This is a genomic window from Pseudomonas hefeiensis, assembly GCF_030687835.1.
Taxonomy (GTDB): domain Bacteria; phylum Pseudomonadota; class Gammaproteobacteria; order Pseudomonadales; family Pseudomonadaceae; genus Aquipseudomonas; species Aquipseudomonas hefeiensis.
Genome location: NZ_CP117449.1, coordinates 3,960,644 through 4,075,986 on the forward strand (window position 1 = coordinate 3,960,644; position 115,343 = coordinate 4,075,986).

Here is a 115,343-nt window from a genome sequence, read left to right on the forward strand (position 1 = left end):
CCGAGGCGTTCACCGCCCAGCCGACCCGCACCGGCATGCCGGTGCTTTGGGTTGCCCGCGCCAAACTCGTCGAAGTCCTGACGTTCCTGCGCAACCTGCCCAAGCCGTACGTCATGCTCTATGACCTGCATGGCGTGGACGAGCGTCTGCGCACCAAGCGTCAAGGGCTGCCTGACGGCGTCGATTTCACCGTGTTCTATCACCTGATGTCGATCGAGCGTAATAGTGACGTGATGATCAAGGTCGCTTTGTCCGAGAGCGACCTCAGCGTGCCGACCGTGACCGGTATCTGGCCGAACGCCAACTGGTACGAACGTGAAGTGTGGGACATGTTCGGGATCGATTTCCCCGGCCACCCGCACCTGACGCGCATCATGATGCCGCCGACCTGGGAAGGTCACCCGCTGCGCAAGGACTTCCCGGCCCGCGCCACCGAGTTCGATCCGTTCAGCCTGTCCCTGGCCAAGCAACAGCTCGAGGAAGAAGCCGCGCGCTTCAAGCCGGAAGACTGGGGCATGAAACGCTCCGGGACGAACGAGGACTACATGTTCCTCAACCTGGGCCCGAACCACCCTTCGGCCCACGGTGCATTCCGCATCATCCTGCAGCTGGACGGCGAAGAGATCGTCGACTGCGTCCCGGACATCGGCTACCACCACCGTGGCGCCGAGAAGATGGGCGAGCGCCAGTCCTGGCACAGCTACATTCCCTACACCGACCGCATCGATTACCTCGGCGGCGTGATGAACAACCTGCCGTACGTGCTCTCGGTCGAAAAACTGGCCGGGATCAAGGTGCCGGAAAAGGTCGACGTCATCCGCATCATGATGGCTGAGTTCTTCCGGATCACCAGCCACCTGCTGTTCCTGGGCACCTACATCCAGGACGTTGGCGCCATGACCCCGGTGTTCTTCACCTTCACCGACCGCCAGAAGGCGTACACGGTGATCGAAGCCATCACCGGTTTCCGCCTGCACCCGGCCTGGTACCGCATCGGTGGCGTTGCCCACGACCTGCCGCGGGGCTGGGAAAAGCTGGTCAAGGATTTCGTCGAGTGGATGCCCAAGCGCCTGGACGAATACACCAAGGCCGCCTTGCAGAACAGCATCCTCAAGGGCCGCACCATCGGGGTCGCCGCCTACAACACCAAAGAGGCCCTGGAATGGGGTGTCACCGGTGCCGGCCTGCGTTCCACCGGTTGCGACTTCGACCTGCGCAAGGCGCGCCCTTACTCCGGCTACGAAAACTTCGAATTCGAAGTACCGCTGGCAGTCAACGGTGATGCCTATGACCGCTGCATGGTTCGTGTCGAGGAGATGCGCCAGAGCATCAAGATCATCGACCAGTGCATGCGCAACATGCCGGAAGGCCCGTACAAGGCGGATCACCCGCTGACCACGCCGCCGCCCAAAGAGCGCACGCTGCAACACATCGAGACCCTGATCACGCACTTCCTGCAGGTTTCGTGGGGTCCGGTCATGCCGGCCAACGAGTCCTTCCAGATGATCGAAGCGACCAAGGGCATCAACAGTTATTACCTGACGAGCGACGGCGGCACCATGAGCTACCGCACCCGGATTCGCACCCCAAGCTTCCCACACCTGCAGCAGATCCCTTCGGTGATCAAAGGCAGCATGGTCGCGGATATGATTGCGTACCTGGGTAGTATCGATTTCGTTATGGCCGACGTGGACCGCTAAGCATGAATAGCACGCTTATCCAGACAGACCGTTTCGCCCTGAGCGAAACCGAGCGCTCGGCCATCGAGCACGAGCTGCATCACTATGAAGACCCGCGCGCGGCGTCGATCGAAGCGCTGAAGATCGTTCAGAAGGAACGTGGCTGGGTGCCTGATGGCGCGCTCTACGCCATCGGCGAGATCCTCGGCATCCCGGCCAGCGACGTCGAAGGCGTCGCCACCTTCTACAGCCAGATCTTCCGCCAGCCAGTGGGCCGCCACATCATTCGCGTGTGCGACAGCATGGTCTGCTACATCGGCGGCCACGAGTCCGTGGTCGGCGAGATACAGAACAAGCTGGGCATCGGCCTGGGCCAGACCACTGCCGACGGGCGCTTCACCCTGCTGCCGGTGTGCTGCCTGGGCAACTGCGACAAGGCCCCGGCGCTGATGATCGACGACGACACCTTCGGTGACGTCCAGCCTGACGGCGTCGCCAAACTGCTGGAGGGCTACGTATGACCCTGACTTCCTTCGGGCCCGCCAACCGCATCCAGCGTTCGGCCGAAACCCATCCCCTGACCTGGCGTCTGCGTGACGACGGCGAAGCGGTATGGCTGGACGAATACCAAGCCAAGAATGGCTACGCCGCCGCGCGCAAGGCATTCAGCGACATGGCCCAGGACGACATCGTCCAGACCGTCAAAGACTCCGGCCTCAAGGGTCGCGGCGGTGCGGGCTTCCCCACTGGCGTGAAGTGGGGCCTGATGCCCAAGGACGAGTCCATCAACATCCGCTACCTGTTGTGCAACGCGGATGAAATGGAGCCCAACACCTGGAAAGACCGCATGCTGATGGAGCAACTGCCCCATCTGCTGATCGAAGGCATGCTGATCAGCGCCCGTGCGCTGAAAACCTACCGTGGCTACATCTTCCTGCGCGGCGAATACACCACCGCCGCCAAGCACCTGAACCGTGCCGTGGAAGAAGCCAAGGCCGCCGGCCTGCTGGGCAAGAACATCCTGGGCTCGGGCTTTGATTTCGAGCTGTTCGTCCACACCGGCGCCGGGCGCTACATCTGCGGGGAAGAAACCGCGCTGATCAACTCCCTGGAAGGTCGCCGCGCCAACCCGCGCTCCAAGCCGCCCTTCCCCGCTGCCGTGGGCGTGTGGGGCAAGCCGACCTGCGTGAACAACGTCGAGACCCTGTGCAACGTGCCGGCGATCATCGCCGACGGCGTGGACTGGTACAAATCCCTGGCCCGCGACGGCAGTGAAGACATGGGCACCAAGCTCATGGGTTTCTCCGGCAAGGTCAAGAACCCGGGCCTGTGGGAACTGCCATTCGGTGTCACCGGCCGCGAGCTGTTTGAGGACTACGCCGGCGGCATGCGTGACGGCTACAAGCTCAAGTGCTGGCAACCCGGCGGCGCCGGTACCGGTTTCCTGTTGCCCGAACACCTGGACGCACAAATGTACGCCGGCGGCATCGCCAAGGTCGGCACCCGTATGGGTACGGGCCTGGCCATGGCGGTGGACGACAGCGTCAACATGGTTTCCCTGCTGCGCAACATGGAAGAGTTCTTCTCCCGTGAATCGTGCGGTTTCTGTACGCCGTGCCGCGATGGCCTGCCATGGAGCGTCAAGCTGCTGCGCGCCATTGAAAACGGCGAAGGCCAGGCCGGCGACATCGAGACCCTGCTGGGTCTGGTCGGCTTCCTCGGCCCGGGCAAGACCTTCTGTGCTCATGCACCGGGTGCCGTGGAGCCGTTGGGCAGCGCGATCAAATACTTCCGCCCTGAATTCGAGGCCGGCATCGCGCCAACGCGCGCAGGCGATCTCAATCAGGTAGTCACGCCGACCATGGTCGGCGCGTAACGACGCTTTAAAAGGCGAAGGGTCCGTGCCCTTCGCCTTTCGTCCGATGACGCCTTTGAAGGCTGTTTGGATTCGGACGAATAACAAGATTCCATTAGCCACGCCCGCTGACACCGGGCCAACGAAGAACTTTGAACCATGGCCACTATCCACGTAGACGGCAAAGAGCTCGAAGTCGATGGCGCAGACAACCTGTTACAGGCGTGTCTGTCCCTGGGCCTCGACATCCCTTATTTCTGCTGGCACCCCGCCCTTGGCAGCGTTGGCGCCTGTCGCCAGTGCGCAGTCAAGCAGTACACCGACGAGAACGACAAGCGTGGTCGGATCGTCATGTCCTGCATGACCCCCGCCACCGACGGCAGCTGGATCTCCATCGACGACGAAGAAGCGAAAGTGTTTCGCGCCAGCGTCGTCGAATGGCTGATGACCAACCACCCTCACGACTGTCCGGTCTGTGAGGAAGGCGGTCACTGCCACCTGCAAGACATGACCGTGATGACCGGCCACAACGAGCGCCGTTATCGCTTCACCAAGCGCACTCACCAGAACCAGCAACTGGGTCCGTTCATCTCCCACGAGATGAACCGCTGCATCGCCTGCTACCGCTGCGTACGTTTCTATAAGGACTACGCCGGCGGCACCGACCTGGGCGTGTTCGGCGCCCACGACAACGTGTACTTCGGTCGCGTTGAAGACGGCACCCTGGAAAGCGAGTTCTCCGGCAACCTCACCGAGGTCTGCCCGACCGGTGTGTTCACCGACAAGACTCACTCCGAGCGCTACAACCGCAAGTGGGACATGCAGTTCTCGCCGAGCATCTGCCATGGCTGCTCCAGCGGTTGCAACATTTCCCCGGGCGAGCGCTATGGCGAACTGCGTCGCATCGAAAACCGCTTCAACGGCTCGGTCAACCAGTACTTTCTGTGCGACCGTGGCCGTTTTGGCTATGGCTACGTCAACCGCAAGGATCGTCCGCGCCAGCCATTGCTCGCCAACGGCGCCAAGCTGAGCCTGGACGAAGCACTGGACAAGGCCGCCGACCTGCTGCGCGGTCGCAACATCGTCGGCATCGGTTCGCCACGGGCCAGCCTGGAAAGCAACTACGCGCTGCGTGAACTGGTCGGCGCCGAGCACTTCTACAGTGGCATCGAAGCCGGTGAGCTGGAACGCATCCGCCTGGTGCTGCAAGTGCTCAAGGACAGCCCGCTGCCCGTGCCGACGATGCGTGACATCGAAGACCACGACGCTGTGTTTGTCCTCGGCGAAGACCTGACCCAGACGGCCGCGCGCATGGCCCTGGCTCTGCGCCAGTCGGTCAAGGGCAAGGCCGAAGACATGGCCGACGCCATGCGCGTGCAGCCATGGCTCGACGCAGCCGTGAAGAACATCGGCCAGGATGCGCTGAACCCGCTGTTCATTGCCAGCCTGGCTGAAACCAAGCTCGACGATGTCGCCGAAGAATGCGTCCACGCCGCTCCCGATGACCTGGCGCGCATCGGTTTTGCCGTGGCCCACGCCCTGGACGCCAGTGCCCCGGCCGTCGAAGGCCTGGACAGCGAAGCGTCCGCGCTGGCCCAGCGCATTGCCGACGCCCTGCTGGCGGCCAAGCGCCCATTGATCATCGCCGGCACCTCGTTGGGTTCCAAGGCGCTGATCGAAGCTGCGGCCAACATCGCCAAGGCGCTGAAGCTGCGGGAGAAGAACGGTTCCATCAGCCTGATCGTGCCGGAGGCCAACAGCCTCGGCCTGGCCATGCTCGGTGGCGAGTCGCTGGACGCCGCCCTGCAAGCGGTGATCGACGGCAGCGCCGACGCCATTGTGGTGCTGGAAAACGACCTGTACACCCGCACCGACAAAGCCCGGGTGGACGCCGCCCTGAATGCCGCGAAAGTGCTGATCGTCGCTGACCATCAGAAAACCGCCACCTCCGACCGTGCCCACCTGGTGCTGCCGGCGGCGAGCTTCGCCGAAGGCGACGGTACCCTCGTCAGCCAGGAAGGTCGCGCCCAGCGCTTCTTCCAGGTGTTCGACCCGACGTACCTGGACGCCGCCATCCTGGTTCACGAAGGCTGGCGCTGGCTGCATGCCCTGCGCTCGACTTTGCTGAACCAGCCGGTGGACTGGACGCAACTGGACCACGCGACCGCTGCCTGCGCCGGGAGCAACCCACAACTGGCTCGCATCGTCGATGCTGCGCCATCGGCCTCGTTCCGCATCAAAGGCCTGAAACTGGCTCGCGAACCGCTGCGTTACTCCGGTCGCACCGCCATGCGCGCCGACATCAGCGTCCACGAGCCACGCACCTCCCAGGATAACGACACCGCGTTCTCGTTCTCCATGGAAGGCTACTCAGGCTCGACCGAACCGCGTTCCCAGGTACCGTTCGCCTGGTCGCCGGGCTGGAACTCGCCACAGGCCTGGAACAAGTTCCAGGACGAAGTCGGCGGTCACCTGCGTGCCGGTGACCCGGGCACTCGGCTGATCGAAAGCCAGGGCGATGGTCTGAGCTGGTTCGCCAGCGTGCCCCGCGCCTTCAACCCGGCACCGGGCACCTGGCAGGTCGTACCGTTCCATCACCTGTTCGGCAGTGAAGAGAACTCTTCCAAAGCCGCACCGGTTCAGGAACGCATCCCGGCCGCCTACGTCTCGCTGGCCAAGTCCGAAGCCGATCGCCTGGGCGTCAACGACGGTGCCCTGTTGAGCCTGAGCGTCGCGGGCCAGACCTTGCGTCTGCCGCTGCGCATCAATGAAGAACTGGGCGCCGGTCTGGTGGCCCTGCCGGCTGGCCTGGCGGGTATTCCACCGGCGATATTCGGCAAAACCGTCGACGGTCTGCAGGAGGCAGCGCAATGACCTGGTTTACCCCTGAAGTGATCGACGTGATCCTGACGGTTCTCAAGGCCATCGTGATTCTGCTGGCCGTGGTGGTCTGCGGTGCGCTGTTGAGCTTCGTCGAACGTCGCCTGCTGGGCTGGTGGCAGGACCGTTACGGTCCGAACCGCGTCGGCCCGTTCGGCATGTTCCAGATCGCCGCCGACATGATCAAGATGTTCTTCAAGGAAGACTGGACGCCGCCGTTTGCCGACAAGGTGATCTTCACCCTGGCACCGGTCGTGGCCATGAGCGCCTTGCTGATCGCCTTCGCGATCATCCCGATCACCCCAACCTGGGGCGTGGCGGACCTGAACATCGGCCTGCTGTTCTTCTTCGCCATGGCGGGTCTGTCGGTGTACGCGGTGCTGTTTGCCGGCTGGTCGAGCAACAACAAGTTCGCCCTGCTGGGCAGCCTGCGGGCCTCGGCCCAGACCGTGTCCTACGAAGTGTTCATGGGCCTGGCGCTCATGGGCGTCGTGGTCCAGGCCGGCTCGTTCAACATGCGCGACATCGTCGAGTACCAGGCCCAGAACCTGTGGTTCATCATTCCGCAGTTCTTCGGTTTCTGTACCTTCTTCGTGGCCGGCGTGGCCGTGACTCACCGTCACCCCTTCGACCAACCGGAAGCGGAACAGGAGCTGGCCGACGGTTACCACATCGAATATGCCGGCATGAAATGGGGCATGTTTTTCGTCGGTGAATACATCGGCATCATCCTGATCTCGGCGCTGCTGGTGACGTTGTTCTTCGGTGGCTGGCACGGTCCGTTCGGCATCCTGCCGCAACTGTCCTTCGTCTGGTTCGCCCTGAAGACCGCGTTCTTCATCATGCTGTTCGTCCTGCTGCGCGCTTCGATCCCGCGCCCACGCTACGACCAGGTGATGGACTTCAGCTGGAAATTCTGCCTGCCGCTGACCCTGATCAATTTGCTGGTGACCGCTGCGATCGTGTTGATGAACACGCCTGCGGCCGCGGTTCAGTGAGGATTTGACCCATGTTCAAATATATTGGCGACATCGTTAAGGGTACCGGTACCCAACTGCGAAGCCTGGTCATGATCTTCGGCCATGGCTTTCGCAAGCGCGACACCCTGCAATACCCTGAAGAAGCGGTCTACCTGCCGCCGCGTTATCGCGGCCGCATCGTCCTGACCCGCGACCCCGACGGCGAAGAGCGCTGCGTGGCCTGCAACCTGTGCGCGGTAGCGTGCCCGGTGGGCTGCATCTCGCTGCAGAAAGCCGAAACCGAAGACGGTCGCTGGTACCCGGACTTCTTCCGTATCAACTTCTCGCGCTGCATTTTCTGCGGCCTCTGCGAGGAAGCGTGCCCGACCACCGCGATCCAGCTCACGCCGGATTTCGAAATGGCCGAGTTCAAACGTCAGGACCTGGTGTACGAGAAAGAAGATCTGCTGATTTCCGGTCCCGGTAAGAACCCTGATTACAACTTCTATCGTGTTGCAGGTATGGCCATTGCCGGTAAGCCAAAAGGCGCCGCGCAAAATGAAGCCGAACCGATCAACGTGAAGAGCTTGCTGCCTTAAGGAAGAAAGATGGAATTCGCTTTCTATTTCGCATCGGGTATCGCGGTGGTCTCCACGCTTCGAGTGGTCACTAACACCAACCCCGTGCACGCCCTGCTCTACCTGATCATCTCGCTGATCGCCGTGGCCATGACCTTCTTCAGCCTTGGCGCGCCGTTTGCCGGCGCGCTGGAAGTGATCGCCTACGCCGGCGCCATCATGGTGCTGTTCGTGTTCGTGGTGATGATGCTGAACCTGGGCCCGGCCTCGGTGCAGCAAGAACGCTCCTGGCTCAAGCCGGGCATCTGGGCGGGGCCGGTGATTCTCGCCGCGCTGCTGCTGGGTGAACTGCTGTATGTACTGTTCGCTCACCAGAGCGGCCAGGCCATCGGCCACACCACCGTAGACGCCAAGGCCGTGGGCATCAGCCTGTTCGGCCCGTACCTGCTGGTGGTCGAACTCGCCTCGATGCTGCTGCTTGCCGCAGCCGTCACGGCGTTCCATTTGGGCCGTAACGAGGCGAAGGAGTAATCACATGCCTGCTATCCCTCTCGAGCATGGTCTGGCGGTTGCCGGCATCCTGTTCTGCCTCGGTCTGGTCGGCCTGATGGTCCGCCGCAACATTCTGTTCGTGCTGATGAGCCTGGAGGTCATGATGAATGCCTCCGCCCTGGCCTTCATCGTCGCGGGCGCTCGCTGGGCGCAGCCGGATGGACAAGTCATGTTCATCCTGGTGATCAGCCTGGCAGCCGCTGAGGCCAGTATCGGCCTGGCGATTCTGTTGCAGCTGTATCGCCGCTTCCACACTCTCGATATCGACGCTGCCAGCGAGATGCGCGGATGAACCTACTCTTTCTGACTTTCGTATTTCCCCTCATCGGTTTCCTGCTGCTGTCGTTCTCTCGTGGACGCTGGTCGGAAAACCTTTCGGCGCTGGTTGGCGTAGGGTCCATCGGCCTGTCTGCCATCGTCACCGCCTACGTGATCTGGCAGTTCAACGTCGCCCCGCCGGAAGGTGGCGCGTACGTGCAGGTGCTGTGGCAGTGGATGGCGGTGGAAGGCTTCACGCCGAACTTCGCCCTGTACCTGGATGGCCTGTCGGTGACCATGCTGGGCGTGGTGGTCGGTGTGGGTTTCCTGATCCACCTGTTCGCCTCCTGGTACATGCGTGGTGAAGCCGGTTACTCGCGCTTCTTTGCCTACACCAACCTGTTCATCGCCAGCATGCTGTTCCTTGTGCTCGGCGATAACCTGCTGTTCCTGTACTTCGGCTGGGAAGGCGTGGGCCTGTGCTCGTACCTGTTGATCGGTTTCTACTACAGCAACCGCAACAACGGGAATGCCGCACTCAAGGCGTTCATCGTGACCCGGATCGGCGACGTGTTCATGGCCATCGGCCTGTTCATCCTGTTCCAGCAACTGGGCACGCTGAACATCCAGGAACTGCTGGTACGTGCGCCCGAGCACTTCCAGGCTGGCGACTTCTGGATCGTCCTGGCGACCCTGATGCTGTTGGGCGGCGCTGTCGGTAAATCCGCGCAACTGCCGCTGCAGACCTGGCTGGCGGATGCGATGGCAGGTCCCACCCCGGTTTCGGCACTGATTCACGCCGCGACCATGGTGACTGCGGGTGTCTACCTGATCGCCCGTACCCACGGCCTGTTCGCCCTGGCGCCGGACATCCTGCACCTGGTCGGCATTGTCGGCGGTGTGACCCTGGTGCTGGCCGGTTTCGCAGCCCTGGTCCAGACCGACATCAAGCGTATCCTCGCCTACTCCACCATGAGCCAGATCGGCTACATGTTCCTGGCCCTGGGCGTCGGCGCCTGGGAAGGCGCGATCTTCCACCTGATGACCCACGCCTTCTTCAAGGCGCTGCTGTTCCTTGCTTCCGGTGCGGTGATCGTTGCCTGCCACCACGAGCAGAACATCTTCAAGATGGGCGGCCTGTGGAAGAAACTGCCGCTGGCCTACGCCAGTTTCATCGTCGGCGGCGCGGCCCTGGCGGCCCTGCCACTGGTCACCGCCGGTTTCTACTCCAAGGACGAGATCCTCTGGGAAGCGTTCGCCAGCGGTAACCAGGGTCTGCTCTATGCCGGCCTGGTGGGTGCGTTCATGACCTCGCTGTACACCTTCCGCCTGATCTTCATCGCGTTCCACGGTGAAGCCAAGACCGAAGCCCATGCCGGCCATGGTATTGCTCACTGGCTGCCACTGTCGGTGCTGATCGTGCTGTCGACCTTCATCGGCGCCCTGATCACGCCACCGCTGGCCGATGTGCTGCCGCAGAGCGTCGGCCATGCCGGCGGCGAAGCCAAGCACAGCCTGGAAATCGCCTCGGGCGCTATCGCCCTGGCAGGTATCCTGCTGGCCGCCCTGCTGTTCCTGGGCAAGCGTCGTTTCGCCACGGCGGTCGCCAACAGCGGCATCGGGCGCTTCCTTTCGGCCTGGTGGTTCGCTGCCTGGGGCTTCGACTGGATCTACGACAAACTGTTCGTCAAGCCATACCTTGCGATCAGCCACATTCTGCGCAAAGACCCGCTCGACCAGACCATTGGCCTGATCCCGCGCATGGCCAAGGGCGGCCACACTGCCCTGAGCCGTACCGAGACCGGTCAACTGCGTTGGTATGCGGCTTCCATGGCGGCTGGCGCCGTGCTGGTTATCGGCGCCATCGTGCTGGTAGCGGTCTGATATGAACCTTGCGAACTTGCGAAAGGAAACGAGCCCGTCATGATTCTGCCCTGGCTAATCCTGATCCCCTTCATCGGCGGCCTGCTGTGCTGGATGGCGGAGCGTTCAAGCTCCACCCTCCCGCGCTGGATTGCGCTGCTGACCATGTCCCTGGAACTCGCGCTCGGCCTCTGGCTCTGGGCGACCGGCGACTATTCATTTGCTCCGGCCCCTGGCGCCGATCCGACCTGGGCGCTTGAGTTCAAGCACATCTGGATCGAACGCTTCGGCATCAGCGTGCACCTGGCCCTCGACGGCCTGTCGCTGCTGATGATCCTGCTGACCGGCCTGCTGGGTATCCTCTCGGTCCTGTGTTCCTGGAAAGAGATCCAGCGTCACGTCGGTTTCTTCCACCTGAACCTGATGTGGATCCTGGGCGGCGTGATCGGCGTGTTCCTGGCGCTGGACCTGTTCATGTTCTTCTTCTTCTGGGAAATGATGCTGGTGCCGATGTACTTCCTCATCGCGCTCTGGGGTCACAGTTCTTCGGACGGCAAGAAAACCCGAATCTACGCGGCGACCAAGTTCTTCATCTTCACCCAGGCTTCCGGCCTGATCATGCTGGTGGCGATCCTTGGTCTGGTGCTGGTCAACTTCAACAACACCGGCGTGATTACCTTCAACTACGCCGACCTGTTGAAAGTAGAGATGTCGCGCACCACCGAGTACGTGCTGATGCTGGGTTTCTTCATCGCCTTCGCGGTGAAGCTGCCGGTGGTGCCGTTCCACTCCTGGCTGCCGGACGCCCACGCCCAGGCACCGACCGCAGGTTCCGTGGACCTGGCGGGTATCTTGCTCAAGACCGCCGCCTACGGCCTGCTGCGCTTCGCCCTGCCGCTGTTCCCTAATGCCTCGGCCGAGTTCGCGCCGATTGCCATGACCCTGGGTCTGATCGGGATTTTCTACGGTGCGTTCCTGGCGTTCGCCCAGACCGACATCAAGCGCCTGATCGCGTTCTCCAGCGTTTCGCACATGGGCTTCGTGCTGATCGGGATCTACTCCGGCAGCCAGTTGGCCCTGCAAGGCGCAGTGATCCAGATGTTGGCTCACGGCCTGTCGGCTGCGGCACTGTTTATCCTCAGCGGCCAGTTGTACGAGCGTCTGCACACCCGGGACATGCGTGAAATGGGCGGCATCTGGTCGCGCATCGCCTACCTGCCGGCCATCAGTCTGTTCTTCGCGGCGGCGTCCCTTGGCCTGCCGGGCACCGGCAACTTCGTCGGCGAGTTCCTGATCCTGATCGGCACGTTCGCCAGCGCTCCATGGATCACTGCCATCGCTACCTCCGGCCTGGTGTTCGGTTCGGTCTACTCGCTGATCATGATCCACCGTGCCTACTTCGGCCCGACCAAGTCGGACGAAGTGCTGCGTGGCATGGACGGTCGCGAACTGATCATGGTGCTCGGCCTTGCGGTGCTGCTGGTTTACCTCGGCGTTTTCCCGCAACCGTTCCTCGACACCTCTGCCGCCACGATGCATGGCGTGCAGCAGTGGCTCGGCACCGCCTTCTCTCAACTCGCTTCGGCCCGGTAAGAGCGCTATGGAATTCACGATTCAACACTTTATCGCGCTTGCGCCGCTGTTGATCACCAGCGCCACGATCATCGTGGTCATGCTGGCGATCGCCTGGCGGCGCAATCACTCACAGACCTTCCTGCTGTCGGTGGCGGGGCTGAACCTGGCCCTGCTGTCGATTTTGCCGGCCCTGAAAGTCGCGCCCCTGGCGGTCACCCCGCTGATACAGATCGACAGTTTCGCGTGCCTGTACATGGCGCTGATCCTGGTCGCCACCCTCGCCTGCGTCACCCTCGCCCACGCCTACCTCGGCGATGGCGGTTCGGGTTACCCGGGTAACCGCGAAGAACTGTACCTGCTGATCCTGATGGCCGCCGCCGGTGGCCTGGTCCTGGTCAGCGCGCAGCACCTGGCCAGCCTGTTCATCGGTCTGGAGCTGCTGTCGGTGCCGGTCTACGGGCTGGTGGCCTACGCCTTCTTCAACAAACGCTCCCTGGAAGCCGGCATCAAGTACATGGTGCTGTCGGCCGCCGGTTCCGCTTTCCTGTTGTTCGGCATGGCCCTGCTCTATGCCGAAGCCGGCACCCTGAGCTTCGTCGGCATCGGCCAGGCCCTCGCGGCCACCGGCCTGCCTAGCCCGATCGCACAACTGGGCCTGGGCATGATGCTGATCGGCCTGGCGTTCAAGCTGTCGCTGGTGCCTTTCCACCTCTGGACCCCGGACGTCTACGAAGGCGCCCCGGCACCCGTGGCGGCGTTCCTGGCCACCGCGTCGAAAGTCGCAGTGTTCGCGGTCATGGTGCGGTTGTTCCAGATCTCGCCAGTGGCCAGCAGCGGTGTGCTGAGTAACGTGCTGACCATCATCGCCATCGCGTCGATCCTGTTCGGTAACCTGCTGGCGCTGACCCAGAGCAACCTCAAGCGTCTGCTGGGTTACTCGTCCATCGCCCACTTCGGTTACCTGCTGATCGCCCTGATCGCCAGCAAGGGCCTGGCGGTGGAAGCCATCGGCGTGTACCTGGTCACCTATGTGATCACCAGCCTCGGCGCGTTCGGCGTGATCACCCTGATGTCCTCGCCGTACAACGGCCGCGACGCCGACGCCCTGTACGAATACCGCGGCCTGTTCTGGCGCCGTCCGTACCTGACCGCCGTGCTGACCGTGATGATGCTGTCCCTGGCCGGCATCCCGCTGACCGCCGGCTTCATCGGCAAGTTCTACATAATTGCCACCGGCGTCGAGGCTCACCAATGGTGGCTGGTCGGCTCCCTGGTGCTGGGCAGTGCCATCGGTGTGTTCTACTACCTGCGCGTCATGGTCACCCTGTACCTGATGGAACCGAACCTGCGTCGCCATGACGCCGAGCTGCACTGGGAACAGAAGGCAGGCGGCGTGATGCTGCTGGCCATCGCCGTACTGGCGTTCTTCCTCGGTGTATACCCGCAGCCGTTGCTGACCCTGGTTCAGCAGGCCGGCCTGACGGGTTGATCGCCCGAACGGTGTAGTCATCAAAAATGCCCGTATCGCCAGATACGGGCATTTTTTTTGAGCTGTAGAAGTCGCCTGCGCCGGGCTATCCTGAGGCGCTTGAGCATAGACGACTCCAAGGGGAAAGGGTTTGGGCATGGACATCGATTGCGTGGTGGTGGGCGCTGGCGTGGTCGGGCTCGCCGTGGCCCGGGAAATGGCCCAGGCCGGCCACGAAGTGCTGTTGATCGAAGCCGGCGAAGCCATCGGCATGGGCACCAGCTCGCGCAATTCCGAAGTCATCCATGCCGGCATCTATTACCCTCCGGGGAGCCTCAAGGCGCAGCTGTGTGTCGAGGGTCGCCAGCGGTTGTACGCGTATTGCGAGAGTCACGGGGTCGCGACCCACAGGCTTGGCAAATTGATCGTTGCCAAGGATCAGCTTCAGGTGGAAGGGCTCAAGGCCTTGCTTGAGCGAGGCTTGAAAAACGGTGTGGACGACCTGCGCTTGCTCAATCAGAAACAGGCGCTGGAGCTGGAACCGGCCCTGGCGTGCGTGGCCGCGCTGTATTCGCCTTCCACCGGTATCGTCGACGCGCATGCGCTGATGCTGGCCTTGCAGGGGGATGCCGAAGCGGCCGGTGCCGACATCGTATTCCACACGCCCATGCTGAGGGCACGGATCATCGCCGGTGGTTTCCTGCTGGAATTGGGTGGCACGGCGCAGATGAGTGTGTCCTGCCGCCAACTGATCAACGCCGCCGGTCTCCAGGCGCCCGCCCTCGCCCGTCGTATCGAAGGCCTGGCGCCGCACTCAGTGCCCCGCGATTATTTGTGCAAAGGCAACTACTTCAGCCTGACTGGACGCGCGCCTTTCCGGCATCTGATCTACCCTGCTCCGGAAGCTGCCGGCCTGGGCATCCACATGACCCTGGACTTGGCGGGCCAGGCCCGTTTTGGTCCGGACACCGAATGGATCGAGCGCGAGGACTACCGCGTGGACGCGGCCCGGGCCGAGGCCTTTTACCCGGCGATTCGCAATTATTGGCCTGGCTTGCCGGACCATAGCCTGCAACCGGGCTATAGCGGTATCCGTCCGAAAATTTCCGGCCCCGACGAGCCCGCTCGGGACTTCCTCATCAGCAGCCCCGCCGAGCATCAGGTCCCCGGGCTGATCAATCTGTTCGGGATCGAATCGCCAGGGCTGACCTCCTGCCTGGCGCTTGCCGGGCGGGTTCGGCAACTGATCGGCTAGCGATTGGGCAGCGCAAAGTGCAATGCATTTTTTCATGCCCTCATGCAGGCTGCACGACCCGCAAAAGCAAAACTCATACAACCTGTTGTTTTTAAATAAGTTTATATAAGCCCTCGGCTGGCACGGCTGATGCAATTTCCCTGTAACGCGGCGTTGGCGCTTGAAGCCGGCCCGCATCCGTGAATTGCCAGGAGCTACCTATGAACGCCATCGACCTGTTGAAAGCCGACCATGAACGCGTCAAGGCCATCCTTGCCCAGCTGAGCGAATCAACCAGCCGGGGCATCAAGAAACGCACCGACCTGTTGGCGAAACTGGAAATGGAAATTTCCATTCATACCCGACTCGAAGAAGAAATTCTCTATCCGGCCTACAAGCAGGCCGGCGGCAAGGAGCAGGCCGAGATGTACTACGAGGCCAAGGAAGAACACCGCACCGTCGACTCGCTGGTGCTGCCCGACCTGAAGAACACCGACCCGTCCACGCCGGAGTTCGCCGGCCGGGTGAAAGTGGTCAAAGAGTTGCTTGAGCACCATATCGAAGAGGAAGAAACCGAGATGTTTCCTCAAGCCAAAAAGCTGCTGGGCAAAGCGACGCTGGAGTCGTTGGGCGAGCAGATGGAAGCCATGAAGGCGCAGTACAAAAAAGAAATGAGCAGCTCCAGCCTGGCCGCCTGATCAGGCATCGCCGCTGCGTTCAGTCGTTTGCAACGGCTGAACGCACCTGGCCCAGTCACTGCATCTGTTCGCGCAGGAACTCCACCAGCGCCTGCACCGGGCGTGAACTTTGCCGATGTTGCGGGTACACCGCCGACAGCGCCAACGCCTCTGTCTCGAAGCCTTCGAGCACCTTGATCAATCGACCGTCGTTCAATGCATCACCGACAATGAACGTCGGCAGATACGTGATGCCCATGCCGGCGACAGCCGCATCCCTGAGCAAATCGCCGTTATTGGCACGCATGCGTCCTGCAACCTCCAGGGTCAGCGATTTGCTGCCTCCACCGAACCGCCATTGCACCTGACGGCTATGCCCATAGGGCAGGCAATCGTGATTGCGCAGGTCTTCGGGCCGTTCGGGGGTGCCGCGTTGCGCCAGGTAAGCGGGACTGGCGCAGTACACCCGCTCGATGGTCGCGATGCGCCGGGCGATCAACGTCGAATCCTCCAGCACACCAATGCGCAGCGCGATGTCGTAGCCTTCCCCCAGCAGGTCAACCGAGCGGTCACTCAAATCCACCTCGACACTCACCTCCTGGTAGCGCTGTAAGAACAACGGTAACAGGCTGCCCAAGTGCGCAACCGCGAACGACAGCGGTGCGCTGAGACGAATGGTGCCACGAGGCTCGCTGGTCTGGCCGCTGATGCCCTGCTCCACCTGTTCGACTTCACTGAGCAGGCGCAGCGCTGCTTCATAATAGCGCTGGCCCAGCGGTGTCACATCCAGCCGGCGTGTCGAGCGATTGAGCAAACGCACACCCAGTCGCTGCTCCAGTTCCATGAGCTTGCGGCTGACGAACTGCTTGGACAGCCCGAGCTTGTCCGCCGCCGCGGTGAAACTGCCCGACTCCATGACCTGGGCAAAAATGCGCATTTCTTCGAAGGGGTTCATTGTCATTCCTGGGTAGGGCTTTATTTAGACATCCAGGCCGAGTACAAAACCTGTGGCGAGGGGATTTATCCCCGCTGGGCTGCGCAGCAGACCCAATAACTAACCATGTGAACATTCTGACACACCGAGTTAGCCTATTTTGGGGCTGCTGCGCAGCCCAGCGGGGATAAATCCCCTCGCCACAAAGGGTCATTGGCCAGACAAAAAGATGCCCGCACATTGGCGGGCACCCGTTCAGCCAGGAGACAATTTACTTGGCGGTCAGCGCCGAATAGCTGTTCATCAGGTTGCGGTAGTTCGGAATACGCTGGGACAGCAGATTGCCCAGGCCTTCGATGTCGTTGCGCCAGTCGCGGTGCAGTTCACAGGCCACCGAGAACCAGTTCATCATCTGTGCGCCGGCAGCGGTCATGCGCACCCAGGCCGCTTGTTGCACGGTTTCGTTGAACGTACCCGAAGCGTCGGTGACAACAAACACGTCGAAACCTTCGGCCAATGCCGACAGCGTCGGGAATGCCACACAGACGTCGGTGACCACGCCAGCGATGATCAGTTGCTTGCGGCCGGTGGCCTTGATCGCCTTGACGAAGTCTTCATTGTCCCAGGCATTGATCTGACCTGGGCGCGGGATGTACGGCGCGTCCGGGAACATCTCCTTGAGCTCCGGCACAAGCGGCCCGTTAGGGCCGTTTTCGAAACTGGTGGTCAGGATGGTGGGCAGCTCGAAGAACTTCGCCAGGTCAGCCAGGGCCAGTACATTGTTCTTGAACTCGTTGGGCGAGAAGTCCTGGACCAGGGAAATCAGGCCAGTCTGGTGATCGACCAGCAGAACGACCGCGTCGTCCTTGTTCAGGCGGTTGTAGGCGGGAACATTGCTCATGGGATGACTCCTTTGGGATGGATGTTTCAAAAACTGTGGGAGCGGGCTTGCTCGCGAAGGCGTCGTCACATCCGACAACCTTGCAAGCTGACACACCGCTTTCGCGAGCAAGCCCGCTCCCACAGGGGAAATATGTTTGTCAGTCAGAAGGCAAAGCAGGAGCAGCCAAACGCGCCCCAGAAGCCCTGGAAATCGCTGACCGGAACGTTCGACAACCGCGCCCGTTCATGGCTGTGGGAATGCACCACACACGGGCCGCTGCACTGGTGGACTTGCGCCTGCAGCGGTGAGGTCGGGCGCCAGTGGCCAGGCACCTTGACCACCGGTGACCAGTCCGGGAGTACTGGCACGCTGGCGGGGCCGAGCTTTTCGAAGTCGCCGGCGGCGTACACCACCTTGCCGTCGACCACCGTCAGCACCGACTCGATCCACTTGATGGCTTCTTCCTCGACACTGAAAAAGTCCGCGCTCAGGGCCGCCAGATCCGCCAATTGGCCGACCTTGATCTGGCCTTTCTTGCCCTGCTCCGACGAGAACCAGGCGCTGCCGTGGGTGAACAGTTCCAACGCGGTCAGGCGCGGCAGCCCCTCTTCGTGTAGCGCCAGGCCGCCGACGGTGCGACCGCTGACCATCCAGTACAACGAAGTCCAGGGGTTGTAGCTCGACACCCGGGTGGCGTCGGTGCCGGCACCCACTGGCACGCCTTCGGCCAGCATGCGTTTGATCGGCGGCGTGGCCTCGGCCGCCTTGGCGCCGTAGCGGTCGACAAAGTATTCACCCTGGAAGGCCATGCGGTCCTGGATCGCGATACCGCCGCCCAGCGCTCGCACGCGTTCGATGTTCTTCGGTGTGATGGTCTCGGCGTGGTCGAAGAACCACGGCAGGCCGTTGAACGGAATGTCGCGGTTGACCTTCTCGAACACATCGAGCATGCGGCTGATGGATTCGTCATAGGTGGCATGCAGACGGAACGGCCAGCGCTGTTCCACCAAGTGCCGAACCACCGGTTCCAGGTCTTGCTCCATGCCCGGTGGCAGGTCCGGACGCGGTTCCAGGAAGTCTTCAAAATCCGCCGCCGAAAACACCAGCATTTCACCGGCGCCGTTGTGCCGCAGGAAGTCATCGCCTTGGTGCAATTTGACGCTGCCGGTCCAGTTCTTGAAGTCGGTGAGCTCTTCCTTCGGCTTCTGAGTGAACAGGTTGTAGGCGATGCGCACCGTCAACTGCTGCTCACGCGCCAGCTGCTCGATCACCGCGTAATCATCCGGATAATTCTGGAAGCCACCGCCGGCATCGATGGCGCTGGTCAGGCCCAGGCGATTGAGTTCACGCATGAACTGGCGCGTGGAATTGACCTGATACTCCAAAGGCAGCTTCGGCCCCTTGGCCAAGGTCGAGTAAAGGATCATTGCGTTGGGTCGAGCCACCAGCATGCCGGTGGGCTCGCCCTTGCTGTCGCGCACGATCTCGCCGCCCGGCGGGTTTGGCGTATCGCGGGTGTAGCCGGCCACTCGTAGCGCCGCGCGGTTGAGCAAGGCACGGTCATACAGGTGCAACACGAACACCGGGGTGTCGGGGGCGGCCTGGTTGAGTTCTTCCAGGGTTGGCATGCGTTTTTCGGCAAACTGGAATTCGTTCCAGCCGCCCACCACGCGCACCCATTGCGGGGTCGGCGTGCGATCGGCCTGGTCCTTGAGCATGCGCAAGGCATCGGCCAGGGACGGCACGCCTTCCCAGCGCAGTTCCAGGTTGTAGTTCAGGCCACCACGGATCAGGTGCAAGTGCGAGTCATTGAGCCCGGGAATGACAGTGCGGCCCTTGAGATCGATAACCTGGGTGCCGCTGCCGCGCAGGGCCATGGCCTCGGCGTCGGTCCCCACCGCGACAAAGCGCCCCTGGCTGATGGCTACCGCACTGGCGCGGGGTTTCTCACGGTCGACCGTGTGGAACTGGCCATTGAATAGAATCAGATCGGCGTTCATCGGATTTCCTTTGACGATAAATGTGCAGGTGAATCAATCGGTGGTGGCATTTAGAAGGGGCTGCTCCGCAGCCAGCGGGGATAAATCCCCTCGCCACAACAGTGTTTGTCACAACAGCTCGACGCTGCTTAGGGCTCCAGGTGTTCGTGGACTTGAGAAGCTTCAAGCCACGGCGCGAACAGACGAGTCGCCAGCGGCATGCACACGTACACCACCGACAGCACGATGGTCAGGGTGATCAGGAACGTGGCGACTACGTAACTGGAAAGAAATGCGTGCATTTGCAGCAAAGGCCCCCAGATCAGCGGCACCAACAAGGTGTGGGGCAGGATGACCAACAACGTCACCACGGCCTGTTTCCAGCGTGGCGGGGGGATGGAGGCATCCGCCAACGGGGCGAACCAGAATTCCTTGTGGGGGGCGACTTCGGTCTGGTCGCCATCGGCCAACAGCGGCGCGGCCTCTTCCACCAGCTCGCGGCGCTGGGGCGAATCCAGCCAGCGTTGCATCGCCTCGGTGGAGCAGAAACGCAGCACGCAGGTAAACAGCGACAACCCGCCCAGCTTGCCCCGGACAACATCCACACCCAGGTGCCCAGGCCACTGACCGGCCACCCGCACGGTGCGGCGCAACCAGGCCTCATAAGCCGCGTCTTCGCCGGATTTGATCCGGTGCTTGATCACCAGGGTGACAATTTCGTCGAAGCCGGGTTTTACAGGGTCGCTGGTCAATTCAACGGTTTGAGGTTCAGACATGACGAAGCACTCCAACAAAACGCGTGTTCATCGCCAGGCGTCCAGGCCCGGCAATCAACACGCTGGTAAATACGATCAGCAGCAGCCAACCGAACTGCCCTTCTTCCAGGGTCCACTGCGGGTGCACCACCACAAGCGCGACGACCAATAGAAACAGGATGGGCACGCACGCCAGACGCACGAGGACCCCGGCCATGATCAACAGGGGGCACAGCACTTCGGCGAAAATCGCCAGCGTCAGGGTGAGCGCGGCGCCCAGGTGAAACGGGTCCTCGATGCGCGTCAGCTCGACGCTGTAGTGCAACAGTTTGGGCAGCCCGTGGACCCACAGTAAAAACAGCCCACCGCTCAGGCGCAGGAACAGCAAACCCAGATCCTGCAGGGAACGTTCGTCCACGATGCTCATCGCTGAACTCCAGCCGGATCCGCATAGGCGGCGGCCGGCAGCGGTTGGGACATGTGGGTGGCAATCCGCGAGCGCAGCCAGCGCTCGGCCGGATCGTTGTCATGCACACCGCTCCAAACCATCGACAGCTCGGCGGCATTGATCTGGAACGGCGGATCCTCGGCGCGTAGCGCGCAGCCTTCCACCAGCGCGCAGGCGGCGTAGTCAGGCACGGTGGAGATCAGTTCAGTGCCTGCCAGCAAGGCCCGCAGACCACTGAACTGCGGCACCGCCAAGACCACTTTGCGGGTTCGACCGATGCGCGCCAGGTCCAGGTCGATGTTGCCGCTCAGGTCGCCCGAAAACGAAACCATGGCATGGGGCCGCGCGCAGTATTCATCCAGGGTCAGCGGCCCAGGGCGCTGGTCGCCGCGCAAGACCTTGCAGGGAATGTCGCGCAGTTTCTTGCGCTTGGCATTGGCCGGCAGATCGGTGGTGTAACTCACACCGACGCTGATTTCGCCACTGGCCAGCAGCGACGACATCAGCAGGAAATTGGCCCGGCGCACCACCACAATGATGCCGGGGGCCTCTTCGCGCAGTTGACTGAGCAAGGGTGGAAACAGGCCAAACTCGGCATCGTCGGACAAACCGATGCGAAACACGTCGCAACTGGTGGACGGATCGAAAGCCTTAGCCCGGCTGACCGCGCCCGAGATCGTATCCATGGCCGGTTGCAGTTCCTGCAGGATCGCCAGAGCCCGCGGCGTCGGCTCCATGCCGCGACCGTTGCGGATCAGCAGCGGATCGTCGAACAGATCCCGCAGCCTTCCGAGCGCCGCGCTCACCGCCGGCTGGCCCATGAACAGCTTTTCGGCGACACGGGTCAGGTTCTTCTCGAACATCAGTGCTTCGAAGATCACCAGCAGGTTCATGTCGAGGCGGCGCAAATCATTGCGGTTCATGGGTGCTATTCCTGTTGAATACCGGTCCTGTGGGAGCGAGCTTGCTCGCTCCCACAGTTTCATGGCTTGATCAAGCCTGGATGAACGCCAGCAGGTCCGCGTTCAGCCGGTCCTTGTGCGTATCGGTCAGGCCATGCGGCGCGCCGGGGTAGATCAGCAGCTGCGAGTTCTTGAGCAATTTGGCGGCCGCGATGCCCGCCGTTTCGATCGGGACGACCTGGTCGTCATCGCCATGGACCACCAGGGTCGGCACATCGATATTGCGCAGGTCTTCGGATAGATCCGTCTCCGAGAACGCCTTGATGCAGTCGTAGGTGTTCTTGTGACCGGCGAGCATGCCCTGCATCCAGAACCAGTCGATCATGCCCTGGGAGACCTTGGCACCCGGCCGGTTGGCGCCGAAAAACGAACTGGCCACATCTTTGTATAGCTGAGAACGGTCAGCCAGAGAGGCCTGGCGGAAACCGTCGAACACCTCCACGGGCAAGCCACCAGGGTTGGCCGGGGTCCTGAGCATCAACGGGGTCACCGCCGAGATCAGCCCGAGCTTGGCAACCCGGGCGGCACCATGCCGACCCATGTAGCGGGCGACTTCGCCACCGCCGGTGGAAAAGCCCAGCAACACCGCGTCCTTGAGGTCCAGCCGCTCGATCAGCTCGGCCAGGTCATCGGCATAGGTGTCCATGTCGTTGCCGTCCCAAGGCTGGCTGGAGCGCCCGTGCCCGCGGCGGTCATGGGCGATCACCCGGTAACCGTTGGACGCCAGGAACATCATCTGCGCCTCCCAACTGTCCGAATTCAACGGCCAGCCGTGGCTGAAGACCACCGGTTGACCACTGCCCCAATCCTTGTAGTAAATCTCGGTGCCGTCGCGGGTGATGAAGGTGCTCATGACGTGATTCCTTGAGAGGGGTGGATTGCTCAATGGTCCGGTCAGAGGGGGCAGTTGCGTGAGTTAAACGTTGTTAATTTTTTTGGAACCGGCGTGTTAATCCCCAATAAAGACTGCTTTTTTGTGGCGAGGGGATTTATCCCCGCAGGGCTGCAAAGCAGTCCCGAGACTGACACCTGGGTGTGTCAGATTCATGGGGGATTGGGCTTTTGGGGGCGCTTCGCGACCCAGCGAGGATAAATCCCCTCGCCACAGAGTTCTGGCAACCAGAGGGTGGTGTGTTTGCCAGTGGGAAGACTCTTCACCGTTGCGCTTGAAACAAAACCTGAGGAATATGCTCGGGAAAAGCCCCTGCATCGGGACAAGAAATTGAGAGCAACATGAGCCAATACCTCAGCCTGCCCGTCGAACAGACGGTGCATTTCGGTCCTTATCGCGTCCATCCGCGTCAGCGGCTGGTGCTGGAGGCCGGGCAGCCGTTGCGCCTGGGGCGGCGGGCGGTGGAGATTCTGCTGGTGTTGCTCGAACACGCCGGGCAAGTGGTGAGCAAGCAAGAACTGATGGCCCGTGTCTGGCCCAAGAGCGTCGTGGAAGACACTAACCTGCGGGTGCACGTGGCGGCACTGCGCAAGGCCTTGGGAGACGGCCAGTCGGGGCAGCGCTACATCGTCACCGTGGCGCAGCGCGGCTACAGTTTTGTCGCACCATTGTCCCTGGAGCCGGTCGAGCAACTGGCACGCATCCCTCACCCTTCGCTGGCTCGCAACCTGCCGCCGCGCCGCACTCGGATGATCGGACGCCAGGGCCTGGTGGAAAACCTGGTGGCCCAGTTGCCGCGAAAACGTTTCATCACCCTGGTGGGAACCGGCGGGATCGGCAAGACCACCGTCGCCTTGCGGGTTGCTGAACGACTGATCGGCCACTACCGCGACGGCACCTATCTGTTAGACCTGGCGTCGCTCAACGATCCATGCATGATTGCCCCAAACCTATGTGCGCTGCTGGACCTGCCGCTGCACGACGGCGATCCGCTGGACGCCATCGCCCGGCGACTCAAGGAGCGACACCTGCTGCTGGTCATCGATAATTGCGAGCACCTGATCGATGCCATCGCCCAGTTCAGTGAAACCCTGCTGCGCGGTGCGCCCCACTTGCATATTCTGGCCACCAGCCGCGAAGGCCTGCGGGCCGAAGGTGAGCACGTGCAGCATCTGGACTCCCTGGCGTTCCCACCCCGGGAGATGCCCATCGAGGGTTATCCGGCCCTGGAGTTCCCGGCGCTGCAACTGTTCGCCGAACGGGCAATGGCCAGTCATGACAGCTTCGAGCTGACGGATCAGGACATACCACTGGTGATCGACATCTGCCGTCGGTTGGACGGTATTCCCCTGGCCATCGAACTGGCCGCCGGTCAGATCGGTATGTTCGGGTTGGAGGAGCTTCACCGGCAGCTGCAAGGCAGCGTCGCCCTGCTCCACAACGACACCAACGCCGCCGCACCGCGCCAACAAACCCTGCATGCCACGCTGGACTGGAGCTTCGCACTGCTCACGCCCTGCGAGCAGACCTGCCTGCGCCGGCTGGCGGTGTTCATGGGCAGCTTCGACCTGGCCTCGGCCGCAGCGGTGATCGTGGGTCAACATATCGCGCCGGACCAAGTGCTGATGTCGGTCAGCCAACTGGTCGCCAAATCGTTGCTCAATGTCGAGATCGGCGATGAGGAGGTGCGGTATCGCCTGCTGGATACCACCCGCAGCTATGCCCTGGAAAAACTGGCTGAAGCCGGGGAGCTGGCTGCCAGCCACGAACGACACGCCGAGCGCTGCCTGACGCTCATGGAGCATGCCGAAAAAGACTGGGAAACGACCCCCACGCGGCAGTGGATCACCCGCTACGCCATCTATCGCGACGACATCCGCGCCGCGCTCGACCGAGGGCTGAGCCCGCAGGGGTCGCATGCGGTAGCGATCCGCCTGACGGCCCGCACCCTGCCCCTCTGGCAGGAGTTGTCGCTGCTCAGGGAGCACGGGCTTTACGTGAGCAAGGCGCGAGCATTATTACGCCAAAGCCCCGCGCCGTGCCCACGGCTGACCCTCGTGCTGGAACTGGCCCATGCCAGTTTCAATTACCACACCCAAGGCGGTACGCCTGCCACTGTCGAAGCCTTCATCACGGCCCGGCGCCAGGCACAACAATGCCAGGACCTGGCCGGCGAGCTGCGAGCCATATCGGGGCTCATGACCGTCAACCTCAGCTGCGGCAACTACCAAGAGGCATTGGCACAAAGCCGGGATTTCGACCGACTGGGTATGCACGGCGACCCGATCCTGTCCCTGAGCACCCAACGCCTGCGTGTGCTGGCGCAGCATTTCACCGGCGACCAGACTGCGGCCCGGCGTGATGCCGAACAAGTGATCCAGCGTCTGGCCCAGAGCGGCCACCTCAGCCGTTTCTCCCACGGTTTCGGCGTGCAATACGATCAGAGCGTGGCGGCACTGACCGTTCTGGCGCGCATTCTCTGGCTACAAGGCTTTGCCGAGAAAGCCCGGCGCACCGCCGACCTTGCGCTGCAGATTGCCTTACAGATCAACCACAGCATCTCGATCTGCTACACCCTGGCGCTGAGCGGTTGTGTGATTGCGCAACTACAACGGCGATCACTCAACCGCCCGGGAAAGGCTCGAACTGTTGAAGCACCAGGCCAAGAAACATTCGGTCATGCTGTTCCATGACTGGGCCAGCCACTACGCCCGCGCTTTCGATGACAAAACCCTGGAAGCGAACTTGACCAACGCCGGACTGATCCAGGATATCGTCGTCACCCTGCGCATCGACTGTGTCAGCCAGGCACAGGTCGAGCGCGCCCGCAACGGTGCGGCAGGCTGGTGTACGGCGGAGATCCTGCGAGCCGATGCCGAAACCCTGTTGGCGCAAAACGACCCCAGCCTTGAGCGCCGCGCCGAAGAGCAACTGCTGAGCGCCCTGACGGTGGCCCGGAGGCAAAATGCCTTGGCCTGGGAACTGCGCAGCGCCATGTCCCTGGCCCGGCTGTGGCAACGCCGGGGCATGGACGATGCCGCCCAGGATCTACTCGGGCCGGTCTATCGACGTTTCAGCGAAGGGTTCGAGACCCCCGACCTACAGCAAGCTGGCGCGCTGCTGCAAAAACTGGCCCGACGGCTGCAGCCTTGAACGACGCACCTCCCAAGCGTCTTGCAGCGCGTGGCGTCGGTTGAAAACAGCCCACTGATCACTGCGCCGCAATTTTTCCAGGGCATAGGCGCGAGTGGTGTGGAGCAAGTGGAACTGAACCCCGTCCACGCATTGCTCGACCATGACCAGCGATTGACTCGCCAGCCGAGACAGCAGAGCAGGCAATTGCCCGGCTTCCAACTCAGCGCAACTGATGACGGCTATCGCAGCCTTGAGCGTAAACGGCCCATCGAACACGGCCAGGCGCTGGAACACGGCTTGCTCATCGTCATTCAAGCGCTCGAAGCTCCAGTCCAGCATCGCCTCCAGGCTTCGATGGCGCGCCACAGCCGTGCGGCGCCCATGGTTCAAGAGTGACAGCCCACAATCCAACTGTTCCAAGACCCCCGCCACGCCCAACACCCCCACCTGCGCCGCCGCCAGTTCCAGCGCCAACGGTAACCCGTCCAGGCGTTGACATATCTGGACAATTGCCGCCAGCTCGCGGTCATTGGGCTTGAAACCCTGCTGTCGGGCAGCGACCTGATCGATCAACAACTGCACCGCCGGACACGCCAATATCTGGTGCTGCGGTTCAAGGGCCGAGGCCACTGTCAGGCCCGGCAGTTGTACGACCCTCTCATCAGTCAGATTCAAGGGCTCGCGGCTGCTCAACAGCAGCGAGACCTGCGGGGCCGATGTGCCCAATGTCAGGGCCAGGTCCCGGCAGGCGTCGAGCAGATGATCACCGCCATCGAGCACCAGCAACATCCGCCAGGATTTCAGTTGCTGGCTCAAGGCGCCGTGTCCCAGACCCAGGGTGCGGGAAACCTGCACCGTCACCTGCGACGGGTCGCTGATGGTGGACAAGTCCACAAACCAGGCACCGTCGTCAAAGTGTTCCAGCAACAGTTCGGCGACCCGCAGCACCACGGTGGTCTTGCCGACGCCACCCGGTCCGGTCACGGTGGTCAGGCGCTGACGGGGCACCGCGCTGAGCAACCGTCCCAGCACTTTGTCGCGACCGATCACCGGGCTCAGGCGCGCGGGCAGGTTATGCCGCTCGACCGGCTGCTCGAGGTCAGCCTCCACGGGCACGGCAAAGCAATAGCCCTGCCGTGGATGATTGAGGATGTAGCGAAAACCGTCCGGCCCGTCACCAAAAGCCCGCCGCAGCGCCGCGATGTGTACCCGCAGGTTGATTTCTTCCACCACGCTATCAGGCCAGACCCGCGCGATAAGCGCTTGCTTGCTGACAAAGTGGCCGGCGTTCTCCAGCAACACTTGAAGAATGTCCAGGGCGCGACCACCCAATGCCAGCGGCTCGCCGTCTCGGGTGACAAGTCGCTGCTGGCGGTAAAAGATAAACGAGCCGAAGCTCACTGCCGCCTCGGTATCGGCTTTGACGAAACTGTTCATGGGCGATCCAGCGCCGGATAACCGTCGCGGGCATGACACTTCGGCTATCCGGACGCGTCTGCCCTGGCTCCTGCGCATCCTTTCCAGAGGGTTCGCCGTTATCTTGGCAGCCATCGCTCAGAGGACAATGCTGGCACAGGGCGCATCACGGACATTGCGGTGCCCTGGACGGACACCGATGGCTCAACTGAACTGCTGGCGATACTGCACCGGGGTCAGGCCGAGTTTTTCACTGAACAGCAGACGCATGTGCCGCACACTGCCGAAGCCGCTGCGAAACGCCACGGTCTTGAGGGGCAAATCGGTGGATTCCAGCAACTGGCGGGCCCGGTCGATACGCGCGCCTTGCAGAAACTCCATGGGCGTCATCTTCACTTCGCGAACGAACATCCGGGCAAAATGGCGCGAACTCATGGCCGCGATGGCTGCCATGCGCTCGATGGTGAAAGGTTCCTCCAGGTGCTCCATCACATGATTCTGCACCCGGGTAATGGCCGATTCTTGAGCCGCCACCGCCGCCACCAGCGGGCTGAACTGCGCCTGGCCGCCCTGGCGTTTCATCACTACCAGCAACACCTTGGCCACATCCAGCGCGACTTTGCGACCGTGGTCCTGAGCAACGATGGACAGCGCCAGGTCGATGCCGGCGGTGACGCCGCCGGAGGTGATCAGGCGTCGATCCTGCAGGAAGATTTTGTCGGTTTCCACCAGGGCCTTGGGGAAACGCTGGATCAGGCGCTCGGTGTAGTGCCAGTGGGTGGTGACGCGATAGCCGTCGAGCAGCCCCGCCTCTCCTAACACAAATACGCCGGTGCAAATGGAACCGTAACGCGTGGCCCGTTGCGCCGCCGCGCGCAACCAGGTGTGCAATCCCGGATGCTGGTCGTTATAGGCACCCGGCCCACCCGGCACCAGCAACACGTCGTAGGCGGCCCAGGCCTGGTCGATGTGGATATCGGCCTGTACCGCCACGCCGTTGGACGCTCGCAACGCGCCGCGCTCGGTCCCCAGGGTCAGCAGTTGATAACGAAGATCGGGTTCAAGGTAACGATTGGCGATGGAAAACACCTCAAGGGGCCCGGCCATGTCGAGCAGGAGAAAATCCGGGAACAGCACCATTGCAACGGTTTTCATCGAAAATACGCCAAAAATATTCAGAACCTGTAGATGTCACTTGTGGCGCGAGCCTGCTCACCCTAGCGCACTGGCAACCAACAAGAAGGCAAGCTGAACCGGCTTTATCGCGAGCAGGCTCGCCCCCACAGGTTTTGTGTAGCCTGGAAAACCCACATTATGTCGAAGCCAGGCGCCTGCGGGTAGGCATCATCCATTGTCTACTCAAAACGGACAGTCTTTCGTTTTCCACCTGCTTATTGCACCAATCAATAACCATTAACCTTCTTCTGAACCTGGCGAACGCCCACCGCCGCCGCCCATACCGATCAGGAGAGCTACCATGCTGACCCTTCGCAAAGCTTCAGACCGCGGCATCGCCCGTCACGGCTGGCTGACCTCGTTCCATACGTTTTCCTTTGCCAGCTACCGCAACGTCAATGAACAAGGCTTCTCCGACCTGCTGGTCATCAACGACGACCGGGTCGCAGCGGCCAAGGGCTTCGGCCAGCATCCTCATCGGGACATGGAGATTTTCTCCTATGTACTCGAAGGGGCACTGGAACATAAGGACACCTTGGGCACGGGCTCGGTGATTCGCCCCGGTGACGTTCAATTGATGAGCGCCGGCAGCGGCGTGGCCCATAGCGAGTTCAACCACAGCGCCGAGGAGCTGGTGCACTTCCTGCAAATCTGGATCGTGCCCAACATCAGTGGCGCCACACCTCGCTATCAACAGGAGCACTTCAGCGCCGAACAGAAACGGGGTCGCCTGCAATTGATCATTTCCCCGGACGGCGCCAACGGCTCGCTCCAGGTGCGCCAGGACGCACGGGTCTATGCCGGGCTGTTCGACGGCGAGGAAAACGCCACCCTGACATTGGCGCCTGATCGTTATGCCTACGTGCATGTGGCCCGTGGCAGCGTCGAGCTCAATGGCGTGTCGTTACAGGAAGGTGATGGCGTGCGGGTGCGTGATGAACAGGTACTGGCGTTGTGCAACGGCCAGGACGCCGAAGTCCTGGTGTTTGATCTGCGCCCACAGGAATTGCCGCAAATGCCCTGAGTGGTTGCCATTGCCGCGGCTATAACGTTTGAGAAATCGACGCAAAAATCGCCTAAAAGATGTCGGGCAATCCGGCAAAATCAAGCTTTGCTAACTTGAGATAGCGTATGGGCTGCGAGGGTTCGCCACCTTTCTTCCATACGCTGTTTTTTAGCGGGATAAAAGCCTGGAGAAGTTCCCGGCCAATTGCGCTTTCAGACCAGTGGTGGGCAATGCCATTACTCTATGATATTGACTGAATGTTACAAGCCAAGCAAAATGATCTCACTTGGCCATTAGGATCCCCTGGGCTTCTGCTTGATTTCATGGAAGAAAGTATGAAAACGGTTATATCCATCGTTGCTCTGTCCGTTGCTTGCTGCGCCACTGCGGACGTCCAGACCATCACCTATCAATACGATGATTCAGACGCTGAATACTCCATCGTCTCGTTTATTGAAAGCGATTCATCCATCCAGGCCACTCTGCAAAGATCCGGTCCCTACTTCACCAACTACACAAAACTGGAAATCGATTGCACCTCCCGCCATGTTCGCCATATGGGGATGTACAACAGCGTCGAGGGCCTTGAAAAAGCTCAGTTTGACCAGATGCAAGGTCGCATCGTTGAAGGTTCGATAGCCGACGAGGTTGGCAAAGTGCTGTGCAAGGGTACAACCATGACCGCCTCGCAGACTGACAAGCTGCCTGCAGACGAACTGCCAGACGATAAAACCTGACTCCACGCCGCCACCTGCACGAACGCCCTACGTTAGCGCAGGTCCGCGTGAACTGCGCTACCTCAGCGCAACGCCTGCTTCCGCTCAAAAGACGAACGATAACTGCCAGGCGGAACGCCAAAAAAATCCCGAAACCGGCGCTGAAAATGCGGCGAGCTGACAAAGCCCGCCGCCACGGCGATTTCTGTGACGGATCGATTGGTCTGCTGGATGAGTTGGCGCGCACGGGTCAGGCGCAGTTCCAGGTAATAACGCGTCGGGGTTGCACCGAGAAAACTGCAGAAGCGCCGTTCCAGCTGCCGCTTGGAAATCTTGACGCATGCCGCCAGTTCATCAATCGTCAACGGTTCCTCGATGTTTTGCCACATCAACTCCAACGCCAGCTTGAGACTTTCTGGCAGTGTCGGATCGGTTTCGACGAAGACCGGCGGCAGATCCGATGCGTCGCCCGACTCATCACACCGCAGGATTTCTTCGATCGCCCCCACCAGCGCCTCTCCCCCCGTCTGGCGGATCAACTGAAGCATCATGCGCAGCGAGCTGTTCGCACCTGCGCAGCTGACCCGTTGCCGGTCAACGACATAGGCGCGGCTGGAAACCTTCACGTGGGGAAAAACCTCCGCCATCATGGCGCGACTTTCCGGGTGAACCGCGCACTCGAAACCATCGAGCAAGCTAGCATCGGCGACAAAAAAAACGCCGTTCCACAGCCCGCCCAGTATTGCCCCGGACGCGGCGTTGGCGCGCAGCTTGCGTCGCAGCAGCGGCACGCCCTGCAACTTCACGCGAAAGCCACCGGCGACGATCAGGACGTCCTGGTTCTCCGGCAACTGCGCCAACTCGATATCGGCGGAGATGACGATCCCCAGGTCACTGGTCACCTGACTCCCCGACGCCCCAACCGTCAGCACTTCATACAGAGGTCTGTCGCTCATCAGGTTGGCCGTCACCAGCGCATCCACCGCGCCGGTAAAGGACATCATCGAGAAATTGTCCATCAATACGAACGCAACACGAATCGGCGCCTGGTCAGCACCGGGGGATCCGAGCGGCCGGTAAGCCATGTTTTTGTTTTTAAGTACGCTCTCGAATGCGCTTGGCATAGGGCCTCGTCAATACATGAAGGCATCAGGGCTTGCATCACTCTCGCGCGTTAAGCGCCAGAGCAATTGGCACATCTTCCAGATTAACCACGACGACTGCAATCGGCTCGCTATAGCGCAGGGTGATCGGTCCCTGTTCGGCCTCAAGTACCTTCGACTCTGGTCGATATGGTGTAGGTACGCATGGGCGCTTCCCCCGTTCCAGAAACTCGCAACGCGCACCGCTACTGTTTCCTGTTTCCGCCGTTTCAACACCTATAAATATCCGCGGGAGAAGTCATGAATATCAAACAGAAGCTGACCTGGGCGTTCGCGGCCATCGCCTGCCTGCCAGTTATCCTGGTAGCGGTGCTTGTCGTGTTAAACCTGCGCGACGCCGCACAAACCAACTTCCTGGACAGCAGCGGCCGTGAAATCCGTCAGATCGACAACGGTATGAAGCAGTTCTTCGATGGCATCAGCCAGAACGTTGAATTCTTCGCCAAGGACCCGCGGATTATCGCGGCCAAGGATCTGAAAAATTATTCCGGTGCCGACGCCGCACAAATTCCGCTCCCTGAGAACAATAAACAGCTGCTGGACATATTCGACAGATTCGCCAAAAGCCATCCGACCACCGCCTATCTTTCTCTGGGGCTGGCCGACGGCGGCTACGCCAGCTGGCCTGATGATCCCAAAATTTCCAACTACGATCCCCGCGTTCGTCCGTGGTACAAGGCCGCCATCGCTTCACCGGGCACCACTGTGCGCACAGACGCCTATTACTGGGCACCGGACGATGTATCGCTGATCGGCATCGTCCATACGGTCTCCGACGCCGCCGGCAAGCTGGTGGGAGTGGTAGGCCTGGACGTGTCACTCAAGCAACTGACCGAACTGGTCAAGAACATCAAGCTGGGCGACAGCGGTTACCTGATGCTGGTCGAAGCCAATGGCAACGTCCTGGTCGATCCCAGCGATGCCAAACACAACTTCAAGCCCATGGCGGAGCTTGGCCCCAACTATGCCGAACTGGCCAAAAGCGGTGATGGCGTGACTCAGATCGAGATCGATGGCGTGCCCTACATGGCCAACGTCGTCAGTTCCAAAGACCTGGGCTGGCGCTTCATTGGCCTGATCAAACGCGACGAAGTCATGGCCGAGGCCGCGAGCCTGACCTGGTTGATCGCCATCATTGCCGCCTCGCTGGCAGTGGTGTTCGCCATCGTCGGTGCCAGTTTCGCCAGTGTGATCGTGCGGCCGATTCGCGGTGTTGCCAATGGCCTGCAGGAAATCGCCGAAGGTGAAGGCGACCTCACCCGCAAGCTCTCGGTGCAAGGCAAGGACGAAACCGCCACCCTGGCGAGCTGGTTCAACCAGTTCCTGGGCATGATCGCGCAACTGGTGCAGCGCATCGGCAGCGCCTCCTCCGACCTGCAGAGCGCCGCCGCCGATACCCGCGAAGTGGCGCAAAACATGAACGAAGCCGCCGGACGTCAACGTCAGGCCGTTGAACTGGTAAGCACCGCGTTCAACGAAATGGTCGCCACCGCCAATGAGGTCGCCCGCTCTTGCAGTCAGGCCGCCTCCAGCGCGGACGCGGGCTATCGCGACGTGCACGATGGTCAACAGCACATCGGTGAAGCCACGGGCAGCGTACTGAAACTGAGCGAGGATCTGCAAAAATCGACCCAGACCATGCAGGCGCTGGAGCAGGACAGCAAGAACATCAACACCATCCTCGACACCATTCGCTCGATTGCCGAACAGACCAACCTGCTGGCCCTCAACGCCGCCATCGAAGCGGCGCGTGCCGGCGATCAGGGTCGCGGGTTTGCCGTGGTCGCGGACGAAGTGCGCGCCCTGGCCCGGCGTACCGCCGACTCCACCGGCGAGATCGACAGCCTGCTGGGCAACCTCGCGCGCCGGACCCAGGAAGTCACCCTGCAGATGCAGGGCAGTCTGCAAGGGTCCAAAACCAGCGTTGAACGCATCCAGCAGGCCCGCGACAGCTTCGACAAGATCCGTATTTCGGTGGATTCGATTCGCGACCAGAACACCCAGATCGCCACGGCGGCCGAGGAACAACACCAGGTGGCCGAAGACATCAACCGGCACATCTCGCAAATCCATACCGATGCACAACTGGTGGAAGAATATGCCCACTCGGCGCAGACGGGCTCGGGCCGGTTGACGGATATTTCCGGGCAGCTCAAAGGGTTGGTGGGGCGGTTCAAGTTCTAATGTAAAAGCCTGAAGCCAAGGACGGCTCAAGGCGAATGAACACCCGCAAACCACTACCCTCTCGCTTTGATTGCATACATGCCACCGGCAATCACTAGGCACGCCCCCACTACTGTCCATGTGTCAGGTAGCTCGCCGAATACCAGCAGGCCAATCAGCGTGGCAAACACCAGCAGCGTGTAGTTGAACGGCTGAAGTGTGGCCGCCGTTGCATACTTCAGCGCCTGGAGAAATAACAGCTGGGCCACCACGCCTGTCGTGGAAAGCACCGCAATCAGGCCCCATTGCAGCGGGCTCGGAGCCACCCATCCGGGAAAGCCCAACAAGGTGATGGTGATCGCGCCGAAGAACCCCATGTAAAGCATGTTCGTGGCGAACGAATCATGTTGGCTGATCCGGCGGGTCAGCACGCTGAAGACAGCGAACCCCAAGGCAGACAAAAGCGGGATCAGTGCTACAAGCTCGAAAACACCGGTACCAGGTCGAAGGATAATCAGCGTCCCCGTGAAGCCTATGGCCGCGGCAACCCATCGACGCACACCGATGAGCTCCCCCAGAAATACCCCTGCCAACGCCAGTGTCATCAACGGGAACACCGCATACAGGGCATGCATTTCAGCCAACCCCAGATAGCGCAACCCCAATCCAAACAAGACAATTTCACCCACCCCAATCAAGGCACGGATGACCTGCTGGTAAGGGTGGCGGCTTCGACAGGCCGCGCGCAGGCTTCCTTGATAGACGCTATAGCCGATAGCAAAAGCCAGGAATACCCAATAGCGCACCATCACCAACTGCGCGATTGGGAGGTCTTTGACCAGTACCTTGGTGATCCCATCCTGGCTTGCGAACACCAGCATTGAGAGAAGACATAAGAGAATGCCGAACTGGGGCCTGGGAACATTGTAAGCACGTACCGCGGTGTCCAATTGATCGCTCATGACTCATTCCATTTCGATGGGACTTGCTGCTTCGTGACAACATCATTCACGCCCGGCACGCCATTCGCGTAATCGTAAGTCAGCTTTCGCGCCGATGCTCAGGAATGGCTGCGGGGGAAGATTTTTGGGCGAGTCATAATTCGAGAACACTTCAACCAGAGGCGATTTCAGCCCCACTACTGCCTCAGCGGCTGCAATCCCGGCAGCCGTGGATTTTGATGCGCCCAAGCCATTGCAAGCACAGGCAGCAAACAGCCCAGGTTCGATCTCTCCGAAAATCGGTACGCTGTTCCAGGTCAGCGCCATCGGACCACCCCATCGATACTGCATCTTCACGCCGGTAAGGTTGGGGAATCGATCAGCGAATTTTCCATCGTGAACGCGCCCTGCACTTCGCACGTGCCCCTCGTTGATTTCCAGCCCGGCGTGATAGGAATAACGCGAACGGATCAGGATGCGGTCACCCTCAGCGCCACTGAGCCGGCGCACCGTCGTGCCCATGGGCAGCGCCGGCGTGGCAGCCCAGTCGCGTTTACCATTCAGGCGTCGTGGGTCGAAAGGCTCCGACATCGACGCATAGGTGAAGACATGCAGCAGTTGCCCAGGAAACAGACCAAAGCTCTGTGCATGACCGTTGTTGGCCAAAATGATGCGTTTGGCCGTTACGGTACCCTTGGATGTTTTAACTGACCAGCCTCCTGGCTGCCTGTCGAAAGACCGGACCGCAGAGTGCTCATACAGCGTTACCGGATTGCGCAGACTGTCTGCAACCGCGCGTATGTAGGCCGCTGGCTGCACCATCACCGTACCGGGCATGTAGAGCCCGGAAGTATAGAGTTGGCTGCCCGTCACCTCATGAATGCCTCTGGCATCCAGGATTTCATGGGACTCGTTGAGCCCTTGCAGTTGTCGGGCATAAGCCTTGATGTGGGCATCGCCTTTCTCGCTGATAGCCACACTGTAGCGACCGCATGGGTCAATGATATCGTGCCCCCAGCCGTACTCCTGTGCCATGTCCGTGGCCAAGCCGATCGCCGTCCGGTAAAGGGTGATGTCCCGTTTAGCCCGGTCGGTTGATGAGCCACCGAAATCTTCCGAGCTGACCTCATGGGGCAAATCAATAATGAAGCCTGAATTGCGCCCAGTGGCACCCTCTGCGACAACGCCGGCTTCCAGTATCGCAACCCGCAGAGTCGGATCGAGCTGGGATAACCGTCGCGCGGCAGAGAGACCGGCAAAGCCGGCACCGATGATCGCAACGTCAACGGTCACTGCGCCTTCCAGCGGGAGGGTCGGTATGCGCGCAGGAAGCATGGCCACCCAGGCGGAAAAACTGCTGTTTTTTGGAAATTTAGTGGCCACGTACATAACTTGCTCCCAAGATCGTCAGGCGAGTTCGGACTCGAGAGCGATCAAAGGCTCAAGGGCTGTCTCTAGCACGGCGATCTTCTCAGCAGGCAGACGAGCCAACGGTCGGCGAGGATTACCCGCTCCATAGCCGGTGATCTCGGCACCGGCATAGACCGATTGCACGTAATCACCCCGCCAGATCAACGACATTACCGGCTCGATCGACCGCCAGATATCCCGGGCACGCGTCCAGTCCTGCTCCATGGCGGCCTTCACTACCGCAACACAAGAGCGTGGCGCCATGTTCGCCCCGCCCCAGATCAGACCCGCTGCACCGGCAAAGAGCGCGTACGGCACCAGTGGATCGGCGCCATTCATTGTCGGCAGCCCCGTACGAATCAGCGACGCCTGCGCCGCCAGATCGCCGCTGCTGTCTTTGACCGATACGAAGTTCGGAATTTCGCTCAGTTGGCGAAACAGATCCGGGGTGACTTCGACGCCCACCGCCTGAGGTACGTTGTAGCCGATGATGGACAGTCCGGCTTCAGACACGGTGGAATAGAAGTCGACGATGCCCTGGTCATCGGTGGGTCCTTCGAAAAATGGCGGAAGCACCATGACCCCGTCCGCGCCGCACTCGGCGGCATGTCGGGTGCGCTCCACCACCTCGTCAACCAATAAGGCAGAGGTTTGAACGATGACGCGGGCACGCCCGTTAATGACTTTGGCGCCAAAGGCAACCAGTTGCCTGGACTCTTCTTTGCTCAGGTAGACATGCATCCCTGTCCCGGAACTCAAGACAAAGCCATGCACGCCGGCGGCGAGATAGCGCTCGAGCAAGGCCTCAAAGCGCGGATAGTCGATCTTGCCCTGGGCATCAAAAGGCGTGGTGACCGCGAGGTTGAGACCGGAAAAAGCGAAAGCAGACATTGACTCAAACCCCTTCTTCGTCACTGGAAAGATCCAGCCAGATGGTTTTCAGTTGGGTGTACTGATCGTGGGCATGCAACGAATTGTCGCGGCCACCGAAACCTGATTGCTTGTAACCCCCAAATGGTGTGGTGATGTCACCTTCTCCAAACGAGTTGACGGTCACTGTCCCGGCCTTGAGGGCACGGGCGACACGCATGGCTCGCTTGCCGTTGTCCGTGAACACCGAAGCGGCGAGTCCGTAGTCCGTGTCGTTGGCCACTGCCACGGCCTCCTGAAGGCTGCTGACAGTGATCACGGTGAGGATCGGGCCGAAGATTTCTTCACGCGCAGGTCTTGCGTCATTGCTTGAGGCTTCGATGATGGTCGGGTGTACATAGCGCCCTTGGCTGGTCTGCCCGCCAAAGAGCACCGGCTCACCCTGGCCCAGGTAGGAACTGACCTTGCTGAAATGTTCGCTGGACACCAGCGGGCCGACGCGGTTGGCCGGATCGAGTGGATCACCCACGTGCCAGTCGCTGGCGAAGTGCTTGATGCGCTCGATCAGAGCAGGTTTGATGTCCTCATGCACGATCAGTCGGGAGATCGCCGAGCAGTTCTCCCCCATGTTCCAGAACGCACCGTTCACGATGTGCGAGGCAACACTGTCCACATCACGGACATCGTTCAGAACGATGCAAGGGTTCTTGCCACCCATCTCCAGCACCACTTCCTTGAGATTGGTCTCGGCGGAGTATTTCAAGAAACGACGCCCGGTATCCGTCGAGCCGGTGAAAGAGATGACGTCGATGTCCGGGTGACGGCCAATGGGCTCACCGACCTCAGCCCCGCCACCGGTCACAACGTTGAAGACCCCGGCGGGGATGCCGGCCTCCAACGCCAACTGAGCAACACGCAGAGTCGTCAACGACGTTTCTTCCGCTGGCTTGACCACCAAGGAGCAACCCGCGGCCAGAGACGGGCCGATTTTCCAGGCCAGCATCAACAGCGGGAAGTTCCAAGGCAAGACCAAGCCAACCACACCGATCGCCTCACGGACAACCAAAGCGAGATGACCGTCGGACGCAGGCGATACCTGATCATAGATCTTGTCGATGGCTTCGGCGTGCCAGCGCAGGCAGTTAATGGTTTCCGGCACATCGACGGTCTGGCAGTCGAAAATGGTCTTGCCGCTGTCCAGGCTTTCCATCACCGCAAGCTCCAGCGCGTTTTCTTCGATCAACGCAGCCAGGCGCAGGATCGCCTGCTTACGCGCACTGGGATGAAGCTTTGACCAACGACCATCATTGAACGCGGCCCGCGCGGCGCTGACGGCCACGTCCACATCGGCTGACGAACAAGCGGCCACATCGGCGAGGTGCTCGCCGTTGGCGGGATTGACAGTACTGAACGTTGCGCCGGAAAGTGCCGAGCGTATTTCACCATCGATCACAGCCTTACTTGGCAAGGTCAGTTGCCGAGCAATCGACTGGTATTCTTCTGTTGTTTTCAACTGAGTCATTATGGTCTTCCCCGCATTCTTTTTTTGAACGATAGATACCGACAACGTGATCACTAAAACGGTTACCGGATCGACACTGATGGGGCAACTCGTTACTCATTCGAATGCTGTTGATATTCGACACCGAATAACCAACGCCAACGGAAACTGAATTTCCGGGCAGGCGAATACGACACGATCCGCGCCAATATCAACCAGCACTCGTATTTGTTCGTTCAGGAAAGAGTGGTCATTCCTTCACCTTGAGACACACGTTAGTTCTTGGCTCTCAAGGTGAAAGAATAAAGACAGGCGGGAACAGCACACAGCGACTTTTATGTGGAGCAACTGATGATCTGCGGTTATGTAAGGGCTACGTCCGGCTCCTCTAACCCCTCCGTATCGAACTGTGCCAAGAGCCAGTCACGCAGCTTGCAGCAGCTTGGATCGCGCGCTTTGTCTTCATTGAAATTCAAATAGTGAAGGGTTTCCTTGTGCACCAGCTTTTCCTCGATCGGGCGCACCAGCAGCCCCTTCTCAATCAGCGGCGCTACCAGATGATGCCAGCCCAACGCGACCCCCTGACTGCCCAGCACGAGCTGAATCAAGAGGCTGTAGTCGTTGGCGTTGAAAAAGTGAGACGCCTTGCTGGAGCGCGCCTTGAGGTCGATATCGTAGTGAGCGAGCCATCCATACCAGTCCAAATGCTCGGCCACTTGCGAGCGCCCGAAAGGGCTGAGGTTCAGTAACGCGCTGTCGCGAAGGCCATGGATGGATTGCAGTTCCGGATGCTGCTCCAGATAGAGCGGTGTGCACACTGGGTAGATGACGTCGCACATCAGAGGCTCGCTGTGATAGCCGTCGTGACTCTTCATCATCTTGCAGATGATGATATCCGGATGCACCCCCGTATCCATCGACAGGAAGTTCTGTGTCACCACCAGGTTGAGATCAATCTCAGGGTAGGCTTCGAAAAAAGCCGGCAGTCGTGGCCCGAGCCAAAAGTTGGTAAAGGCCGGCGAACAGCACAGCGTGACCACATGCTTGGAGACAGCGTTATTGCGCATACGCTCCGCGGCCTGAGCGATGCTACTGAATGACAACTGCACCACATCATAGAAGTTGGAGCCGGCGTCGGTCAGCTTGACGGCACGCCCTGCCCGATCGAAAAGCTCGGTCCCGAGATGCTCTTCCAAATCCCGTATATGGCGACTGATGGCAGCCTGCGTCACGCAGAGCGCTTCAGCGGCCCGGGTAAAATTCTGATACCTGGCTGCGGCCAGGAAAGCCTTGACTGCGCGCAGCGAGGGCATCTTGATCAGCGCCTGATCGGGCTCGGTCTGCTTAACCATGACAGTAGATCATCATTACCCCATAAAAAATGTCGATTCTTCAGGCCTATGGCCTCGTCCTAGACTGTTTGCAAGCAGTGGCAACCGGAATTCAGGCGCATCCATGCCGTAAGGCTAGCTGAATTGGACGCAGCGTTGAAGCAAGTTCGCAGCGTGGCCAAGTCAGCGACTCATTTGCGCAACCAGAAACGCTGCACTAAGCCCCGATAATAAGGAGTGCATGAAAGAAATGCCTAAGTACACCGATGTATTAGACCTGATCAAGCAGCGCAAACCGCAGCATGCTCTTCCTGGCGCCGCTTATTCTGATGCCGATCTGTATCGCCAGGATCTGGAGCAGATTTGGCATCGGAAGTGGATTTTTGCGGGGCACACTTTTGAGCTGGAGAAACCAGGCCAATACCTGACCCTGCAGATCGGCGATTACCCGGTAGTCGTTGTACGAGGAAAAGACGGTAGCGTCCGGGCGTTCCACAACGCTTGTCGTCATCGTGGTTCAAAGGTCTGCACCGAGGAAAAAGGCAAGGTCGCGAAACTGGTCTGCCCCTACCACAAGTGGACGTTCGAACTCGATGGCAAGCTTATTTACGCCGGCAACATGGGCCCGGACTTCAACGCGGCCGACCATGGGCTTATACCGGCGCATTGTGAAGTGGTGCACAGCTACATTTATGTCTGCGTCGCCAAGGTGGCACCGGATTTCGAGAAGTTCCGCAGCGCTGTTTCGCCGTTCATTGGCCCTCACCATCTGGAAGACTGCAAAGTTGCCTTCGAAGCTCACTTGGTCGAGAAAGGTAACTGGAAACTCGTCTTCGAGAATAATCGCGAGTGCTATCACTGTGACGGGACCCACCCTGAACTGCTGAAGTCGTTTGTAGAAAACGTATCTGTCCAGGGCATCGGCGGTGACGAAGATCCGGAGCTTGCCGCCCACTGGAGCGCCTGCGAGGCAGCAGGTTTGGCGAGTCGGATCAACATGGATCCTGAAGGTCAATATCGGATGACCCGGATCCCCCTCAGCGACGGTGCCAGCAGCTACACCATGGACGGCAAGCCTGCCGTCGCCAGACGCCTGGATCGCAGTGGTGTCGATAATATCGGCGCGCTGCTGTACTTCAACTATCCATCGACCTGGAATCACTTTCTTGGCGACCACGCACTGAGCTTTCGAGTGCTGCCTCAAGGTCCGGGCGAGACCGTCGTGACCACCCGCTGGTTGGTGCACAAGGATGCACAGGAAGGGGTGGACTACGATATCGAGCGCCTGACCAAGGTCTGGATCGCGACCAATGACCAGGACCGACGCCTGGTCGAGGGAGCACAGGTCGGCGTCACGTCACCCGCTTATCAACCGGGCCCGTACTCACCGCTGGTAGAGAATGGCGTCAACCAGTTCGTCGACTGGTACTGCGAGGTCATGACCCGGCGCCTGACGGAAGCGGCTTCAAGCGTTCTATAAGCAGCGCAAAACGAGGCGAACGGAACATAAACCGTCCATTTGATTTAAAAGTTTCCATACATAAATAAGAACATGGCATTGGACGCCTCATAAAGGTGGCGAACGCCATAACGGGTGCGCATGAGCCAGGGATGACTCAACAGTTCAAGGCAGAACTATGGCGCACCGTAATGACTCACGTTCGGTATTCGAACGGACTGCCAATATGCGCTTGCCCTCCAGCTGTAATAGCGACTGAGACAAGTTAAATATTTGGTCATAAAGATAAGAAGAGGGTCGTATGAGCCATGACGATGAAATTCTTTCGGTAAAAAACATTTTCAAGGTCTTTGGTTCTAACCCAGACATCGCCATGAAAATGCTGCGCAATGGCGCCGACAAGAACGAGATTTTTGATAAAACCGGCCATGTGGTTGGTGTATTTGATGCAAGTTTCTCGGTCAAGCGAGGCGAAATTTTCGTGATCATGGGGCTGTCAGGTTCTGGCAAATCGACCATGGTGCGCCTGTTCAATCGCTTGATCGAACCCACCTCGGGAAGCATTCACCTCAACGGCCGCGAAATTACCGGGCTTTCGGATAAAGCCTTGCTCGATGTGCGGCGCAAGGAAATGGGCATGGTGTTCCAATCCTTTGCGCTGATGCCCCACATGAGCGTGCTGGAAAATACCTCCTTTGGCCTGGAAATCGCCGGCGTGCCGGAAAAAGAACGCCATCTGCGCGCCCAGGAAGCCTTGAGCCAGGTGGGTCTGGCGGGCCACGAGCACAGCTACCCACATCAACTGTCTGGCGGCATGCAACAACGTGTCGGACTGGCCAGGGCATTGGCCAACGACCCGACGATCCTGCTGATGGACGAGGCATTTTCGGCCCTCGACCCACTGATCCGCAGCGAGATGCAGGGTGAACTGATCCGTCTGCAGGCTGAACAACAGCGCACCATCATCTTTATCTCCCACGACATCGAGGAAGCCATTCGCATCGGCCATCGCATCGCGATCATGGAAGGTGGTCGGGTCGTGCAGATCGGCACCCCGCAGGAACTGATCAACCAGCCGGCGACGGACTATGTGCGCAATTTCTTCAAGGGGTTCGACAGTTCGAGAGTGCTGACTGCCGGAGATGTGGCTCAACTGGATCCGGAAATGATCTGCCGGGTGAACGGTAAAGCGCCCAGTTTCAAAGCAGGCACACCCTATGGCTACCTGATCGACGAGCAAGATCAATTGCTGGGTGTCGTTGATACCGATGGCAACGGGAGCGTAGCGCAGGACGTTGCAGGTCAACGCCACAGTCTGCATGAACAACGCCCCGTGTACCTCGATACACCGCTGCATGACGTGCTGGATATCGCCGCGACACTTCCTTATCCAGTACCGGTGCTTGACCGCGCAGGTGCCCTCAAGGGGACGCTTTCCAAGAGTCAGCTACTTCAAACCCTGAGTCGCCATTAAGTGTCGGTGCAAACAAAAAAGAGGTAGCCACCATGTCAGATTTCGGTTTTTTAGACCCCTTCCAAACGGCGATCATCCCGTTGGGCGAATGGGTGCAAAACGCACTCAACTATCTCGTCCATAACTTCCGGGACGTGTTCCGGGCGGTGCGCTGGCCAATCGATCAAGTGCTCAACGGCATTGAGTTCATCCTGCAAAGCATCCCGCCGACTATCGGAATCCTGCTGTCGTCGCTATTGGGTTGGCAACTGGCAGGCAAGCGCATGGCGCTGCTTTGCCTGGTGACCCTGACCCTGCTCGGTTCGATCGGGGTGTGGTCCGAATCCATGACCACGCTGTCCCTCGTCCTCACTTCGGTGTTCTTCTGTGCGTTGTTCGGGGTCCCGTTGGGCATTCTCAGCGCCAGGAACGACCACCTGGAACGGGCCATAAGACCTGTCCTGGACGCCATGCAGACGCTGCCGGCCTTCGTCTATCTAGTACCGGTGGTGATGTTATTCGGCATCGGTAACGTCCCCGGCGTTCTGGTGACCATCGTCTTTGCCCTCCCTCCACTGGTACGCCTGACTAATTTAGGTATCCGCCAAGTGCCGGAAGACAAGATCGAGGCGGCCCGCGCTTTCGGCTGCACGCCTCGGCAGATGCTCATGCGCGTGCAACTGCCATTGGCCACGTCAACCATCATGGCGGGCCTCAACCAAACCCTGATGCTCTCTCTGTCAATGGTGGTCATCGCTTCGATGATCTCTGTCGGCGGACTGGGGCAGATGGTCCTGCGTGGTATCGGTCGCCTGGACATGGGCCTGGCCACCGTAGGGGGAGTCGGGCTGGTGTTGCTCGCCATCTTCCTCGATCGCCTCACACAGGCCATGGGCGAACGCATCAAAGCCGACCCAAGTTTACGCTGGTACCACACCGGTCCGGTCGGGCTTGTCATGCGCCTCTTCGGCTCACGCCAGCCTCCAGCGCAGCGCAAGACTGCATGAAATTTCGATTAGAACTGCCGCACTCAACTAAAAAAACGAAGAAAGGTATGTGACATGTGCGAATTGAAACTCTCCCGCAACATCCGGCGGTGCATCTCGGCTGTCGCCCTGACCGTCTTGTCATTCCATGCCGTGGCCTCGGCCGACAAGCCCGGCGACGGTGTATCGGTAACACCGATCTTTCCTTCCATCGCCGAAGAACGCTTTCGGGGTGAAATCGCCATGGAGGGCCTGCGTGAACTTGGGTACAAGATCAAGGAGCCGAAGGAAACCGAGTACTCCGTAATGTTGGTAGCCTTGGGCAGTGGCGACGCGGATTTCACCGTGCACATGTGGGACAATCTCCACGACACCTTCTACCAAAAGGCGGGTGGTGACGAGGACATGGTCAAGGCAGGCGATATCATGCCTGGAGTATTGCAGGGCTATCTGATCGATAAAAAGACGGCTGATGCCTACAACATCAAATACCTGACTGACCTCAAGAAGCCAGAGATCGCAAAGCTGTTCGACGTCGACGGCGATGGTAAAGCGGACCTGACCGGCTGCAACCCCGGTTGGGGCTGTGAGCTCACCATTGACCATCACCTCAAGGCCTATGGTCTTGAGAAAGCGGTCAACCACAATCGCGGCTCCTACTTCGCGCTGATGGCAGACACCATCACCCGCTACAAACAGGGCCAGCCGATCCTCTATTACACCTGGGTCCCTCAGTGGATCGCCGGTGTGTTGGTCGAAGGTAAAGACGTGGTATGGCTCGAAGTACCGTACACCGACCTGCCAGGCGGCAATAACAAAGTCGACACCTCCTACAAAGGCAAGAATCTCGGTTTCGCCGTAGACAAGGTAGAGGCGGTACTCAACAAAGACTTTGCCAAAGAAAATCCAGCGGCCTTGAAGTTTCTTTCCCAGATGCAGATCAGCACTGACGACGAAAGTGCGCAGAACCTGAGAATGCAAAAGGGTGAGAACAAGCCAGCGGATATCACCCGGCATGCCAAGGAGTGGGTTGCTGCTCACCGTCAGCAATTCGACGCCTGGCTCCAAGCTTCCCGGGCTGCGGCCCAAGCCAGCAAGTAACGGCCCTCCTCCTTCGCCAGGCGCACTTGTGGCCTGGCCACCCAGCCTGGCCTTGAATGACTGATGTGCTGTGTCCGATGGTTATCCAGTAATGAAATCAGGATGGAATTCATGACGACTTCACCTTTTTCTGTTCCGGCCGGCGCTCGCCGTATCGACCCAGCCAGGCAGCGCGCAGCTGCGCTGAAAGCCGACGGCTCCATCGACGACAACAATCGTGTCGAGATAGGACCTACACCACTGGCTTTCGCGGAGTGGGCTCAACTGGGCCTGCAAGCGCCTCATCTACCGACCATGCGCCAATACCGCCTGCAGCGGATCGTCGACCAACTGGTCGCTCGCGACCTTGGCGGCATCCTGTTGTTTGACCCGCTGAATATCCGCTACACCACCGACACCACGAACATGCAATTGTGGACGACCCATAATCCCGCGCGAGCGTGTTTCGTCGCGGCCAGCGGCCATGTAGTGCTGTGGGATTTCCATGGCTGTGATCACCTCTCCGCCCACTTACCGTTGGTTACCGAGTTACGCAGCGGCGCGTCGTTCTTCTATTTCGAGACCGGTGAACACACCGATCGCCATGCCAGGCATTTCGCAGACCAGCTCGACGAGCTGCTGCGTCAACACGCCGGAGCCAACCGGCGCCTGGCGGTAGACCGGATCGAAGTCGCAGGCTTACGCGCACTGGATGCACTCGCGGTCGAGATTTGCAGCGGCCAGGAAGTGACCGAGTTTGCGCGGATGATCAAAGGCCCCGATGAAATCAGGGCTATGCGCTGCGCGGTGGCTTCATGCGAAGCGTCCATCGCCGAAATGCATCAGGCACTGCGGGCAGGAGCAACGGAAAACGATGTCTGGGCCGCCCTGCACTCCGGCAATATCCGCCGGGGCGGCGAGTGGATCGAAACGCGAATACTCAGCTCCGGCCCACGCACCAATCCGTGGTTCCAGGAGTCCGGCCCACGGGTATTGAACGATGGCGACTTATTGTCGTTCGACACGGACCTGATCGGCACCTACGGCATGTGCGTGGACATGTCCCGCAGTTGGATCTGTGGAGGACTCGAGCCAACAGCCGAACAGAAGCGCCTCTATCGAATTGCCCATGACCATATCATCCATAACACCGAGTTGATAAAGCCAGGCGTACGCTTTACCGAGCTGACCGCCAAGGCGCACCGCCTGCCCGAACCCTGCCGGGCTCAACGCTACGGCGTGATTTACCACGGTGTAGGGCTGTGTGATGAATACCCAAGCATTCGCTATCCGGAAGACTTGGAATCCTACGGATACGAGGGTGAATTACTGCCGGGCATGGCGCTTTGTGTCGAGGCGTATGTGGGAGAGGTGGGAGGGCAGGACGGGATCAAGTTGGAGAACCAGGTGCTGGTCACGGAGACCGGTTATGAACTGCTGACCCACTATCCCTTCGACGACAGTTTCCTGCGGGATACAACGCCCAATTAATGAGTCAATCGATTGAGACCCGCAAGGGATCAAGCGTAGGGTTTCTCCTGCTTGATAACTTCTCCCTGGCTTGCTTCACGCAATGCCTGGACGTGCTGGTGACCGCCAACCTCATCCGGCCCGGATCTATAAAAGTCCATACTTTCAGTCGCAACGATTGCGAAGTCATCCCCGTTAGGCCTGGATTTGCTCGCCGAATGCGTTCGACTGTCCAAGCGCCAAATCCAACGCTTGTTTCGCGAACAAATCAGCACGTCCCCTCAGCGCTACTATCTGGAGCTGCGACTTAGAGAAGCGCGTCGCCTGATACAAAACTCCAGACTGTCAGTCACTGATGTCGCCATTGCCTGCGGTTTCGTCTCCACTCCTCATTTCAGTAAGTGCTATAGCGCCCTATTCGACCATCCCCCATCGAAAGAAGATCGCTACGAAATATAGCGTTTGCTGGCAGACAACCTCGGCTGTGTCGCCGGACGTTCGTTTCACTACGTGCGGCCGCGCGCCCACCTGCCTGCTCTTTGGTTACGGGTATCCCCCTATTCGCCTGGCACCAACTTATAACGCAGGGTCATGTATTGCCTTCAATAAATGTTAGTTGTTGCGCCAGTGTTGCCCCCCGTAATCTGCATACGAACCAAAACCGCAAACTATTTTAATAACAGGGCACTGTATGAACTTCGATGGCGTGTGGACTCCCGTTGTAACTCCCTTTAATACTTCGGGTTCCGTGGACTTCAGGTCGCTGGAAAACATCATTGACTCACTTATCGAACCAGGTGTGCATGGCCTGATCGTCGGTGGTACGACGGGCGAATACTATGCCTTGTCCCACGATGAACGGCTGGCGCTTTTCGATTTCATCGCCGACTACGCCAAATCGCGTATTCCGTTGATGGCGGGTATCAACGCCACCACCACCCAGGAAAGCCTCACGCTGGGCCTTCATGCAAAAAAAGTGGGTTTCAATGCCATTCTTCTTGCCGCTCCCTACTACTGCCAACCGACGCAACAAGAACTGCTGATCCATGCCTTGAGCGTCGATGACGCGCTCGACATGCCCATCATGCTCTACAACTTTCCGGCCCGGACCGGGACTGAAATGTCGTGGGCGTTCATCAACGGGCTTAAGGGCCGCCCCAACTTCCAGGCCATCAAGGAAAGCACCGGTTCGATTGAACGCATGCACGGCCTGCTCAACGAACACACCGATCAGCTGCAAGTGAGCTGCGGCATGGATGACCAGGTGCTGGAATTCTTCACCTGGGGCGCCCGCAGCTGGGTCGCTGGCGCGTCCAACTTCCTTGCGCCAGAACATGTTGCACTGTACCAGGCGTGTGTCGTGGAAAAGGACATGATCAAAGGCCGTGAACTGGCTACCCGTTTACTGCCGATGCTCAACCTGCTCGAACAAGGCGGCAAGTTCTGCCAGTACATCAAACACGGCTGCGAATTGGCCGGCCAGCCGGTGGGTGTGACCCGCCTGCCTTTGCAACCGCTCAGCGATGCAGAAAAAAGCGCATTCAAGATCGTTTATGAACAGCTGACGGCTCATCGCGCCTGACCCATACGGCGGAGGCGTTTGCCATGCAGCTTCAGTGTAATTTCCTGCCTCAAAACGATGGTCAACCCGGTTGGTACGAAACGCTGCCACCGCCCGCCCCCGGCAACCCGCTCAAAGGCGCCGTCAGGGCCGACTGGGCGGTGCTCGGCGCAGGCCTGGCGGGTTTGGCTGCCGCCCGGAGACTGGCCGAACTTCTACCCGAGGCGTCGATTGCGTTGATCGACGCCAAGCGGGTCGGTTTCGGTGCGGCCGGACGCAACTCCGGCTTCATGGTGGACTTACCCCATGACCTGACGTCCCACAGCTACACCTCCGACCGGACCGCCGACCAGCGAATCATTCGATTGAGCCGTGGCGGCATCGATTTCATGCGCCAGATCGTCCAGCGCGAAGGCATCGAGTGTGATTGGCGCGAGCAGGGCAAGTTGCATGGCGCCGTCAATCCACAAGGCATCGCCGCGCTTGAGTCTTTTGCCAAAGGGCTGAACGGGTTGGGGGAGCCCTACACGATGCTCGATGCCGCGCGGATGAAAGCGATCACCGGTACCGACTTCTACAAATCGGGGCTGCATGCCCCCGGTTGCGTACTCGTTCAACCCGCCGCGTTATGCAGGGGCCTGGCGCAATCGTTGCCGGCGAACGTCACGTTGTATGAAGACAGCCCTGTATTGAACATTGAGCTTGGCAAACCTCATGCGCTGACGACCGCCCAAGGCGTGCTTTCGGCGCCGCGCATGGTCATGGCCAACAATGCCTACGCGGCACCGTTCGGCCAGCTGGGGCTCAAGGGGCGGTTGCTACCCGTCTACACCTACGCCAGCTTGACCCGGGAGTTGACCGCCGAGGAGCAGGCCCGCCTGGGCGGCGACCAAAGCTGGGGGCTCATTCCCGCTGACCCGCTGGGCACCACCGTGCGCAGGCTCGCCAATGGCCGGATTTGCATCCGCAACTCCTTCACTTACAACCCTCGCCTGGCAGCGAGCCCCCGTACGCTTGAGCGTGTACGCCGCGCTCACCGCCATTCCTTCGAGGCACGTTTTCCAATGTTGCCGGGCGTGCCGTTCGAATACACCTGGGGCGGCGCGCTGTGCATTTCGCGCAACTCCGGATCGGCCTTCGGCGAGATCGCCCCGGACGTGTTCAGCGCCGTGTGCTGCAACGGCTTGGGCCTGACCCGCAGCACCGTGGCAGGCAAACTGATCGCCGAATACGCCGTGGGAATGGACAGTGAGTTGCTGGACATCATGCTCGATCAACCCGCCCCCTGCTGGAATCCACCGGAACCTTTCCTGGGCCTGGGGCTGCGCTCTTCCATTGCCTGGAAGGAGTGGCAGGCAGGTGCGGAACTCTGATTGCCTGAACGCTTGGATATGCCCCCAAGAGGAGCACAATATCGTGTCTACTTCGCAGGGCCCTGCCCCACGATCCATCGGATTCCTTTTGTTGGATGATTTCACGTTCATCTCGCTGGCATCGGCCATAGAACCCTTGCGCATGGCCAATCAACTCTCCGGCGGAGAGTTGTATCGATGGCTCACCCTGGGCAAGGACGCAAAACCTGTGCGTGCCAGTGCCGGCTTGCAAATAACGCCCGACGCGAAAATGGAAGATGCCTCGGCGTTAAGTACCGTGATCGTGTGCGGTGGGATGGGTATTCAGAACAGCGTAAGCCATGAACAGGTGCTTTGGTTACAACACCAGGCCCACCTGGGCGTCCGACTGGGTGCCATCTGCACAGGAAGCTGGGCCTTGGCCAAGGCCGGACTGCTGGAGGGGCATAGGTGCAGTGTTCATTGGCAATGCCTGGCGGCGATGCGCGAAGCCTTTCCTGGAGCAGAGACCACTTCACACCTGTTCTCTATCGATAGAAATCACTTGACCTCTGCCGGCGGCACGGCGCCAATGGACATGATGTTGCACTTGATCAGGAGCGAACACGGTCGTGAACTGGCAGCCGCAATCTCCGATATGTTCATGTACGAACGCATGCGAGATGATCAGGATCACCAACGGATACCGCTCAAGCACACCCTTGGCGAAAATCAACCCAGGCTACAAGCGGCCATCCTGTTGATGGAGGCCAATCTGGGTGCGCCCCTCGAGCTCAATGCGCTGGCATTCAAGGTAGGCGTTTCACGTCGCCAGCTGGAGAGGCTGTTTCATAAGTATTTGGACCTTTCTCCGGCGCGCTATTACCTCAAGCTGCGTTTAGTCCGGGCACAACAGTTGTTGAAGCAGACCTCATCGCCCGTCCTGAAAATAGGCACGCTGTGCGGCTTTGGTTCAGCGGCACAGTTCACCAGAAGCTATCGCGGGCACTTCGGTGTAACACCTCGCGATGAACGTACTTCGTCGTATACCTATAGGTAGTCACCCCAGCGCCTCCCGGGGCGGTCACCGTCTCTACGCAGGCGGTGACCGGGTTCCACCCATGGTTGGCGTTAGACCGCCTCGACAGCCTGCAGGTGAGTGTAGCTGGCGACAAAGCGACTGTATTTGTGTTGTCCGCAGGTGTAGGGCGTGTATTTGGCCGGGTTGCTGACGCTGATGCACGTCGCCACGGTCTCGACAGTCGCATCGAAGTCCAAGTCGATGAAGAATGGAATGGAATACCGTTCGACACCGCTGGTATTGATGACGCGGTGCATCGTCGACGTGTAGCGATCATTCGTCAGGGTTTGCACCAGGTCACCGATGTTGACAATGAACGTATCTTCCACCGGTGGGGCGCTTACCCATTCACCCGCGCGATTGCGTACTTGCAAGCCTCCGACCTTGTCCTGGAAAAGGATCGTCAGAAAACCATAGTCCGTATGTGCTCCAATCCCGATTTCCTTTTGTGAAATTTCGCCACTCTGCGAGGGGTAGTGCAACAAGCGCTGGATAGTGATCGGTTTGCGTTGCAGTTTTTCAAAGTAGTCCACTGGCAGATCGAGGCTCAGTGCAATGGCACTGATGAGCTTGCGCGCCAAGTCAAGCATTGCACCATGGTAGGCGTCACAGACATCCGAAAACTTCGGAAGCTCGGGCGGCATCAAGTTCGCTCCGAAAAAAGGCGACACTTCGTCGTAGTGGGCGCCGTAGTCGAAGCATTCCTTGAAATCGCGGGTGTTTTCCGGATCGACGTTTTCCGCGTACATGGGAATGTAGCCGCGAAGCGTGGGACCTGAATTGACCACATTCATCTTATTTTTTTTATCAAAAGGCATGGCAAAGAAGCTTTTCGTCTGAGCATACATCGCGTCGATCAATGCGCGCGAAACGCCATGATTCTTAATATAGAAAAAACCAACTTTCTCACACGTTTCGCCAATCTGGCGCGAGACTTTTCGCGGGTTGCTCCCGTCGAGTAACGGTGCGATGTCAATAAAGGGAATTTCTTCGAATGCGGTCTGTTTGCTTACAAGCCTGGTATCGGTCATCTGAACCATCGGTCGATCCTCAACGAAAGCGCCGTGTTTAATTATCCTGAAGCGAGTTGTAGCCTTTGGGATCAAGCGTGTTCATCTTGACCTCGTATGCTGAAGTCATTGTTCAGGACTGAACAGGCACGAACAAACCATTTTTCATTCAATATTCATGAGAAAAAATCAATCATTAGAATAAAACCATGCCTATAACTTTCGATGTTATATGCCTGGCAGCTAATGGTTTGTTTAAGTCAGATCTCGTCAGTCATCGCCCCACTTGGCAGACCCAGGGTATGCATTTATGTCATCAAACCATTTCATCGGTACTGCAATATTTGCGAAGTCGTCGTGCGATGCTGTGGCGCCGCGTGTCCTTTTCCAAAAATTCGACCGCTATAAGCTCTTCGATGCCAGCCCCGGCCTCCACTTTTTCAATAAAATTAAGAATGGCTTTCCTCATGAACCAATGGGAGGTTCGGTCCAACTTAGCCGACGCCGACTTCAGCCTGGCCCGCGTTTCTTCGTCCAACTTGATGCCCTGCGTGGTAACCGCCATATCTCATCCTCTCAATCGCTACCCGGGTTCATTTACTCTTATAACGAGGCATTAATGCATCAGGCCCCACAATGCCAGAAGTGGAACATCCGTCGACTTCATTGCATGGACACACGATGGCGGGTTGAAAACCAAACCTCCTGACCCGGGGCTCCACCAGCCCACGTCCTCCCGATACCAGTCCCCCGGTGACAGAACGAGGTAGAACTCGGCAGGCGGGTGTTGGTGATAGGGGTAGCGGGTCTCGGGCATCATCAGCGCCAACCCCAAGGTCAAGGTGGAGCATTCAAATAACCCTCCCGGACCGGCGATCATCCCGTGGCGATGCCGCTCCACGAAAGCGCTGTCCTGGTCGGCCCGGGCTTGGCGGTTTATCCAGGTGACATGGGGCAAGAGCGTGCCTAACGCATTGTGTATCGACACCAAATGCTCATTGGTTCTTGGCGCAGCGCCGAGCGCTTCGGATAAATGCCCCTCCAGGAAACCCGGCAGCAGATTTGAAGTTTCCGCCGTCTTCCTGATCGTCCATTGGGCCGTAGCAAGAGATGCGATATGTGCTTGCGCCGTATCGCTGGCATTGCCTGACAGGACGCTCTGCAGCGAACGCCTGAGCAAGTCGCCGCTGCGGATAATGTCCTGATCCCACGATGGATCTTCAGTGCTGTTAATCATCGTTTTCGATCCCATTGGCTTATAGACGGCTCAGCTGTCCCAATAGGTCAACAGGAACACTGATCCCATCATTCTGCGCGTTGATCATTGAGTGTTGCCGTTCCCATCCTGGCCTGTGGACGCCCATCTGCGTCAGGCGGGACAGTTGACTTGAAAGCCGCTGTTCGAATCCCGTGGCAAAGAATTCCGGCGCCAGGACCAGGATCAACAGGCCACAGCCAGGCGTCTGGGCTCCTTGATTGAAAGACGGCGCATCCAACGACCAGTTGGCGCCCGTGAGCCCCGCCGCCAGGACCTCGACCATGAGCATCAGATTGGCCCCACGATGGCCACCAAAAGGCAGCAGCGCACCGCTCAACGCCGCCAAGGCATTGCGTGTTCCGTTGCCATCCTGGTCCACCGCCCAGCCCTCAGGAATATCGCTGCCCGTCGAAGCGGCGTGGGCGATATTCACGAATGCCGCGGCACTGCACGCCTGATCGAACAGCAAGGGGATGCCATCGGCTGAAGGCGCGGCAAATGAGAGCGGATTGGTCGAGTAGGTCTTGCCCTTGGCGCCAGGAACGGCAACCAGCGCCGGCCCGTTTGCAACCGCCAAGGCAATCAACCCGGCCTGGGCAAACCGCAGCGTGTAGTCACCCAGCTCGCCGCTGGTGAAACTATTGCACTGACTCAGCGTGGCCATGCCATTGGTGCGGGCGGTATGGCACAGTGAATCGAAACACCGATCGACGCCAAGCTGGGCAATTCCGCCTCGGGCATCAGATTTGAGGATAATCGCGCCCGCCGAGGAGATTCGCGGCTCGGCACGTGGATTGATTCGCCCGGAGGAAAAACCCGGCAAGTAATCGGCGAGATGCCGAAAACCCACGGCCTGGTTACCGCGCGCTTGCGCAGCCACGGTGGCGTGGGCCAATGATGCGGCAACCGTGGGTGAGCAGCCTTTCGCTTCGCAGAGATGCGTCACCCAGTCGATCGCTTCATCAACGGTAAAGCGACGATAAGTTGTGGTCTTCAAGGGTATCGCCTGAATATTCGTTCGATGCATCCGATGCCCTTCACCACAGACACCGGACGGCAACACAACTATTGGATAGCAACGGCCCTTACTGGGACGGTGTCGCGGAAGCGGTCTGGCTACCGAACATCGCCTCGAAGCGAGGCTTATTGGCGGCGTAGTACTCTGCAACGACCTTGTCTGCCGAGCTGTCACGGGCGGTCGACATCAACTTCTCAAGGTCAGCCTTGGGGATCTTGAAGTTGGCGAAGAACCGAGCGACATCAGGATGCTCGGCGCTGAAACCTTTGCGAGCAACCGCATGGATTTGCTCAGCACCACCGAAAATCTGCTTCGGATCATCCAGGTAGCGCAGCGGCCACTTGGCAAACATCCAGTGCGGGCTCCAAGCGTTGATCAACGACCATTTGTCACGCTTGATGTTGCGATCCAGCTCGCTCAACATCCCGGACTCTGAAGAGGCGACCATTTTATAACCATCAAGCTTATATTCCTTGATGGCCTTTTCCGTCAGTTTGTACTGACCATTGCCCACTTCCGACGTCAGGATCTTGCCACCGAGTTTTTCCCGTACTTCAGGCTTGTTGAGGTCTTCGACACTGGCGATCTCGCTGGTCGGAATGGACGTTGGCACCGCCATGCCGATCCGACCTTCATACAGCACGCCGAGGTCTTCGAGCTTGTCTTTGTACTTATCGTAGAACGCTTTGTGAGTGCTCGGCAGCCAGACCATCGGAATCAAGTCGATATTGCCGTTAGCCAGGGCCTGGAACTGAATGCCAATATCGGCGAGTACCAATTTGACCGGTTGCTTCAAGTGCTCGCGCAATGCCGTATCTGCCAGCTTTACAGCGATTTCCGTATCCGACCAATTCACCCATCCAATACGGATAGGCGTGGGTTCCTCGGCGTGAGCCGTCAGACTACCGGCAGCTATCGCCAGGCCTGCAAGCCAGCCGATACAAGTTTTACTGGATAACGTAATCATGGTGCATCTCCGCGTACTGTATTAATAGTTATTGGCAGGGCAGCAGAAGAATTAACTTCCCTCATAAAGGCAGAGTGCCATTACGCCCTCAAGGGATTTTATGTTATGCATGGATAAGTTTTAGTTATACGAAAACCCTTCATGTATTCAGGTGGTTCGGCCCTCCTCCGCCATTTGGCGGAGCTTATAAATGTAAGCACTCACAATGCTTTTTCGAGCGCCGGCAAGGCCTCGAACAAATCCGCCACCCACATGTAATCCGCCACTTGGGCAATCGGCGCTTCAGCGTCCTGATTGATCGCAACGATGACCTTTGAACCGCTCATGCCCGCCAAATGTTGAATGGCGCCGCTGATGCCCGCTGCGATGTAAAGCTCTGGCGCGACAATTTTCCCCGTCTGCCCGACCTGCAAATCATTGGGGGCAAAACCCGAATCTACCGCGGCACGCGATGCGCCTACGGCACCGCCAAGCTTGTCCGCCACCCGCTCGATCAGGGCGAAATTCTCTTTGCTCTGCATCCCGCGGCCACCGGACACGACGACCCGAGCGCTCGACAGGTCGGGCCTTTCGCTGGCCGTCAGTTGTTCGCTCACGAAGCGCACGTTGCTTGCACTTTGTCCGCCCTCCACCGCCACCACTTCGCAGCGATGCTCATGGGACAAGGCCTGGGCGAACGCCGAGGCGCGGACGGTGAGCAACTTGATCGGGTCAAGGGACTGCACCGTGGCGATGGCATTGCCGGCATAAATGGGCCGCTGGAACGTGTCCGTCGAGACGATGTGGGTGACGTCGGACAGCATGCCGACATCCAGGCTCGCCGCGACCCGTGGCAGCATATTACGGCCCCTGCTGCTGGCGTCGGCAACGACGTGCGTATACCCCTCGTCCACCAGAGAAGTGATCAGCGGTTGGGCATTTTCAGCCAGGGCGTTTTCGAACATCGCCCCTTGTGCGAGCAGCACCCGGGCCAGGCCCTGGGCCAGCGTCGCCTGTTGCGCCACTGCCGATGCGTCCGCCCCGCCCATCACCAGCAAATCCGTCTCGGCACCCAGGGTCAGGGCGGCGGTCACGGCACTCCACGTACCTGCCGTCAACTGGCCGGCGCTGTGCTCGGCGATCACCAATGTGCGCATCAAATCACCCCCGCAACGTTTTTCAATTTATCCACCAACTCGGCCACCGAGCCGACGTTGATCCCCGCTTTGCGCACTGCGGGCGGGACCACCCCTAATAAACGAGCGTGTTCCTTCACGCTCGCGCCCAAGGTGTCAGCGGCAATGATTTCAAGCGGTTTTTTCTTGGCTTTCATGATGTTCGGCAACGAGGCGTAGCGCGGTTGATTCAGGCGCAAGTCGCAGGTCACCACGGCCGGCATGGCGAGGGCGAGCACCTGGCTGCCACCGTCGACCTCACGCTCGACCACCCATTGCCCGTCGACATGATTGACGGCGGAGGCGTAAGTGGCCTGACCGCTGCCGATCAACTGCGCGACCATTTGCCCGACCTGGTTGTTTTCCTGGTCGATCGCCTGTTTGCCGAACAGGATCAATTGCGGCTTTTGCTGATCGATCACTTTGCTCAGGTACTTGGCGACATTGAGCGGTTCGAGTATCGCACTCGTCTCGATCAGCAGCGCCCGGTCCGCGCCGAGCGCCAATGCCGTGCGCAGTTGTTCCTGGGCGGCCGACGTGCCCACCGAGACCACCACCACTTCGGATGCCAGCCCCTTCTCCTTGAGGCGAATCGCCTCTTCCACCGCGATTTCGCAGAACGGGTTCAAGGCCATTTTCACGCCATTGAGCTCGACATCTGAACCGTCGGCTTTCACCCGGACCTTCACATTCGGGTCGATGGCGCGCTTTACCGCAACGAGTACTTTCATGGTTCTTCGCAGAGCCCCTTGCACTTTGGATCGATGCGCGATGGCCGGCCGCACGAGCCGGACCACCCCTGTTTCGACTGGATGGTAATCCTGGTTTTTCCGCCGCGCAAGAAAAATGTACACCTGTGTCCCAATCGTTGACACACATGAACATTCGACATACCGTTATGTCAAACCAAGCCTGATGTTCTGTTCCCGGAGCGCAACACCATGTCCAGCGATCCTCTGCTGCAGCCCTATAAGATCAAACACCTGACGCTCAAAAACCGGATCATGACCACCTCCCATGAGCCGGCTTATCCTGTCGACGGTATGCCGAAGGATCTGTACCGCGCCTATCACGTCGAACGTGCCAAGGCCGGCGTGGCGCTGACCATGACTGCGGGCTCCGCCGCCGTTTCCCGGGACAGCCCGCCGGTGTTCAACAACGTGCTGGCGTACAAGGACGAAGTGGTCAAATGGATGAAGGACCTGACCGACGAATGCCACGAACACGGCGCGGCGGTGATGATCCAGTTGACCCACCTGGGGCGCCGCACGCGCTGGGACAAGGCTGACTGGCTGCCGGTCGTCTCGCCGTCCCATCGCCGCGAAGCGTCCCACCGGGCCTTCCCGAAAAAGATGGAAGAGTGGGACATCGACCGGATCATCAAGGATTACGTGGACGCCGCCGAACGCATGAAGGCCGCCGGTCTTGATGGCTTGGAACTGCAGGCGTATGGGCACCTCATGGATCAGTTCTGGTCGCCACTGACCAACGATCTCGACGGGCCCTACGGGGGTTCGCTGGAAAACCGGATGCGCTTTACCTTCGATATCTTGCGGGGCATCCGCAAGCAATGCGGTGAGGATTTCCTGCTCGGGGTGCGCTACACCGGCGATGAGGGCCTGCCCGGCGGCTTCGGCGCCAGCGATGGCCTGCAGATTTCCCACATGCTCAAGGACAGCGGCCTGGTGGACTTCCTCAACGTCGTTCGCGGGCACATCGATACCGATGCCGGCCTCACCGACGTGATTCCCATCCAGGGCATGCGCAACTCGCCACACTTGGATTTTGCCGGCGAGATCCGTTCAGCCACCGGTTTCCCAACGTTCCATGCGGCCAAGATCCCGGACGTCGCCACGGCGCGACACGCCATCGCCTCCGGCAAGGTGGACATGATCGGCATGACCCGGGCGCACATGACCGACCCGCACATCGTGCGCAAGATCATCGAAAAGCGCGAAGAGGACATCCGTCCCTGCGTCGGCGCCAACTATTGCCTGGACCGCATCTATCAGGGCGGCGCGGCGTATTGCATCCACAACGCCGCCACTGGCCGCGAAACCACCATGCCCCACGAAATCCCCAAGGCGTCGGTCAAGCGCAAGGTGGTGGTGATCGGCACCGGCCCGGCAGGCCTGGAGGCGGCACGGGTGGCCGGCGAACGTGGCCACGACGTCACGGTGTTCGAAGTAGCGGATCAGCCCGGTGGGCAGATCCGCTTGACTGCCCAGAGCGAGCGTCGCCGCGAGATGATCAGCATCATCGACTGGCGCATGGCGCAATGCGAACGACTGGGCGTGAAGTTCCAGTTCAACACCTGGGCCGAAGCCGAGACCGTCATGGCCGAGTCGCCGGACGTGGTGATCGTCGCCACCGGCGGCTTGCCCCATACCGAGGTACTCAAGCAGGGCAATGAACTGGTGGTGTCGACCTGGGACATCATTTCCGGCGACGTCAAGCCCGGCCAGAACGTGCTGATCTTCGACGACGCCGGCGATCACGCGGCGCTACAAGCGGCCGAGGTCATCGCCAACAGCGGTGCGAAACTGGAAATCGTCACGCCGGACCGGTCGTTTGCGCCGGAGGTGATGGCGATGAACCTGGTGCCTTACATGCGCAGCCTGCAAGACCTGAACGTCACCTTCACGGTCACCTATCGGGTCGACTCCGTGGAGAAGCGCGACGGTCAATTGGTGGCCAACTTCGGTAGCGATTACGGCCAGGTGCACAAGCAGCGCGTGGTCGATCAGGTGGTGGTCAACCACGGCACCCTGCCCCTGGACGATTTGTACTTCGAACTGCGCCCGCATTCGAGCAATAACGGCGCGGTGGAACAGCACGACCTGATCGCCGGGAAAACCCAGAATATCGTGACCAACCCGCAGGGTCGTTTCCAGCTGTTCCGGATCGGCGACGCGGTGTCGGCGCGCAATACCCACGCGGCCATCTACGATGCGCTGCGGCTGGTGAAAGACATTTGAGGTCATGCCCCTGATCCCATGAATCAGGGGCATTTTTGATACTTAACACGAGGCTCTTCCATGTCAGCACAGACCTTGAAGTCCAGGGCTGCGGTCGCGTTCGCGCCCAATGAACCACTGCGACTGGTCACTATCGATGTCGCGCCGCCCAAGGCCGGTGAGGTGCGTGTTCGCATCGTCGCCACTGGCGTCTGTCACACCGATGCGTTCACTCTTTCGGGCAGCGATCCCGAAGGCATTTTCCCCACGGTTTTGGGGCATGAAGGCGGTGGTGTCATCGAGTCCATCGGCGAAGGCGTGACTTCCTTGCAAGTCGGCGACCACGTGATCCCGCTCTACACCGCTGAATGTCGGCAGTGCAAATTCTGCCTATCAGGTAAGACCAACCTCTGCCAGGCCGTCAGGGCGACCCAGGGCAAAGGCTTGATGCCCGATGGCACCTCGCGCTTCTCCTATGAAGGCAAGCCGCTGTTCCACTACATGGGTTGCTCGACCTTTTCCGAATACACCGTGCTGCCGGAAATTTCCCTGGCGAAGATTCCAAAGGATGCCCCGCTGGAGCAGGTGTGCCTACTCGGCTGTGGGGTGACCACGGGGATCGGCGCCGTGCTCAACACCGCGAAAGTCGAGGCTGGCGCCAGCGTGGCGATCTTCGGCTTGGGCGGTATCGGCCTGGCCGCGATCATCGGTGCAAAGATGGCCAACGCCGGACGCATCCTTGCCATCGACATCAACCCAGCCAAGCGTGATGTCGCCCTGTCGTTGGGCGCAACGGATTTCATCAATCCCAAGGAATATGACAAGCCGATCCAGGATGTCATCGTCGAACTCACCGACGGTGGCGTGGATTATTCGTTCGAGTGCGTCGGCAATGTGCAACTGATGCGAGCGGCACTGGAGTGTTGCCACAAAGGTTGGGGCGAGTCGATCATTATCGGCGTCGCCGGCGCAGGCCAGGAAATCAGCACGCGCCCGTTCCAGCTCGTCACCGGTCGCGTATGGCGTGGCAGCGCCTTCGGCGGCGTGAAGGGCCGCACGGAGCTGCCCAGTTACGTCGAGAAGGCTGGCCGCGGGGAAATCCCGCTGGAAACCTTCATCACCCACAACATGCCCCTGGAAGATATCAACGAAGCCTTCGAGTTGATGCACACCGGGCAAAGCATTCGTACCGTTATTCATTTCTGAGATCCGGTCGATCGTCCAATTACCCCATAGAAAGGAAACCAAGATGTCCGTTTTTACCCATGTCACCGTCGGCACCAACAACCTGGCAAAAGCACGTGCGTTTTATGACGTCACCTTGAAAGAAATCGGCCTCAAACGCGTTGCCGACCTCGACGAAGCCGGCTCCATCTGGGGCGTCGACAAACCATCCTTCTTTGTACTCAACCCGGCCAATGGAAACCCGGCTTCTATCGGCAACGGTGTCACCGTGAGCTTCGAAGCACCGAACCGTGCTGCGGTCCTGGCTTTCCATGCTGCCGCGTTGGCAAACGGCGGCGTATGCGAAGGCCTGCCAGGTCCTCGTAGCTGGGCTGACAATGCCTACGCCGCTTATGCGCGTGATCTGGACGGGAACAAGCTGGCGGTGTACTGCTTCAAAGCCGAATAGGATTGGCGGTTGGGGTGAATATCCGTTGCTGGGGTAGCGGCGGCTGGCGGTTCCTCCCTTACAGCGGGTCACTTTTGGAAGAGCCGGGAGCCGGACCTGCCAAAAGTAACCAAAAGCGCTTTGCCCCACCACTCGGCACCTCGCTTAGGCTCGGTTTGCCCCAGATCAAGATCAAAAGCGAGGCGGCCTGACAGCCGGCCTGGTTTGGGTGGGCCGCGTTTCTCCTGTGGGAGCGGGCTCGCTCGCGAAAGCGGTGTCACAGTCAATGAATATGTTGGATGTGCTGCCCCCTTCGCGAGCAAGCCCGCTCCCACAAAGGGTTTGTGTTGGGCATGGATGTTGTGTCTGCTGAAGATCGAATGTGGGAGCGAGCCTGCTCGCGATGCGGTAGTGGCCGTTACCCGACACCGATCGTTTTATCAGGCTTGAAGCCCCTTGCGGGCCACCGCGGCACCTGCTTGCAACGCCCTTCCAATCTGCTCTTCGAAAGGTCCCTGGCTCATCGCCTGCAAGGCGGCAGCCGTTACACCGCGATAGGCCACCAAAGCGTCGATCATCTGCTGTGCATCACGGTTGGCCAACAACTGGCTGCTGTTGACTACGACATTTTTCGCGGCAAGCTGCGCGATATCATCAGGTATGCCGGCCAGCATCGCCTGATGGGCCAGTGCCATCATCAACAAGGCCGGAAAGGCCGGACCGGTGCCTGAGAGTGCCGAGAGGTAATCGATGAAGTCCTCCTCCTGGACTTCAGCAGCGGTGCCCACACATTCAAACAAACGCTGCACAAGGATTTTCGTCGTCGCCGCTACCCCGCCCGAACAATACCAAGGCGTAAAGGACTGCTCGATTTCCACCGCCGCATTGGGCATCGCCCGTACGACCGCCGAAGCCAAGGACTGTGCAGCAATTGCCTGCGCCGTGATGCCGGCCATCAAGGAGATCACGGTTTTGCCCGTCGCATTGATGTTCAAGCTGGCGAACTGCTCGGGGCGAACCGCGATGATCACGATGTCGCTGCGATCCACCAGGTCCTGGTTGTCCGTGACCAGACTGGCACCTTGTTGGACCAACGGATGGTTTCCCGAACGATTGGAAATGACCAGGTTTCCCGACGGCACCAGTCCCTTCGCCAAGACCGCCTTGGCAATCGAGCCGCCCAGCCAGCCGGTTCCGCCAATGATTCCCACGGTCTCATTGATCATCGGCGGAACCTTCATCGAAAGTATCCGTCAAGGGAACAAAGACCCCTGGCTCTTTTTCGGCATAGCCGAACTTCCCATAGAAACGATCCAGCTCACGCTGCTTGGGGACTTTGCCGGTGAAGATGCTCACGTAATGAGGAATGCGCTGGAAGCGCACGGTGATCAGCTCAGTCGTGTTCATGGTGATGTAGCCGATCTGCGTCAGGTAGATCGTTCGGGCCCGAGCATCAGCCCCCTGAGTGTCATAGCCAAAGCGCTTGAACATGCTCGCCAGGGCGTTCATTCGCTGCTCGTCCACAACTGCGACCTCCTGGGCCACTTCAGCGGACTGAAGCGCCCAGCTGCGCACGGCAAACTCGAACTGCGAGTCGAACAATTGCGGGTTGAGCCAGCACTCGAACACATTCAGGATCGCCTCGGAGATGCTTTCAGCATAGCTTTCACTTTGCCGTATCAAGCCCCCCGTATTGGTCTCTCGCCAGCGAGACAACAACGCCGCCAGCAGTTGCTCGCGATCCTCGAAGAACCAGTAGAAGCTGGTACGTGACAAGCCCAGGCGCTTGGCCAGCGGCATGACTCGAACCGCATCGATGCCCGATTCCTTCAGGGCCTCGTAGGCCGCTTCCAGCCAGCCCTCCGGCGAGCCCCGCCAGCCTGCGTCCTGGGCCTTGCCGCGTGCCTTCCCTACCTGGGGCATCTTTGCTTACCTTCTTTAAAATAATGCGTAACGCGAATGTACTAGCATGACCGTCAAATGTACACCTGAGTACATTTGATTGACTTTTCTGCCCGAGAAGTGGTGAGTCATTAATGATAAAAACTCATGAGGCACTGACATAAAATGGTTTGTCAGCAAAAGGCACCTGGATAACTATCTCCCACAGGCAACGGACTCCAAACCAAAACAACAACGAGCCGCCATCATGAATCTTGCAGTGCACACCTCTGAAGGACACTCGACACCCGGCCAAAGAATGCCGGGACGACTGGCTTTGACACACACGTCATCTGTTACTCATCCCCTGCCCAAACTTCGATAACTGCTTATTACGCGACGCCTCGTGCCGTCGCTTTGTGTTGCCTGGAAACCTGGCACACGAAGCTGCGCCCGGGCGGTTGCTGGCGTGCGATTTCTTTCCATCAGCCGGATTAGTGATATGTGGATTACACAAGAGAAGCTTCCACTGGGCGAACAAATCGCCCGGTATGTCGAATGGTTGACTCAACATGGCGCAGGTATTTTCGACGCCATATCGTTGTCGTTGTCGGGCGTCATCACCGCATTGACCAACGCGCTCCTTTGGTTCAACCCCTTGGCGTTGATCGTTGTATTTGTCCTGCTTGCCTATTACATCCAACGCAAGGTGAGCCTCACCCTCTTCGTGGCCCTCTCGTTCCTGCTGATATTCAATCTCGGCTACTGGCAGGAGACCATGGAGACCCTCGCCCAAGTGTCCTTCGCCACACTCGTCTGCGTGGTCATCGGCGTACCGCTAGGCATCGTTGCGGCACATCGACCCTGGTTCTATACGGTCTTGCGGCCAGTCCTCGACCTGATGCAGACCGTGCCCACCTTCGTCTATCTGATCCCTACCCTGACGCTCTTCGGCCTGGGTGTGGTTCCAGGGTTGATATCCACGGTGGTATTCGCCATCGCCGCCCCTATTCGCCTGACCTACCTGGGCATCTGTGACGTACCCGAAGAGTTGATGGATGCCGGCAAGGCCTTCGGCTGTTCGCGCCGCCAATTGTTGGCGCGCATCGAACTGCCCCATGCCATGTCCAGCATCGCCGCCGGTATCACCCAGTGCATCATGCTGTCATTGTCGATGGTGGTGATCGCCGCACTGGTGGGCGCCGACGGCTTGGGCAAGCCAGTGGTCAACGCCTTGAACACCGCCGATATCTCGATGGGTTTTGAAGCCGGCCTGGCGATCGTGCTGCTGGCAATCATCCTCGACCGAATCTGCAAACAACGTGAAGCCGTGAAAAGAGGTGACGCATGAGCATCATCCGTTTTGAAGACGTCGACGTCATCTTCTCGGCCCGTCCGAAGCCCGCACTGGATTTGCTCGATCAAGGATTTTCGCGGCCGCAGATTCTGCAGAAAACCGGTTTGATCGTCGGTGTGGAAAAAGCCAATCTGGAGATCAACAAAGGCGAGATCTGCGTGCTCATGGGCCTGTCCGGCTCCGGCAAATCCAGCTTGTTGCGTTGCATCAACGGGCTGAACACCGTCAGTCGCGGCAAGCTGTTCGTCGAGCACGAAGGCCGACAGATCGACATCGCCTCCTGCACCCCGGCCGAACTGAAGATGATGCGCACCAAACGCATCGCCATGGTGTTCCAGAAGTTCGCCCTGATGCCTTGGCTGACGGTGCGCGAGAACATCAGCTTTGGCCTGGAAATGCAGGGCCGGCCGGAAAAAGAACGCAAGAAGCTGGTGGATGAAAAACTCGAACTGGTGGGCCTGACCCAATGGCGCAATAAAAAACCCCATGAGTTGTCCGGCGGTATGCAGCAACGGGTCGGCCTGGCCCGCGCCCTGGCGATGGACGCCGACATCCTGCTGATGGACGAACCGTTCTCGGCCCTCGACCCGTTGATTCGCCAAGGCCTGCAAGATGAGCTGCTCGATCTGCAGCGCAAATTGCACAAGACCATAGTGTTCGTCAGCCATGACCTGGACGAAGCCCTCAAGCTGGGCACGCGCATCGCCATCATGAAAGACGGCAAGATCATCCAGTACGGCAAACCCGAAGAGATCGTGCTGAATCCGGCCGACGACTACGTGCGTAACTTCGTCGCCCACACCAACCCGTTGAATGTGCTGTGCGCAAAAAGCTTGATGACCCCGCTGGACCAGTGCGTTTTCGCCCGTGACGAATACTGCCTGGATACGGCTCAAAACCTGTGGATGGTGGTGAACCCGCAGCGTCATTTGGCCAGCGCTCGAAAAGGCGCCACAACCGCACACGTCCAATCATGGAATCCGACCGAGCAAATCGAGACCTTGGCTCGACAGCCCACTTGCGTACCGTCGACGACTACCATGCGCGACGCCCTGCAGATTCGCTACGAAACGGGCCATCCCCTGATCGTGCAGGACGAGGCCGGTACTGTCCTGGGCATATTGGGCGACGGTGAACTGTATCGGGCACTGCTGGGGCACAACCTGTCGCACCCCGCGCTTTCTGAACCCGCAAGAGAATCTTCGGTGGCTTGATTCACCAGGCAACGGCGTTGGAACACACCTATGCAACCCAGCGATATCGATAAAAAGGTCAAGGGCTATCGGCGGTTGATACCGTCGATGACGGCGTTGCTGGAATTTGAAGCCGTGGCGCGGCTGGCCAGTTTCACCCTGGCAGCCCAAGAGCTGGGCGTGACCCAGGCGGCCGTCAGCAAACAAATCCGGTTGCTGGAAGATACCCTGGGGACCAAGCTGTTCCATCGACTTCATCGGGCGATCAAGCTGACTCACGAAGGCTATGTCCTGCACCTGGTCGTCGCCGAGTCCATTCATCGCATGGCCAGTGTCTTCGACAAAATTGCCGAGGGCATTGGTGAGCAGGAGATCACCATCGCCTGCACGGAGGCGTTTTCTCACTTGAGGATACTCCCCAGATTGATCGCTCTGCGCACCTTGCAACCGAAGTTGAAATTGCGCTTGATGACGCAGCAGATCTCGCCAAGTTCATATCGGGATGACGTCGACCTGGCCATCCGTTTCGGCAATGGAAAATGGGAGGATGGCAGTTCAGTTTTCCTGTTCGATGAAGAAGTTTTTCCCGTTTGTTCGCCGGCCTGGCTTGCCGCCAACACGGCCCCTTCGTCCGTTACCGATTTTTTGGACACGGCGCTGATTGATTCGGACTCCACCCTGGAAGGCTGGATGACCTGGAACCGTTGGTGCCGGGAGCTCGGCGACCTGCGCCCCAAACTCAACTATTCATTCCGCTGCAGTTCCTACAACGATGCGATCCAGGCGGCCATCCAAGGCCATGGCATTGCACTGGGATGGAGCCGGCTGATCGCGCACCGGCTCAACAGCGGTGAACTGATCAGAATTACGCCCTACGTGGTCAAGCCAAAAGACGCTTATTACCTGGTTGTTCCGAGCGGTCGAAAACTTGCTCCCATCACCCAGGCACTGATCGATTGGCTGCGGGACGATAGTTATCTAAGCCATTGATTTTATAGATGTTTAATACCACTTTTACGCATAACGCAAAGTTATGCGAACGTGAAAATAAAGCGCGTTGACGGTCTTATCCCACCTTTCCAAACTGTACTCGCCGCCTGATCAATTTGAATGTGAGCGAGACCTATAATGACAATCAATGCCGTGAAGACCCATCGTGAACTCTTGGCCGACCGCACGCCCGGCCATGGCATGCCAGGCGGTTTGTTTGGTCGCCAGGATATCTTTGAAACCGACGTCGATGTTTTCTTCACGAAACACTGGATTCTGGTCGGTGTCACCAGCGACGTCCCCGAACCCGGTGATGTCTCGACCATCGATATTGGCAAATCCTCCATCCTCCTGGTGCGCGATGACGATGAGCATGTGCAGGCGTTTCGCAATGTCTGCCGCCATCGCGGGGCTCGTTTGAAACAGGCCGGCAAGTCGACGGTGGGCATGCTGGTTTGCCCCTACCACCAGTGGAGCTACGACCTGGACGGCAGCCTGAAACATGCGGCACACATGGGCCAGGACTTCGACCCAAAATGCAAAAGCCTGATCCCTGTGCACACTCGGGTCATCGGCACCCATGTTTTCGTCTGCCTGGGCGACGAACCACCAGAAGACATCCTGTACCTTGACCAGGTCATGACGCAGCGTTTCGCCCAATACGACATTGTCCACTCAAAGATCGCCCACGAATCGGAAATCATCGAGAACGGCAATTGGAAACTGGTGATCGAGAATAACCGCGAGTGTTATCACTGCGCCGCCACCCACCCGGAATTGACTGCGTCTTTCCTGCCCGAAGATTTCGGCTTCTGCACCGATGGGCTGGGCGAGGATTCACTTCAGGCACTGGCCGAGTATCACCGCCGCAATGCCGACACCAAGACCAACTGGGAGCGCGAAGGCTATATCTGCGATGCCGTCGAACACCTGGGTGAAGATGCCGTGACCCAATTCCGCTCGCAGCGACTGGCCATTGCCGGCAACGGCGAATCCCAGACCCTGGACACCCGCGTGGCGTGCACCCGGCTGTTTGGCGAACTCACCCGCCGCGACTTGGGCGACGTGCACCTTTGGACGCACAACTCCTGGACCCATGTCATGAGCGACCATGCCGTGGTCTCCTACATCATCCCCCTGGCGCCCGATAAAACCCTGGTGCGCACCAAATGGCTGGTCCATGCCGATGCCGTCGAAGGCGTCGACTACCAAGTGGATAAGCTGACCGAAGTCTGGGCGGCGACCAACCTGCAAGACGCCAATCTCGTCGGCATCACCCACAGCGGCACCCAGGATCCCGCCTACACGCCCGGGCCGTTTTCGGCCTTTACCGAAACCTATGTCGACCAGTTCTCGCGCTGGTACGCGGCGCGTCTGGCCGCCCATGGCGTGTGAGGAATGAACATGACGACTTACGAAATCCTGACGAGCCCTGGAAACACCAGCGCGGTCCAGCGCTTTACCGACCCGACCACCTGGGGCACTTTCGGCGCGCAATGGCACAGCGGTGAACAAAAAAACCTGCAATGCTGCGCTGTGCGCCAGGAAACCCACGACGTCAGGACCTTCATTTTTCGCTGTGCGGACTTCAGCGCGCTGGGCTTCGAGCCCGGTCAATTCATCACGATCGCGCCGGTCATTGGCGGGCAGACCATTGCCCGCTGCTACACCCTGTCGTCCTCCCCCACCCGGCCGTTTGCGTTTTCCATTACCGTCAAGCGTGTGCCGGGGGGCGCGGTGTCGAACTGGCTGCATGACCACCTCAAGCCCGGCGACAGCCTGAAGGCGTCCGGCCCGGCGGGCAGCTTTACACCGGTCGGTCATCCGGCGACCAAGTTGTTGTACCTGTCCGCTGGCTCCGGCGTAACACCCCTGATGTCGATGACCCGGGCCGCCTGCGACATGGCCGGCAACCTCGACATCGTGTTTGTGCACAGCGCCCGTACGCCTACCGACATCATCTTCCACGCAGAGTTGACGCGCATGCAGGCCGCCATGCCGGGGCTGCGAGTCATCAGTATTTGCGAAGGGCTCGGCGACACCGCTCAATGGCAGCAACCGATAGGCCGGCTCGACTTGTCGTTGTTGAGTCAGCAAGTGCCGGACTACAAGGAACGGGAAATCTTTACCTGCGGTCCCCAAGGCTACATGGAAGCGGTCAAGTCGCTACTCAGGGAAGCGGCGTTCGATTTCGCCCACTACCATCAGGAAAGCTTCGACATCACCGCCCTGAATGAAGAGCCGTTGGTCGAGCAGGCCGCTACGCTCAATCAGCAGGACGTTTTCACGGTGACCCTGTCGCGTTCAGGCAAAACATTCAGCATGCCGGGCAATCAGACCGTGCTGGCCGCCGCGAAGAAAGCCGGCGCCATCGTGCCCTCCTCCTGCAGCCAGGGCGTTTGTGGCACCTGCAAGACCGCCCTGCTACAGGGTACGGTCGAGATGAATCACAACGGAGGTATCAGGCAACGGGAAATAGACAAAGGTCTGCGTTTGCTGTGCTGCAGCAAGCCCACTTCTGATTTGGTCCTTGATCTTTAGCCGTGTCTCACTAATTAGGTAGTCACTGCGCACGGGCTTCTGCACAATCTCCGTGCACCAAACATTTATAAGGCAGTGAAGCCTGATGAAACTGCAACCCTTGCCGCCCCTCAACAGCCTGGTGGCGTTCGAGTCCGCCGCCCGCCACTTGAGTTTCACCGTGGCAGCACGCGAACTGAACGTCACCCAAGGTGCAATCAGCCGCCAGGTACGCTTGCTCGAAGACTATCTGGGCACGGCGCTGTTCACCCGCACGACGCGGGAAATCAACCTCACCGCCTCGGGCACCCAGTATTACGAGAGCATCCGCGATACGTTGCAGCAAATCGCCCAGGCCACCGCGGGAATGCGCCATTGGCAAGGCGCGCAACAGGTCACTGTCGTCACCAGTACGGCGATGGCGTCATTGTGGCTGCTACCGCTTGTGTCGGAGTTCCAGCGCCAGAATGAAGAGATTGACCTGCGCATCATCGCGACGGACCAAGTCAGTGATTTTTCCCGGCTGGACTGTGACCTGGCGCTGTATTACTGCAGCACGCCGCCGAAAAACATGAAAGTCACGCCGCTGTTCAACGAAGAGATTTTCCCGGTATGCAGCCCCGCCTATCTGGCGCAGCACCCAGGGATCGAGACGCTCGAGCAGTTGGGTGGATGCACCTGGTTGTGGCTGGAAGACCAGCACCGGGACTGGATTGGCTGGAGAGAATGGTTCCAACGCCTTGGCTACCCCGCGCCAGAACCTCGGCGGCGCATCAATATCAACAGCTATTCCATGCTGATCCAGTCGGCGCTGGCTGGCCAGGGGATCGCCCTGGCCTGGTCGGGCCTGCTCAGCAATCACTTGCAAACCGGCAACCTGGTGCGGCCGACACAAGCCATCCTGCGTACCAACGCACAGTTCTGCCTGCTGGAACCCCAAGGCCGGGCCCCAAACAGGCAAAGCGTCAGCCGCTTCCGCCAGTGGCTGATGGCGCATCTGGCGGAGACGGTCGACGTTTGATGAGCCAGGAGACCTAGCCGATTTTCACATTCATGGTGATGCGCGCCGTGAAGACCTTCACCCCAGCCTCGTCGAAGATCTCGACCGGGACAATCTTGTCGCCCGAAGTCTGCCAGTCGATTTCGCTACCGTCGGCAATCGCATGGATGGCGGTCTTGGCCTTGGCCAAGTATTCGACAGTCATGCCTTTGGGAATCCAACGAGCGCCGCTGGGGATGGACACCTCGGTCATCATGCCGCCCGCCAGTTCCGCCGCGTTGCACAACGCAATCGCGTGAACGGACGAAGGGAACCTGTCGATCTCCTCGAGCGCTGCTACCCAGGGCGCCGTGCCGAGTCCAAGCGGCACATCCTGCGATGTGCCTTGGCGCTGTTTAACCAACAGGGCATAGAAGCGACCACCATCGACATCATCCGGGCCGAAAGTCAGATGAGCGTGGGGGCCATTTATCACCATTTCGATAACAAGGAAGGCTTGGTCGCAGCGTTGTACATGACCGCCCTGGATGATCAGGCACGGCTCAGGGACAGCTACCTCAGCGCTGTCACGTCGACCAGGGAATGGGTCCACGCCTTGGTGTTCAGCTACGTGGATTGGGTGGTCAGTCAACCCGATTGGGCGCGGTTCCAATACCAGGCTCGCTTTGCGGTGGCGCGAAGCAGCTTCAATGAGCGGCTCGCCGAGGCGAATCTCGCCAGGAACGCCGCACTCAAGCAATGGTTCAGCGACCCCGCCCACCAGCAGGATTTGCAGGACCTGCCTTTTGAGCTGATCCCGTCACTGATCATCGGTTCGGCGGAGAGCTATTGTCGCGCCTGGCTCTCGGCCCGAGTCAAACGCAGCCCTGAAAGCTACCGGCAGCAGCTGGCCGAGGCCGCCTGGCGCGCCGTGGGCGCTGGCGGCTGAGCAGTTCGTCCTGCGTTTCTCCCGGTTCCGCAATACTCACCACTTATCAATAAATCTCAAAAATGGAGAAGAACGGCCGATACCAAGGATAAGACCCTGCAACTGGGGCGCAGGACAGAACGGTAGGTCAGTCATGACAGAGATTTATTTGCTGATAGCGCACGGCACGGACCAGGGCGAAGCTTATGTTCTGGGCTGGTTCGATGACCGGAGCAAAGCCCGGGAAGTGGCCGAGCAGAAAGAATGGGAGGCGTACCGCGCCAGCCTGAAGGAGAAACATCCATGGTCAAGCCACAAACCCCTGGCGCCGGACCAGACCGACTATCGCCGCTACTGGATCAAGACCGTTTCGAAGTTTGATCAGGTGCCTGTTCCGAGGTCCTGGGCAGTTCATTGATCACCGGTAGGTGAAATTCAACGAAACGAGCGTTGTCGAGGGTGGTCTAGAAAATTAAGCCCATCCGATGAGAGCATCATTATGTTGAAATTTCTTGGCGGCACCGTAGGTATCATTTTCATAATCGGCCTGATCGTGGTCATCGCCCTGTTCAAGCTCGTCTTCTGACGGCGACAGTGTCAACCACAGGCCTGGGGAACAGCGTTTCTCAATGCGTGAAAAAGCCCAATCTTTTCAGATTGGGCTGAGCCGCTCCGGGAACACGCTAACGGGCAAATGCATAATAGCTCTTTGCCACTTATTTCAACCGCCCCGCTTTCAATCGGGTGGTGAATTCACTACATTGAGCGTAACTCTGCTCCTTCGACACGGACTGTCATGACTACCCTATCCCCGATCAGCCCTGCCATTCCCATCCAGATCCAGACTCGCTCTGCCGTCGCGGCATCGCCTGCAACAGTGATAGAGAGTGCTGATGCCTTCCCGGCTCGACCTTCGGCAATCGTCAGCCTGGGTAATCCTGTGGCCGATGTCGAATCACAGACCTATTCCCGACTCGGGCAACTGCCCGGCCAGGAGATTGTTCGTGTCTGGGAAAAGACCAGTCAGGATGCCGTCACTCGCGTCATGGGGACCAACCCCAGATCGCTGTCGATCGCCAACCGTTTCCACGGCCTGGGCGCAGCCTTGGTGGAGCAATTCGCCAAGAATGGTTCAAGCATTTCCCAGTCAGTGCTCCATACCACCACGGACAGGGCTTACGACGTCGCCGGGATAAAATCCGAACAGACGCTGCTGCACAATAAAGCCGACAACCTGATCAGCCTCAGTATCAAGACCGCCAGCGGCAAGACGGTCACCTTCAGTCTGACAAGCCAGGACGATGGTCTTGGTGTCCAGGCTACGGTGGATGGTGGCCCGCTGAGCGAGGATGAACTCAAGGCGATTGGTGCTCTGGGCAATGCCTTTCAGGCGGCTGTCGACGGGTTGACCGCCGAGCCGCCCAAGCTTGATCTGGGCAAGCTGACGCAGTTTGACTCCAGCGTATTGGCATCCATTGACCTGAACGCCAAGCTAAAGGGCGTGGACGGTGAGGATCTGACCCTCGCCTTTAGCGCCGACGACCAACGCCGCACCACGCAAATGAGCGGTCCGGATGGCAAATTAAACCTGAGCGTGGACCTGAAGAACAGCGCAATCCTGGGCGATGCCAAGCAACAGGCCAACGCTCTGAACAGCTACCTGGCCCAGTTTGACCGGGTGCAGGAGCGCGGCAGCGCCAAGGCGGCCCTGATGGAGATGTTCAAGGATGCGTTCAGCGCCATGAACAGCCACTATCCACAGGGCACCACTCTACCTGAGCGATTGACCCGTAACGCGACGGACAAAGGCCTGTTGACCGGACTGGCAGACTTCGAGGCGTCCATCACTCAGACGAACAACGCGTCTAACCCGATGCACCTGTCTGAACTCGATAGCTTTGCCTATACCCTCTCGCAAAAGACTGTCGTCGCAGGTTCCATCATGCGTGACCGCAAGATCGATCAAACCCAGCAATCGAGTCTGTCGGCCAGCTTTCACAAAACCCTGAAGGGCGGCAAAGCACCTGCGCTAGGCAAAGATAACGAATCGCAGAACTACCTCTACGTACAAGTGAATGACAAGGCCAGCAGCTCGGCCAGCCTCGCCTACAAGGACGGCCGCCTGACCAAAGCCTCCGTCACACAATCCGCCAGCCAGGACACCCGGACACAGAAGTATGTCATGGGCAAACTGATTGAAGAGACCGTGGTGCCCAAGCAAGCGTCAGCCAGCCGCAGTCACTTGGTATTGCTGGAGTACGCCGCCAAGGAAAGCAAGAAATCCAAGGATGCGTCGGAGCAAACCTTACTGAAGGAAGCGCTCGCTACCCTCCACAGTTCGGTGATGCTGCAGGAAAACCCTTCGGCGTTGATGCGTTGAACACAGTGCTTTGCGCTGGAACAACCGTCAGCCGGTTCGATTCGACCGTCGCAGTCATCTGCATTGTCTGCGGATTAGCCAGCAAACACTCAGCGATGGCAGGCTCCAGCTCGACCCGCACTCGCCTTGTCAGGGCCCGAGCACCAAAGCGTGGGTCATGCTTTCGGCACAGCCAGTCGCTTGCCGCAACGTCCAGGACCAGCGTACGGCGATGCTGACCGAGACGTTGGTTGAGTTTGTTCAGTTCGATCTGCAACAACGCTTCCAGCCATTGGCTTTCGATGCGTTGGAAAACCAGGATGCGATCAATACGGTTTAGAAATTCCGGTTCGAACCAGGCGTGCAACGCTAGCTCCAACATAGCCTGCTCACCTTGTGGGGCGATGCCGAGCCAGCGCCGCCAACCGCGTGAAAAACGTTCCCTGTAGGTGGTCGCTTGCCGGGCTCCAATGTTGCTGGTCATGAAGATCAGGCTATTGCGAAAATCCAGCGTTCGGCTACCGCCCGCCAAGGTCAGTTGGCCGTTCTCAAGAATGCCCAACAAGCTGCGCACCACTTCCTTGCTGGCCTTCTCCAGTTCATCGAACAGCACGATGCCTGGGCGACTGTAGGTGCCTTGAATCAATTCACTATCGAACAGACTGACGCCCTCTTTACTCCCCACATAACCCGGTGGTGCTCCGGTGAGCGCCGCCGAGTAATGCTCCTGGGCCAAGGTGTGCATGTCGATGCGACAAAAAGCATCGGCGCGACCGTGTATGGCCAGTGCCAGCAGACGGACGATTTCGGTCTTGCCGACACCGGTCGGCCCCATGAACAGGTTCACCGTCAACGGCCTCTCACGTTCACCAATATCGACCTTAACCACGTTTAGCAACGCCTCGACCGCGCTCATGGCTTGTTCCTGGCCGACAATTCGACTGCGCAACAACGCCATGACCTGGGCGGGATTGAAGACGAAGCGTGAGGTCAACACATCTGCTGCCTGTGATGCGCTGGTCAGGCCAGGCTGTGGGTGGTTTGGGTCGATGCGATCATTCACCAAAGGCATGGTTTAGCCTGCGTGTTTTTCTTTACCGTCGTGGGGAAGCTCTCCCACCGGGCAATGAGCCACGCCGACGCTGCTACGGGTAAGTTTTTCGACGTTTTCCCGGGCTTTCTGCGCATCCAGTACCCAGGTGCGGTAAAAGTCGAACGGGCAGTCAGCCACTCCCTTGTCGCCGTCCCCGGAGTTATAGACCCCGGTGTAACCGCGATGCAGCAGCTTGAACAAATGATTCTGTGATTGGTCGTTCGCTCGCGCATCGCGGATTTGCGAAACGGATAATTGTGCGTACTGAATGCCCATTTCCTCTTCACCGCATTCGCCCAGGGTGCGACCGTCGAAGCCAATAATCGCCGAGTGGCCAAAGTAGGAATAAACCCCATCGAAGCCGGCCGCATTGGCCACTGCCACATAGCAATTATTGGCCCAGGCCATGCTCTTGGACATCATCACCTGCTGCTCTTTGGCCGGGTACATATAGCCCTGGCAACGGACGATCAACTCCGCCCCTTTCATTGCACAGTCGCGCCAGATCTCCGGGTAGTTGCCGTCATCACAAATGATCAAGCTGATCTGCAGGCCCTTCGGCCCCTCGCAGACATAGGTCCGATCACCCGGATACCAGCCTTCTATGGGGCACCAGGGAATGCACTTGCGGTACTTCTGGACGATTTCGCCCTGGTTATTGATCAACACCAACGTGTTGTAAGGCGCTTTGTGAGGATGCTCCTCATGCCGTTCACCGGTCAGTGAAAACACCCCCCACGTGTCTGCCGCACGGCACGCGGCGGAAAAGATCGCCGTCTCTTCGCCTGGAATACTGGCGGCAGTTGCCATCATCTCATCGTGGTCGTACATGATGCCCATGGTGCTGTATTCAGGAAACACCACCAGGTCCATGCCGGGCAGACCGCTTTTCATACCGGTGATGATGTCGGCGATCTTGCGGGCGTTTTCAATGACCTCGGCTTTTGTATGCAGCCGCGGCATTTTGTAATTGACGACCGCGACACCCACGGTGTCCGGGCTGCTGGAAATATCACCATGACGCATGAGATTTACCTCTGTTAATGGCTGATCATCCAAGGTCTGGAGCCGGTTTTACTCTTGAGCCCCTGTGGATTTTCTTTGGTCGGGGCCAGCGGTTTGCTCGGTGCGCAACAACTGCACCCACTGGGGTGACGACGGTTCTGCTGGTACTCACCAAGGGTCTGCGGCGCGTGGGCACTTCGCTCGTTGGTCGCCATGGCCAGGCGTTGACTGCTCGACAACGTCGTCAGCGCCGGCGCAGACAACAGCAACCGCCCTCCTGGGCCCGCGCAAGACGGGCACTGGCACGACTCGTGCCGTTGGGCCATGGGCCGCAACATTGTGAAAGAGCCACAGGTTTGGCATTCGTACTCATAGGTCGGCATGGCGCTCTCCGGACATTGATCGGGCTCGGGCGTGTCTCACAGGTCCGGGGCGATCGGCAGATCGATACTGCCGTCGAGGTGTTTGATGGGGCCGTTGGCGTTGGGGTTGATGTCGAACTCGAAGATTTCGGTGGGTAACCAGAGGGTCGCGCAGGCGTTGGGGATGTCGACCACGCCGCTGATATGCCCCTGCACCGGCGCAGAGCCCAACAGTGCATAACCCTGGGCGGGCGAATAGCCAAACTTGGTCAAGTAGTTGATCGCATTCAGGCAGGCCTGGCGGTATGCGATATTGACGTCCAGGTAGTGTTGTTTGCCGGCTTCATCCACCGAGATACCTTCAAAGATCAGGTAGTTCTGGTAGGTCGGGATAATCGGGCTGGGTTTGAACACCGGGTTCTTGATCCCGTACTTGGCCATGCCGCCCTTGATCAGCTCGACTTTCATATGCACCCAGCCGGCCATCTCGATGGCACCGCAAAAAGTGATCTCGCCGTCGCCCTGACTGAAGTGCAGGTCTCCCACCGACAACCCGGCGCCGTTGACGTAGACCGGGAAGAAAATCTTCGAGCCCCGGGACAGGTCCTTGATATCGCAGTTACCACCATGTTCACGCGGCGGCACCGTGCGTGCGCCGGTGGCCGCGGCATCATCCCGGGCCTGGCCTTTGAGCTTGCCCATGTGCGCGGTGGCGGCCAGCGGGGCGTTGGCCAGGGGCGGCACGCGGGTCGGGTCGGTGTCGATCAGCTCCTGCTCACGGCGGTTCCAGTCGCCGAGCATTACCGGGTCGGGCAGGCAACCGATCAATCCGGGGTGGATCAGGCCGGCAAAGTTGACCCCGGGAATGTGCCGCGAACTGGTGAACATGCCTTTGAAATCCCAGATGGCTTTCTGCGCGCTGGGAAAGTGATCCGTGAGGAATCCGCCGCCGTTCTGCCGCGAGAAGAAGCCGTTGAAGCCCCACATCGATTCGGCCTTGGCGCCGATGTCCAGCAGGTCGACCACCAGCAGATCCCCCGGCTCGGCGCCATGCACGCCCACTGGACCGGACAGGTAGTGCACGGTGGACAGGTCGACGTCACGCACATCCGAGGCATCGTCGTTGTTCTTGATCGCGCCGGCGGTCCAGTCGTAAGTCTCAAGAATAAAGTCATCCCCTGGCTTGACCCAGCAAGCCATGGGAATGTCCGGATGCCAGCGGTTATGGATCTGCTCGTTCTCTGTGGCGGGCTGGTTGAGGTCGACTTTGATCAAGGTATCGGTCATGGCGAAGCTCCTGAACATTAGGGATGTACCGCGTTGGAACCAGTCTCGAATGGCGGCACGAATCGGCCAATACGTTGGATGACGTACCCCTGTGAGCTGGCTTGCCAACTGCTACAAAGGGAGCCGATAAACCATCGCGCCGCCCAGCCGCACCTACACTGAGAGGTAGCGACTGATGGTGGCTTCGTCGACCTTGTCCCGGGTCTCTTCAATCACGAAGCGGCCCTTCTCGATCACCAGGAAGCGGTCGGCGATTTCCAGGGTGAATGACAGCACCTGCTCGGAGACCACAATGGTCAGGTCGCGCAGGTTGCGGATCTCTTTCAACGTGCGGGCGATGTCCTTGATGATCGACGGCTGGATGCCTTCGGTAGGTTCATCGAGCAACAACACCTTGGGATTGGTCGCCAGTGCCCGGGCAATGGCCAGTTGCTGTTGCTGCCCGCCAGAGAGATTGCCGCCCTTGCGCGAGCGCATGTCGTGAAGCACCGGAAACAACGCATAAAGATCTTCGGGGACCTGGCCCCGGGCCGATGCCGGCAGGCCGGTCTGAATATTTTCCAACACCGTCATGCTGGGAAAAATCATCCGCCCCTGAGGCACATAGGCAATGCCGTGCTCCACCCGCTCGTGGGTTTCCAGGTTCGAGACGTCCTGGCCATCGACGCTGACCTGCCCCCGCCACTGCGGAAGGATGCCCATCAAGCTCTTGAACAGCGTGGTCTTGCCCATGCCGTTGCGTCCCATCACGGCGACAATTTCGCGTTTGGCCACGGCCAGGTCGAGGTCGTGGAGGATCTGACTCTGGCCGTAACCACAGGACAGCTTGTCTACGTTGAACATGCCTGCTTCCTCAATGGCCTAAATAGACTTCGATGACTTTCGGGTTGTTCTGCACCGACTCCATGCTGCCCTCGGCCAGGACCTTGCCCTGGTGCAGCACCGTGACCTTATGGGCGATGCTCTTGACGAACTCCATGTCGTGTTCGATCACCAGCACCGAGCGTCCCTGGCTGATGCGCTTGAGCAGTTCTGCGGTCTGGACGCGTTCGTTGACGCTCATCCCTGCGACCGGTTCATCGAGCATCAACAGGTCAGGGTTCTGCATCAGCAGCATGCCGATCTCCAGCCACTGCTTCTGGCCGTGGGACAGCAGGTCGGCCTGTTGCTGCAAAAGCTCGCCGAGAAATATCTCCCGCGCCACCTCTTCTACCCGGGCAATCACCGCGGCACTGCGTTTGAAGAACAACGCGCCAAACACCTTGCGCCCCGCCGGGTAGGACATCTCCAGGTTCTCGAACACCGTGAGGTTTTCGTAGATCGACGGGTTCTGGAATTTGCGCCCGACACCGGCACGGACGATGTTGTACTCGCGCATCTTGGTCAGTTCCTTTCCATCGAACTGAATGCTGCCGCTGGTGGCGCGGGTCTTGCCGCAGATCAGGTCGAGCACCGTGGTCTTGCCTGCGCCGTTGGGCCCGATCACCACCCGCACTTCATTGCGGTCGATGTACAGGTTGAGGTTGTCCACGGCCTTGAAACCGTCGAAGGACACCGTCAACCCCTCGATAACCAGCACCGGCTTGTTCATTTGAAAACCTACGGCGGTCATGGCTGCGTCTCCAGCGAAGGACGTTCAGGAGCCGAGGCTGGCGGTGCGGTGCGCGGCGCCTCTGGCAGGGGTTCGGCAACGGCAGCTTGCTGCGAGGGACGCCGCAATAGTCGACCAAGGGCCTGGCGGCCATGACTGTCCCAGAGTCCGGCCAAGCCATTGGGGAAGTACATGACCACGGCAATGAACAGCCCGCCCATCAGGTACAGCCACAATTCGGGGAACGACTCGGAGAAATAGGTCTTGCCGTAGTTCACCAGCAAGGCCCCATACACCGCGCCGAGCAGCGACATGCGCCCGCCGACAGCAGCAAAGATCACCATCTCGATGGACGGCACGATGCCGACGAACGAAGGCGACATGAAGCCCACCTGCAAGGCGAACATGGCGCCGCCACTGGCCGAGAAGGCAGCGGCGATGCAGAACACGAAAATCTTGAAACTGGCTACGTCATAACCGGAGAAGCGCACCCGTTCCTCTTTATCGCGCATCGCCATCAGCAGCCGCCCGAGCTTCGACGCGAGGACGAAACGGCCGATGAAAATGCAGCCGAACAACAAGGCCGCGTTGATGAAGTACAGCAGCAGCTTGGCGCTGTCACTGCGCAGGTCCCAGCCGAGCAGAGTCTTGAGATCGGTGATGCCGTTGACCCCGCCGGTCAGGCCCTGCTGGCCGACGATCAGCACCGTGAGAATCAGCGCGATGGCCTGGCTGACGATAGAGAAATAAACATCCCCCACCCGCCGTTTGAACAGCGCCATGCCAATGATGAAGGCCAGCACCACCGGCACCAGGATCACCGCTAACAGGGTGAAGCTGAAACTGTGGAACGGCACCCAGAGCCACGGCAGTTCGGTGATCTGGTTCCAGTCCATGAAATCCGGAATGCCCGGCGTCGACTGGATTTTGGTGCTCTGCGGGTCGGAGGCTTCGAGCTTGAGAAACATCGCCATGCAGTAGCCGCCGACGCCGAAGAACACTCCTTGCCCGAGGCTGAGAATGCCGCCATAGCCCCAACACAACACCAGGCCGACAGCGACGAAGGCATAGGTCAGGTACTTGCCCACCATGTTCAGGCGAAAGGCATCCAGGGTCAGCGGGAAGACCACGAAAATCAGCAGCGCCAACAGGGCCACGCCCAACAGGTTCTGCTTGCCCGCCAGCATCTTGTCTAAAAGCTTCATTGGCTCGCCTCTACTTGCGCACTTTGATGGAGAACAACCCTTGAGGGCGCAACATCAGGATCAGAATCACCCCGGACAGGGTCAGCACCTTGGCCATCGAACCACTGAGGAAAAACTCCGAGATCGATTGGGTCTGGGCAATGACGAACGCCGACGCAATAGTGCCGAACAGGCTTTGTGCGCCGCCGAAGACCACCACCAGGAAGGTGTCGACGATGTACTGCGATCCCGCGGTGGGACCGGTGGAGCCGATGGTGGTAAAGGCCGCGCCGGCCACCCCCGCGACACCACAACCGAGGGCAAAGGTCATCCGGTCGACCTTGCGCGTGTTGATGCCCACGGCACGGCTCATCAGTCGGTTTTGCACCGTGGCCCGCACTTGCAGGCCCCAGCGTGAGCGGTAGAGCAAGAGAAAAATGGCTGCGGTGAGCAGCAGGGTCAGGGCCATCATGAACAGGCCGTTGCGCGGGATCTCGATGGCCTCGGTGAAGTTGAACGAGCCCATCAGCCACTCCGGCGGCGTGGCGCTGACTTCACGGGCGCCGAACACCGAACGGAAGGTCTGCTGCATCACCAGGGACAGCCCCCAGGTCGCCAGCAATGTGTCCAGCGGACGCTTGTAGAGCCGGCTGATCATCGCCCACTCCACCAGCCAGCCGATGGCCCCGGCCACCAGAAACGACAAGGCGATGGCGATAAAAAAATAATAGGGTTGAAACCATGGGGCGAAATGACTGGTCAGGCTCGAACAGACATAGGTGGTGTAGGCGCCGATCGTGAGGAACTCGCCGTGGGCCATGTTGATGACCCCCATCTGGCCAAAAATGATCGCCAGCCCCAATGCCATCAACAGCAGCACGCAGAACACGGACAAGCCGTTGAACCCCTGCATCGCCGCGATGGCACCAAATTCCGATAGCCATTCCATGATGATGGACTCCTGCTTGGAGGGAGGATGTGGAAAAACGATGGCGCTCCATCGCCGGCAAACCAGCTCCTACAGAGTGTTGGAGTCGGCTTGCCGCGATAGGCCCAGACCTTACTGATAGCCTTTAGGGAACGGGTTCGGTTCGATCAGATCGGACTCGTACACCACTTTGAACTGGCCATCGGGCTGCACTTCACCGATGCGGGTCTTGCTCCACAGGTGATGGTTTTCATGCACTTTGACGTAGCCTTCAGGCGCGGTTTTCAACTCGATGCCCGGCGAGGCTGCAACCACTTTGTCGATATCGAAGCTGCCGGCTTTTTCCACTGCAGCCTTCCACAGCCATGGGCCCAGATAGGCGGCCTGGGTCACGTCGCCGATCACCGAATCCTTGCCGTACTTGGCCTTGAAGGCGTCGACGAAGGCTTTGTTGTTGGGGTTGTCCAGGCTCTGGAAGTACTTCATCGAGGCATAGAAACCGGCCATGTTCTCACCGCCGATGCCCAGCAATTCATCCTCGGTCACCGACAGGGTGAGCAAGGTCTGCTTGGCTGAATTGACGCCCGCCGCATTGAGTTGTTTGTAGAAGGCCACGTTGGAGCCACCCACTACGGCGGCGAACACCACGTCAGGTTTCTTCAGCTTGACTTTGTTGATCAGCGAGCCGAACTGGGTGTTGCCCAGCGGGTAGTAGTCTTCGCCGACCACGGTGCCGTGCAGCACGTTTTCAATGTGTTTGCGCGCAATCTTCATCGAGGTGCGTGGCCAGATATAGTCCGACCCCACCAGGTAGAAGCTTTTGGCGCCTTTGGTCTTGGCGATCCAGTCGAGGCTGGCGAGGATTTGCTGAGTGGCTTCCTGGCCGGTGTAGATCACGTTCTTCGACTGCTCCAGCCCCTCGTAGAAAGTCGGGTAGTAGAGCAGGCCGTTTTCTTTCTCGAAAATCGGCAGCACAGCCTTGCGCGAGGCCGAGGTCCAGCAACCGAACACCGTGGCCACCTTGTCGTTGACCAGGAGCTTCTTGGCCTTCTCGGCGAAGGTCGGCCAGTCAGAGGCGCCGTCTTCCTGGATCACCTTGATCTGCCGACCGAGGATGCCGCCTGAAGCGTTGATCTGCTCGATGGCCAGGCGTTCGGCCTGGATCGAGCCGGTCTCGGAAATCGCCATGGTGCCGGTGGCCGAGTGCAACTGGCCGACCGTGACTTCAGTGGCGGTCACCGCCAGGCCGGTGCTGTTGGCCTCGTCCGCCCATACACCCTGGCTGAATACACTGGCAGCCAGTAACGACAGGGCCGCCGCCCCCAGCGCCAGGCGGCGCGGCAACAGGCCTTTAGTCCGAATCAATCGTGGTTCCATGCTGCTACTCCTCTGCGGTGACGCTGACAGCTCGCCTTGGGGCGGCCGGCAACGGTGGTGGCATCAGCATGGCGGCGCGGATCGGTGACGGGTATACGCAGCCTGACGTAAGCGCATACGTCATTTGACGTAGGGATAAATGCACCAAGGCGGCGCAGGCTGTCGCTCCAGGCCCCGCCTGAACGGCACTGCGCGCACGCGCGCGCAGGCAACAGCTGGCGCAGCAAGACGGCGTGGTGCAGGGCATGAAAATTGCTCCGCTATCCGCCACGGGCACACCCGCCAGGCACGGAGCGCCTTGACCCCCAGGAGTCTTTCACCGTGCTTCCACCTGGCACCCAGCGCATCGCCAAGATCCGTCGCGACTACAACAGTTGGGTCGCCGACGAAACCATGGAAGACTACGCCCTGCGTTACACACCAAAGTCCTTTCGCAAGTGGTCGGAGCTGCGCATCGCCAACACCGCCCTGGGTGCGGTGTCGTTCCTGGCCCTGGAGGCGATTGGCGGGGTGTTGGCCCTGAGCTACGGCTTCACCAACACTTTCTGGGCGATCCTCGCCGTGAGCCTGATCATCTTCCTCACCGGCCTGCCCGTCAGCTACTACGCGGCCCGCTACGGCGTCGATATGGACCTGTTGACCCGCGGTGCCGGCTTCGGCTACATCGGCTCGACCATCACCTCGCTGATCTACGCCAGCTTCACCTTTCTGTTCTTCGCCCTGGAAGCAGCGATCATGGCCCTGGCCTTGGAGTTGTACTTCCATATCCCATTGGCCTTTGCCTATGTGATCTGCTCTGTGCTGGTGATCCCCCTGGTGGCCTATGGGGTGACCCTGATCAGCCGACTGCAACTCTGGACCCAGCCGTTGTGGCTGGTGCTGCTGGTGCTTCCCTATCTGTTTGTGCTGCTGAAAAACCCCGAGGCCTTCAGCGACTGGACCAGTTTCCAGGGCCGTGATGCCAGCGGCGACTTCAATCTGCTGGCGTTTTGCGCAGCCTGTACCGTCGCCCTGTCCCTGGTGACGCAGATCGGCGAACAGGTCGACTACCTGCGCTTCCTGCCGGAAAAAACCGCGGCCAACCGCAAGCGCTGGTGGGCCGCCCTGCTCTGCGCCGGCCCTGGCTGGATCCTGCCCGGCGCCCTGAAAATGTTCGCGGGCGCCTTCCTGGCGTTTCTCGCCCTGCAACACGAGATCCCCATCGAGCGCGCTGCGGAACCGACCCAGATGTACCTGGTGGCCTTCGGTTATGTGTTCGCCTCGCCGGAATGGGCCCTGGCGGCCATGGTGCTGTTCGTCTTCGTCTCGCAGATGAAGATCAACCTGACCAACGCCTACGCCGGTTCTCTGGCCTGGTCGAACTTTTTCGCCCGCGTCACCCACAGTCACCCCGGCCGTGTGGTGTGGCTGGTGTTCAATGTGGCCATTGCCCTGATGCTGATGGAGCTGGGGGTATTCGACGTCATCGACCAGGTGCTCGGTCTCTACGCCAACATCGCCATCGCCTGGATCGGCTCGGTGGTCGCCGATCTGGTGATCAACAAACCCTTGGGGTTGTCACCGAAATACATCGAGTTCAAGCGCGCTCACCTCTACGACATCAACCCGGTGGGCGTCGGCTCCATGCTGATTGCCTCGCTGCTGTCGGTCCTCGCCCACTTCGGTCTATTTGGCGCACTGGCCCAGGCCGCTCCGCCCTTCGTCGCCCTCGGCACCTCGCTGGTCATGACCCCGCTGCTGGCCTGGGCCACCCGCAGCCGCTATTACATCGCCCGCACCAGCGATCCGTTACTGCTGCAACCGGTGGCACCGAGCACGCAGATCACCTGCGGCCTGTGCAGCAACCCGTTCGAAACCGCCGACATGGCTTTCTGTCCGGCCTACAGCACGCCCATCTGCTCACTTTGCTGTTCGCTGGACGCGCGTTGCGGCGATCGCTGCAAACCCCACGGGCGTCTGTCGGCGCAATTCGAAGCGCTGTTGCATTGGTTGTTGCCCAATGCCACGGTGCCACGCCTGCACACCCGGCTAGTGCATTACTTGGGCCTGCTGCTCGCACTGATCCTGATGCTCAGCGGCGCTCTGGCGCTGATCTATGGCCAGGCCTCCCAGGGGCTGCCCCACTCGCCGCAAGCCCAGGCGACGCTGTACCAGGCATTTTTCCAGGCCTTCCTGACGCTCTCGGTACTGGCGGCCATCCTCGCCTGGTGGGTGGTTCTGACGCGGGAAAGCCGCCGCGTGGCCCAGGAAGAATCGGACCGCCAGACCCTGCTGCTGATGCAGGAAATCGAAGCCCACCGCTTGACCGATCAGGCCCTGCAAGATGCCAAGGAGGCTTCCGAGGCGGCCAACGCGGCCAAGAGTCGCTACGTCACCGGACTTTCCCACGAACTGCGTACGCCGTTGAACAGCATCCTCGGTTTTACCCAGATCCTGCAGCGCGACGCGGCCATGCCGGAGCAGCATCAGGATGCCCTGGCGACCATCCTGCGCAGCGGCTCGCACCTGCTGTCGCTGATCGACGGCCTGCTCGATGTGGCCAAGATCGAGGCCGGCAAATTGCGCCTGGAACCGACGGAAATCCCCTTCCCGGAACTGATCCACGATCTGGAGCTGATGTTCACTCCACAAGCCCGGGACAAAGGATTGCGCTTTCGCCTGGAGCTGATCGGCAAGATGCCGGCGGTGGTGCGGGGCGACGAAAAGCGCGTCCGGCAGATCCTCATCAACCTGTTGGGCAATGCGGTCAACTTCACCGACAGCGGCGAGGTCTGCCTGCGGGTCAGTTACATGCGCGAGACGGCAACCTTCGACATCATCGACACGGGTATCGGCATCGACCCCGAGCACATCGAGCGAATCTTCCAGCCTTTCGAGCGCGGTGATCTGATGCGCCAGGACAAGGGCGTTGGCCTGGGCCTGACCATTACCCGCATGCTCACCTCGCTGATGGGCGGCGAGTTGCAGGTCAAGAGTCAGCAGGACAAAGGCACCTGTTTCCAGGTGCGCCTGTTTCTCTCGCAAGTACGGGTGCCGCAAGCGGTGATCCATGTCGAACACGACATCATCGGCTACCAGGGGCCGCGGCGTCTGGTGCTGGTAGTGGACGACCATGTGGACCATCGCAAGGTCCTCAGCGGCATGCTTACGCCCCTGGGCTTTGAAGTGGTCCAGGCCAGCAACGGCCAGGAAGCGATTCGCCAGGTCGCCCTGCTGGGGCCGGACCTGATCCTCATGGACCTGTCGATGCCGACGATGGATGGCTGGGAAACCAGCCGGCTGATCCGCCGCAATGCGTTGTCCACGGCACCGATCATCGTGATATCGGCCAATGCCTTTAACGACGAGCGCGAGCGCAGCCTGGCCAGTGCCTGCAACGACTACCTTGCCAAGCCGGTACACACCCCGGAGCTGCTCGAACGGATCCAGCAGCAGCTCGACCTGCACTGGCTGCGTCGCAAAAAACCAGCCCCTACGACATTCCCCGAACCGGGGATATTACCCTCACAGTCTGAGCTCATCGCCCTCGGAGAACTCAGCGCCATCGGCTACGTACGCGGTCTGCACGAAAAACTTGACGCCATCCAGGCCGAGACGCCAGCCACCGCCCCTTTCATCAGTTCGCTACGCAAGTTGCTGAAAAACTTTCGCCTGGACGAAATCAACCGCACCCTCAAGGAGGCAGAAGATGAATGTATTGACCACAGTCGCTGAACCCGGTGTCGTGCTGATTGTGGACGACACCCCGGACAACCTCGCCATGCTCTCCGACGCCCTCAACGATGCCGGCTACATGGTGCTGGTGGCGCTCGACGGGCTCAGCGCCCTGAACCGCATCGAACGCCGGCGTCCGGACCTGATCCTGCTGGATGCGATGATGCCGGGCCTGGACGGCTTCGAGACCTGCCGGCGGATCAAGGCGCAACCGGCCAACGCCGATATTCCGGTGCTGTTCATGACCGCGCTGACGGAGAGCAGGCATGTGGTCCAGGGCTTTGAAGTGGGTGGCAGCGACTACGTGACCAAACCGATCCAGACCGACGAAGTGCTGGCCCGGGTCGCCGCCCATCTGCGCACCTCGCGCATCCTGCTGTCGGCCCGAGCGGCGTCACAGCCCGCCGCGCCGAGCCTGGACGACGAGCCGGCGCAGAGGGTGCTGTCGGCACGCTTTCAGCTCACCGGTCGGGAAGTCGAGGTTCTGCGCTGGGTGGCCTGCGGCAAGACCAACCGCGACATCGGCACCATCCTTGATCTGAGCCCTCGCACCGTGAACAAACATCTGGAACATGTGTATGTGAAGTTAGGTGTAGAAACGCGCACAGCAGCGACCTCCGTGGCCTTGTCGGCCATGACCGATTCTCGCAATAGTGTTTCAAGGTAAGCCGCGATAACCAGAGGTATTGTTGGATGAGCACCAGGGCCGTTTCGTCCATGACAGAATCTGGTGGATGAGGCAGGAACGTTGGAAACGGCTTTGAATCTTCAGCCCAGCCACCTAGGCATTGTTGACGTCGCTGACATCACCCGGATTGAGCATGCACCGGATGTTAGGCACGAAGAGTAATGTCGCAAACACCGCACAGCACAAGCTAACGAGACTATCGCGGCATAACTTTTCGCGGGTTTGTCGAAGCGCGTGACGATGCGGCGGTTCTCTTGCAGCCAGTCGAACATGCGTTCAATGATGTTGCGCTGCAGGTATTTCGGCTGACTTCGAGAGGAACCTGCGCAGCCACAGCAGGCCGCCGAGAATGACGGTGGCACTACCGGTCAGCCAGGTAGTTGGCCTGTGCCGAGGTCAGTAGGATCCATCGTTGCTCCAGATATAAAATGGCCTGCGTCGGCCTGGGCAATGCCCGAACAAAAAGCCCCTGCAAGTGCAGAGGTCCTGAATAGCTACGCAATGTCAGTGCACGAGGGATAATCCTCGTTTAAATTTCAGCGCCACATGGAAAAAACACATGAAAGGATCCAGTTTTTTTGCAGCGCTTCTCTTAGCTGCATGTCTTCCATTGCATGCGAATGAGAGCCACGAAGATTACATATTTCAAAGGAATCGTTGCGCCCTTGCCTACGGACTGGGAATCCACTCGGACCCGTCAATATCCAACAAGTCTATCGTGGCAACCGGCATGTACATGCGTGAGCGCGGCATACAGATGAGATTTGCAGAGCTAACAGTGATTAACGACAAGATCATGAAAGAAATAATGGGCGCCAAGACCATGAAAGAAATAACGGGCGCCCCCGACTCCCAAATTGAAGAGTGGGAGTCCCGCGCCCAAAAAATTACTGATTCTGATTTTTGCAAAACATACCTGAGCAGTCTGCAATCGAATTAGGTTCGCAGTCTTTCCCGCTGTCTGCCGAAGACCATCACCGCGCCCCCCCATTGCATCGGTCTCGCTGATCCAGTCTCGCGCCACCTTGCTAACAGATGTGAGAACAGAGTGCGCGGGCTGCCGGGGCTGATTCCGTGCGTCGCACCGTCCGGCTATCGACCTCCAGGCCGTCCCGAGAGCTATCCTGGCTACAGGCGAATTTCAGGCAATAAAAACCCAGCGTGAATGCTGGGCATGTGTTTTGTTTAAATCTGTTAAATGCTTTTCCTAACCTTCACTCGCCATATTTTCAGTAACAGCAGGGCCATTGCTGCGCCGAGCGACGGCCAAAGAAGCTGACCTTGGCCGAGCGCAGGGCGCTTCGCAAAATGGCGGACGCACTATGAGTAAGCGCAAACCATGTAATCGGCGGGTCCAAATCGAGCGCAGCATGCGGGCCCTGGTCAGCACAAACCACGCCGCCGTGATCAACATCGACCCGAGCGGTTTGCAGGTGATGATCAATTGGAAGAACGGCAAACAGATCCTTTCAAAGCCGGTGTCTGACGCACTCTGTGATGTCGCGCACCGCTGGACGATCTACATCGCCGGCATCTGCGTTCGCCAGGATGGCGCCCAGTACATCAAGTCAATCGACATCAGGCCGGACGGCGTCCACATGGTGGAGAGGCTTTCAGATGTCCTCGAACATTTCTACGAAGAGGTGAAGGCCGACTGCAACCCGAATCACCGGATCGGCATGGGCTGGCTGGCCGTGCCCGGCGACACGCCAGTACCAGAGGCGCGATTGTCTGCGCTACTGGATGCCGTCGGCGCATGGGGCCAAGTCAAGGAAGCAGCGTGAGACGTTTCCGCACCCAACAACGCAAACGACAGACCTGGCTGGAGGACTTGCCGGCCAGCGGAATTGAAGGAGCAGGCCATGGCCGAAACACAACAGCCAACGGCGGAAGCACTCAAGCAGCGCCGAAAGCGCGAGAAGGCAGCGGCGAAGGCTGCCGCACTGGGCGTCTAGAAGTTCACAGTTGAAGTGGCCGGAGTGTTCAAGCCGGACCTGAAGCGGATCATGAAAGCCCATGGGTTCAACAATCAGCAGGAAGTGCATCAGAACCTGATGCGGAATCTGATTGCCGCCGACTTCGAAACCCAGGCCTGGATGCTGCGATGTGTCACGACACCTTTTGTAGTAACCGAAAAAGTGTCGCGCCTCATCCGTGAGGCGGGCATGAAGTCACTCGCTGACGATCCGCCAGAGCAGGAGGACAACATTGATATTCCATAATAGCCCTTGCTCGCGCCTAGCATAACGCCAAGGAGAGCGGCGCAATCATGAGCTTAGTTTTATCTCTTGTACAAACTTGGCTTCAATAATTGCCCCCAACTCTGTCATCAACTTCAAGCGTTCCATTAGTTCTGATCGCGCTTTTTTAACCCCTTCTTCGGCGTTGGCTTGGTGAGCCTTTAAATCAATACCGCCTAAGCCAGTTTCTTCATTTGAAAACAGGCGAACATAGTCACGATTCATATCCAACGAAGTATGCAAATTTTCAACCTCAAAGCATCCGTGAAAGAACTCAAGCAGCTGCTTCGAAAGCGCGTCACTTACATAGATGGCCGATGATCTAAAAATCATTCCGTACGGAGCCAGGTCTTGCTGCTTCAGCAGCAGCCCCCTCCCGCTAAGCAGTCTACGAACTTCGAAGAAAGCTCTGTGTAACTCTTTCTGATACTGGTGAATCGAGATGTTATTTGCTCGCTTCGCCTGTGACACCGATCTCCAGGAAAAAAAGGCAGCAACGATCGAAACAAAGAATGCTGAACCAGCGATGACGTTCGCCCAAGTTGCAGAATCCAATTTCATCTCCTTGATCCGGCCCAGTGCCGACACCCAACGTAATACCCCAACCCAAACCAAATTGCCACCACCGTTCACGGAGGCCGGCGCTATTGCTCGATCCTGATCTTTACGTTCGGTTCCGACTCCAGAGTTGGCCTGCGCAGCTCGGGATCGTTTTCACTGAGACAACGGAACTGCAACTCCGCATTAGCATAACGACCGTATCCGGAATCCCGGGATGCCTCCTTAACTGGCATCAGATGCTTGCCTTTTCCCTCGCAGAACGTATTGGCTTCCTGGTACAGCTCGGCCTTGACCGCACCGCCGCCAAAGGTGGTGAAGCTGCCGTCCTTCGCAATCATGTATGTGTCTCGCCCCATCGGTACGACGCCTGGGCCTGAACATCCAGCAATCAGAAGGGCAATCGTTGTAACGAGCAAATGCCGCATCGGTAGCGTTCCTTGCGTGATGGTGAGTCGTAGGGCCATCACTCTGCCACACCTCGAATATCACAACCACAGCCGCATCCGGTCACGTAGGGCGGCGCGTGCACGGAGAACACCATGGCAGAGAGGCGAAGACGTTGGCACGCAACATATTGTCGGCAGTTATGCTTCACTCCGAGATGGAAGCCACTATCTTCGGCACGCTTGGGGGCAATTGAAATTTCTTTGACACTCTCCCGCGGAAGAGCCATCTCTCACGCAATAAAGTTTACAGGCCTGATCTGTTCCATTGGGCCTGCACGCGTTGTAGTCCGTACATTGTGGCTCGCCCTGACAGGCAAGTGGAGATGGACCTGGAGCCCCGGGGCTTGGAGTTTCATGATCAGAGGCGCACCCCGATAAAGCCAGGAGAAAAAAAGCCACGGCCATACTCACGTTTTTCATATTCAATACCTGATAATTACACCTCATAAATCCTCATAGCAGGGGAGGCCCACGTATAGAAGGTAGCAGATCATCACCTGCAACGCTGACTCACCCTTTGAGCGCAACTCACCACCTGCACGGCCTTGGCCCGGGCGGTGCCCTTCCCCTACTCGCTCCGCCGCCGCGACACGCATACGTGATACCCGAAAACGTGTCGCGAAAAATGAGTCTTGCTTATGCAAAGGAAGCGCTCAGGATAACCAGCGATTAAGCGATGAGCGGTTACCGGACATAATTCTCAAATACTTTCGTGATGATGAAGCAGACCAGGCCGGTGAATATGAAAATATTCCTCGCTCGATAGTAGAAACATGTTCGGCTTTGACACTTTTCTAGAGCTATACGATTTCCGAGAAAGCCAGCCTGATTTCTTTTTTCAATCGATTCAAGCATCGAGTGATTCTTTGCATACACCTGAATCGACCATTCAGTTCGCTTGAAAGCTGATATCCCCGCAAGCCCGAACAGCGTTAGCGCATAGAGATACATTGTCTCAACATTTAAGCCAAGCTTGCCGAACGGGATGGTTTGGACCAAAAAGCCAATGACCGCGACGATGATTGCCAGAACCAGGTGATCAAACTTATCGCTGCTTTCTCTAAACGCGGCATGCGCGATCAGGCTTCTCCCGGCATCACTCACAACATATCTCCTTGATCTGGCTCCATGCCGGGCCGAACACAAATACCCCACTTCTACGAATCACGCCAGCCGGCGAGGGTGACGCCTGCACGCAAGGACTACGACATGATCCCGCAGCACCGCATCCTGTTTGGCTAGCGCATCGAGACGCCAAACAGATGGACGTATTTCTCGATCCAGTACCGGCCGCACTGATAATTGTGACAAGTGCGTTTACTGCATGACGACCAGAGCAGCCTGAGCAGACTCAATTCCATTAAGTCTTTTCTCAACTGAAAGACGCGTGTTCTCACTCCAATTTTTTTCTGAGCTAATGGCCCTTACAAAAAGGGCGACGTCTTCAACTGCAACCCTTGTCAAAAATAACTGCGTATGAATTGCAGAATTAACCCCATCACTTGAAATAACTTCCGTCAAATGCTGAAGCGACTGGCTCAACCCTGTGGATATCAAGTCCATCTGATTAGGGGTTATGCCTTTATGCACGTCAATAGCTAACCGCACCCTTAAAGCAGCTTCACTCACTACGGCCTCCGCTCGAACAACAGCATTTTCTCTGATTTCGGCCTCCGCGTTTCGCCTCATTCTTGAATCACGCGATGCTATCCAGATCGCAGCCAGAATCGCCGCGATTGACCCAAACGCCTGCACCCAAGAAGCAAGCCCAGGGTGATGCTCAATCCAAAACGAAACACTCTCCCAACTCATAACCCACTCCCCTGTAGATCCCGGAACTATACCGGCGAGGATCCCCTATGTCCGCACAACAGAAGAAACACCCCTTCGATTTCAAAACTCAATACGGACTCGGCTTCAGCACTCAGGACGATGGGATCGTTGTCGACTTCTTCTGCGGTGGCGGCGGCGCCGGTACCGGGCTGGAAATGGGCCTGGGCCGCACGGTGAACGTCGCGAAGAACCAAAGCCCGCAGGCGATCAGCATGCACACGGTGAATCACCCGGGCGCGACGCACTTCACCACCGACGTGTTCGATGGTGACCCAGACACCGAGTGCGGTGGCAAGGCCGTTGGCTGGTTCCATATGTCACCGGACTGTACGCACTTCACACAGGCCTCCGCCGGCCAGCCACGCAAACGTGAAATTCGTAGCCTTTCGTGGATTGGCCTGAAGTGGGGCGGCAAGAAGAAGCCTCGGGTGCTCAGCCTGGAAAACGTGAAACAGATTCTTCAATGGGGGCCCCTCATTGCTAAGCGCTGCAAAACATCTGGCCGCGTGATTAAACTCGACGGTACGGTTGCTGAAGTTGGCGAGCGCGTGCCAGTGGAGCAGCAATACCTGGTACCGGATCCCAAGCGACGTGGCCGCACATGGCGGCGCTTTGTGGCTCTTCTGGAAGGCATGGGCTACGCCGTCGAGTGTCGCGTGATAAAGGCTTGTGACTTCGGCGCCCCAACCAGCCGGGAGCGCCTGTTCATGATCGTCCGGTGCGACGGACAGCCAATTGTGTGGCCGGAGCCAACCCACGCGAAGAACCCGGTCAAGGGCCAGCAAAAGTGGAAAACGGCCGCTGACTGCATCGACTTCAGCGACCTGGGAAAAAGCATCTTCGGCCGCAAAAAGGACCTGGCCCCGGCCACCCTGCGCCGCGTTGCCAAGGGCATGAAGAAGTTCGTCATCGACTCCCCGGCGCCGTTCATTGTTCCGATTGCCAACTGGTCAGGTGAGACGGTGCAATCGGCCTGTGAGCCGCTTCGTACCATCACCTCCTACCCGAAAGGAGGGGTGTTCAGCGTAGTCAGCCCGGTGATGGTCGGTACAGGAGGGCCTGCATACGGCGGAAATCCTGCGGCGGCAGATCAACCCGTCGGCACTTTGATGACCCAGAACCACCGCGCGGTAGCCACCGCCTTCGTGGCGCAAATGAACGGCGGTTTCAACACCACCGACGCCAAGGCCATGGACGAGCCGCTGACCACCGTTACCAACACTGGCAGCCAGCAGCAATTGGTGAGCGCCAGCCTAGCCACTCTGCGCCGGAACTGCGTTGGTCGGGGAGTAGATGAGCCGGTACCGACCATGACCGCCGGCGCTGAGCATCACGCATTGCTGCATTAAAAGCTGTCGCCGGAGCATGAAGACGGTGCCCTTCGCGTCGCGGCCTTCCTGATCAGCTACTACGGCACCGAGAACATCAGCGCTTGCGACGCTCCGGCGCCGACGATCACGACCAAGGATCGCTTGGCGATGGTAACGGTGATGGTCAAGGGCGCGCCGTATGTGATCGTCGACATCTGCCTGCGGATGCTGAAGCCGTCCGAGCTGTACAAGGCTCAGGGCTTCCCTGCCGACTACATCATCAGCCACGGCGCCGACGGCAAGCCGTTCACCAAGACCCAGCAAGTCCATATGTGCGGCAACAGCGTCAGCCCTCCACCGATGGCTGCACTCGCTCGAGCCAACGACCCATGGCAAGTTGGCGAACGACAGGCAGTAGCCGCGTAAGCTGTCGGAAAAATATCTGTCCGCCTACCCGCCACCATCACTGGGACCGCTGGTTCCTTTGCAAAGCTCGAACCGAAGTTGCATCGGACCACCCGGCAGGCTGAGGTCTTCTACTTGAACGTGCTTCGCACCGCACGACGGGCACACCACCGCGTAGGTGCCAAGGGATGGGTCATCGTGTGGCTCTGCTTTGAATTCCTTCCCGCACTTCCTTGACTGGCATTTCATTTGGTTACTCCTAATGAAAAATCCAAGGCGAGCGGTGGCTGCAGTTCACCGTCATTCGCTGGCAGGGGATGCAAAATTTGCGGCAGCTTCACTAATCAACCGGACTACCACCTTAGAACACTCGAATGCTTTTATATAAAAACCGAAATCCGCACCAACTAAAAGCCCCCCTACAGAGCGCCAGTTACAGGCTATCAATTAACGCCTTCAACTCGGAATCCCGGATAGAGGCGAGTAACGAGCGAGCATTCGGATTATGCTGCTGCATGGAGTGATACTTACCTCTTATATCCCCAAACGAGCCGCTAGCACTCCACACCCTAAACTCTGGCATCCAGCCCTCGTGATAACAAACCCACCTAAAATGCTCTTTTAAATTATATATTTCTGGTATTTCCGCACAGGAACTTTCTATTACAGAGATCAAATCGTTATCATTGAGTCGAGTGATTAGCTGTTTTGCAGTGCCATTATGATCTTGGAAAGCCATCATTTGAGCTCGAATTGATTGTATGGACTCCATCGGCTCAGGCACTAAACCGCCATCAAACAACGGCACGTAAACTGTACAACCTTCATGCCATATACACCAACTCACATGTGGTTTTGCATTTTGTAAATGGGCCAAGCTTAAATCGTCCATATCATTTACTCGAAGAGGGCGTAAGTGCCGCTAAGTCTGTATAGCATCCACTGAACAACCCCACCAATAACTAACCACCATTTATTTCGGAATAACTAACCTAACAAAACATTCTCACGGCATGACGGTTGTGAATGCCCATGATCTGGTATCGATGGAGATTGCAGGATGAGCTGAACAATCCTATTTGCTGTTGAAAGCCAGCGATCACTCAGCCGAACGCCTCATCTCCTCCCGAGTAGGCATGGTCCAGTCCGAGGCGCGCCTTTCATAAATTGAATCGGGTTTATGGCCTTCATAGCTGAACATCAATAAATAAAATCCCAGCGCCACTGCAGCCAACAGTGCCCTGCCGACAGGGTTCGCATCCTTCGATAGACCACCGGGCCCTATAGCTACCCAGCCACCACGAAGGTAACCAAAAACGGCCTGCGTAAACCACGCTTGCGCCGCCACACATGTCCAAAACTGCCTCCACTCACCTGTAAAGCGCCAAAAAGCGCTCACTAGGGACACGATGACCATGACGCCCAGGATCAAGTAACGAAAACGCTTGAGAGCGCTAAGAGCGCAGCTTTCCTGCTCCATATCTGCCCGACCCCAACTCCAAAAAAAGACCTGATTGCACTGTCGAGACTTCAAGTATCGGCCGAGGTGCGCTCAGCATGAACTTAAAGCCACCCATCCCCCCTTCAAAGTCAGCCGCTATAGCGGCGAATCCTCGACATCATAGAGAACGAAATCTCCTAACCACTCGCGGGCAATCGGGACTGCGTATTCAAGCAGCTCTAGCGGAACATTTTGAGCGAAGAGGCTCACTTCAAAACGAAGCGTCTCGTCGTTCCGAAAGATTTCGAACAATGGTCCGTTGTTACCGCTCCAGCATTCCATCGCAAGGCCATCGTGACCTTCAACAACGCTAGAAGCGCAGCAAAACCGGTATTCAACTCCGTGTACGACCACATCGCACCTCCCTTTCTGAGGAGGCAACGATACCTCTCCCCTCTATGAATCTGAAAGCCGCTATAGCGGCAAGGACGAAGTGATGTCTGAAGAAATCGAATTAATCCCGCCAGCCCCGGTCGTGCGAGACGAGAACGGCTTTTTCCAACACCCCGACCTACCGGACTTTGACGAGGGTGACGGCGACAATTGCAAAGTTTGGATCACTGCCCAGCGCTTACAGGTGAAGATGGTTAAACTCGAATACCACAGCAACGAAGCGATCTCTGAGCATTACTTCGAAGCGGGCGACCCGGATTGCAGCTACTGGGAGCCTGACCGGCCTGAAGGCGAAGGCTGGTTCTGCCTGGCCATTCACGACACCGACGACGGGCCTGTGTGCTGGTGGGCACTACAGCGACGATTGCGGTGGGTGGGATCTGATCTGCTGGCGTGGCGCCGTGTCATCGGCGTTGAAGGGCAGGAGCGACCAGGCCTTTCTACCGCGTGAGGCAATGGACGCGATGCCTAACAAGCGCCTGGTGGCGGACACGCTTGAAGCTGACGGGCAGTTCTGCACCCTCGGTGTTCTCGGTGCGAAGCGCGGAATCGAAATGAGCGCCATCGATGCGCATTGCCGAGAAACAGTTTCGGGCGCTTTCAGAATAGCGCCAGCCATGGCCGCCGAGGTCGTATTTGAGAACGACGAGTGCGGCTAGAACGAAACCCCGGAACAGAGCTGGCATCGGATGCGCAAATGGGTAGGCAGCCATATCAAAGAGGTGACGCCATGATCCTCCCCCTGCTTTACAGGGCCTGTCCCATCTAGAGGAGCCATGGCAAAAAAAGCCCACCCTGACCAGTTGCGGCCACTCAGCATTTCTCTGAAACACCTGGCAGGGCGAGCTACAGAACCTTATTCGAGTGAGGCTTCCTCGTATATCAGCTATTCCCTGATACAAGCCCCCACCAAAGCCATCTGACTACAAACCAAACCCTTACAACTCACAGCCTGCTGGTAAACGGCGGGCGGAGCTATGCCATGAACAAAGAAGACCTTGCGGACCGTATATGCGGAATCACCTACCCTTGCCGCATCCATAAAGACCTGATCCAGATCGCCAAGGGCTCTGGCCTGGTGATCGTCTACGGCGCCGGCGATTCGATGGGGTTCGGGAAGCGGCGGGTTGTCCAAGGGGTCGATAGAAGAGGAAATGCCGGGCTTCCACGAAGTGCGTGCGCTGTCGCTGCATCTGTATCAGAAAGCCGGAAAGGATGGGCAGAAGATCGCCGGCCATGCCAGCGAGAGCATGACCAGAACTACCAGAGGGATCACGCGGATATCGTGTGGTCGGAGGCAATCCCCGACCTGAATATCAGCGAAATCACCGGTTAGTTTTGCGCAGGCACAAAAAAACCGATCTAACTGATCGGCTTAAGTGTCTGATTTTACTCATGAATAATGGTCGGGACGGAGTGATTCGAACACTCACCCCCTAGCACCCCATCTTCTTTTTCATACTTCTCGAAAGACTCCAAAATTTTACTCTGGATTTTTCTGAGCCAGTATCTGCTTGAGTTACAGCGATATTCTGCTCTACGAGAGTCCAGGAACGTCCATCCAGAGCCGACGTTTTTGTGGGGGGAAAAGTAGGGGGAGTCCATTAAAACACCGGCTGCGATAGCCCTCCGCGAGGAGCTCGCTCCTAGACCTTCAATGAGAATTGAAAGTCACTTCAAATGTCGTTACGGCCAATGACGCCTGGAGCGGCTCAAACGCCTCCTCCGTTGCTACAAATTCACCTCGCCCTGCCCTACGTATTCCCTGTCACCGTTTCGAGCTTCGTTAAGTAACCATTCCGTGAACGCCCTGACCTCCGGACGATGAATCGTTTCCTTCCTGCTGACAATGTAATAGGAAAATACGGCGGGCCATGGGTTATCCAGCACCTTCACCAACCGTCCCGACTTTATCTCTGATTGCGCATGCAGTTCAGGCACCAGCGCCAGCCCCTGCCCCGATTCGGCAGCACGAATGAGCAGCGCATCGTCCTCGAAGCTGGAGCCTCGCTCCGATCTAGCGTCAGGTGAAACCCCGTGGGCATTTAACCAAAGCGCCCAGTCAGCCCGATCAGCATCGTGCAGTAATGGGTAATCAAGGCAATCCTGCGGCGTCTGCAGAGGACGCGTGTGGGCGAGCAGGCTCGGGCTGGCGACCGGGACCAACACCGGCGTGACAAGCCGGGTGACATCCAGATCAGGGTAGTGCCCCAATCCATGACGCAAGGCAATATCGACGCGATCTCGGCGCAGGTCCACCAAGCAGGAAGTCGTCTCGACCCGAACTTCGATTTCCGGATACTGACGGTTAAAACTCCCCAGCCGTGGAACTAACCAAGTGGAGGCAAAGGCTGGCACGGTGCTCACGGTTAGCATCAACTGGCTGCTGGCGCCTTTTAAGGTATCAACCACCTTTTCGATCTGAGCAAATGCCTCGAACAATAACGAATGCGCATTTTCGCCAACTTAAGTCATGCGCACACCATGCGGTTCACGGATCAGCAATAACGCTCCGACCCGTTCTTCCAGTAAGCGCATGTGCTGGCTGACGGCTCCCGGCGTTACATTTAATACTTTGGCAGCTGTTTTCACACTACCATAGTGCCCCACTTCAACAAAGGCACGAAGGGCAAGTAACGGAATAGAAGACTTATACATGGCTTGGATTTTTACTAACCTCAGGATATAGAATTATTCGCTTGTTTTATTTTCATTGCGCAATGAGTCACTGCTCTTTACATCGCCACTGTGCGCATTCCGAAATTAAAAGGAAAGCTAGTTATTTGTTTTTTTCAGTCGGTAATTGCCGAAGGTGACTACTGGCAACGCACCCAAAAAAAGTAACTAATTATTTCTCTGGCACCACACTTATCCGAAGGTTCCGTCTTCTATGTGAAGAAGAAAAACCCGATCATGATTTAGAAATACTAATGCCACGAAATAAAAATCATCGTTTCTAAACCCGTTTTTTCTTGACTACCATGACTATTAGCAACTCGACTAGTCCGTGGTTCCTCAAGGTTAAAACAATGACGAAAACGCCTGACCTCATTCTCTATACCGACAGCTCACCCAACGGTTTCAAAATCACCATTGCCCTGGAGGAATTGGGGCTCCCGTACACCTTGAAGCACGTCCATATTGAGCAGGGAGAGAACCGTCAACCTGACTTTCTCCAACTCAACCCGCATGGACGAATCCCCGTACTGATGGACACTGCGACAGGCATAACCCTGTTCGAGTCCGCCGCCATCCTGCTTTACCTGGCGCAGAAAACAGCTCGCCTGTTGCCCGAGGAACCGCAGGCACACTGGTCGGCCATCACCTGGCTGATGTTCCATACCTCAAGCATGGGACCCTTGTTGGGCCAACGCGTGCATTTCGAGTTATTCGAAAGCTCAACAAACCCGGCAACCATCGCGCGCTATCGGGAATTGACTGAATCGACATTCAGCACACTCGATCAGCGCTTGGCAGAGCACACATGGCTGGCGGGCGACGAATATTCGATCGCCGATATAGCCACCTTCGGCTGGATGCACATCGCCCGCATCATCCATTTCGACTTCAGCCAGCATCGCCATCTGACGGGCTGGTATGAGCGCGTCGCCCTGCGTCCAGCCGTGCAACGTGGCATTTCGCTGCCGCACCCGGCGACTGGCCCATAACCCCACCCACCAAGGAACTGGTATGAGCGAAAACGTAACGCACATTGCGCCTTCATCGATCCGGGGAGCGGATGCCGCGACTTTCGCCGGGCACCCTGGCTACCGCCGCATGTTCGAGCAACACCAACTGACGCTGGGGATCTTCTTGCCGCTGCGGTTTTACGAAGGTGATATGTCGGTACTCACCGGCCAGGCGGATTTAGTCAGTGAAATCGATCGGCTGGGCTTTGCCGCCACCTGGGTCCGCGATGTCCCCCTGTACGACCCTTCATTTGGTGATGCGGGGCAGTTGTTTGATCCGTTCACTTACCTTGCCTATCTTGCCGCACGCACCAAGCAGGTCAGCCTTGTGACCGGTAGCGCGATTTTCTCGCTACGCCACCCCATAGACTTGGCCAAAGCCGCTGCGACCATAGACCAACTGTCGGGAGGAAGGCTGGTGATGGGCATCGCATCAGGCGATCGCCCAGTGGAGTTCCCCGCCTATGGGCTCGAGCATAGCGAGCGCGGTGAGCGCTTTGCCCATTCGGTGGATTACTTTCGGCAATTGCTGCAAGTAAAAGCGCCGATGATCCATTCGCCGCTTGGCCACCTGAGCGAAGCACAACTGCTGCCAAAGCCCGTTACAGGCCGTATTCCGCTGATCGTTACCGGCTCTTCTCGGCAATCCATGCAATGGCTGGGCGAACACGCCGATGGTTGGCTGACCTTTCCCGATTCCACCCAGAACATCATGGGGCCGCGCCGCCTGGCGGAAAAAATCCGCACCTGGCGCGCCAACATTCCGAGCGGTGGTTTCCGCCCGCACATGACCAATGAATGGATCGATTTGGCGCAGGACCCGGACTTCCCCCGCACGCCTCTTCGGGGCGGGTATGTGCTCAAGACCGGGCGTAACGGGCTGATCGAGTTGCTTGGCGAATGGCGCGATGCAGGCGTTAACCACGCCGCACTCGGTATCCAGATGGCGGAGCGCCCGGCAAAAGAGATTCTTCAGGAACTGGCAGAAGAAGTACTGCCCCTGTTCCCCTCACATAGCGGTCCTTTGCCCTTCCCTCAGCACTGGTAAGCGCTCGATACCTGGAGTGCCCGGCGGGCACTCCCCTGCTCAGCCTCGTAACCGGAGACCGCTAACATGTCTATTGCCCAAACGCGCCTGTTCCAAGGCTATCTCGATAGCCGCCTGGGCATGATCCACATGCTGCTTGACCAAAACGGTGCACTGATAAGGCTCGATTTCAGCGAAAGGCCTGAATACCGAGACGCCATCCTGGATCAGCAGGCTGGCGCTGCGGTTTGCCTGCAATTGCGTGAATACCTCTGCGGTACCCGCCAAACATTCGACATACCGCTCGCCCCCGCTGGCAGTGCGTTTCTCAAAGACGCTTGGGCGTTGCTCAGGGAGATCCCCTACGGAACCACTACCACGTATGGCGAGTTGGCAAAGGCAATGGGCAAGCCCTCCTCCGCTCGTGCTATCGGCATGGCCAACGCGGTCAATCCGATATCGATCATCGTGCCCTGCCATCGCGTAATCGCCGCCACGGGTCACCTGACCGGCTACACCGGCGGCCTGGACAAGAAGCGAGGGTTGTTGGCACTTGAAGCCGAGTTTTCGCGTGACGATCAGGCCTTCGTGCCGCCGCGGAAAGTGCAACTGGAAGATCCGGCGGCCTGATTGGGCAATCGCTGTGGCGCGTTACCCGGCTCGCCCTCGTCAGTTCAAAAGACGAGGGCGAGCCAGGTAAGCGGTTGACGGGTGTGCTTACGTTGCAACAGCCACGCTTTGGACCTTGCCGGGCAAGATGAGTGCGGCACATACAGCGCCGACCACCACCATGCAGGCGGAAACCAGGATGGCGTAGCTGAAGCCTTGTACTTCAGTGCCGCCGCCCGCCAAAACAGCGATGCTCACCGCCACCCCCACGGCCAAGCCAACTGCCGAACCCACCTCCTGGGTCGTGGTCAGCATGCCTCCCGCCAAGCCATGGTCGACGGCATCCACGCCTTCAATACCCGCCACTGTCCAGGCAGGAAACGCGATGCCATACCCAATGCCCGCCAGCAACGTGCCGGGAAGGATAGAGCCTGCCCAGGAAGTATCTGCAGCCAAGCAAAGGCCAAGCAGTGCCAGGCCGCAGATGAACAACGCCATGCCCCCCAGAATGACCGGCTTGGTATCAACCTTGGCGATCAGGCTCGGGCCTACCCAGGCACTGGAGAGGGTGAACGCAATCGCCATCGGCAGCAGCCCCAACCCTGTCTGGGTCGCGGTAAAACCGAGGACTTCCTGCATGTATAACGCCACCACGACAAAGGTCGGGCCCAGTGCGGTGTTCGCGAGCAGCGACACCAGGTTCGCGCCCCCCGTCATGCGTCGCCAGAAAATCGGGATAGGCATCAACGGGTATTCCACCTTGCTTTCTACCCAGACGAACAAGGCGAGCAAACCCAAAGCCAGGGCAACCAGCCCAAAGGTGACTGGAGACGCAAGCCCGACGTGCTCGCTGTTGGCGAACGCAAACACCAGCGTCGCGGCGCCCCCGGCAACCAACACGGCACCGCCGATATCCAGACGCCTGCCCACCATGGCGACGTCACGCTCGCCTGCCGGCAAGTAACCTGACAATGCGATCACCAGCACGCCGACCGGTACATTGATCCAAAGGACCCAGCGCCAGCCCATGACATCGGTAATGACCCCACCCAGAATCAGGCCGGCGACAAAGCCACTCGCCGCCACCGCCGTCCAGGCACCCAGCGCTCGATTACGCGATGCCTGGTCGGGAAACAGTGCCAGCAGCAGCGAAAACGCTGCCGGTGAAAACAGCGCGGCGCCAAAGCCTTGCATGGCTCGGGTGGCGATCAGCATGGCGGGAGTTTGCGAGAAACCACCGAGCAACGAACCGAGGGTGAAAATCACCAGGCCAATCAGGAACACGCGGCGACGGCCAAACATGTCGGCAGCACGCCCGCCCAGCAGGAGGAAGCCTGCAATGGCGACACCATACGCGTTGATCACCCACTGCAAGGCGCCAGGCGTGAAGCCCAGGCTTTCCTGAATTTGCGGCAAGGGAATCATGGTGATGGAAAAGTCGAGCAGTGCGACGAACTGAGTCGTGCAGAGCAATATCAGGCAAAGGCGCCAGCGAGGGTTATTCATTGTGCATCCCATTTGATTTAGTTTTGCTAAATTAACTTAGTACCTCTAAACACGATGTATCATCGCGTTGGCGTTTCGTAAGCGGAAACGATCATTTTTGCGTACCACATTTAGGAAAACTAAAGCCGATGGCAACGTCACTGCCTCTTCTTGCACTAAGAACCTTCGTTGAGGTTGGCCAGCGAGGAAGTATAAAAGCTGCCGCTGAAGCCTTGAGCGTCACATCAGGCGCGGTCAGCCAACAGATTCGGTTGCTGGAAGATCGAATCGGAATGGCGCTTTTTACGCGAGAGAGGAGCGGTTTGCGCCTTACTGAAGCGGGGGCCAGCGTGCATCCCGCGCTGTTCCAGGCTTTCGAACAAATGCAGGAGGCGTTGCAGTCCCTGGAAGAGATCAAATCCCGTCAAACCTTGACCGTCAGCACCGTCGCTACGTTCGCTGCCTCATGGCTGGTGCCACGACTGGGCCGTTTCAACCTGCGACATCCGCACATAGAGGTCCGCGTCGAGGCGACTTCCGCCGTGGTGGATATGCGTCGGGACCGAGTCGATGTGGCACTGCGGCATGGGTTGGGAAGCTACCCTGGCTTGGCGGTCACACGATTGATGGCGCCCATATTGGTGCCCGTCGCAAGCTCCGCCTTCATGGCGGCAAGCCCTGAACTCATGGAACCCGTGGATTGCCTGAACTTCCCGCTGCTGCACGACTCTGACCGCGCAGACTGGTCCTTGTGGCTCACGGCACATGGCGTCGCAAAAGACCCACGCGCCGAACGCGGTACCGCTTTTGAAGATGACTTCCTGCTGATTCGCGCCGCGGAGGCTGGCCAGGGCCTCGCTTTAGTCCCTCAGGAGTACGCTCGCGAGGAAATCGCTGCGGGTCGCCTTGTGCAAGTCATGGACAAGCCTTGGCCGGCAAGATTTGCCTATTACGTCGTCACTCGGCCGGAAGCAGTGCAGAGGGCTGAGATCAAGGCGTTCGTGGAATGGATTCAGGAAGAAGCACGGGAAACGATCGAGTGAAAGCGACGCGGCTTTAGCTGCGGTCATCACTCACCCTTCTCGATTATTGTTTCGGTGAACAGGGCCGGCGCGTTCGCAAGCGACTCGCCATGGACAGTACCCAGACAAAGAACACCGGTACCCACAAAACACTGAGCAGCGTTGCCGCAAGCATGCCACCGATCACGCCGGTACCGATTGCCCGTTGGCTGGCGTCATCGGCCCGGAGGCCACCGCCAGCGGGACCACGCCGGCTATTGGGGCTTCTTAGCGCGCCCCCACAGTCAGAGCTGGAGATTGCTGACGGGCCGTCATCAAGGTCCCCCTTATCCTCCATCGCCGAAACATACTCCGAGGGGGACATTGGCACCCAGAAATCTCGCGTCCATTTTCTTCAAAGCAGACGAGGATTCCATCCAAAGCCAGCCGTTTCGTAGGGGTAAAAACACTTGAAAATAAAAAAGGGTCGCGAGATAAAATCTCGCAACCCTTTGAATTATATGGTCGGGACGGAGTGATTCGAACACTCGACCCCTAGCACCCCATCTCCTTTTTCATACCTCTTGAAAGCTTCCAGAATTTTACTCTGGATTTTTCTAAGCTAGTATTTACTTGAGCTCCAGCGGCGTTCTGCTCTACGAGATTCCAGCAACGTCCATCAAGAGCCGACGTTTTTGTGGGGGTAAAAGTAGGGGGAGTCCGTTTTATGGCTAAAATTACCATTAAAGAACTCGAAGCACTGACCGCCAATGATGCCGGTCGCATCCTCCGCGAGGATGGTAATCTCGCCGGTCGAATCTCAGTTCGAAAGGACGGTGTTTCAGTCAGCTTTTTCTATCGCTATCGGTGGGGCGAGCAGAATAAAGAGTACTCCTGCGGGTCCTGGCCGCGCAAATCCCTGACGGACATCCGCAAGGCACGCAACCAGGCACGTGCGCTCATCGATGAGCAGATCAATCCCAACGAACACAAGAAAACCGCCAAGGCACAGGCGCATGCCGCAACGAACGCAGAGGCCGAGCAGGTAAAAACGGCGAAGGTGCAAACGCTGACCGTCCAGGATCTGGCCAAAGCCTGGCTGTTGGATGGCGTCGCGCGTAAAGACGGCAACGCGGAGTTGCAACGGCGCTTTAGTAAGGACCTTTACCCAGCACTCGGCAAGACCGCGGTGAACAATGTTTCCGAACACGATATTCGGGCGCTGATCCGCACCGTGGTCAACCGCGGCGCTCACCGTCAAGCCATCAGCTTCTTCGCCGACCTCACCCAGATGTTCAGTTGGGCCAGAAAACGTCAGCCCTGGCGGGCCTTACTGGTTGAGGGCAATCCGACGGACCTGGTCGACATCACCCCACTGATCCCTGCCGACTACGAAGCCGAAAGAAGCCGCATCCTACCACCGGCTGAGCTGTTGGAACTGCACAACCGCTTCCAGCAAATGACCGCCGATTACAACGCCCTCCCCGCGGGTCAAAAGTACGAGGGCATTCGGCCGTTAAAAAAAGAAACTCAACTCGCGCTTTGGATCAGCCTGGGCACCCTGTGCCGGATTGGCGAGTTGCTGCAGGCCGAATGGAAAAATGTCGATCTGGAGCGGCAGACGTGGTTCCTCCCCAGTGAAAACGTCAAAGGCACTCGCGGCAAGAAACAGGACCACCATGTCTTCCTCTCCCCCTTCGCCCTGCATTTCTTTCAGGAACTCAAGACCCTCACGGGCGACTCTCGGTGGTGCTTTCCGAACAAGCAGGATGATGGGCATGTGGACTTAAAGGTAGTGAGCAAGCAGGTCGGCGATCGCCAGGCCCGCTTCAAAAACCGCAAGGCCCTCTCCAGACGGCGTCACGATGACACCCTGGTCCTGGCCGACGGCCAGAACGGCGACTGGACGCCCCATGACCTGCGCCGTACCGGCGCGACCATGATGCAGGCCTTGGGGGTCAGTCTGGACGTCATCGACCGCTGCCAAAATCATGTGTTGGCCGGCTCCCGGGTGAGACGCCACTACCTGCATCACGACTATGCCGAAGAGAAGAAACGCGCCTGGAACCTGTTGGGCGATCGACTCAGTGCTGTGTTGTCCTCGACCTACGAGCACACGCCAAACGAGTCGATGTTGTCTTTTCCAGCCTATGCCGTCACTGAATCACTTCCTCCTTCATAGGTCAGTTCTTGACTATGGAATCCATAATGGCTTCGTAGATACCACTGAGCGCTTGCTTGGAGTCGATTTCGGGCTATCTTGACCGTCAGAAATCGGCCCAGAAGCAGTCGATGGACGCAGGGATTCCTGAAGCTCCTATCCTCCCCTTCAGTGGGCCACCAAAGAGCCCAGTAGATGATCGAGGGCGGGGGTACGATGCGTACCCCCGCCCTTGCCTTGGGTAGGACGTCCATTCGGGTGGGTTATGGGGCCAGCCGATAGGTGGACTGCACCAAACCCGAAGGAAAACAGCGGCTGGATAACAGTTTCAAGTCAACATCCCGCTGAAGGCCCCCGAACAATGGCCTACCCGACCCGATCAGCACGGGAACGGTGGTGATCACCATATCGGCGACCAATTCATCGCGCAGGAATGATTGCACCAACTGCCCGCCATCGACATAGACCCGACGCATGCCTTGCCTCGCCAGTTCCTCCATCACGTCCCTAGGTGAGTGGTTGGAAAAACGCAGCTTGCCCTTCAGCGCCTCGGGCACCGGAGAGTCGGCCAACTGCTCAGACAGCACCACCACGGGCCGGTCATAGAACCATGTGTCGAAGGTTAGCACCTTCTCATAGCTTCCCCGCCCCATCACGATTACATCCTTGTCGGCGATGAAATCTGAGTAGCCATGATCCTCGGTCTGATCATCGCGCTGCAAAAGCCAGTCGATGTCGCCATCGGGCCGGGCGATGAAGCCATCCAGACTGGTGGCGATGAAAACATGTGCAGTTGCCATCAGGCCCCCCTTATTTATACGGTGTGTGTCAATGCACGATCATAAGCCTAATAAGGCTCGCCTTCGTTTGCTACCGCTCATAGGTACGGCCCTCAAAGAAGAGCAACACCCTTATGGGTTTGGGGTTTCATCAAACCCAGGGCAATTCACAAGCTCCCAAGATGGTGGTAAAGCCAAGACAAAACCGCTTCCATGAGTTCCGAGACCGCCTAGAGTGTTGGCGCCGACGCCGAATTGACCCAGTTACCGAGGTGTCACTGACCCATTCTAATTCCTCGCGAACCAATACCTGTGCTGGATTTGTGCCGACTTGAAGATGGGTCAGTCTTGCGTCGCCACGTGGGGCAATTGTAAGCGTCCGAGCTACACCGCCTTGCAACTCAAACCTTAATCCGTTTAAACCACTGGTTCACGCGCTCGCACTCAAATGTCGCCGGATCAAAAACATCGCCATGCCATTCAACCATGGCGTCATGCTCTGGATGATCGGGGTTGCCCATCGCCTCCAGAAACTCCTCGTAACCAGGCCCGCCACCCACGTCTTCCGGTGGGCAAGCATTGGCGCCGTCGATGCAGTACGGCACCTGAGGACAGGCAACAGCGGGTAGCGTTTTTTCGACCTTGATACTGTGATGCCAGCTGTCACCAAAGTCGTAGAGATAATTGAATGTCCGCTTTCCGCTTAGCGCCTTGATCAGCGTTTTACGGGATTCCGGGTTCACCGTCGGCCCCCAACCATCAGGGTCGGGCATGCCGTAATTCTCACCAGCAATTTCAAACTCATGCAGATGGCTATCACTCCAGCCCATCACGACCTGGATGACATGGTGCAGCTTGCCCAAGGTGATGTTTTCAGGCACCGCGAACCGACGCCAAATCTTCGGAGTGATCCACTTCAGCTCGATGTGCAGCAGTAACAGGTCGGGGGCGGGTTTGGGTAAACGGACAGTTTTAACCATGGATCAGGTGGCCTCGCAGTGTTCAGTGTGATTCAAAGAAATGTTCCAAGGCAGCAACTCGCTCACCCGATTGATCGAGTGTTCGGCAATGTGCTCAAGTACGTAGGCCAGATAGGCCTGTGGGTTTAACCCGTTTAGCTTGGCAGTACCCACCAGGCTGTAAATCGCAGCGGCTCGTTCTCCGCCGACATCGGAACCGGCAAACAGGTAGTTTTTGCGGCCCAGCGCGACGGCGCGTAGCGCCCGTTCGGCGGCGTTGTTGTCGATTTCGATTCGGCCGTCATTGCAGTAGCGCGTTAAGGCCTGCCACCGGTTGAGGGCATAGAGGATTGCACCGCCCAATGCCGACTTTTTCGACAGTTGAGTCAGCGTCTGATTAAGCCATGTGTGCAGGTGCTCCAGCAGCGGACTGGCCCGACTTTGCCGAACCGTTTTTCGCAGGTTAGGCGGCTGCCCTCGGATCTCACTTTCGATGGCATACAGGGCTGCAATCCGTTGCAGCGCCTCGGCGGCAAGGGGTGAAGCCAAGTCTTTGTAGACATCGTAAAACTTGCGCCGGGCGTGAGCCCAGCATGCAGCTTCCTCAATAGTGCCCGTCGCATACAGCTGAGCAAAACCGGCGTAGCCGTCAGCCTGCAAGATCCCGCTAAAGCCCTTGAGATGAGCGCGCGGATGTTGCCCCTTGCGATCCGACGAGTAGGCAAACCAGACCGCCGCCGGTGTCGAGTCACCCGCAGGCCGGTCGTCCCGCACGTATGTCCACAGGCGAGCCGTTTTGGTCTTGCCGTTGCCCGGCGCGAGCACGCCAATCGGCGTGTCGTCTGCATGGACTTTGTGACCGCTCATGACGTGGTGCTCAAGGGCGTTGATCAGCGGCCTGAGCAACTGACTGCTCTGGCCCACCCAGTCGGCCAGGGTTGAGCGCTCCAGCTCGACGCCCTCACGGGCGTAGATCTCGGACTGCCGATACAACGGCAAATGATCAACAAACTTGGAGACCAGCACATGGGCCAACAACCCCGGGCCTGCAAGGCCTCGGGCTATCGGACGACTCGGCGCCGGCACCTGGGCGATGTGCTCGCAGCAGCGACAGACCCACTTCGGACGGACATGGCAAATAACTTTGAAACGTGCCGGAACGTACTCCAGCACTTCGGACACATCCTCACCCAAATAGCGAAGCTTCCCACGCAGCCCGTGCATTGCGACTCGGGCTGATGCACGTGAGTTTCGCGAGGCAGGTGTTCGGGCAATGGTTTGCGGCGCGAAACTGCGCGAGGTGCCGGTTCGACTGGCGTTGTCATTTCGGCTTGGCTGACTTGCAGCTCTTCGAGGCTCAACTGGAGTTGATCGATCATCGCGTCCAGTTGCTCGGAGCTGCGACCGAACTGCGTACGACGCAGCTTGGCGATCATCATTTTCAAGCGCTCAATCTCTGCCCGCTGGGCAGAGACCAGAGTCTTCAAGGCTTGAAGATCGTTCGGCAGGGAGTCGGTCACGAGAGTCATGACCGCATGTTACTGGGGATTTTTTCAGCGCGGCAAGTCAGACTGCGAGGACAGGCGCTGTACGAATTGGCCTGCGCCAATCAATGCCTTCCAACAGCATCGATAACTGCGCAGGCGTCAGCGACACGCTGCCGCTGGTTGCTTGCGGCCAGACGAAGCGCCCTTGTTCCAACCGTTTGCAAAACAGACACAAGCCGTCGCCATCCCACCACAACAGCTTGATCCGGTCACCGCGCCGTCCGCGAAAGGCAAATATCTGACCGGAAAACGGGTCGGCTTCCAACTGTGTCTGCACCAGTGCCGCTAAACCATCGAAGCCACGGCGCATATCCGTGACGCCGGCGGCGATCCAGATACGGGTTCCAGCGGGCGGGGCAATCATCGCAGCAACTGCTGCAAGACGAATTGCAGCGTCTGCGGATCGGGTGCGCCCATGATACGCAACTTGGCTTTTCCGACCTCAACTGCGATCTCGGAATGACACTCCGCCTGTGGCTGGACGACGTGCGGCAGATCGATTGGCGCCTCCATCACCTGGACGGGCAGAAGCGTTGCGCTCTGGCTGACGACGCCGAATACCCCTTCCTGATATTGATGCCGCCAGCGAAACACCAGGTTGGCATTGACGTCATGCTCACGAGCGATCAACGACACGGAGGCGCCAGGCTGGAGGGTCGCCTCGACGACTTGGCGTTTGAACGCCAGCGAGAAGTTGGGGCGGCGGCCGGTTCGACGGGCTAGGGCAACGGTATCCAAGATAGTGTCCACTAAAAAATGGTGTCCACTATCTTGGCTAATTTGGAGGGCTTTCAGGAGAGGGTGCTGGCCGGACGGTTACGGGCAATTTGGCATCGGCGTCAACAATTCAGGCCAGCATCACCTCCGAGGGGTTCAACCGTCTACCTGGTGTTTAAGCTGTAGGAGTTCCGCGAGCTTGGATATGGCCGTTTTCTAGGCAGTTTTGGCGCTGCACCAATCCATTAATACGTGAAGAGACGAGGGAAAGCCTCGTCGGCGAGATGTCGGCGGCCCTGCGTGAAACCAGGTCTTTGATAGGTGAAAAGTACTGAATACACCTTCTGCTGAATGGTTTGGCTCGTTGAGCGAGATCACCATTAAAGCTCTTTCAATGCTTACTCCGGTGTGAGCGAAAACTACTTTTGTATCGACGTTGCTCAATAAGTGAATTCATGTCCCAACTCACTTTCCTTCCACTCTAAAAAGCGTCTGAAACGCGGAAAGTTGGAGTGTGCCTTTGGAATTACCAGATGATGGGCGGCTATTCGACTAACGCAAACATGTTGCCCGCCCCTAACCTTGTTTCCAGCCCCGCTTCCTGGGCGAACAGCAGGGAAAACCGAGCACTTGGTGGAAATGCTTTCTGGCCACTCGGCGACGCAGCTCAACGCACGGCGAATTGATCTGGCCAGACTGTTCCAGCTCGAAGGGGGTATACGCTGGAGCGTAACTCGCTACTGGATGAAAATACTTACGTGCGGAAGTGACCGACCGCTGTATTCAACTCCTGATCCACTTGCTGGAGTTCGAGCGTCAACTGCTGCAATTTCACACTTTCCTGGGCGCTTTCCTCTGCCACCTCGCGCACCCGCACTATGTTCTGGCTCGCCTGTTGTGCCAAAACTTGTTGTTGCTCCGCTGCCGCCGAGATTTGTTTGTTCATCTGCTCAATGCTTGATACCGCGCGGGTAATACGCGTCAATGCCTGAGATGCCTGACCAGCAAGGATCACTGTTTCTCCTGTTAGTACATGACTCCCTTGAAGCCGCTCAGTTGCCTGATGGGCAACCCCACGCAGTCGACTGATCAAGCCTTCGATTTCCGCAGTAGAACGTTGTGTGCGGCGCGCCAATCCACGCACTTCGTCAGCAACTACCGCGAATCCACGACCATGTTCACCCGCTCGCGCAGCTTCTATGGCCGCATTTAATGCCAGTAAATTTGTCTGCTCTGCTACAGCCTTAATAACGTCAAGTACACCGCCTATGGCGGTACTTTCCAGCAGCAAAGATTGCATGGCATCAGCGCAGCCGGTCATTTCCAAAGCTAATTGATCGATCTTGGAACCCGCTTTGCGTACCAAATCGTCACCTTCGCGCGCCTGGCCATCGGCAAGAGTGACGGCAGCACTAGCCTCCTTGACATTATGCGAAACTTCGCTGGCCATCGCGGTCATTTGCTGCATTGCGGTTGCGGCGATTTCAGTCTCCTGTCGTTGTCTTTCAACACCCCGGCTGCTGCGCTGAATGACTTCTGCCAGACTCCCTGCCGTTCCATTGAGCAGGCCTACCCCGGAACCAATTCGACCCACCAAACCTCTCAAACTACCTAGCATGCCATTGACCGTATCCAATAGCTGCCCAAGCTCATCATGGCGACCGCTACTACCGTCAAGCGCGCAATTTAGGTCGCCTGCAGCAACCTGTTGCGCCAAATGAACAACCCGACGTAATGGCTGCAGTATCAAGTGGCGTATTAATAGACTGGCGCCAACACCCAACGCTAATGCCAGCAGGCTGATAAGGCCAAGCTGAAGGAATGCACTGCGACTATCGCGTTGAATCGCCTGGCTCTGAAATTGGTTGGCCTTATCCAGCAACCCGCTGACTTGCTGGGTTTGCGTGTTCATCGCTTCGCTACTAAGTGCTATTTGCTTGCGGCTGGCAACGAACTGTTCGAAGGCTTTTCGATAATCTCCCAAAGCGTTGCTTGCAGCCTGCAGCGAAACCTTTTCCTGATCATCAAGATTGAGCACCTGCATTGAAGACAGCAGGTCGCTCATGCTCATCTCCCAATCGCTACGGAAGCGCTCCTCACCATCCAACGAATAATAAAGTTCGCTGTCACGGAGCTTCGCCAGCTTGTCACGCAGAGCGGTGGTCTGTTCCAGCAACAACAGTTTCCCACTGCCTGGAGAGGCTCCTTGTTCTTGTTGCTCGCTCAATGCATCCAGCTGATCGAGAAATACCAAGGTGAAGCTCTCCCCCGCTGTCTGGGCGAGTATTTGCATGCGCAAGCGAGCCTCGCGTGCTCGCTGAAGAGACTCGGCATAACTCAGGAATTGCTTCAAATAGTCGCTGGACGCATCCCGCATCGCTATCTCAGCGCTGTTTTTTTGGGGGAGATCATCAAAATGGCGAATGAGCTGGTCAATTGCACTTCGCACTTGATCCTGCGCCAGAGGAGAAAGATTTAGCGCATATTCTTTTTCCGCGATTCGAGCCTGCAGGATCAACGTTTGAATCCAGTCCTCAGTACGGAGTTGTTCACCGCGTGCCCCCAACAAACTCAAAGAATGAAACGCGGTAATTCCCACCCCGAGAGTGAATAGCAGCACCAAGCCAAAACCGATCGACAGCTTAGCTCCTACCGAGAGATTACCCAGTAACCGGTTCACCAAAGACATACCCATCCCTCTTCATGCTAGTGGTGGTGCGCCAGGGGACAGGGAAACATGTCCACTGAAGGAGCCGCTACGGCCTGCCCAACGTAGGCAGCGTCAATGGCCGGAAAAAAACCTGAACCAGGTCCAGGATTATCCGCGCACTATATTCCCCCGCCGCAGTTGTTATGAAAGCCCTTGATCAACCGTAATACGCCGTGGCGCGATGATCAGGAGTTGGCGCTGTGCAGACGCAGTGGATGAGCTGAAGTGGGTTGTTCACTCAACGCCATCGGGTTGGCCACCTTGCTGCTGGAAGCATCGGTACGGGGGGTGGAAGGCAAAAGAAAGTAAGCCAGTGCCGGCAGCAGGAGAAGAGCCCCCACCATGTTCCAGACAAACATGAACGCCAGGAGAACACCCATGTCAGCCTGGAACTTGATGGGGGAAAATATCCAGGTACCAACACCTATCGCCAAAGTTATCCCTGTGAGCATTACGACCTTCCCAGTGGAAACCAAGGCACGGTAGTAAGCTTCCGAGAGGCTTTTTCCTTCGCGCAAGAAACCCAGCATGATGGTCATTACATACAGCGCGTAATCAACCCCGATACCGACACCTAGAGCGATTACCGGCAACGTCGCCACTTTTACGCCAATACCTAACCCGACCATCAATGCCTCACACAGTATCGACGTGAGCATAAGCGGAATTACGGCACACAAAGTCGCTCGCCAAGACCTGAAGGTGATGAGGCAGAGCAAAATAACCGCGCCGTACACCCAAAACAGCATTTCGCGGTTGGCCTCTTTGACCACAATGTTAGTTGCCGCCTCTATTCCTGCAGAACCGGCAGCAAGCTGGAATTTGACTTCATCGGTGTCATTAGCCGCTGCAAAAGCTTCGACGTGATTAACCAGGCGCGAAAGGGTTTCAGCTTTATGGTCTTTGAGAAAAACGTAAAGCGTCAGCAGGCTGCAGGACTCGTTGTAAAGTCCACGTGGCGCGCTGGCGGTAATCATGTTGAGCATTGCCTGGTTGTTTTGCAGCTCGTACCACTTCGAGTTGCCCTCAGACAGGCCTACCAACATACGACGATTTAGCAGCGCCATGGAGTTGGTTGAATCTACACCGGGCAAACTACGCAACTGCCAATCTAAATCATCGACCTTGCGCAAGATGTCGTAGCGAGAGCAGGCACTCTTCGGCGTCTTCACCATTATGGCAAACAGGTCACTGCTGGCCCCGTAGCTGCGGGTCATGAAGGCATCGTCCAGATTGTAACGCGAGTCTGGACGTAGCTCTGGCGCTCCCGCATCAAGATCGCCAATTGCCAGATGCAAGCTGACCATAAAGCCCAGCACAGCAGCCACCAGGCTGACAACTACGCTGATCAAGGCCCATGGTTTTCGAGTAAATAGATCAAGGAATCGCCAAAAAACGTGTCGCGCTTGACCACTCTGCTCGGCCCGTTCGCTCTTGAGGCTTAGTTCGGCTGCGCAGCGATTGACGCCGACATAGGAGAGCAGGACGGGTAGCAAAATGAGGTTGGTGAAAATCAGCACCGCAACGCCGATGCTAGCGATAATGGCCAAATCTTGAATGACTTTAATCTGAATGATCATTAACACGGCGAATCCCACCGCATCACAAAGCAGTGCAGTCAGACCGGCGAGAAACAGGCGACGAAACGTGAAGCGCGCGGCAACCACTCGGTGCATGCCGCGACCAATATCCTGCATGATGCCGTTCATTTTCTGGGCGCCATGACTCATGCCAATGGCAAACACCAGAAAGGGCACCAGGACCGAATATGGGTCAAGCTCATACCCCAGCAACGGCAGCAAACCAAGCTGCCAGACAACTGCCACTACCGAGCAAAGCACGACCAGAAATGTGCTCCGCAGGCATCGGGTGTAGCCATAGAGCACTACTGTCGTGATAGCAATGGCGGCGGCAAAGAACAGCATGATTTGCCCCAGCCCATCTATCAGGTCCCCTACCTTCTTTGCGAACCCCGTGATGTGAATGTCAATGTTGTCGCTTTGAAACTCAGCGCGAAGCGCTTCCAACTGAGCAGAAAGTTTGGCGTAGTCGAGGGGCTGCCCCTCCGGCGTGCGTGAGAGCAAAGGAATGGAAATGATGCTGGACCGCTGGTCGAAGGCTACCAGTTGGCCTATCTCGTTGGACAACTGCACATTGCTTCGTAACTCAGCGAGGGATGCGGGGCTGCCGTCGTACTTGTCAGGAATGACCGGTCCACCATCAAGCCCATCCTCCGTCACCGAAACCCAGCGTGTGGAAGGCGTCCATAGCGACTTCATGTACACGCGGTCCACGCCTGGCAGCAAAAAGATACGATCGTTCATGGACTGCAAAGTACGCAGGTAATCAGTGTCGTAGATATCCCCCTTCTTGTTTGCAACCGCGATACGCACCGTATTACCGAGTCCGGAGAGCTCCTTTTGATTGGCTAGATAATTGGCAATATAGGGATGACCAGTCGGGATCATCTTCTCGAAACTAGCGTTCAATCCCAGTCGAGTGGATTGCCAGCCGAGCAGGACCGTCGTCAGCAGACATAGCAGAAGCACCCAGTGGCGATGGTTGAATAAAGCACGCTCAACCAAGGTCCCTGACCTTGGATCAAATATGCCTGACTCAGGCAGGGAAGGATGACGAGCGGAATTCATATGCTCACTCCGAAACTTCAGTGGCGGGATGTGAAAAACGTGACAAACCAGCAAAACCGGAGGTAATCAGACTACCGTCGACCGCCTCAACAATGCTGCTCACGGGAATTCCCAGCGGATTGCCCACCGGGTTAAGTGCTAAACCATTTGAGGTGGAGCTACTGAACACATCACCAGTTTGATTGGCTAGCAATACACTTCCATCTGGCAATCGAGCGGAACTACTGATTGAACTCGGCCTAGACACCTTCAATTGATTAAAGCTGGCACCATCATCAGATGACAAATAGGCATGGCCTTTAAGTCCCGCGATCAGCAGAGCTCCGTCACCCCGTACATTCGCAGTGAAAAAGCTACCGTTATATGGGCTTGGCAATTGTGTGAAAGACTTTCCGTCATCTGTTGAGCGAGCTACATAACCTTGTTCACCGGCAAGAAACCAAAGGTGGTCTTTCCGAGCGATCGCGTAGATGTGCACAAGCGACGGATTTTCGATGCTGCCTATCAGCGATTGCCATGTTGCCCCACCATCCTGAGTAGAAAAAACCATTCCGTAAGAGCCGGCTACGAGGCCGTGGCTGGCATCAAGAAAATGCAGCGCCAGGAATGGTTTATCCGGCCCATCTGCTACCAGGCGTTCGGCATTGGAAATGCGCATATCAGCCGCGTCGGCAGCGACTGCATTAGCCTTTATATCTTGAGCTGCCTTTAACTCAATCTCTGCAGCCTGTATACCCGTAAGCTGGAGGCTCCAGCGCTCACCACCGTCAGCAGTGGCCAACACTGTGCCACCGTGTCCGACCGCCCAGCCATGTTCGTCATCGATGAACTGAACCGCAACCAGACTGACTGAGACCGGTACCTGCACCTGTCTCCAGGACTGGCCATTGTCATCGGAAAGTACAATGACGCCTCTTTCACCAACCGCAATCAGTCGATCACCAGCACGTGCCAAATCAATCAAAACAGCATGAGCGGGTGTGGCGATTTGCATCGCCGATGAGCTCAGGACAGAGCCTACGGCTCCACCCTCAGCACAAGCAAGCGAAGCTAAAGCAGACAAAGCCAAAGCTAACGCCAAGGCACTTAAACGACTGTTTATTATCATTTTTATTATCTCTTGAACCGCGTGTCGCAAAAGCACCGACAACTGAGATTGTCGGTGCTTTTCAGAGAGTCTTAGCGTTAACGCACACCCTGCCCCGCCATTACTGTTGGCGAGAAGTCAGACTTCTTGAAACGCTCGACAATCCCCCATTGCGAGGACTGTCCAGTGAGCAGGTCAAGTACAAACCAAGTACCGGACATAAAGTCATAGAACCCCGACGAGACAGAAGCCTGAGCAGGAATATCTGGCATGACTGCCGGTAGCGCCCACAGCGTTTTGGCCAATTGACCACTTGCATCCCAACGATCGCCCAACAGCGCTTGCCAGGTATCTTCATCCAGGTAGTAACGGCTCTTAACCATTTGATGGCGCTCGCCAGGCTTCAGATTTGCCTCGACAACCCACACACGATGCAGTTCCCAGCGCAAGACGTCTGGATTAAGATGCCGCTTACCAAGTACGTCTTCCGGTTTGCCTGCGGTAAAGAATTTATTGGTGTTATAGGGAATATAAAGTTCCTTTTTACCTACTAACTTCCAATTGAACCGGTTGAGCCGCCCTTTATAAACGGACAGTTCATCATAGGCCATCACGCCTGCTGTTGAAGGCGCTGGCGTGTCGCAGCAGGAGTTAGGTACCTTGCGCACTCGCCGTTGGCCGGCAAGGTAGATATGCGTCTGTGATTTATCGGCATTGAGATTGGCCCGATCCATCGCCTGCTCACCAGCACGAATCGGTGGGCCAATATTAAGCAGGCGAATCATCCAGTAATCGCCATCGAAATTCTGCGCCGAGCCATCCTGAAAGTAATACGGCATTTCTTGGATAGCCTTACCATCGGTAGTCATTACCTGTTGACCATCGGCAGTCATCAAATAAAAGCGAGCGTCCCGCGTAATGGAGGTACCGCTCCAACTCAGCAGATGATTCCACATCGCCTCGTCACCATTTTTCGGAATCGGAAACGGGATACCGCCATAAGCCCCTTCGGGCATTGGACCCGCGCTACCCTCTACCAGCTTGGCATTAACCGCATTCTTGGCTGTATTGTCATACACCCACTGCGGAGCCGCTGCTGTTCGACGTGTTGGGTAGATATCCATTCGATAGGTGTCTGGATAC

General features: G+C 58.5%; 94 protein-coding genes and 17 pseudogenes (2 of these 111 running past the window's edge). 55 read left to right on the top strand and 56 right to left on the bottom strand.

What is annotated here, in order from left to right; genetic code table 11:
• The 13 genes from nuoC to PSH57_RS17770 form a co-directional block, all read left to right on the top strand.
• A protein-coding gene (gene nuoC / locus PSH57_RS17710) for an NADH-quinone oxidoreductase subunit C/D (protein WP_305384493.1) crosses the window boundary here: on the top strand, positions 1–1,700 show its 3' portion. Its footprint begins 85 nt before the window's first position; 1,700 of the gene's 1,785 nt are visible here — the last part of the coding sequence; the start codon falls outside the window, past its left edge; the stop codon is at positions 1,698–1,700.
• Positions 1,701–1,702: 2 nt separating this feature from the next.
• Positions 1,703–2,200 (top strand): NADH-quinone oxidoreductase subunit NuoE, encoded by a 498-nt coding sequence (gene nuoE, locus PSH57_RS17715; RefSeq protein ID WP_003203372.1) that lies wholly within the window; start codon positions 1,703–1,705, stop codon positions 2,198–2,200.
• Positions 2,197–3,555, top strand: coding sequence for an NADH-quinone oxidoreductase subunit NuoF (nuoF, locus tag PSH57_RS17720; protein ID WP_256228939.1), 1,359 nt, complete (start codon positions 2,197–2,199; stop codon positions 3,553–3,555). The genes nuoE and nuoF overlap by 4 nt, the downstream gene beginning before the upstream one ends.
• A 138-nt stretch (positions 3,556–3,693) precedes the next feature.
• Positions 3,694–6,408 (top strand): NADH-quinone oxidoreductase subunit NuoG, encoded by a 2,715-nt coding sequence (gene nuoG / locus PSH57_RS17725; RefSeq protein ID WP_305384495.1) that lies wholly within the window; start codon positions 3,694–3,696, stop codon positions 6,406–6,408.
• Entirely contained in the window at positions 6,405–7,412 is a 1,008-nt protein-coding gene (gene nuoH / locus PSH57_RS17730) for an NADH-quinone oxidoreductase subunit NuoH (RefSeq protein ID WP_305384497.1), read from the top strand. The genes nuoG and nuoH overlap by 4 nt, the downstream gene beginning before the upstream one ends.
• 11 nt (positions 7,413–7,423) lie before the next feature.
• Positions 7,424–7,972, top strand: coding sequence for an NADH-quinone oxidoreductase subunit NuoI (gene nuoI, locus PSH57_RS17735; RefSeq protein ID WP_047227738.1), 549 nt, complete (start codon positions 7,424–7,426; stop codon positions 7,970–7,972).
• Between the two features lie 9 nt (positions 7,973–7,981).
• Positions 7,982–8,482 carry an NADH-quinone oxidoreductase subunit J gene (nuoJ, locus tag PSH57_RS17740; protein ID WP_047227739.1) on the top strand — a complete coding sequence of 167 codons (501 nt, stop codon included), beginning with the start codon at positions 7,982–7,984 and terminating at the stop codon, positions 8,480–8,482.
• A gap of 4 nt (positions 8,483–8,486) precedes the next feature.
• Complete coding sequence (nuoK, locus tag PSH57_RS17745) at positions 8,487–8,795, top strand: NADH-quinone oxidoreductase subunit NuoK (RefSeq protein WP_044463936.1); 309 nt, start codon at positions 8,487–8,489, stop codon at positions 8,793–8,795.
• The gene (gene nuoL, locus PSH57_RS17750) at positions 8,792–10,645 is read left to right on the top strand and encodes an NADH-quinone oxidoreductase subunit L (protein WP_305384501.1); all 1,854 of its coding nucleotides are present in this window, start codon (positions 8,792–8,794) and stop codon (positions 10,643–10,645) included. The genes nuoK and nuoL overlap by 4 nt, the downstream gene beginning before the upstream one ends.
• A gap of 39 nt (positions 10,646–10,684) precedes the next feature.
• Positions 10,685–12,217 (top strand): NADH-quinone oxidoreductase subunit M, encoded by a 1,533-nt coding sequence (gene nuoM, locus PSH57_RS17755; protein WP_256228934.1) that lies wholly within the window; start codon positions 10,685–10,687, stop codon positions 12,215–12,217.
• 7 nt (positions 12,218–12,224) lie between these two features.
• Positions 12,225–13,688, top strand: a complete 1,464-nt coding sequence (nuoN, locus tag PSH57_RS17760) for an NADH-quinone oxidoreductase subunit NuoN (protein WP_003203388.1) — start codon at positions 12,225–12,227, stop codon at positions 13,686–13,688.
• Positions 13,689–13,818: 130 nt separating this feature from the next.
• Positions 13,819–14,922 carry an NAD(P)/FAD-dependent oxidoreductase gene (locus PSH57_RS17765; RefSeq protein ID WP_305384502.1) on the top strand — a complete coding sequence of 368 codons (1,104 nt, stop codon included), beginning with the start codon at positions 13,819–13,821 and terminating at the stop codon, positions 14,920–14,922.
• A 200-nt stretch (positions 14,923–15,122) separates the two neighbouring features.
• Positions 15,123–15,599, top strand: a complete 477-nt coding sequence (locus PSH57_RS17770) for a hemerythrin domain-containing protein (RefSeq protein WP_047227744.1) — start codon at positions 15,123–15,125, stop codon at positions 15,597–15,599.
• A 55-nt stretch (positions 15,600–15,654) separates the two neighbouring features.
• Here the strand turns inward: PSH57_RS17770 and PSH57_RS17775 are convergent, their stop codons facing one another.
• The 7 genes from PSH57_RS17775 to PSH57_RS17805 all read right to left on the bottom strand — a co-directional run bounded on the left by PSH57_RS17775 (position 15,655) and on the right by PSH57_RS17805 (position 22,392).
• The gene (locus PSH57_RS17775; RefSeq protein ID WP_305384504.1) at positions 15,655–16,533 is read right to left on the bottom strand and encodes a LysR family transcriptional regulator; all 879 of its coding nucleotides are present in this window, start codon (positions 16,531–16,533) and stop codon (positions 15,655–15,657) included.
• 250 nt (positions 16,534–16,783) lie between these two features.
• Positions 16,784–17,413, bottom strand: coding sequence for an isochorismate family cysteine hydrolase YcaC (ycaC, locus tag PSH57_RS17780; protein ID WP_214912778.1), 630 nt, complete (start codon positions 17,411–17,413; stop codon positions 16,784–16,786).
• Between the two features lie 143 nt (positions 17,414–17,556).
• Positions 17,557–19,395 (bottom strand): amidohydrolase, encoded by a 1,839-nt coding sequence (locus PSH57_RS17785; RefSeq protein WP_305384506.1) that lies wholly within the window; start codon positions 19,393–19,395, stop codon positions 17,557–17,559.
• A gap of 128 nt (positions 19,396–19,523) precedes the next feature.
• Complete coding sequence (locus PSH57_RS17790) at positions 19,524–20,150, bottom strand: antibiotic biosynthesis monooxygenase (RefSeq protein WP_305384507.1); 627 nt, start codon at positions 20,148–20,150, stop codon at positions 19,524–19,526.
• Positions 20,143–20,556, bottom strand: coding sequence for a DoxX family protein (locus PSH57_RS17795; protein ID WP_305384509.1), 414 nt, complete (start codon positions 20,554–20,556; stop codon positions 20,143–20,145). Before PSH57_RS17795 ends, PSH57_RS17790 begins: the two co-directional genes overlap by 8 nt.
• Positions 20,553–21,500 (bottom strand): LysR substrate-binding domain-containing protein, encoded by a 948-nt coding sequence (locus tag PSH57_RS17800; protein WP_305384511.1) that lies wholly within the window; start codon positions 21,498–21,500, stop codon positions 20,553–20,555. Before PSH57_RS17800 ends, PSH57_RS17795 begins: the two co-directional genes overlap by 4 nt.
• A gap of 70 nt (positions 21,501–21,570) precedes the next feature.
• Complete coding sequence (locus PSH57_RS17805) at positions 21,571–22,392, bottom strand: alpha/beta fold hydrolase (RefSeq protein ID WP_305384512.1); 822 nt, start codon at positions 22,390–22,392, stop codon at positions 21,571–21,573.
• Positions 22,393–22,772: 380 nt separating this feature from the next.
• Between PSH57_RS17805 and PSH57_RS17810 the strand changes: the two are divergent.
• Positions 22,773–25,584 (top strand): annotated as a pseudogene (locus PSH57_RS17810) (ATP-binding protein).
• Here the strand turns inward: PSH57_RS17810 and PSH57_RS17815 are convergent.
• Positions 25,531–27,003, bottom strand: coding sequence for an ATP-binding protein (locus PSH57_RS17815; protein WP_305384515.1), 1,473 nt, complete (start codon positions 27,001–27,003; stop codon positions 25,531–25,533). The pseudogene PSH57_RS17810 and the gene PSH57_RS17815 overlap by 54 nt on opposite strands.
• 183 nt (positions 27,004–27,186) lie before the next feature.
• Positions 27,187–28,137 carry a GlxA family transcriptional regulator gene (locus PSH57_RS17820; protein WP_305384517.1) on the bottom strand — a complete coding sequence of 317 codons (951 nt, stop codon included), beginning with the start codon at positions 28,135–28,137 and terminating at the stop codon, positions 27,187–27,189.
• 322 nt (positions 28,138–28,459) lie between these two features.
• Here PSH57_RS17820 and PSH57_RS17825 point away from each other — a divergent pair, with 322 nt between their 5' ends.
• Both PSH57_RS17825 and PSH57_RS17830 read left to right on the top strand, forming a co-directional pair.
• Positions 28,460–29,182, top strand: a complete 723-nt coding sequence (locus tag PSH57_RS17825; protein WP_305384519.1) for a pirin family protein — start codon at positions 28,460–28,462, stop codon at positions 29,180–29,182.
• Between the two features lie 317 nt (positions 29,183–29,499).
• The gene (locus tag PSH57_RS17830) at positions 29,500–29,901 is read left to right on the top strand and encodes a hypothetical protein (RefSeq protein ID WP_305384521.1); all 402 of its coding nucleotides are present in this window, start codon (positions 29,500–29,502) and stop codon (positions 29,899–29,901) included.
• 62 nt (positions 29,902–29,963) lie between these two features.
• On the opposite strand, the gene PSH57_RS17835 is transcribed toward PSH57_RS17830, so the two are convergent.
• Positions 29,964–31,004: a GlxA family transcriptional regulator gene (locus PSH57_RS17835; protein WP_305384522.1), complete on the bottom strand. Its 1,041-nt coding sequence runs from the start codon at positions 31,002–31,004 to the stop codon at positions 29,964–29,966.
• A 279-nt stretch (positions 31,005–31,283) separates the two neighbouring features.
• On the opposite strand from PSH57_RS17835, the pseudogene PSH57_RS29335 reads away from it, so the two are divergent.
• A pseudogene (locus PSH57_RS29335) lies at positions 31,284–32,366 on the top strand (cache domain-containing protein); the annotation flags it as partial.
• Positions 32,367–32,459: 93 nt separating this feature from the next.
• The gene (locus PSH57_RS29340; protein WP_371913960.1) at positions 32,460–33,227 is read left to right on the top strand and encodes a methyl-accepting chemotaxis protein; all 768 of its coding nucleotides are present in this window, start codon (positions 32,460–32,462) and stop codon (positions 33,225–33,227) included.
• 53 nt (positions 33,228–33,280) lie between these two features.
• Here PSH57_RS29340 and PSH57_RS17845 read toward each other — a convergent pair whose 3' ends face one another.
• The 5 genes from PSH57_RS17845 to PSH57_RS17865 all read right to left on the bottom strand — a co-directional run bounded on the left by PSH57_RS17845 (position 33,281) and on the right by PSH57_RS17865 (position 39,280).
• On the bottom strand, positions 33,281–34,168 hold the full coding sequence (locus PSH57_RS17845) for a DMT family transporter (RefSeq protein WP_305384525.1): 888 nt from the start codon (positions 34,166–34,168) through the stop codon (positions 33,281–33,283).
• Positions 34,169–34,210: 42 nt separating this feature from the next.
• Complete coding sequence (locus PSH57_RS17850) at positions 34,211–35,536, bottom strand: NAD(P)/FAD-dependent oxidoreductase (protein ID WP_305384527.1); 1,326 nt, start codon at positions 35,534–35,536, stop codon at positions 34,211–34,213.
• Positions 35,537–35,554: 18 nt separating this feature from the next.
• Positions 35,555–36,448 carry a dihydrodipicolinate synthase family protein gene (locus PSH57_RS17855; RefSeq protein WP_305384529.1) on the bottom strand — a complete coding sequence of 298 codons (894 nt, stop codon included), beginning with the start codon at positions 36,446–36,448 and terminating at the stop codon, positions 35,555–35,557.
• Between the two features lie 4 nt (positions 36,449–36,452).
• Positions 36,453–37,949 (bottom strand): aldehyde dehydrogenase, encoded by a 1,497-nt coding sequence (locus tag PSH57_RS17860; RefSeq protein WP_305384530.1) that lies wholly within the window; start codon positions 37,947–37,949, stop codon positions 36,453–36,455.
• A gap of 341 nt (positions 37,950–38,290) precedes the next feature.
• On the bottom strand, positions 38,291–39,280 hold the full coding sequence (locus PSH57_RS17865) for a LysR family transcriptional regulator (RefSeq protein WP_305384532.1): 990 nt from the start codon (positions 39,278–39,280) through the stop codon (positions 38,291–38,293).
• Between the two features lie 229 nt (positions 39,281–39,509).
• On the opposite strand from PSH57_RS17865, the gene PSH57_RS17870 reads away from it, so the two are divergent.
• The 9 genes and pseudogenes from PSH57_RS17870 to gbdR all read left to right on the top strand — a co-directional run.
• Entirely contained in the window at positions 39,510–40,739 is a 1,230-nt protein-coding gene (locus PSH57_RS17870) for an aromatic ring-hydroxylating oxygenase subunit alpha (RefSeq protein WP_305390415.1), read from the top strand.
• 280 nt (positions 40,740–41,019) lie between these two features.
• Positions 41,020–42,192 (top strand): quaternary amine ABC transporter ATP-binding protein, encoded by a 1,173-nt coding sequence (locus PSH57_RS17875; RefSeq protein WP_305384534.1) that lies wholly within the window; start codon positions 41,020–41,022, stop codon positions 42,190–42,192.
• Between the two features lie 11 nt (positions 42,193–42,203).
• Positions 42,204–43,178, top strand: a pseudogene (gene proW / locus PSH57_RS17880) (glycine betaine/L-proline ABC transporter permease ProW); the annotation flags it as partial.
• A 54-nt stretch (positions 43,179–43,232) separates the two neighbouring features.
• Positions 43,233–44,258 (top strand): glycine betaine/L-proline ABC transporter substrate-binding protein ProX, encoded by a 1,026-nt coding sequence (proX, locus tag PSH57_RS17885; protein WP_305384536.1) that lies wholly within the window; start codon positions 43,233–43,235, stop codon positions 44,256–44,258.
• A 111-nt stretch (positions 44,259–44,369) separates the two neighbouring features.
• Positions 44,370–45,728, top strand: a complete 1,359-nt coding sequence (gene dddP, locus PSH57_RS17890; RefSeq protein WP_305384538.1) for a dimethylsulfonioproprionate lyase DddP — start codon at positions 44,370–44,372, stop codon at positions 45,726–45,728.
• A gap of 171 nt (positions 45,729–45,899) precedes the next feature.
• Positions 45,900–46,166 (top strand): annotated as a pseudogene (locus tag PSH57_RS17895) (helix-turn-helix domain-containing protein); the annotation flags it as partial.
• A gap of 232 nt (positions 46,167–46,398) precedes the next feature.
• Entirely contained in the window at positions 46,399–47,289 is an 891-nt protein-coding gene (gene dapA, locus PSH57_RS17900) for a 4-hydroxy-tetrahydrodipicolinate synthase (protein ID WP_305384540.1), read from the top strand.
• A 23-nt stretch (positions 47,290–47,312) separates the two neighbouring features.
• Positions 47,313–48,641, top strand: a complete 1,329-nt coding sequence (locus tag PSH57_RS17905; RefSeq protein WP_305384541.1) for an NAD(P)/FAD-dependent oxidoreductase — start codon at positions 47,313–47,315, stop codon at positions 48,639–48,641.
• A 40-nt stretch (positions 48,642–48,681) separates the two neighbouring features.
• Positions 48,682–49,650, top strand: a pseudogene (gene gbdR, locus PSH57_RS17910) (choline metabolism transcriptional regulator GbdR); the annotation flags it as partial.
• An 80-nt stretch (positions 49,651–49,730) separates the two neighbouring features.
• On the opposite strand, the gene PSH57_RS17915 reads toward gbdR, so the two are convergent.
• From PSH57_RS17915 to PSH57_RS17945, 7 genes are all read right to left on the bottom strand, one after another.
• On the bottom strand, positions 49,731–50,720 hold the full coding sequence (locus tag PSH57_RS17915; protein WP_305384543.1) for an isopenicillin N synthase family dioxygenase: 990 nt from the start codon (positions 50,718–50,720) through the stop codon (positions 49,731–49,733).
• 286 nt (positions 50,721–51,006) lie between these two features.
• Positions 51,007–51,255: a ribbon-helix-helix protein, CopG family gene (locus PSH57_RS17920; protein ID WP_305384545.1), complete on the bottom strand. Its 249-nt coding sequence runs from the start codon at positions 51,253–51,255 to the stop codon at positions 51,007–51,009.
• Positions 51,256–51,306: 51 nt separating this feature from the next.
• Positions 51,307–51,927 carry a dimethylsulfonioproprionate lyase family protein gene (locus tag PSH57_RS17925; protein ID WP_305384546.1) on the bottom strand — a complete coding sequence of 207 codons (621 nt, stop codon included), beginning with the start codon at positions 51,925–51,927 and terminating at the stop codon, positions 51,307–51,309.
• Positions 51,928–51,946: 19 nt separating this feature from the next.
• Positions 51,947–52,975, bottom strand: coding sequence for an Ldh family oxidoreductase (locus PSH57_RS17930; RefSeq protein ID WP_422766043.1), 1,029 nt, complete (start codon positions 52,973–52,975; stop codon positions 51,947–51,949).
• Positions 52,976–53,033: 58 nt separating this feature from the next.
• Positions 53,034–53,933: a glycine betaine ABC transporter substrate-binding protein gene (locus PSH57_RS17935; RefSeq protein ID WP_305384549.1), complete on the bottom strand. Its 900-nt coding sequence runs from the start codon at positions 53,931–53,933 to the stop codon at positions 53,034–53,036.
• Between the two features lie 200 nt (positions 53,934–54,133).
• Positions 54,134–55,069, bottom strand: coding sequence for an electron transfer flavoprotein subunit alpha/FixB family protein (locus PSH57_RS17940; RefSeq protein WP_305384550.1), 936 nt, complete (start codon positions 55,067–55,069; stop codon positions 54,134–54,136).
• On the bottom strand, positions 55,069–55,818 hold the full coding sequence (locus PSH57_RS17945; RefSeq protein ID WP_305384552.1) for an electron transfer flavoprotein subunit beta/FixA family protein: 750 nt from the start codon (positions 55,816–55,818) through the stop codon (positions 55,069–55,071). The genes PSH57_RS17940 and PSH57_RS17945 overlap by 1 nt, the downstream gene beginning before the upstream one ends.
• A gap of 210 nt (positions 55,819–56,028) precedes the next feature.
• Between PSH57_RS17945 and PSH57_RS17950 the strand changes: the two genes are divergently transcribed.
• Genes PSH57_RS17950 through PSH57_RS17960 form a run of 3 tightly spaced genes read left to right on the top strand, consistent with a single transcriptional unit; the run spans position 56,029 to position 59,677 of the window.
• Positions 56,029–58,065: an NADH:flavin oxidoreductase gene (locus PSH57_RS17950; protein ID WP_305384554.1), complete on the top strand. Its 2,037-nt coding sequence runs from the start codon at positions 56,029–56,031 to the stop codon at positions 58,063–58,065.
• A gap of 60 nt (positions 58,066–58,125) precedes the next feature.
• Entirely contained in the window at positions 58,126–59,250 is a 1,125-nt protein-coding gene (locus PSH57_RS17955) for an S-(hydroxymethyl)glutathione dehydrogenase/class III alcohol dehydrogenase (protein ID WP_305384556.1), read from the top strand.
• Positions 59,251–59,293: 43 nt separating this feature from the next.
• Positions 59,294–59,677, top strand: a complete 384-nt coding sequence (locus PSH57_RS17960) for a VOC family protein (protein WP_305384557.1) — start codon at positions 59,294–59,296, stop codon at positions 59,675–59,677.
• A 419-nt stretch (positions 59,678–60,096) separates the two neighbouring features.
• On the opposite strand, the gene PSH57_RS17965 is transcribed toward PSH57_RS17960, so the two are convergent.
• Together PSH57_RS17965 and PSH57_RS17970 are read right to left on the bottom strand one after the other, a co-directional pair.
• Entirely contained in the window at positions 60,097–60,882 is a 786-nt protein-coding gene (locus tag PSH57_RS17965) for a pyrroline-5-carboxylate reductase family protein (RefSeq protein ID WP_305416702.1), read from the bottom strand.
• The gene (locus tag PSH57_RS17970) at positions 60,872–61,579 is read right to left on the bottom strand and encodes a TetR/AcrR family transcriptional regulator (protein ID WP_305384559.1); all 708 of its coding nucleotides are present in this window, start codon (positions 61,577–61,579) and stop codon (positions 60,872–60,874) included. Before PSH57_RS17970 ends, PSH57_RS17965 begins: the two co-directional genes overlap by 11 nt.
• Positions 61,580–62,039: 460 nt before the next feature.
• Between PSH57_RS17970 and choW the strand changes: the two genes are divergently transcribed.
• The 6 genes from choW (at position 62,040) to PSH57_RS18000 (ending at position 68,618) form a co-directional block, all read left to right on the top strand.
• Positions 62,040–62,888 carry a choline ABC transporter permease subunit gene (choW, locus tag PSH57_RS17975; protein ID WP_305384561.1) on the top strand — a complete coding sequence of 283 codons (849 nt, stop codon included), beginning with the start codon at positions 62,040–62,042 and terminating at the stop codon, positions 62,886–62,888.
• Positions 62,885–64,108, top strand: a complete 1,224-nt coding sequence (choV, locus tag PSH57_RS17980; protein ID WP_305384562.1) for a choline ABC transporter ATP-binding protein — start codon at positions 62,885–62,887, stop codon at positions 64,106–64,108. The genes choW and choV overlap by 4 nt, the downstream gene beginning before the upstream one ends.
• A 30-nt stretch (positions 64,109–64,138) precedes the next feature.
• Entirely contained in the window at positions 64,139–65,077 is a 939-nt protein-coding gene (locus tag PSH57_RS17985) for a LysR substrate-binding domain-containing protein (protein ID WP_305384563.1), read from the top strand.
• 138 nt (positions 65,078–65,215) lie between these two features.
• Positions 65,216–66,472, top strand: coding sequence for an aromatic ring-hydroxylating oxygenase subunit alpha (locus tag PSH57_RS17990; protein ID WP_305384564.1), 1,257 nt, complete (start codon positions 65,216–65,218; stop codon positions 66,470–66,472).
• A 9-nt stretch (positions 66,473–66,481) separates the two neighbouring features.
• Positions 66,482–67,618 carry an FAD-binding oxidoreductase gene (locus tag PSH57_RS17995; protein ID WP_305384565.1) on the top strand — a complete coding sequence of 379 codons (1,137 nt, stop codon included), beginning with the start codon at positions 66,482–66,484 and terminating at the stop codon, positions 67,616–67,618.
• Positions 67,619–67,703: 85 nt separating this feature from the next.
• The gene (locus PSH57_RS18000) at positions 67,704–68,618 is read left to right on the top strand and encodes a LysR substrate-binding domain-containing protein (protein ID WP_305384566.1); all 915 of its coding nucleotides are present in this window, start codon (positions 67,704–67,706) and stop codon (positions 68,616–68,618) included.
• Positions 68,619–68,631: 13 nt separating this feature from the next.
• Here PSH57_RS18000 and PSH57_RS18005 read toward each other — a convergent pair.
• Positions 68,632–68,904, bottom strand: a pseudogene (locus PSH57_RS18005) (hotdog fold domain-containing protein); the annotation flags it as partial.
• Between PSH57_RS18005 and PSH57_RS18010 the strand changes: the two are divergent.
• The 4 genes from PSH57_RS18010 to PSH57_RS18020 all read left to right on the top strand — a co-directional run bounded on the left by PSH57_RS18010 (position 68,893) and on the right by PSH57_RS18020 (position 71,884).
• On the top strand, positions 68,893–69,525 hold the full coding sequence (locus PSH57_RS18010) for a TetR/AcrR family transcriptional regulator (RefSeq protein ID WP_305384567.1): 633 nt from the start codon (positions 68,893–68,895) through the stop codon (positions 69,523–69,525). The pseudogene PSH57_RS18005 and the gene PSH57_RS18010 overlap by 12 nt on opposite strands.
• A gap of 133 nt (positions 69,526–69,658) precedes the next feature.
• Complete coding sequence (locus tag PSH57_RS18015) at positions 69,659–69,922, top strand: hypothetical protein (RefSeq protein ID WP_256228883.1); 264 nt, start codon at positions 69,659–69,661, stop codon at positions 69,920–69,922.
• Between the two features lie 81 nt (positions 69,923–70,003).
• A complete protein-coding gene (locus PSH57_RS29460; RefSeq protein ID WP_442793071.1) occupies positions 70,004–70,090 on the top strand; it encodes a small membrane protein YohP in 87 nt (28 codons plus the stop codon).
• Positions 70,091–70,300: 210 nt separating this feature from the next.
• Positions 70,301–71,884 carry a lactate dehydrogenase gene (locus PSH57_RS18020; RefSeq protein ID WP_305384571.1) on the top strand — a complete coding sequence of 528 codons (1,584 nt, stop codon included), beginning with the start codon at positions 70,301–70,303 and terminating at the stop codon, positions 71,882–71,884.
• Here the strand turns inward: PSH57_RS18020 and PSH57_RS18025 are convergent.
• The 9 genes from PSH57_RS18025 to urtA all read right to left on the bottom strand — a co-directional run bounded on the left by PSH57_RS18025 (position 71,829) and on the right by urtA (position 80,690).
• The gene (locus PSH57_RS18025) at positions 71,829–72,935 is read right to left on the bottom strand and encodes an AAA family ATPase (protein ID WP_305384572.1); all 1,107 of its coding nucleotides are present in this window, start codon (positions 72,933–72,935) and stop codon (positions 71,829–71,831) included. The two genes, PSH57_RS18020 and PSH57_RS18025, sit on opposite strands and share 56 nt — an antisense overlap.
• A 3-nt stretch (positions 72,936–72,938) precedes the next feature.
• The gene (locus PSH57_RS18030; protein ID WP_305384573.1) at positions 72,939–73,982 is read right to left on the bottom strand and encodes an aliphatic amidase; all 1,044 of its coding nucleotides are present in this window, start codon (positions 73,980–73,982) and stop codon (positions 72,939–72,941) included.
• A 14-nt stretch (positions 73,983–73,996) separates the two neighbouring features.
• Positions 73,997–74,344 carry an FmdB family zinc ribbon protein gene (locus tag PSH57_RS18035; protein ID WP_305384576.1) on the bottom strand — a complete coding sequence of 116 codons (348 nt, stop codon included), beginning with the start codon at positions 74,342–74,344 and terminating at the stop codon, positions 73,997–73,999.
• 36 nt (positions 74,345–74,380) lie between these two features.
• On the bottom strand, positions 74,381–75,610 hold the full coding sequence (fmdA, locus tag PSH57_RS18040; RefSeq protein WP_305384578.1) for a formamidase: 1,230 nt from the start codon (positions 75,608–75,610) through the stop codon (positions 74,381–74,383).
• Between the two features lie 153 nt (positions 75,611–75,763).
• Positions 75,764–76,453 (bottom strand): urea ABC transporter ATP-binding subunit UrtE, encoded by a 690-nt coding sequence (urtE, locus tag PSH57_RS18045; RefSeq protein ID WP_256228877.1) that lies wholly within the window; start codon positions 76,451–76,453, stop codon positions 75,764–75,766.
• A 10-nt stretch (positions 76,454–76,463) separates the two neighbouring features.
• A complete protein-coding gene (gene urtD / locus PSH57_RS18050) occupies positions 76,464–77,222 on the bottom strand; it encodes an urea ABC transporter ATP-binding protein UrtD (RefSeq protein ID WP_003203582.1) in 759 nt (252 codons plus the stop codon).
• Complete coding sequence (gene urtC / locus PSH57_RS18055; RefSeq protein ID WP_305384581.1) at positions 77,219–78,406, bottom strand: urea ABC transporter permease subunit UrtC; 1,188 nt, start codon at positions 78,404–78,406, stop codon at positions 77,219–77,221. The genes urtD and urtC overlap by 4 nt, the downstream gene beginning before the upstream one ends.
• Before the next feature lie 10 nt (positions 78,407–78,416).
• A complete protein-coding gene (gene urtB / locus PSH57_RS18060) occupies positions 78,417–79,334 on the bottom strand; it encodes an urea ABC transporter permease subunit UrtB (RefSeq protein ID WP_058542509.1) in 918 nt (305 codons plus the stop codon).
• A gap of 111 nt (positions 79,335–79,445) precedes the next feature.
• Entirely contained in the window at positions 79,446–80,690 is a 1,245-nt protein-coding gene (gene urtA / locus PSH57_RS18065) for an urea ABC transporter substrate-binding protein (protein WP_305384582.1), read from the bottom strand.
• 321 nt (positions 80,691–81,011) lie between these two features.
• Here urtA and PSH57_RS18070 point away from each other — a divergent pair, with 321 nt between their 5' ends.
• Together PSH57_RS18070 and PSH57_RS18075 are read left to right on the top strand one after the other, a co-directional pair.
• Positions 81,012–84,404 carry an ATP-binding protein gene (locus PSH57_RS18070; RefSeq protein ID WP_305384584.1) on the top strand — a complete coding sequence of 1,131 codons (3,393 nt, stop codon included), beginning with the start codon at positions 81,012–81,014 and terminating at the stop codon, positions 84,402–84,404.
• A complete protein-coding gene (locus PSH57_RS18075) occupies positions 84,379–85,071 on the top strand; it encodes a response regulator (protein WP_305384586.1) in 693 nt (230 codons plus the stop codon). The genes PSH57_RS18070 and PSH57_RS18075 overlap by 26 nt, the downstream gene beginning before the upstream one ends.
• Positions 85,072–85,235: 164 nt before the next feature.
• Here PSH57_RS18075 and PSH57_RS18080 read toward each other — a convergent pair.
• Positions 85,236–85,400: pseudogene (locus tag PSH57_RS18080) on the bottom strand (IS5/IS1182 family transposase); the annotation flags it as partial.
• Positions 85,396–85,502, bottom strand: a pseudogene (locus tag PSH57_RS18085) (chemotaxis protein); the annotation flags it as partial. The pseudogenes PSH57_RS18085 and PSH57_RS18080, both read right to left, overlap by 5 nt.
• Positions 85,503–85,651: 149 nt before the next feature.
• Between PSH57_RS18085 and PSH57_RS18090 the strand changes: the two are divergent.
• The 3 genes and pseudogenes from PSH57_RS18090 to PSH57_RS18100 all read left to right on the top strand — a co-directional run bounded on the left by PSH57_RS18090 (position 85,652) and on the right by PSH57_RS18100 (position 87,314).
• Positions 85,652–86,032, top strand: coding sequence for a hypothetical protein (locus PSH57_RS18090; protein WP_305384588.1), 381 nt, complete (start codon positions 85,652–85,654; stop codon positions 86,030–86,032).
• Positions 86,033–86,462: 430 nt separating this feature from the next.
• On the top strand, positions 86,463–86,876 hold the full coding sequence (locus PSH57_RS18095; protein ID WP_340368588.1) for a hypothetical protein: 414 nt from the start codon (positions 86,463–86,465) through the stop codon (positions 86,874–86,876).
• Positions 86,877–86,954: 78 nt separating this feature from the next.
• Positions 86,955–87,314: pseudogene (locus tag PSH57_RS18100) on the top strand (hypothetical protein).
• Positions 87,315–87,359: 45 nt separating this feature from the next.
• Here the strand turns inward: PSH57_RS18100 and PSH57_RS18105 are convergent.
• From PSH57_RS18105 to PSH57_RS18120, 4 genes are all read right to left on the bottom strand, one after another.
• Positions 87,360–87,893, bottom strand: a complete 534-nt coding sequence (locus PSH57_RS18105) for a hypothetical protein (protein ID WP_305384594.1) — start codon at positions 87,891–87,893, stop codon at positions 87,360–87,362.
• An 83-nt stretch (positions 87,894–87,976) separates the two neighbouring features.
• Positions 87,977–88,231 carry a hypothetical protein gene (locus PSH57_RS18110; RefSeq protein WP_305384597.1) on the bottom strand — a complete coding sequence of 85 codons (255 nt, stop codon included), beginning with the start codon at positions 88,229–88,231 and terminating at the stop codon, positions 87,977–87,979.
• Between the two features lie 792 nt (positions 88,232–89,023).
• A complete protein-coding gene (locus tag PSH57_RS18115; RefSeq protein ID WP_305384598.1) occupies positions 89,024–89,443 on the bottom strand; it encodes a hypothetical protein in 420 nt (139 codons plus the stop codon).
• 213 nt (positions 89,444–89,656) lie between these two features.
• Complete coding sequence (locus PSH57_RS18120) at positions 89,657–90,151, bottom strand: hypothetical protein (protein WP_305384599.1); 495 nt, start codon at positions 90,149–90,151, stop codon at positions 89,657–89,659.
• A gap of 47 nt (positions 90,152–90,198) precedes the next feature.
• On the opposite strand from PSH57_RS18120, the pseudogene PSH57_RS18125 reads away from it, so the two are divergent.
• Positions 90,199–91,908, top strand: a pseudogene (locus PSH57_RS18125) (DNA cytosine methyltransferase).
• A 412-nt stretch (positions 91,909–92,320) separates the two neighbouring features.
• Here PSH57_RS18125 and PSH57_RS18130 read toward each other — a convergent pair.
• Complete coding sequence (locus tag PSH57_RS18130) at positions 92,321–92,779, bottom strand: hypothetical protein (protein ID WP_305384602.1); 459 nt, start codon at positions 92,777–92,779, stop codon at positions 92,321–92,323.
• A gap of 1,045 nt (positions 92,780–93,824) precedes the next feature.
• Between PSH57_RS18130 and PSH57_RS18135 the strand changes: the two are divergent.
• The 3 genes and pseudogenes from PSH57_RS18135 to PSH57_RS18145 form a co-directional block, all read left to right on the top strand.
• Positions 93,825–94,133: pseudogene (locus tag PSH57_RS18135) on the top strand (hypothetical protein); the annotation flags it as partial.
• Positions 94,134–94,245: 112 nt separating this feature from the next.
• A complete protein-coding gene (locus tag PSH57_RS18140) occupies positions 94,246–94,440 on the top strand; it encodes a hypothetical protein (protein WP_305384603.1) in 195 nt (64 codons plus the stop codon).
• Positions 94,441–94,882: 442 nt separating this feature from the next.
• Positions 94,883–95,117, top strand: a pseudogene (locus tag PSH57_RS18145) (integrase); the annotation flags it as partial.
• A gap of 395 nt (positions 95,118–95,512) precedes the next feature.
• On the opposite strand, the gene PSH57_RS18150 reads toward PSH57_RS18145, so the two are convergent.
• Both PSH57_RS18150 and PSH57_RS18155 read right to left on the bottom strand, forming a co-directional pair.
• On the bottom strand, positions 95,513–96,223 hold the full coding sequence (locus PSH57_RS18150) for a LysR substrate-binding domain-containing protein (protein WP_305384605.1): 711 nt from the start codon (positions 96,221–96,223) through the stop codon (positions 95,513–95,515).
• Positions 96,224–96,247: 24 nt separating this feature from the next.
• Positions 96,248–96,439, bottom strand: a complete 192-nt coding sequence (locus PSH57_RS18155; protein WP_305384606.1) for a helix-turn-helix domain-containing protein — start codon at positions 96,437–96,439, stop codon at positions 96,248–96,250.
• Between the two features lie 371 nt (positions 96,440–96,810).
• Here PSH57_RS18155 and PSH57_RS18160 point away from each other — a divergent pair, with 371 nt between their 5' ends.
• From PSH57_RS18160 to PSH57_RS18170, 3 genes are all read left to right on the top strand, one after another.
• On the top strand, positions 96,811–97,449 hold the full coding sequence (locus PSH57_RS18160) for a glutathione S-transferase family protein (protein ID WP_052965351.1): 639 nt from the start codon (positions 96,811–96,813) through the stop codon (positions 97,447–97,449).
• Positions 97,450–97,471: 22 nt separating this feature from the next.
• Positions 97,472–98,518, top strand: a complete 1,047-nt coding sequence (locus PSH57_RS18165; protein WP_305384609.1) for an LLM class oxidoreductase — start codon at positions 97,472–97,474, stop codon at positions 98,516–98,518.
• Positions 98,519–98,584: 66 nt separating this feature from the next.
• Positions 98,585–99,127, top strand: coding sequence for a methylated-DNA--[protein]-cysteine S-methyltransferase (locus tag PSH57_RS18170; protein WP_305384610.1), 543 nt, complete (start codon positions 98,585–98,587; stop codon positions 99,125–99,127).
• A gap of 87 nt (positions 99,128–99,214) precedes the next feature.
• Here PSH57_RS18170 and PSH57_RS18175 read toward each other — a convergent pair whose 3' ends face one another.
• Positions 99,215–100,612: an MFS transporter gene (locus PSH57_RS18175; RefSeq protein ID WP_305384611.1), complete on the bottom strand. Its 1,398-nt coding sequence runs from the start codon at positions 100,610–100,612 to the stop codon at positions 99,215–99,217.
• A gap of 128 nt (positions 100,613–100,740) precedes the next feature.
• Between PSH57_RS18175 and PSH57_RS18180 the strand changes: the two genes are divergently transcribed.
• Positions 100,741–101,634, top strand: a complete 894-nt coding sequence (locus PSH57_RS18180) for a LysR substrate-binding domain-containing protein (RefSeq protein ID WP_305384613.1) — start codon at positions 100,741–100,743, stop codon at positions 101,632–101,634.
• 43 nt (positions 101,635–101,677) lie between these two features.
• Here the strand turns inward: PSH57_RS18180 and PSH57_RS29345 are convergent.
• A pseudogene (locus PSH57_RS29345) lies at positions 101,678–101,871 on the bottom strand (efflux RND transporter permease subunit); the annotation flags it as partial.
• A 448-nt stretch (positions 101,872–102,319) separates the two neighbouring features.
• Here PSH57_RS29345 and PSH57_RS18185 point away from each other — a divergent pair.
• Positions 102,320–103,774, top strand: coding sequence for a tyrosine-type recombinase/integrase (locus PSH57_RS18185; RefSeq protein ID WP_305384616.1), 1,455 nt, complete (start codon positions 102,320–102,322; stop codon positions 103,772–103,774).
• 242 nt (positions 103,775–104,016) lie between these two features.
• Here PSH57_RS18185 and PSH57_RS18190 read toward each other — a convergent pair whose 3' ends face one another.
• The 6 genes and pseudogenes from PSH57_RS18190 to PSH57_RS18215 form a co-directional block, all read right to left on the bottom strand.
• Positions 104,017–104,553, bottom strand: a complete 537-nt coding sequence (locus PSH57_RS18190) for a dihydrofolate reductase family protein (protein ID WP_305384617.1) — start codon at positions 104,551–104,553, stop codon at positions 104,017–104,019.
• 380 nt (positions 104,554–104,933) lie between these two features.
• Entirely contained in the window at positions 104,934–105,512 is a 579-nt protein-coding gene (locus PSH57_RS18195) for a plasmid pRiA4b ORF-3 family protein (protein WP_305384618.1), read from the bottom strand.
• Positions 105,513–105,515: 3 nt separating this feature from the next.
• A pseudogene (gene tnpC / locus PSH57_RS18200) lies at positions 105,516–107,020 on the bottom strand (IS66 family transposase).
• Between the two features lie 37 nt (positions 107,021–107,057).
• Positions 107,058–107,402, bottom strand: a complete 345-nt coding sequence (tnpB, locus tag PSH57_RS18205) for an IS66 family insertion sequence element accessory protein TnpB (protein WP_034138746.1) — start codon at positions 107,400–107,402, stop codon at positions 107,058–107,060.
• Complete coding sequence (gene tnpA / locus PSH57_RS29350; RefSeq protein WP_422766044.1) at positions 107,399–107,776, bottom strand: IS66-like element accessory protein TnpA; 378 nt, start codon at positions 107,774–107,776, stop codon at positions 107,399–107,401. Before tnpA ends, tnpB begins: the two co-directional genes overlap by 4 nt.
• 419 nt (positions 107,777–108,195) lie before the next feature.
• Positions 108,196–108,303: pseudogene (locus PSH57_RS18215) on the bottom strand (LysR substrate-binding domain-containing protein); the annotation flags it as partial.
• 79 nt (positions 108,304–108,382) lie between these two features.
• On the opposite strand from PSH57_RS18215, the pseudogene PSH57_RS18220 reads away from it, so the two are divergent.
• Positions 108,383–108,516, top strand: a pseudogene (locus PSH57_RS18220) (LysR family transcriptional regulator); the annotation flags it as partial.
• Here PSH57_RS18220 and PSH57_RS29355 read toward each other — a convergent pair.
• The 5 genes and pseudogenes from PSH57_RS29355 to PSH57_RS18240 all read right to left on the bottom strand — a co-directional run.
• The gene (locus PSH57_RS29355; RefSeq protein WP_422766106.1) at positions 108,510–109,373 is read right to left on the bottom strand and encodes a methyl-accepting chemotaxis protein; all 864 of its coding nucleotides are present in this window, start codon (positions 109,371–109,373) and stop codon (positions 108,510–108,512) included. The pseudogene PSH57_RS18220 and the gene PSH57_RS29355 sit on opposite strands and share 7 nt — an antisense overlap.
• Positions 109,374–109,415: 42 nt before the next feature.
• Positions 109,416–110,450: pseudogene (locus PSH57_RS29360) on the bottom strand (MCP four helix bundle domain-containing protein); the annotation flags it as partial.
• Positions 110,451–110,650: 200 nt separating this feature from the next.
• A complete protein-coding gene (locus PSH57_RS18230) occupies positions 110,651–113,113 on the bottom strand; it encodes an efflux RND transporter permease subunit (protein WP_095152380.1) in 2,463 nt (820 codons plus the stop codon).
• Between the two features lie 4 nt (positions 113,114–113,117).
• A complete protein-coding gene (locus PSH57_RS18235; RefSeq protein WP_305384626.1) occupies positions 113,118–114,221 on the bottom strand; it encodes a WD40/YVTN/BNR-like repeat-containing protein in 1,104 nt (367 codons plus the stop codon).
• A 77-nt stretch (positions 114,222–114,298) separates the two neighbouring features.
• Positions 114,299–115,343: the 3' portion of a DUF1329 domain-containing protein gene (locus PSH57_RS18240; RefSeq protein WP_305390419.1), read on the bottom strand. The gene runs 275 nt beyond the window's last position; 1,045 of the gene's 1,320 nt are visible here — the last part of the coding sequence; its start codon lies off the right edge, out of view — the gene reads right to left on this strand; its stop codon occupies positions 114,299–114,301.

Bases quoted from the DNA above. Each gene is read 5' to 3' on its own strand.
- nuoE (WP_003203372.1), top strand. From the start codon at position 1,703: ATGAATAGCACGCTTATCCAGACAGACCGTTTCGCCCTGAGCGAAACC.
- nuoF (WP_256228939.1), top strand. From the start codon at position 2,197: ATGACCCTGACTTCCTTCGGGCCCGCCAACCGCATCCAGCGTTCGGCC.
- nuoG (WP_305384495.1), top strand. From the start codon at position 3,694: ATGGCCACTATCCACGTAGACGGCAAAGAGCTCGAAGTCGATGGCGCA.
- nuoH (WP_305384497.1), top strand. From the start codon at position 6,405: ATGACCTGGTTTACCCCTGAAGTGATCGACGTGATCCTGACGGTTCTC.
- nuoI (WP_047227738.1), top strand. From the start codon at position 7,424: ATGTTCAAATATATTGGCGACATCGTTAAGGGTACCGGTACCCAACTG.
- nuoJ (WP_047227739.1), top strand. From the start codon at position 7,982: ATGGAATTCGCTTTCTATTTCGCATCGGGTATCGCGGTGGTCTCCACG.
- nuoK (WP_044463936.1), top strand. From the start codon at position 8,487: ATGCCTGCTATCCCTCTCGAGCATGGTCTGGCGGTTGCCGGCATCCTG.
- nuoL (WP_305384501.1), top strand. From the start codon at position 8,792: ATGAACCTACTCTTTCTGACTTTCGTATTTCCCCTCATCGGTTTCCTG.
- nuoM (WP_256228934.1), top strand. From the start codon at position 10,685: ATGATTCTGCCCTGGCTAATCCTGATCCCCTTCATCGGCGGCCTGCTG.
- nuoN (WP_003203388.1), top strand. From the start codon at position 12,225: ATGGAATTCACGATTCAACACTTTATCGCGCTTGCGCCGCTGTTGATC.
- PSH57_RS17770 (WP_047227744.1), top strand. From the start codon at position 15,123: ATGAACGCCATCGACCTGTTGAAAGCCGACCATGAACGCGTCAAGGCC.
- PSH57_RS17775 (WP_305384504.1), bottom strand. From the start codon at position 16,533: ATGAACCCCTTCGAAGAAATGCGCATTTTTGCCCAGGTCATGGAGTCG.
- ycaC (WP_214912778.1), bottom strand. From the start codon at position 17,413: ATGAGCAATGTTCCCGCCTACAACCGCCTGAACAAGGACGACGCGGTC.
- PSH57_RS17785 (WP_305384506.1), bottom strand. From the start codon at position 19,395: ATGAACGCCGATCTGATTCTATTCAATGGCCAGTTCCACACGGTCGAC.
- PSH57_RS17790 (WP_305384507.1), bottom strand. From the start codon at position 20,150: ATGTCTGAACCTCAAACCGTTGAATTGACCAGCGACCCTGTAAAACCC.
- PSH57_RS17795 (WP_305384509.1), bottom strand. From the start codon at position 20,556: ATGAGCATCGTGGACGAACGTTCCCTGCAGGATCTGGGTTTGCTGTTC.
- PSH57_RS17800 (WP_305384511.1), bottom strand. From the start codon at position 21,500: ATGAACCGCAATGATTTGCGCCGCCTCGACATGAACCTGCTGGTGATC.
- PSH57_RS17805 (WP_305384512.1), bottom strand. From the start codon at position 22,392: ATGAGCACCTTCATCACCCGCGACGGCACCGAGATTTACTACAAGGAT.
- PSH57_RS17815 (WP_305384515.1), bottom strand. From the start codon at position 27,003: ATGAACAGTTTCGTCAAAGCCGATACCGAGGCGGCAGTGAGCTTCGGC.
- PSH57_RS17820 (WP_305384517.1), bottom strand. From the start codon at position 28,137: ATGAAAACCGTTGCAATGGTGCTGTTCCCGGATTTTCTCCTGCTCGAC.
- PSH57_RS17825 (WP_305384519.1), top strand. From the start codon at position 28,460: ATGCTGACCCTTCGCAAAGCTTCAGACCGCGGCATCGCCCGTCACGGC.
- PSH57_RS17830 (WP_305384521.1), top strand. From the start codon at position 29,500: ATGAAAACGGTTATATCCATCGTTGCTCTGTCCGTTGCTTGCTGCGCC.
- PSH57_RS17835 (WP_305384522.1), bottom strand. From the start codon at position 31,004: ATGCCAAGCGCATTCGAGAGCGTACTTAAAAACAAAAACATGGCTTAC.
- PSH57_RS29340 (WP_371913960.1), top strand. From the start codon at position 32,460: ATGAACGAAGCCGCCGGACGTCAACGTCAGGCCGTTGAACTGGTAAGC.
- PSH57_RS17845 (WP_305384525.1), bottom strand. From the start codon at position 34,168: ATGAGCGATCAATTGGACACCGCGGTACGTGCTTACAATGTTCCCAGG.
- PSH57_RS17850 (WP_305384527.1), bottom strand. From the start codon at position 35,536: ATGTACGTGGCCACTAAATTTCCAAAAAACAGCAGTTTTTCCGCCTGG.
- PSH57_RS17855 (WP_305384529.1), bottom strand. From the start codon at position 36,448: ATGTCTGCTTTCGCTTTTTCCGGTCTCAACCTCGCGGTCACCACGCCT.
- PSH57_RS17860 (WP_305384530.1), bottom strand. From the start codon at position 37,949: ATGACTCAGTTGAAAACAACAGAAGAATACCAGTCGATTGCTCGGCAA.
- PSH57_RS17865 (WP_305384532.1), bottom strand. From the start codon at position 39,280: ATGGTTAAGCAGACCGAGCCCGATCAGGCGCTGATCAAGATGCCCTCG.
- PSH57_RS17870 (WP_305390415.1), top strand. From the start codon at position 39,510: ATGCCTAAGTACACCGATGTATTAGACCTGATCAAGCAGCGCAAACCG.
- PSH57_RS17875 (WP_305384534.1), top strand. From the start codon at position 41,020: ATGAGCCATGACGATGAAATTCTTTCGGTAAAAAACATTTTCAAGGTC.
- proX (WP_305384536.1), top strand. From the start codon at position 43,233: ATGTGCGAATTGAAACTCTCCCGCAACATCCGGCGGTGCATCTCGGCT.
- dddP (WP_305384538.1), top strand. From the start codon at position 44,370: ATGACGACTTCACCTTTTTCTGTTCCGGCCGGCGCTCGCCGTATCGAC.
- dapA (WP_305384540.1), top strand. From the start codon at position 46,399: ATGAACTTCGATGGCGTGTGGACTCCCGTTGTAACTCCCTTTAATACT.
- PSH57_RS17905 (WP_305384541.1), top strand. From the start codon at position 47,313: ATGCAGCTTCAGTGTAATTTCCTGCCTCAAAACGATGGTCAACCCGGT.
- PSH57_RS17915 (WP_305384543.1), bottom strand. From the start codon at position 50,720: ATGGTTCAGATGACCGATACCAGGCTTGTAAGCAAACAGACCGCATTC.
- PSH57_RS17920 (WP_305384545.1), bottom strand. From the start codon at position 51,255: ATGGCGGTTACCACGCAGGGCATCAAGTTGGACGAAGAAACGCGGGCC.
- PSH57_RS17925 (WP_305384546.1), bottom strand. From the start codon at position 51,927: ATGATTAACAGCACTGAAGATCCATCGTGGGATCAGGACATTATCCGC.
- PSH57_RS17930 (WP_422766043.1), bottom strand. From the start codon at position 52,975: ATGCATCGAACGAATATTCAGGCGATACCCTTGAAGACCACAACTTAT.
- PSH57_RS17935 (WP_305384549.1), bottom strand. From the start codon at position 53,933: ATGATTACGTTATCCAGTAAAACTTGTATCGGCTGGCTTGCAGGCCTG.
- PSH57_RS17940 (WP_305384550.1), bottom strand. From the start codon at position 55,069: ATGCGCACATTGGTGATCGCCGAGCACAGCGCCGGCCAGTTGACGGCA.
- PSH57_RS17945 (WP_305384552.1), bottom strand. From the start codon at position 55,818: ATGAAAGTACTCGTTGCGGTAAAGCGCGCCATCGACCCGAATGTGAAG.
- PSH57_RS17950 (WP_305384554.1), top strand. From the start codon at position 56,029: ATGTCCAGCGATCCTCTGCTGCAGCCCTATAAGATCAAACACCTGACG.
- PSH57_RS17955 (WP_305384556.1), top strand. From the start codon at position 58,126: ATGTCAGCACAGACCTTGAAGTCCAGGGCTGCGGTCGCGTTCGCGCCC.
- PSH57_RS17960 (WP_305384557.1), top strand. From the start codon at position 59,294: ATGTCCGTTTTTACCCATGTCACCGTCGGCACCAACAACCTGGCAAAA.
- PSH57_RS17965 (WP_305416702.1), bottom strand. From the start codon at position 60,882: ATGATCAATGAGACCGTGGGAATCATTGGCGGAACCGGCTGGCTGGGC.
- PSH57_RS17970 (WP_305384559.1), bottom strand. From the start codon at position 61,579: ATGCCCCAGGTAGGGAAGGCACGCGGCAAGGCCCAGGACGCAGGCTGG.
- choW (WP_305384561.1), top strand. From the start codon at position 62,040: ATGTGGATTACACAAGAGAAGCTTCCACTGGGCGAACAAATCGCCCGG.
- choV (WP_305384562.1), top strand. From the start codon at position 62,885: ATGAGCATCATCCGTTTTGAAGACGTCGACGTCATCTTCTCGGCCCGT.
- PSH57_RS17985 (WP_305384563.1), top strand. From the start codon at position 64,139: ATGCAACCCAGCGATATCGATAAAAAGGTCAAGGGCTATCGGCGGTTG.
- PSH57_RS17990 (WP_305384564.1), top strand. From the start codon at position 65,216: ATGACAATCAATGCCGTGAAGACCCATCGTGAACTCTTGGCCGACCGC.
- PSH57_RS17995 (WP_305384565.1), top strand. From the start codon at position 66,482: ATGACGACTTACGAAATCCTGACGAGCCCTGGAAACACCAGCGCGGTC.
- PSH57_RS18000 (WP_305384566.1), top strand. From the start codon at position 67,704: ATGAAACTGCAACCCTTGCCGCCCCTCAACAGCCTGGTGGCGTTCGAG.
- PSH57_RS18015 (WP_256228883.1), top strand. From the start codon at position 69,659: ATGACAGAGATTTATTTGCTGATAGCGCACGGCACGGACCAGGGCGAA.
- PSH57_RS29460 (WP_442793071.1), top strand. From the start codon at position 70,004: ATGTTGAAATTTCTTGGCGGCACCGTAGGTATCATTTTCATAATCGGC.
- PSH57_RS18020 (WP_305384571.1), top strand. From the start codon at position 70,301: ATGACTACCCTATCCCCGATCAGCCCTGCCATTCCCATCCAGATCCAG.
- PSH57_RS18025 (WP_305384572.1), bottom strand. From the start codon at position 72,935: ATGCCTTTGGTGAATGATCGCATCGACCCAAACCACCCACAGCCTGGC.
- PSH57_RS18030 (WP_305384573.1), bottom strand. From the start codon at position 73,982: ATGCGTCATGGTGATATTTCCAGCAGCCCGGACACCGTGGGTGTCGCG.
- PSH57_RS18035 (WP_305384576.1), bottom strand. From the start codon at position 74,344: ATGCCGACCTATGAGTACGAATGCCAAACCTGTGGCTCTTTCACAATG.
- fmdA (WP_305384578.1), bottom strand. From the start codon at position 75,610: ATGACCGATACCTTGATCAAAGTCGACCTCAACCAGCCCGCCACAGAG.
- urtE (WP_256228877.1), bottom strand. From the start codon at position 76,453: ATGTTCAACGTAGACAAGCTGTCCTGTGGTTACGGCCAGAGTCAGATC.
- urtD (WP_003203582.1), bottom strand. From the start codon at position 77,222: ATGACCGCCGTAGGTTTTCAAATGAACAAGCCGGTGCTGGTTATCGAG.
- urtC (WP_305384581.1), bottom strand. From the start codon at position 78,406: ATGAAGCTTTTAGACAAGATGCTGGCGGGCAAGCAGAACCTGTTGGGC.
- urtB (WP_058542509.1), bottom strand. From the start codon at position 79,334: ATGGAATGGCTATCGGAATTTGGTGCCATCGCGGCGATGCAGGGGTTC.
- urtA (WP_305384582.1), bottom strand. From the start codon at position 80,690: ATGGAACCACGATTGATTCGGACTAAAGGCCTGTTGCCGCGCCGCCTG.
- PSH57_RS18075 (WP_305384586.1), top strand. From the start codon at position 84,379: ATGAATGTATTGACCACAGTCGCTGAACCCGGTGTCGTGCTGATTGTG.
- PSH57_RS18090 (WP_305384588.1), top strand. From the start codon at position 85,652: ATGAAAGGATCCAGTTTTTTTGCAGCGCTTCTCTTAGCTGCATGTCTT.
- PSH57_RS18095 (WP_340368588.1), top strand. From the start codon at position 86,463: ATGCGGGCCCTGGTCAGCACAAACCACGCCGCCGTGATCAACATCGAC.
- PSH57_RS18105 (WP_305384594.1), bottom strand. From the start codon at position 87,893: ATGAAATTGGATTCTGCAACTTGGGCGAACGTCATCGCTGGTTCAGCA.
- PSH57_RS18110 (WP_305384597.1), bottom strand. From the start codon at position 88,231: ATGATTGCGAAGGACGGCAGCTTCACCACCTTTGGCGGCGGTGCGGTC.
- PSH57_RS18120 (WP_305384599.1), bottom strand. From the start codon at position 90,151: ATGAGTTGGGAGAGTGTTTCGTTTTGGATTGAGCATCACCCTGGGCTT.
- PSH57_RS18130 (WP_305384602.1), bottom strand. From the start codon at position 92,779: ATGGACGATTTAAGCTTGGCCCATTTACAAAATGCAAAACCACATGTG.
- PSH57_RS18140 (WP_305384603.1), top strand. From the start codon at position 94,246: ATGCCTAACAAGCGCCTGGTGGCGGACACGCTTGAAGCTGACGGGCAG.
- PSH57_RS18155 (WP_305384606.1), bottom strand. From the start codon at position 96,439: ATGTATAAGTCTTCTATTCCGTTACTTGCCCTTCGTGCCTTTGTTGAA.
- PSH57_RS18160 (WP_052965351.1), top strand. From the start codon at position 96,811: ATGACGAAAACGCCTGACCTCATTCTCTATACCGACAGCTCACCCAAC.
- PSH57_RS18165 (WP_305384609.1), top strand. From the start codon at position 97,472: ATGAGCGAAAACGTAACGCACATTGCGCCTTCATCGATCCGGGGAGCG.
- PSH57_RS18170 (WP_305384610.1), top strand. From the start codon at position 98,585: ATGTCTATTGCCCAAACGCGCCTGTTCCAAGGCTATCTCGATAGCCGC.
- PSH57_RS18175 (WP_305384611.1), bottom strand. From the start codon at position 100,612: ATGAATAACCCTCGCTGGCGCCTTTGCCTGATATTGCTCTGCACGACT.
- PSH57_RS18180 (WP_305384613.1), top strand. From the start codon at position 100,741: ATGGCAACGTCACTGCCTCTTCTTGCACTAAGAACCTTCGTTGAGGTT.
- PSH57_RS18185 (WP_305384616.1), top strand. From the start codon at position 102,320: ATGGCTAAAATTACCATTAAAGAACTCGAAGCACTGACCGCCAATGAT.
- PSH57_RS18190 (WP_305384617.1), bottom strand. From the start codon at position 104,553: ATGGCAACTGCACATGTTTTCATCGCCACCAGTCTGGATGGCTTCATC.
- PSH57_RS18195 (WP_305384618.1), bottom strand. From the start codon at position 105,512: ATGGTTAAAACTGTCCGTTTACCCAAACCCGCCCCCGACCTGTTACTG.
- tnpB (WP_034138746.1), bottom strand. From the start codon at position 107,402: ATGATTGCCCCGCCCGCTGGAACCCGTATCTGGATCGCCGCCGGCGTC.
- PSH57_RS29355 (WP_422766106.1), bottom strand. From the start codon at position 109,373: ATGCTAGGTAGTTTGAGAGGTTTGGTGGGTCGAATTGGTTCCGGGGTA.
- PSH57_RS18230 (WP_095152380.1), bottom strand. From the start codon at position 113,113: ATGAATTCCGCTCGTCATCCTTCCCTGCCTGAGTCAGGCATATTTGAT.
- PSH57_RS18235 (WP_305384626.1), bottom strand. From the start codon at position 114,221: ATGATAATAAACAGTCGTTTAAGTGCCTTGGCGTTAGCTTTGGCTTTG.